The following is an 82254-nucleotide window of genomic DNA, read 5'->3' as shown; positions in this document are numbered from 1 at the left end:
CTGTGCTCACTTAGTGACTCCCGATTGTGCTGTGACTCTCTTGTGGCGCCTAACGTTTGGTTAAGGGGCCGGCTTCAGCCGGTCCCGAGTGAGCGAAGCGAACGGCTTGAACCACTAGTTATGTGCATTTCCGTGCGACGAAGACTACTGGATCGTAGGTTTCGGACTTTGGCCAGAAGACCAGCCCAAATGGCTCTGCCTCAATCATGATTCCAGGTTCATCAAGGGTCCATTCGTTGATCTGCTGCGGGCTCTCAATGACTGCGTATACAACGCCGGGAGTTTTCCCGTACTCCAGCGTTACGGAATCACCGATCTCTACTGTTTCGCCACTGGAGTAATTCATCTGTCAGTGTTTCCGTACTCTGATCTAGCTAAATGGACATAACGTTTGGTTAAGGGGCCGGCTTTAGCCGGTCCCGCAGTGAGCGAAGCGAACGACTTGAACCAGTTGTTAGCCATTAGGTGCCAAGGAGTACACCGCAGGCCAAGACAGTGCTGCATAACACTGTTTGATTAGCTAAGAATCCTATACCAAATCCTAGGAAGCCAGTAGTAAAGGCGAGAACTGGTTTGTTTTGCTTTGAAAGTCGACTAAAGATTCCGGTGATAAGTAGACTAATAAATGCTCCGGGCAATGAAAATATATGACCTAGACCAAGTAGGTCGTTTGTTGCTGATGGTGCCCAGTTTGCTCGGATATAGATTCCGAAGGTTAGCCCAGCAGCAAGAACTGCGCCGGAGATAAATAGGGGCTTTGTCTTAATGAGAGCGCTTGGGATGAAAATTAATAGGAAAACTGACGCGTAGTACCAGTGTCCGATGAAAAGGACATCACCTTTCGTTAGAGTAATAGCAGCCACAACAGCAATTGCTGCTGTTGTGGTGACTGCGTCCGTGCGTAGTGTCAGATTCATTTTGGTGGCTAACGTTTGGCTAAGGGGCGGGCTTTAGCCCGTCCCAGTGAGCGAAGCGAACGATTTGAGCCAGTTGTTAGGCTCAAGGTGTTAGGCGGAAGGCTATTTGTAGCGCTCGATATTAGCGAAGACTTGGCCGCCATCTGATACTTTAACTCCAAAAAACTGAACCATCTCAAAGTCAGAATACAATATTGCGCAGGATCTGATAAAGGCGCTGCGAGGTTCCGTTAGCTCTTCATGGGCTACGCATTTAATTGCCAAGCACTTATCCTTGATGTGCGGGGTGCTAAAGCTCAGTTGTGTATGGTCTGTTTTATGTGCGATTCGGTGGGCAAACTCATTTCTGATATCGCGGATAATATGCAAGTCAGATTTTATGGCATCACTAACTAGCCCTAGCAGACGAGATAGATCAATTTTTGCTGAAAAATTGGCCAAAGGGCCATTTCCTTCGAAGAGTCGTTTCCATGCTTTTGGCTCGGAGTGCAAAAAAGATTCGATGGCAGCAGACATCGACTCTTCAATCCAGGCAGCACCAACAATGGCGACGCCCCGATCTGATTGCCCGTTCATTTCTTCAATAAGGGTCATCAGGCGTTTCTGAGCTTCTGCGGAGTTCGGATCGTATTTCATAAGGCCTAACTATAATTAGACGACATTACTGTCGCATAACATCCTGACGGATGTCCGATAATGTTCCTGCAAGCCGATTAAGTGTTTGATTGTTCTCACCCGGCGCAGAGTTAACGCGACAGGCTGATCAAGCAAACGCGACATCGGGCTGCGCGGGGCAAACGAAGGGACTGAGTGGGGCTGGCGCCGATGCTCCGGCGGGTAGGGCGGGGTTGCCATGCTGGCCTCCTGGCTTTGGCCGATTCCTTTCGTTGTGTCCGGCACGCTAACGCCTGCTGCGTTGTTGGTAAAGCCTGGGCAGGGTCCCGTGCTTCGGATATCGGGCTGGCTCTACAGCTTGGCTTTTCGCCCGGCCATATGCCGCAGGTAGCCGATCAGTTGCTGCAGTTGGTGATCGCCGAGCACTTCCTGGGTAAACCCTGGCATGCGCCCCTGGGGCCAGCGCCTGAGGCTTTGCGGGTTGCGGATGTATTGCTGCAAGAAACCCGCGCTGAAGTATTCCGTGGGGTTGTGCGGAATGTTCAGGTCGGGGCCGAACTGCGAGTCGCCGGCGCCGTTGAGGCGGTGGCAGGCCAGGCAGTTCTTCTGGAACTGGGCAAAGCCGGCTTGCACGTCGGCACCGGCATCCGCCGCCGGTAGCAGGGCGGGGAAGCGCTGGGCGAGCGGCTCCAGCAGGCGGATGCGGGCAACCTGGAACGGCCATTGCTCGGGGCCGATCTGCGCCGCTTCGGGGTGTTGCCAGACCAGGTAGAACGGCCCGGCGCTGGGCTTGCCCTTGGCCAGGGCCGGCCAGGGCCTGGCGGGGTCTTCCACCGCCAGCCAGGCGCGTGCGCCTTGTCGGGCCAGCAGCGGGGCGGCCGCCAGTTCGGCGGCAAAGCCGTCGAGGGCCACGGCTTGCAGGTGATCGCCCGCGTCCACTCCTTCGAGCAGGGCGGCCAGCGGCACGGCGCGGTAGTGCATGGCGCGCTGGTACGCCACATCGGCGGGAATGCGGATGTCTTCGGCCTGGGGGTGGGCAAGCAGGGCGGCGCTGTTCCAGGTGCGGGTGCCGGCGGGCAGCTCCAGTTGCAGCTCGGCGGCTGCCACGCCGGTGCTGTAGAGGGCGCCCAGCAGGGCCAGGCGCAGGACGGTTCTCAGCAGTCGCTGCATGCGGGCTCCTCGGCGTTCTGGCCGCTGGCCAGCTTGAACTGGTCGTAGCCGCCGGCATTGATCACGTGGCGGTAGCCCAGGGCCTGCAGTTCGTCCTGGGCCAGGGAGGAGCGCCGGCCGCTGCGGCAATAGAGGACGATGGGGGTGTTCTTGTCCGGCACCGCGGCGCCGATGCGCGCGCCGATCTGGTCATGGGGGATCAGCCGGGCGCCGGGCAGGGCGCCAGTGGCGAACTCGTCGGCGCTGCGGACGTCGATCAGCACCGCACCAGGCTGGGCGAGGGCCTTGAGGGCCTGGGCCTGGTCAATTTCGCCGGCCACGGCGGCCAGCGGCAAGAGCAGGCAGCCGAGGGCCAGGTTAAGCAGGAAAGGGCGCATGGGCATTACTCCGACAGGGCTGGATACGCCACGCTAGCACAGCGTCGGGGCCATCGGAGAGGGGGTTGCGTGGCCCGAGCAGCTACGGCGTCGGGCCACGGCAGCGGAAGAATGATCAGCTGACCAGGCGAGTCACGTTGGGCAGGATCAGGATAACGGTGGTGGCCAGGACGATCAGGGTCGCCTGCCGGTACTTGGCTTGTTTGAACATGTTGCCACTGCCTTTATTTTTGTTGGTGCATTGGCTGCCGTCCGCACTGAACGATCTGTCGGGCTCCTGCCGCGCACCGTGGCGCAGATAAACACCGCCCCGGCAAAACCCGGCGGCGGCCCCTTGCATGCCTAACTCTAGGGGCTACGTCACACCATGCTTAGACCACTTGGTTTCTAGGGCCTGCGGGGCAAAATCCTGTGGTTATTGCCGGTGCTCGGCAAGCCGGGGCCAGGCCTTGAGCCAGAGCCCTTGCGTGCCCTGCAGCGGGTACCCGTGCGCAACTGACCGCCCGTCTGAGCCGAACGGTCAATGGGCCTGAGCGCATCGGTCATTGAGTCCGGCGGGCGGGCGGCTAAGGTTATGCCACCCGGCATTCGCCGCTGCCTGTTACCGAGGACGTCATGACCGAAGCACTGATTTTCGACGCCGTGCGCACCCCGCGCGGCAAGGGCAAGAAGGACGGCGCGCTGTACAGCGTCAAGCCGGTCAGCCTTGTGGCCGGCCTGCTGCGCGCATTGCAGCAGCGCAATGGCCTGGATACCCGCCAGGTCGACGATATCGTGCTCGGCTGCGTGACCCCGGTGGGCGACCAGGGCGCCGATATCGCCAAGACCGCGGCGATGGTCGCCGACTGGGACGTCAGCGTGGCCGGCGTGCAGCTCAACCGCTTCTGCGCCTCGGGCCTGGAGGCGGTCAACCTGGGCGCGATGAAGGTGCGCTCCGGGTTCGAGGACCTGGTGGTGGTCGGCGGCGTGGAATCCATGTCGCGGGTGCCCATGGGCTCCGACGGCGGCGCCTGGGTGATGGACCCGGAAACCAACATGCACACCCACTTCACCCCGCAGGGCATCGGCGCCGACCTGATCGCCACCCTGGAGGGCTTCAGCCGCAGCGACGTCGACAGCTTCGCCCTGCGTTCGCAGCAGAAGGCCGCGCGTGCCAGCAAGGACGGTTCGTTCAACAAATCCCTGATTCCGGTCACCGACCAGAACGGCATCGTCCTGCTCGACCACGACGAGTTCATCCGTGGCGACAGCACGCTCGAGGGCCTGGGCAAGCTCAAGCCGAGCTTCGAGATGATGGGCCAGATGGGCTTCGACTCCACCGCGCTGCAGGTCTACAGCCATGTGGAGCAGATCAACCACGTGCATACCCCGGGCAACAGCTCGGGCATCGTCGATGGCGCGGCGCTGATGCTGATCGGCAGTGAAGCCAAGGGGCGCGAGCTGGGCCTCAAGCCGCGCGCGCGCATCGTCGCCACGGCGGTGACCAGCACCGACCCGACCATCATGCTCACCGGCCCGGCGCCGGCCACGCGCAAGGCGCTGGCCAAGGCCGGCCTCTCCATCGAGGACATCGACCTGTTCGAGGTCAACGAGGCCTTTGCCTCGGTGGTGATGAAGTTCATGAAGGACATGGGCGTGTCCGAGGACAAGGTCAACGTCAACGGCGGCTCCATCGCCATGGGCCATCCGCTGGGCGCCACCGGTTGCGCGATCCTCGGCAGCCTGCTCGACGAGCTGGAGAAGCGCCAGCTGCGCTACGGCCTGGCCACCCTCTGTGTGGGCGGCGGCATGGGCATCGCCACCATCATCGAACGAATCTAAGGGCTTTGTAGGGTGGATGGCCGCAGCCATCCACCGTGGCGGCGCGGTGGAAAACCGCGTTGCGGGTTTTCCACCCTACAGGCTCCCGAAAAGGACCAGAAGACATGACTGACGCCATCCGTTACGAAAAAGGCCAGGACAATATCGTCGTCCTGACCATCGACATGCCAGGCCAGAGCGCCAACACCATGAACGCCGCGTACCGCGAGGCCATGGGCCAGACCGTCGCGCGCCTGGAAGCCGAGAAGGACGCCATCGCCGGGGTCATCATCACCTCGGCGAAGAAGACCTTCTTCGCCGGCGGCGACCTGGGCGAGCTGATCCAGGTGACCAAGGCCGACGCCCCGGCCTTCTACCAGATGGTCCTGGGTCTCAAGGGCCAGCTGCGCCGCCTGGAGACCCTGGGCAAGCCGGTGGTGGCCGCGATCAACGGCGCCGCGCTGGGCGGCGGCTGGGAAATCTGCCTGGCCTGCCAGCACCGCATCGCCCTGGACAGTTCCAGCGTGCAGCTGGGTCTGCCGGAAGTGACCCTCGGCCTGCTGCCGGGCGGTGGCGGAGTGGTGCGCATGGTGCGCCTGCTCGGCCTGGAGAAGGCCCTGCCGTACCTGGCCGAAGGCAAGAAGGTGCGCCCGGACGCGGCGCTCAAGGCCGGCCTGATCCACGACATCGCCGCCACGCCCGAGGAGATGCTGGCCAAGGCCCGCGCCTGGATCGTCGCCAACCCGGCCGCCAGGCAGCCGTGGGACGTGCAGGGCTACAAGATCCCCGGTGGCACGCCGAGCAGCCCGAACGTGGCGCAGATGCTGGCCATCGCCCCGAGCGTGCTGCGCGACAAGACCAAGGGCTGCTTCCCGGCGCCGGAGAAGATCATGTGCGCCGCGGTGGAGGGCGCCCAGGTCGATTTCGACACCGCCCAGCTGATCGAGGCGCGCTACTTCACCGAGCTGACCACCGGCCAGGTGGCGAAGAACATGATCGGCACCTTCTGGTTCCAGCTCAACCAGATCAACGCCGGCAGCTCGCGCCCGCAGGGCCCGGCGCCCTACGTGACGAAGAAGGTCGGCGTGCTTGGCGCCGGCATGATGGGCGCCGGCATCGCCTATGTCTCGGCCGCGGCCGGCATCGAGGTGGTGCTCAAGGATGTGTCCATCGAGGCGGCGGAGAAGGGCAAGGCCTACTCGGCCAAGCTGCTCGACAAGAAGGTTGGCCGCGGCCAGATGACGGCCGAGAAGCGCGATGCCTTCCTGGCGCGGATCAAGCCGAGCGCCAGCGAGGCGGATTTCGCCGGCTGCGACCTGATCATCGAGGCGGTGTTCGAGGACCGCAACCTGAAGGCCAAGGTCACCGCGGCCGCCGAGGCGGCCGCGCTGCCCGATGCGGTGATCGCCTCCAACACCTCGACCCTGCCGATCACCGGCCTGGCCACCGCGGTGCAGCGGCAGGACAGGTTCATCGGCCTGCATTTCTTCAGCCCGGTGGACAAGATGCCGCTGGTGGAAATCATCAAGGGCGCCAACACCTCGGACGAAACCCTGGCGCGTGGCTTCGACTACGTGCTGCAGATCAAGAAGACGCCGATCGTGGTCAACGACAGCCGTGGCTTCTTCACCTCGCGGGTGTTCGGCACCTTCACCAACGAAGGCCTGGCCATGCTCGGCGAAGGCGTGTCGGCGGCGATGATCGAGACCGAGGCGCGCAAGGCCGGCATGCCGGTCGGCCCGCTGGCGATCAGCGACGAAGTGTCGATGAGCCTGATGCAGCATATCCGCCAGCAGACCGTGGCCGACCTGGCGGCCGAGGGCAAGTCGATCCCCGCGCATCCGGCCTTCGCCGTGATCGACCTGATGCTCAACGAGTACAAGCGTCCGGGCAAGGCGGCCGGCGGCGGCTTCTACGACTACCCGCAAGGCGCCAAGAAGCACCTGTGGCCCGAGCTCAAGGCGCGCTTCGAGAAGGCGGATGCGCAGATCGCCCCGCTCGACGTGCGCGACCGCATCCTGTTCATCCAGGCCATCGAGACGGTGCGCTGCCTGGAGGAGGGCGTGCTGCTGTCGGTGGCCGATGCCAACATCGGCTCGATCTTCGGCATCGGCTTCGCCGCCTGGAGCGGCGGTGCGCTGCAGTTCATCAACCAGTACGGCGTGCAGGACTTCGTCGCCCGTGCCCGTTACCTGGCCGAGCAGTATGGCGAGCGCTTCGAGCCGCCGGCCCTGCTGCTGGAGAAGGCGGCCAGGGGCGAGCGCTTCTGAGCCTGGACGAGGCGTGAGCTGGACCCGATGAAACCGGCCCCTGGTGGGCCGGTTTTTTTTGCGTCAGGTCGCCGCGCGGGGCTGGCTGCTTGTGTCGCCGCGGCTTGGCGCCATGGGCCGGGGGCTGCGCCACGCCGGGCTTTCCCTGTAGGCTGTGCGGCAGGTGCATTGAGCCGGCTTGCGAGCGGCGGGAGCGGGTATGGAACAGGCCATGAAGCGGCGTTGCCGGCACATGCGCAAGGTGGCGGCCGTGCTGGCGGCTCTGGCCGCGGCGGCAGCCCAGGCCGAGGGCAAGATCACCGAGCAGACCGACCCACAGAGCGGCGCCCGGGTGGTGAGCTTTGTGCAGGAGGTGGTGGCGCAGCGCGTCACCCTGAACTTCTTCGGCATGAGCGACCCGCAGAGCCGCGAGGTGCAGCTGACCCTGGTGCTGATGCGCGGCGGCGACCAGCCGCGCTACCAGGGCTGCGACCAGATCGATGTGCGGGTGGGCGGCATGCGCATCGGCTATCAGGAGAAGATCGAGAGCCGTAGCCTCAAGGTCGGCGTGGTGGAGTCGGTCTACGTGCCGCTGCGCTCGCGTGACCTGCAGCCCCTGCAACTGGCGCCGCGCCTGGACTACAGCATCTGCGGCGACCTCGCCAGCGCGACGGCGGCGGAGCTGGACGGTGTGCGTGAGGTCCTCAAGCGCCTCGGGCTGCGCTGAGCCCTTGGCGGCCGGTCAGACGCGTCAGGCCGCTTGGCACCAGCCGTACTGCAGGCACACCACTTCGTGGATATCCAGTTTCTCGTCCTGGCGGGTCGGCATGCGCAGGGTCAGCAGGCTGCCGTCTTCCAGGTGCACGACGGCTTCCGATTCGAAGCGCAGGCCGGATTCGTCCAGGCTGGCGTAGGTCACGCCATAGGTGCTCTTGCTGGCGAAGGCTTGGCTGATGGTCATCGTCACATCCTCGCTAAGGGGTTACTGGCGCTTGGCGGCCGCTTGGGCCTGGTGGGTGGCGGCGGCTGCCGGGCTGTGGAAGGCGGAGGCTGCGATCAGGCTGGCGATGGCTGCAAAACTGCTCATGGGGTGACTCCTGGCTGGCGAATGGGCTTGAACCCGAGGCCTGCATGATTGACCGGCCGCCCCGGCGACAGAAGTGAATGGCAGGCATGGTGACTATCACGCGCGCTGATGGCTGCCGAATATCGCCTGCAGGGCCTTTGCGGCCTCATGGATATTGCCTTCGCGGGTGCTTCAATGCAGGCTTAGGGCATGTCTCCCACCCTCAATCGAGTGAGGTAATCCGCCTACATGTCACTGCGCATCTGCATTCTGGAAACCGATGTCCTTCGCCCCGAATTGATCGAGCAATATCAGGGTTATGGCCGCATGTTCGAGCGCCTGTTCGAACGCCAGCCGATTCCCGCGCAGTTCAGCGTGTACAACGTCATGCAGGGTGATTACCCGAGCGATGACGAGCAGTACGACGCCTACCTGATCACCGGCAGCAAGGCGGATTCCTTCGGCAGCGATGCGTGGATCCAGACGCTCAAGCGCTACCTGCAGGAGCGCTACCAGCGTGGCGACAAGCTGCTCGGCGTGTGCTTCGGCCACCAGCTGCTGGCCCTGCTGTTCGGCGGCCATACCCAGCGGGCCGAGCAGGGCTGGGGCGTGGGCATCCATCGCTACGAGGTCAAGCAGCAGCCGGCGTGGATGAGCCCGGCGCTGGAGCAGCTGACCCTGCTGATCAGCCACCAGGACCAGGTCACCGCCCTGCCGGAAAACGCCACGCTGCTGGCCTCCAGCCCATTCTGCCCGATTGCCGCCTACTGCATCGACGATCAGGTGCTGTGCTTCCAGGGCCACCCGGAGTTCATCCACGACTATTCGCGGGCCCTGCTGGACATCCGCCAGCAGTGCATCGGCGAGCCGGCCTACCAGCAGGCGGTGGCCAGCCTGGAGCACGAGCACCAGGGGCAGACCGTGGCCGAGTGGATGATGCGCTTCGTCGCCCACGGCAAGCGCGACCTGCAGGACGCCTGAGTCTTGCGGCACGGGAGTCGCCTGGCTCCCATGCTTCCTACAGTCTGTTTCCGGTCTTGTGACTCCACTACCTGTTCGGCCCAGCGCTGGAAACTGTTGCGCAGTTTCCCTCCCTACGCGAATGCTCAGGCTTGCTAGGGTGGATAACGCTTTGCTTATCCACCGTGACGGCGATCCAGCCCCGTCACGGTTGGATCGTTACAGCCAGTCCATGCGCTTGAAGTTGACGAACAGGCCGACGCAGCCGACGCCGATGATGCCGAGCACGCCGAAGTAGCCGTAGTGCCAGGTCAGTTCCGGCATGTGCTGGAAGTTCATCCCGTAGATTCCCGCCACCGCGGTGGGAAACGCCAGGATCGCCGCCCAGGCCGCGAACTTGCGCTGGGTCAGGCTCTGCCGCGAAGACTCCAGCAGCAGGCCGATCTCGATGGCGTGGTCGGCCATCTCGCGCAGGCCGGTGAGGTCTTCCATCAGGCGGCTGACGTGGATCGCGATGTCGCGGAAGTACGGGCGCATGTGCTTGTCGATGAACGGGAAGTCCAGCTGTTGCAGCTCCTTGCAGATCTCCACCATCGGCGAGATCTGTCGGCGCAGGCGCAGCAGGTCGCGGCGCAGGCCGTGGATGCGCTCCACGTCGGCCTGCTGCAGCGGGCGGCCGAGCACGGTTTCCTCGATGTCCTCCAGCTCGCCGTGGATGCTGTCCATCAGCGGCCGGTAGTTCTCCATGACGAAGCTGAGCAGGGCGTAGAGCACGAAATCCTCGCCGTGCTCCAGCAGCAGCGGCCGCGCCTCGCAGCGCTGGCGCACGGTGGAGTAGGGCGCCGAGTCGCCGTAGCGGGCGCTGATCACATAGCCCTTGCCGGCGAACAGCTGGGTCTCGACGAACTCTAGGCGGCCTTCCGTGCGGATCGGCGAGTAGAGCACCATGAACAGCGCGTCGCCGAAGGTTTCCAGCTTGGGCCGGGTGTGCTGGGCGATGGCGTCTTCCATGGCCAGCTCGTGGATATTGAACTGCTCCTGCAGGCAGTGCAGCTCCTCGCTGCCAGGGTCGCGCAGGCCGATCCAGACGAAATGCTCGGGCCGGGTGGCCCACTGCTTGCCTTCATCGAGATTGAAGTCGGTGACTTTCCGGCCTTTGTGGTAGGCCGCGGCGGCAACGATCTGGCCCATGGGGTGTTCCTCTGCGATGCGATGGCGCAGCTTAACCGATGACCGGAGTGCGTGCAGCGGGGGCGCGGTGGCCGCTGGGGGCGGCTGGCGGAGCCCGGCGCAATCTGGCCGGGCCCGCGTCGGTTCTCAGGCCGTGGCCAGCTGCTGGTCGAGCTGTTCGATGCATTCCTGCATCAGCTGCTGGCAGCGTTCCATCAGTTGCGGCAGGTCGTCCAGGGTCAGGCCCAGGGTGGGGATGGCCGGCAGCGAGCGGATCATGATGCGTCCGCTGTTCCAGCGATTGAGCTTGAGACGCTTGGCATAGGTGCTGACGCACACCGGGATGATCGGCACGCCGGCGGCGATGGCCATCTGGAAGGCGCCTTTCTTGAACGGCAGCAGGCCATCGCCCAGGTTGCGCGTGCCCTCCGGGAACACCCAGATCGAGGTGTCGCGGTGTTGCAGGGTGTCGGTGGTGGTGAGCATGGCCTCCTTGGCCTTGCGCGCGTTGCCGCGGTCGATCAGCACGTTGCCGGCCAGCCAGTAGAGCTGGCCGAAGAACGGCACCCACTTCAGGCTCTTCTTGCCGATGCTCACGGTGCGCGACGGTACCACACGGCCGAGCACGTAGAGGTCGTAGTTGGACTGGTGGTTGGCGATGATCACGCTGGACGGCTTCTTGTCGAACAGGCTGGCCACCTCGGTCTGCACCTGCAGGCGCAGGATGCGCAGGGCCGGCAGCGAGTACAGGCGCGCGCACAGGCGGCTGTTGTCCGGATTGAAGGGCCGGCACAGGCCGAGCAGCAGGCCGAGGATGCCGGCGACGATAAAGTGCAGGCCCATCAGCAGCATGCGGGGGAGAAAAAGCATCGGGTAGGCCTGTAGGCAGACAAAAAGGCGGGCAGTGTACGGGCGTGCACTGCATTCGGCAATTGACCTTGATCAGCGGTTATTACCGAAGATTGCGGGGGTATTTTGCGGTGAATTCGGCGGCTGGCCGGGCGGCGCTGCCCGCCCCGTGGCGCTGGGCGGGCAGGCCGATCACATCGTGCTCAGACCTTGAAGCGGCCGAGCAGGCGGTCCTGCTGGCCGACCTGTTCGACCATCACCGCGCACTGGCGCACCTGTTGCTCGGCGCCGCCGGCCACTTCGTGGCTGATGTCGCGGATGTTGGTGGTGTTGCGGTTGATCTCCTCGGTGGTGGCGCTCTGCTCCTCGGCGGCGGTGGCGATCTGCAGGTTCATGTCGTTGATCCGGGTGATCGCCTCGCGGATGCGCCCGAGCATGTCGTTGGCCGCGCCGGCGTCCTCGGCGGTCTTGCTGGCGGTGTCGCGGCTCTGCTGCATGCGCGCCTCGGCCTGGCGCACGCCGGTCTGCAGCTGGTCGATCATCTGGCGGATTTCCTGGGTCGACTGCTGGGTGCGCGAGGCCAGCGAGCGTACTTCGTCGGCGACCACGGCGAAGCCGCGGCCGGACTCGCCGGCCCGCGCCGCCTCGATGGCGGCGTTGAGGGCGAGCAGGTTGGTCTGGTCGGCGATGCTGGTGATCACCGAGAGGATCGACTCGATGTTCTGGCTGAGCTTGGCCAGCTCGTTGATCGCCTGGCCGGTGTCTTCCATTTCGTCGGCCAGGCGCTTGATCGCCTCGGTGGACTTGGACACCACGCGCACGCCGTTCTCGGTCTCCTCGTTGGCAGCGATGGCAGCCTGGGCCGCGGCCTGGGCGTTGCGCGCCACCTCTTCGGCGGTGGAGGCCATTTCCTGCATGGCGGTGGCCAGCTGGTCGAGTTCCTGCAGCTGTTCCTGCAGGCGCCCGGCGGCCTGGTCGGCCTCGCTGGAGGTCAGCGCGGTGCTGTCGCGGACCTGGTGGGAGCTGCCCATCACCTCGCTGATCAGCGTCTGCAGGCTCTGCAGGAAGCGGTTGAACTCGCGCGAGACCAGGGAGATTTCATCGTTGCCGGTGGCCGGCAGGCGGCGGGTGAGGTCGCCTTCGCCGCTGTTGACCTCCTTGAGCGAGGCGCTGAGATGGTCGAGCGGTTTGAGCAGGCTGTTCATCAGCATGCCGAGCACGATCAGGCTGATGATCACCCCCAGCACGGTGCCGATCACCGCGCGCCAGCTCAGGGCGTCGGCTTCGGCCATGACGATGCTCTTGTCCAGCACCACGCCGATGTACCAGTCCATGCCCTTGAGGTTGGGCAGGGGGGTGAAGGACACCAGCAGATCCTTGTCGCCGCCGCTGATTTCCTGCAGGTCCTTGTTCAGGGCCGGGCTCTTGCCGTCGAACAGGGCGCTGTAGGGCTTGCTGTTCAGCTGGCTGTCGGGGTGGGAAATGATGTTGCCGTTGCGGCTCAGCAGGAAGGCGTAGCCGGCACCGTTGAAGTCCAGGTTGTTGACCGCGTCGGCGATGGTCTTCAGGCGGATGTCGCCGCCGAAGGCGCCGAGGAACTGGCCGGCGTTGCGGATCTGGCCGACCGCGGAGATGAGGATCTCGCCGCTGGTGGAGTCGACGTAGGGCTCGGTCAGCAGGGCCGTGCTGGCCGTCTTGCCGGTGGCGTACCAGGGCCGCTGGCGCCCGTCCCAGTCGGCGGCAGGCTGCCAGTCGTCACTGTTCTTGATCGGCTTGCCGTCGGCCTCGAGGCTGCCGAAGACCAGGATGAACTCGTTCTTCAGCATCGGCGCGTCGACCAGGCGCTGGACTTCTTCGGGGCTGTAGTTGCTGTCGAGGGTGTCGGCCATCAGGTCGATCAGCTTCAGCTTGGCGTTGAGCCAGTTCTCGATCTGCCGCGCCAGGGCGTTGCTCGACTCGGAAATGCTCGCTTCCACCTGGCTGCGCAGGGTGCTGCGGACTTGGTTGACTTGGGCGAGGGACAGTAGGCTGGTGGTGAGGAACAGCACGCCGGCGGCTGCGAGGCCGACCTTGTGGGCGATTTTCATGACATAGCTCCTGCGGCTATCAGGCAATTTATTGTCGTTGTGGCCTCGCGTCCCTGAGTGGCTGTGCGCTACACGATAATGCAGGTCGTGGCGTTGCGCCATTATGGCGACGCCAAAGAAAAAGCTTCTGTCCCATGCCTGTATCGCCGGGGCTGTGGCTGCGCTGAATTGCCCGGTTTTTCGCCGCGGGCAGGGGCGGGTTGGTGGCTTCGCGTGGTGCACCCGGTGTCGGGCTTGCGGCTGCGCTCTGCAGGGGCATGGCCCAAAAAAAGCCCGACACGAGGTCGGGCTTGGTTCGGCCGCTGGGCGCTTAGCCGAGGTGCTGCTGATCCAGCACGATGGCCTGGTCCAGCGTCTCGAGGAAGGCCTTGCGCACTTTCAGCTTGGTGTTCTTGTGCGCGGTCATGTTGATCTTCTTCAACTGCTGGGCGACGGCGACGGCAGTGGCCATCAGCTCCTCGGCCGGCACCACCTTGTCGAGGAAGCCGGCATCCACTGCGTCCTGCGGGTTGAAGATCTCGCCATTGATCACCGAGCGGTGGAAGGCCGACTTGCGCAGGCGGTCACGGGCCAGTTCGATGCCGGCGTGGTGCATGGTCATGCCGATCTGTACTTCGTTCAGGCCGATGTTGAACGGGCCGTCGACGCCGATGCGGTAGTCGGCCGAGAGCAGGATGAAGGCGCCCTTGGCGATGGCGTGGCCCGGGCAGGCGACGATGATCGGGAAGGGGTGGCTGAGCATGCGCCGCGCCAGGGTCGAGCCGGCGGTGACCAGGGCCACGGCGTTCTGCGGGCCGGAGGTCATCACCTTGAGGTCGTAGCCGCCGGAGAGGATGCCCGGCTGGCCGGTGACGATCACCACGGCGCGATCCTGCACGGCCTGGTCCAGGGCGGCATTGAAAGCGGCAATCACGTCCGGGGAGATGGCGTTGACCTTGCCGTTGTTCAGGGTCAGGGTGGCAATGCCGTCTTCGAGTTGGTAGCTGATCAGGTCGCTCATGGCGGGGTTCCTAGTCCTGGAGTGGGCTGAAGTGGCGCTGACGTTACCCAGCGAGGCGGCGCGGGTAAAGCGCTTTGGCTGACCATGCGGTCATCGCCAGCCGTCGGCAGCAGGCTATGGGTACCATCGAGGTTGCCAATTGGCTGCTATACCAGTGGGTGACTTAGGTTAGCCGGCAACCTGAGGAGTGCCCGTCATGCCGCGAATCGCCCATCTATTGCTACCTGCCAGCCTGGTGCTGTGCTTGCCGGGGCTGATGCTGCTGGCCGCCAGCAGCGCCAGCCACAACCCGGCCGGGGTCGTGCAGCTGTTCGTCGGCAGCCTGCTGATCTCCCTGGGATTGCTCCTGTTCGGCCACGAGCGTTTCGCCCCAGCCTAGCCGCAAAACCGCGATCAAACCCAGCGCCCGGCATAAGCGCATGAATCCGCTGAAAAAAACTTTTGCCTTAGGCCGCCTCTTCGGCTACATTAGCGCGCCTCGACAGACCAGACGGTTTGCCGAGACCCGGTGAAGTGTCCGAGCGGTTGAAGGAGCACGCCTGGAAAGTGTGTATACGGGAAACCGTATCGTGGGTTCGAATCCCACCTTCACCGCCAGATAGCTACACATAAAGCCCTGAGAACTAACAAGTTTTCGGGGCTTTTTGCTTTTCGGGTTTCGCTAGTGTCGATGAAGTGTCGAAAATCGGGTTCAGTCGTAGTGCGACCAGAGTGTAAGCGCGCGGCGGGTTTGGCGCATATTCGCGGGATACTTGGCACTGCGCGAGGGAAGCCTTGAGGGCGGGGTTAGCGCGACATTTGGCACTCGCACCACCGAATCTAGCACCCGTATTTGATCTTTCGGTAGCAGATGCTCGGATATACTCGCCAGCCTTCAATAGTCAGGGCTGTCAGTGGTCCATATGAGTTCTTTCGGAGAGTGTGATGCAGGATCGTATCAAGGAGCTGGATCTGGTCAGAGCCGTCGCCATCATCGCGGTGGTGATGATCCATGTGGCGTCGTTCTACCCATGGTTCAGCAAGGACTTCTCCTGGGGCGGATACTACATCTACTACCAGGTGACCAGCTTCGCTGTCCCGACCTTCATTTTACTTTCAGGCCTTCTGCTGAGCATGACCGGTGCAAGGCGGCCATTTAGATACACTGAGTTTCTCCGGGCGCGATTCCTCTACATTTTTTTGCCCTATTGCGCTTGGAGCGCCGCATATTTCGCCTACCGCTGGGACACCCTGAGCCCGCAAATTGCCATGATTGATTTCGTCACCGGGCGCGCTTTCTTTCACCTTTACTTTGTTGTAATCATTATCCAGCTCTACCTGCTGTTCCCCCTATTCCGCCTTGCAGCCCGCAGATTCGAGGCTCACCACCTTCTCGTCGCATTGATTGTCCAGATAGTCGCTATAAAGTCGGCCAGATTTCTGGCACCTGAATTGTTCGCCAAGCTATCGACGACGCTTTTCGTTCATTGGATTTTCTACTTCTACGTCGGCTGCGTGATTGGTACACGCTACGAAGCGTTCAAGAGCTTGGTCGAGAAATACGCCTCAGCCATCATCGGCGTAATGGCTGCAATCAGCGTCTACAAGATCGGCGATTTTTACTACATGACCCAGCTCGCCAAAAAGGCAACATTTTGGGGATACGCACAGGTCCTTACGCCAGAAAATGTACCCTACACGCTAAGCGTGGTTGCGCTTTGCATTTTTTGGGGGCAGCGCTTGCAGCGCCAGGCAACGCTGACAACGATTAAGGTAGTGGCAATCAACTCTTTCGGCGTCTACCTGTGCCACATGTTTTTCTTGCGTTGGCTAAAGAGTTCTTTTGAGGAGTACGCCGTCACATCGAGCAACGCACTGATCCTCTCAGTACTCATAGCCACTTTGATGGTTTCCATAGCGGTTACCACCCTAGTTGGCCGTCTGCCTTATGGCTCGCTTGTTGTTGGCAAACGCGGATAACCAAAGCATCTGAGGGCGGTCAGCCCTCCTGCTCCAGCAGAGGCAAGCGCGCTTTGATCTCAGCGACCTTCGCCAACCAGACGGTGTAATCCGGCTCTGCACCGGTGATAAGCGCATCATGCTCGGCCTCCATCTTGAGCGGATCTGACACTGCGCGGTATGCCAATAAGCGCATGCCGCGTACCTGCTCAGTTGTCAGCGGTACCAGTTTCACCTCGATCCACGCAGGACGGCCGCCTGCACTGCCAAGCTGCTTACCCTCAGGTGGGTTCTTCTTCCAAAAGATATCGACCTTGGCATCGGTCAGCTTCACAGCATCCGCCGGCCAGCTTCCTTTCGACTGGTAGTGAGCCTGCGTCATGTTAATTCCCTTCATCGGTTAGCGGGTTGAGCCGCAAGGCGTCTTGCAGGTGATCCGGAGATAAGTGTGCATATCGCATGGTCATCGTCAGGCTGGAGTGCCCCAGGATCTTTTGCAGGGTAAGGATGTTGCCGCCTCGCATCACAAAGTGACTGGCGAAGGTGTGCCGTAGCACGTGGGTAGCCTGACCAGCCGGCAGCTTGATCGACGTTGTAGCCAGCACCCGACTGAAGGTCAGCATGCAATTGCTGAATAGCCCATGACGCTTGAAGTGGGCTACTAGCTGAGCTGCCAGCGCTTTATCTATCGGAATGCTACGAGTCTTTCTCGACTTGGTATTGGCGAAGGTCACCGCCCCATTACGTACCCGCTCAGGCGTCAGAGCTTGAGCCTCTCCCCAGCGTGCCCCGGTCGAAAGACATACCCTAGCGACTAAGCCGATGCCCGGTGTGGTTTCACGAGCATCCAGAGCTTCCAGCACCTCATTGATTTGCGGAAGCGACAGGAAGGAGAGGGGTCTTTCCTGTAGACGCAGTGGTCTGACCTTGGCTAGCGGGTTGGGGTAGTCGGTATCACCCAGGCGGAACAGCTCGTTGAAAACAGCCTTGAGGTAGCCGAGGCGGTTATTCAGGGTTTTGCCATGCACGCCGGCTTCCAGCTGGAGGCGGCGAGTCTCGCAGTAGGCATTGCCGGTAAACGTCACCGCTACAGGGTCGCCAAGGTCTTTGGCCAGCTTAGCCAGTACCTGTTTGAGGCGAGCGGAATCAGCCAGCGTATGGCCATGCAGATCGTAGTAGCGAGTACACAGCTCAGAGAGCCGGCGCCGATCTTTAGGCTTGGGTGACCATGACGGAGTATCGACAACCTTGGTTCGACAAGTTGCTTCGAAGCGCTGGGCTTCGGCCTTGGTCTTGAATATCTTGCGGAAGCGCTTGCCCTTGATCGGTTCAACATCGACCTTCCAGCGGCCGTCTGGCAGTTGTTCGATGGCCATCAGACAGCCCGTCCCCACCGCACATGCCGTTCCTCCAGCAGATCCTTGATGTGCTTGTACAGGTCGTACTCGCTCATATCCTTGGCGGCATAGTGGTCGCGGATCACCGGCCAGCATTCCCAGGTTTGCAGCCGGTCAAACGCCTTTTTTGCACCCACCTTTTCCCTTGCCAGCAAGCTGACGAAGTTGCCCAGGAACAGCTCGACGTTCTTGCCGGAGAAGCCGCGAGAGGTCTTGTAGTAGCGCTTGTAGGCGGTGTCATCGAGCAGCGAATCGGCAGCGATATCGACCTGCACGTCATCCCTGATCAGCGTCCAGATGGCCTCATAGCGGCCCGGGCGAGCCTGCAGCTTGAATTGCCCCAGGCCATAGCGCCACAGGGCGTCCAAGTGGCCAGAAAACTCAGCAAAGGAGCGGGTTTCGATGGCCTTGCCGGTGTGCACGTCAATCGAGCCGCTGGCGAATTGCTGGATGACGGAGTGGTGATAACGCAGCTCAACGCGCCACACGTCTTGCTCCGGGTTGTAATTGTCCGGGTCTTGGTCGTCGAAGCTGTCACGGCGCTTCCAGACGCTTTCCCAGTAGTCGAGCTTGTCGGTGGCGCGGGCCTGTTCGGTCTTGTTGTAGATGGCGAGCTGGACGCCACCGGCAGAGCCGAACATGGAGGTTTCCCCGCGACCATAGACGCTGCTTTTGGTCGCCCAGTTGATTTCATTGATGCCGGAAATGTCCCGGTGAGTCCTGGCGCGGCAGTGCATGCGCGCTACCAGATCAACCGGAGGCTTCCAGCCCTGGAGGTCTAGCGCCAGATGCACGGCGCACTGGTTGAGTTCCACATGAGTCAGCAGTTCGCCCGCGTAGTAATCCATGCGCTCTTGCAGACGCTCAGGCGACAGGGCGTCGATTGCATGGGGCGAGACTTCGATTTTCAGGTGCGGGCCGATGGCGTCCATCTTGGCGTTGAAGTTCTTCACCAGCAGGACGAAACCCAGGTCGGCGTTCTGCAGCTTGTACTGGTAACCCGAGTCACGCCCAACTCGGCCGGAGTGCCAGCGCTGACCAGCGAAGTCGACCATGACACCCGGGGTCTCGAACAGCGCCATGATTTCCGGGCGGATCATGCCCCGGTAAAGCTGACGTACCGTGTCTACGCCGCAGCGCAGCAGGCGGACTTTCGACAGGTCGGTCATGGTTACCGTGTGACTGTCGAAGAACAGACGGCCGGTTGGCGATTCTTGGAAGTTCTGATCGACTCGCAGTTGGTCTTTAACGCTCATTTCTCATGCTCCAAATAGCTACGAATTGAAACTGTGTAATTGGGTTTATCTGACGTGTTACAGGGACGTCAGGGACGCGTCGCGCGCCCCTGCGTCGCTCTGAACCGAGCCGCTCCGACGGGGCGCGCGACGCGCTTAGTTGCTAAACGGCTTTTCATTGCGAGAGGTGTCCTCAACCACGGTCACCCGCGTAGCACCCGCCTCGAAGGCCTGCTGGGCGGTCTGCCGGGGTTCTTTGCTGGGCGGCGCAATCGTTTCGGCATTGGCCAGGGCTTCGGCCTGGGCCTTGAGGTCTACGCCAGCGCACAGAGCCGTGCCGCGCCACGCATCGCGCTGCAGTTCGACGTAGCACTCGTTGCGAATGACGACCCGGTAACCCAGGGCCTTGAGCTGGGCGGAGGTCTGCCGGAAGCTGAGCCCGGCCTCATCCACCAGATCGAACACCACCACATCCTTGCCCTTTTCGTTGTGGTAGCCGGAGAGCGTGCCCCTGACCTCGAAGGTGCGCCCCTTGAACGGGTGATCTAGCTCAGGAAGGCCATCAGCTTGAGGACGAGAAACAGGCTGAGCAGCCACAGACCCAGGCGCAGGAGGAAGGCTTTGAGCAGGAAGCGCAGTAGCCGCAGCGGCGGTTTGCTCAGGCTTACAGTTAATGCCGCAAGTGAAGATGCGCAGGCCATCGCCAGCGACCAGATAAGCGACAAGGCCGGCAATAAATACCAGGAGCCCCAGAACCTTAGGCGAGCCCAATAGGCTTTTACCCGCTGTCGTGTCGGTGACAACGCCGGTGGCAGTGGAGTCGTAGATGCGGAAGGTGGCGGGCTTGATCTTCTTGAATTCGACGATGGTGCCGTCTGTGCCGGGGCGGTTCTCCTGGGCATCGTGCATGGCCTCTTTGTAGTCGGAGCGAAGGAGGAGTTTGACCGCCGGACCGAGCAAGCCGAGGTTGGCATGCAGGTAGGCCTTTTCGCAGGTCAGACGGATTTCATCGCGGATGTAACGGATGTTCGGGGTGGTCAGGACGATGTCCCAGTTCCAGTGCCGATGGCGCGTCCAGGCATCCAGCCAGCAGGTAGGACGGTCGGCTTCCTTGGCCGCTTCCAGGCCACCGGGGAAGTCGAACTGTTCGAGGTCGCGCTCGCGCCAGGACTTGGGAAAGAGGATCTGCGTTTCATCGAAGATGAGGAACGCGGCACGCGGTGCCCACATGAACCAGCAGCGCATCTTTTCGAGGTCTTCGCTGGATTCCATCGACAGGTTGATCACGTCGAGGGTCTTGGGGGCGTCGGGGAACTCCTGTAGTACCCGATCCAGGGTGAAGCCGCGAATGTTGGTAATGATCACCCGACCGGCCAGGATGGCGGGAATGGCGTCGTCTTGAATGGCGCCGCTGGTCTTGTAGGCCCCGTTCGGCCCGTGATGGATCTTGATGGCCATGATCAGCGCCCAATGAACGGGATGAAGCGCATGACCATGCGGGTGGGGATGGCGGCCAGAATGATGGTCAGCGCCTGCGGCACGCCGAAGAAGTCGAGGGTGGCACGCATGTCGCTGGGAATGGAGTTGTAGGCACTCTGCGCCGCCTGGGTAACGCCCAGGTCGGCACTGATATCGCCGACCACTTCGGCCGCCACGTCGACCAGAAAAATGGTGCCCTGGATGAAGGCGTAGATCGAGGCCTTGGTCATGACCACGAAGCACTCTTTGACGAACTCGTAGATGCCGATAGCGAGCCAGTCCCAGGCGTACTGGAGGAATTGGTTGATGCTGTCGAAGAAGTCGGTGATGAAGCTGAAATCCATGGCTGGCCTCACTCTTTAACGAAGACGATGAACACCGCGATCAGAGCGGCGACGAACAGCAGGACGTAACGGATGCCCACCAGCTGATCGCTGTAGTCATCCACGCAGATACGGGCCAGCTCGGTGATTTCGCACGGCAGGGAGCCGCCACCGCCGTTGATGAACCAGCTATTCACCGAGTTGAAGTGCGAGGCCATGCCCTGCGTTTTGGTCTTGAGCTGTTCCTTGGCGGCGTCGATCTTGTCGTCCCACTCATCGAGGTCGAAGCTGCCTTTCTCGTTCGGCTCTTTGAGGCCTTCGACGGACTCGGTGTCCTCGCCGAGCTGGTCACTGATGGTGTCCAGGCGGTCGCCCAGGTAGTCCTGCATATCGAGGATGGCTTTGTTGGTCGCCGGATCACTGGTGCCCTGGGAACCACCGCCGACAGTGACGGAGCCCGGGGCCTGTTCATCGTTGGTGTCGTCACCGTCTGCGTTGCCGCCGTTGTTGGGGTGGTCGGCAGAGGTGTCGGAAATCTGTTCGCCCGTTTGCGGGTTGATGCAGACGTAAACGCCGTTGCTGTAGGTGCACTTGCGCGAGGAGGTGTCAGGCACGCACATGAACTCGCCGTTCACGGTGCCGCAGGTGTCGTCGGCGGAGTAGCAATAGGCCTGGCCATCCATGGAGCCACAGTTAGGCTGTTCCGGGTCCTGGCAGAAGGTATGCACGCCCATGGAGGTGCAACCATCATCCTGATCCATCACATCTTCGTCGGCGACTTCCGGGGCTTCGCCAGCGGCCATCGGGTCACCGGTGGCGGCGTACTGGGCGACGCAATAGGAGTTGGACGGGTCTTCGGAATTGAGAAAGCCCGAGCTATTTCCGCCGGGAGAGGGGATGTACTCGCAGCCGTTGTAGGAGACCGCCCGAGGGGTGGAGTAGGTGCCGCCAGCCGTATAGGAGCAGGACACGGTGAAGGTCTGCGTGTCGCCGGCATCGCAGGTCGGATTAGGATCACAAGCACCCGTTAATGCATTGTAAGTAGAGTTGGCGGGGCAAGAATCGCCATAGCGCCTAATGTCGCTAAGGAAAACCTGGGAATTATCAGGCCGAACGAAATAGCACTTATAAAGAGTATCTGAAGATTTGACGGTCTTTGGCGTTACAGTAGTTGAGCCAGTCAAAGCGACACGGGCTTCACATGCCGTAGCAAAATCAGGAAACTGACCAAGTTGCGCTTGATAGCCGGAAACTTCCCAGTAGTAATCAGCGGAATAAGCTGGCTGGAATAGAAAGGCAGCTAAAAGAAAAACGATTGTTTGGCACTGTCGCATACACAAAAAAGGGGCCTCTCGGCCCCCTCCCTCACAGATACTCGGCGGAACGGAGGCCCTGGACGAAGGCGCCTGCGCACAGAACGCCGAGTAGCAGTGACCAGATCATGGCGGTCAGATCTTCTTCACGACCGCGATGATCACGCCGACCACCACCAGACCGGCGACAACGGCAATCACGGCAGTTCCAACGGTGCCGCCGTCATCACCCGCAGCGTTCACCGCGGTGACGGCACCGGCCACATCGACAGCGGCAAAGGCGCTATTGGCGGACGCGAAGCCGACAGCGGCGATGGAGGCATTGCGCAGGGCAGCGCCCGGAGCGGTGAACAGAGCTTTGAGTTTTTGCATGGGTGTTACCTCTTGAGTTTGCGGAGTTGGGAAATGACGAGCCCCACGCCGAAGCCGATGGCAAACAGAGTGAGGGTTCCGCCGAAACCGATCTGGAACAGCTCGGCGGAGAAGCCGCCCTGGATCAAAAGGTCGAGTTGGCCTTCGGCTTCCGGGGGCAGCACATAGCCTTGAATCCACTCAAACGAGCTGCAGGACGCGGAGTTGTCCGTGTTGGTCGTCCAGGCGCGGCACACTTGAATGAACTCGGTGGCCATGTTTAAGCGGCCTCCTGCGGGTCAGCAGGGGCCGACGATTCGAGACAGTCAGGGCAAACCGTGAAGTGCGGAGCGCGGCGCAGATCCGCGAGCAGGTCAGCTTGCGGCGCGGGCTGATGGTGCAGTTGGCCCATGTCGCAGTTGCAGCGGTCACAGATCACGCGGTCACGTAGCAGCACGGTCGGCCCCTCCTGTTAGGCCTTGGCCGGTTCGGCAGGCTTGGCAGACGGGTTGGGCTGCTGCGGGCTGGCCTGGGTGGTGGCCTTGGGTTTCACCGACTCGATGTGCAGGGCGAGATTTTTGCCCTTGTTCTGGCCGCCACGGGCCACGTCGAAGGTGATGCGGACCAGTTCCAGGGGCGAGAACTTGGCACCGGCTGCGAAAATTTCTTCGGCGGCATCGTCGTCGGCCGCCATGCCGATGATGGACAGACCGTGTTCGGTTTTGCCGTCCGGCTCATCGCCGTAGAAGACCTTGATGTATTTGACGCCGCCCTCACCGTCGAAACGCTGAGTGCCAAGAAATGCAACTTCCATAGTCGAACGTGCCATCGGTATTACCTCGCTTGAATGCGCTGAATTGCGCGGTTTTGCCTTTCAGCAGGCCGAGCGAGCCCGAGCAGGTGAATTGTCAAAATTCGCCCTACTGGTTTTCTCGACTTGCCGGGGGTTCTAGTTCGCGCCCGTTTCGCGGGCCTTTACTGCGTTAACACCAAGGGCCTCGCCCTTGTCATCCCGTTTCGCCTCCGGCGTCCGCGACTGGCGAACCAGTCCCGGACGCCGGAGGCGATGAGTTGTCAGGTGGATCGGTCGACGCCGCGCAGGACTCGACCACCGATTGCATGGAGTGGCTGAAAGTCGACTCGATCAAGTCGGCCACCTCTACCAGTTGCCAGGTGCTCAGGACGGTGCCGAGGGCAATACCGATCACGATGGGTATCGACCATTCGCCCATGAGCGCGATCAGGCAGCGGGCCAGGTAGAAAGACCGGCTCATTGGCTTACGTCCTGATCGTCGCTTGGCTCTTGGAACTGAAGGGCCAGCCTTGCCAGTTCGGAGCAGGCATTGCAGCCGCAGAAGTCGCCGCCACACTTGGAGCAACTTTCACGGCATTGGTGACGGTCAGCGGTGTAGGGCTCGACGTGGCCGCAGTCCTGACACAGCACGTAACCATCGGTTAGCTCAGAGGCAGCGCTCATGAGTTCAGTTCTCCAGCTCGAAGGGTTCCCACACCGGCACGAAGGGCGTTGGTTTGACCGTGGTGAAGCACTCGCGCCAGTACTGCGGCGGGCGCAGGCTGGGCGTGTGTTTCGCGCAGGTGAAAGCCGGGGTGATCTGCCAGCGACCATTTACCTTGTGCGCTGATGCGGGGCGGCAGTGGGCGCAGGGTGTGGACTGGCAGAGAGCGGGCTTGGCCGTTTCGCGCTTTGACCAGCACACAGAGCAGTCGCAGGCCAGGGCGTGGGGTAGCTGTAGATACTTGTTGAGGCTCATTGGCAGCTACCTCCAGCGCGAAGCTCTGTTCAAGGCGCACGATCAGCTCGGCATTCAGGGAGCGGCGTGCAGCTTCGGCAGACTGTTCGACAAGGGCGCGGAGGGCAGGGGGCATGCGCAGTTTGAACTGCTGGTGGTCGCGGCTCATGCAGTCCACTCCTGTTCCAGCAGCCAAGAGCGGAGCAGGGCGCTGTTCACCATGCGGCGCTTGCCCACCTTGATCGTTGGAATGATTGCCTTCATTGCCCAGGCACGTGCTACCCCATAGGCAATTCCGTTGCGTTCGGCCCAGCTTTCGATGGTCTCAACGTCGCGCTGCAAGGTATGCAGCTTTGCTGGGTCAAGCTCTTCCAGTTCCATGCTCGTTCCGTCACTATCTGTGTCATTGCATACGGATTGACCCTATCTGTTTTGACTAGAGTCGAAACGAATAATATTCAGGTAGAGTCAAATTGGATAGAGCTTATTTAGATCAACCTGTAATGATAAAAGAACGCGTTATATCCGTACTCAAGCACAGCGGCTTAAAGCTTCCGCAGCTCGAAGAGTTGACTGGGATCAGCCGCTATACCTGGAGCAATCTGAAAAATCCGGCGAAGGCACGAGAGATCAAGGCAGAGGAAATTGAGGCAGTAGTGAAGCTCTATCCTCAGTTCGCGCTTTGGATCGTCAGTGGCAATGTGCATCCAGATTGTGGGCAAGTAAGTCCTGAGTACGAGACGGCGAATTCAAACTTGCCCAGTCAAAACGCGGGATAGCGATTACTCAAGAAGTAGCTAGGCGCTGGTACGCCCGTAGAGACAGGAAGCGAGATTGATGACAGGGACGAAGCCTCAACGGGAATACCTAGTTCCCACGCACATGGACTCTGACTCAGGCGCTGAGTCAGTTCTACCGAACCATCTCTATCAGAGTGCAAGCGATGCGACTTGTGGATAAAGATCGGCCAAAAGAAAACTTCAAAGAATTCACCGTCGATGCCGCTCTCCTGAGAGAGCTTGGTGAACGATTAGTAGGCAAACCCTACGTTGCCTTGTCTGAGCTGGTGAAGAACAGCTATGACGCAGATGCAACGGAGGTCAAGATTCTCTTTGGGGAAGACAGCATTACCGTTTCGGATAACGGGACGGGGATGAGTCCATCCGATTTCGTCGATCACTGGTTACGTGTAGGCACCATACACAAGCAAACCAATACGATTACTCCTCGAGGCCGAATCGTTACTGGATCGAAAGGTATCGGGCGCCTATCCGTTCAGTTTTTGGGGGAACAGCTAGAACTGGAATCCAAGAAGAAAGGAGAGCGCTACTTCGAGGCAGTAGTGGATTGGCCTGAAAACATAGGCGCAGGCGACCTCATACAAGCTGGTGCATATGTATTCCCGAGTGATTCAAGGAAGCCAATAAACGGAAGATTCGTAACTGGGACTTCCGTCACCATTCGAGGCTTGAAGCAACAATGGGGCAAGGCAGAGTTAAGAGAACTGGCAAGAGAGCTTTGGTTCTTGCAGCCCCCTGAGATGCTTTTGAAGTCACTCGACCAAAAAGACAAATTCAAGATCACCCTCAAGGGTGTTGCAGATGATGAAGAAAGAAGTTTTTCCGATCAAATGCATCAAGCTTTCGAGAATTGGATTGCTGTCATAGAGGGTGAGCTCAAAGACGGCAGCAAAGGCGAGGGAAGCAAGGTAAAAGTCACCTTCAAGAATGGTGATGAGTACAATGCATCGTACAAACAAAATACTTCTCTTCTCGACAGTGCTCGCTTCAAGATATACGTATTCAAGCTGTCAGGAAAACAGACGGGAGGCATTGAAGTAACAGCGGCGCGGAAGTATTTCAGGAAGCATGGTGGAATTCATGTGTATGATAATAACTTCCGCCTTCCATTCTATGGGGGCGAAGAACAAGATTGGTTAGGCCTTGAGTATGACCATTCTCATCGACTAAATCGTTCTGAGTTATTGCCGCCTGAATTTCAAGTTCCCAGCGGTCTTAATGACTTACCAACCAACGGTCGCATATTCGGCTTAGTACAAATCTCCACCTCTCATGAGCGTAAAGTTGCTGCTCAAGCGCAGCTTAGAAGGGGCAACTATCTCAATGTGCAAGTCACTCGCGATAGGCTAATTGACAACGATGCCTTCAAGCAGCTGGTCAATACAGTTAGATGGGCGCTGGACTTCTATGCAATGCGCTCTTTCGAGAGAAGGCAGAAAGAGAAGCTATCCAAGCGGCTAGAGATCCCTGAAACGGAGACCAAGTCGACGGAGATCCAAGAGCAGCTCTTTCAAATATCCTTGAGTGCACCCGCACAGGTAGCCAAGCAGATAGAGAAAGTCTCTGAGAACTTAAGAGAGCTCAGAGAGCTGGAAGATCAGCGAAAGAGTGCAATCAATGCAGAGCGAGTTCTACTGGCTGCGTTAGCTACTACAGGTATGGCTGCGTTGGCAATGGAGCATGAGCTGCAGAAGGAGCTCGTCGTCCTGTATGGCATCAAGGATCAACTCAAATCGAAGCGAGGCGCTTTGAACGAGGCCAAGATCATCGAGGCTTTGGATAACTGGGCAGAGCGAACGACAAGGGCAAGAAAACTATTCTCGCCGCTCATGAACGAGTATGACCGAGAAAAAAGAAACAAGTACAAGGCCAGGAAAGTCATTGATCAGATCGTGAAGAATTCCGAAGCCGTCATGCGCGACGTCAGCGTCGAAGTGGACATTGCTTCCGATCTTCAGTTGCCAGAAGCGACCTTTGCCGGGTGGAATGCGATCTTTCAGAACGTCTTGATCAACGCCGTAAATGCGATGATCAATTCGAAAGTTAGAAAAATTCATTGCTCTAGTGAATTCGACGACGGAGAGCATGCCATTTACGTTCAAGATACTGGCGCAGGCGTTCGACTGCATGACAGTTCCGACCTTTTCAAACCATTCGTACGTCGCCTCGAGATACCCGAAGAAAGAAAGAGCTTGGGCTTGGGCGGCATGGGCATTGGGCTGACCATCGTCAAGATGGTGGCCGATTCTTTGGGCTGCGAGGTTTCATTCGTAGAGCCCACTCCCCCTTTCAAAACAGCTTTCAAGATTTCATGGAGCGACCAGTGAAAATATTGATATTGGATGACGATCAAGCGCGTGCAGAGGATTGGAAGCAAGAGATAAGCAAGAGCTTGGGTGGTGGCGCTAACATAGTTGTGTACGATAACAAAAATGTGGGTCGTGTTATCTCAGAGCTCCATGAAAAAAGGTTGAGTGCTCGAGAGGGTAGTTATCAAACGGTAGTAGAACTTGATGAAGTCGACTTACTTATCGTGGATTATGATCTGCTCCGCCTGGATACCGATGGGCGTTCTGCTTGGTCAACGGGCGCTGAAGTCGCCTATGCAGCAAGATTGATGTCGAAGGTCGGGCCAATCGTTGTCGTCAATCAGTACGGAACGAACTCTTTCGATCTAACCATGCGTAGAACTTCTCCTTCCTATGCCGATTTGGATTTAGGCAGCAAGCACATCACGAGCACGGAGCTTTGGAAGGATGGTGACTTCGAAGACTTCAGGCCCTGGCATTGGCCAAATCTTCTCAGGGAGCCTTCACGATTCAACGATCTTTCAGCCTTCGTACTTGAGAACCTAGATAACTCAGTAGTGGAGGTTCTCGGTTTGGAGCTGTCCGACTTTGACTCTCCTCGCTATGTTTCGCCTGAACTACTTGCAAGGTTGGGTTTGAGCCGTAAAGGCGGCATGACATTCAGACAGCTTCTCGTAGGCACCCAGAAAGAAGACGGTAAGCACCAGCCCAATCCGATAAGCGTATTTAATATACTTGAGAAAGACGCTGAATTGGTCAAGGACATGCCTTCGGGCGTCCTATCTCGTTTAGGAGCCGCCGTTCTTAGTCATTGGGTTGAACGACTGATCCTTCCAAATCAGGAGTTGATAGCAGATGCTCCTCATCTGGCTTATCAGTATCCATGGATCCTAGAGAATCATGAAAGTACAGACGCATGGAAAGGGTTGGCAAGACTGGATGAAGTGGTTGGACTCACACCTGTCATTGAAAATTACAGAGTTCATCCTACGTGCTTAGTCAGTCGTGCTGCTTACTGGGCGGGACAAGTGAAACGAGAGATCGATGTGCCAGAGGAATTTTCCATGGCAAACGTTCCTGATCTCGCATTCTGCGAAGACACATCATCCTTCAAAGATAAAAGTGAATGCAAATCCTTCCCGAGTGATCTCCAAACATTCGATAGGGAGCGCTGGGTGTCTGACGACTTGTCGGCTGGTGGAGAGAAAGTCAATTACGAACCGCAAGCATATTTGCTGATGTGATTTTGGGGCTTCCATGGAAAGGTCAGATGCCAAAGCACTAACCAAGCTTCTCTTGGATTTGCATGATAATAATTGTAGAGCTTTTGCAAGCCACCCCCTGCTGAGTAAATGCAAGAAATTTGGCGAGCGGCATGCACCTGCGTATGGAATAGAAATTTTCTTTACAGATAAGAACTCGCATGCGCTATCTACTCAGATTGAGAATATGCTTGCCAATCCTAATGCAGGTACTGAGTCCCCTTATTTGTTAATTGATTTAGAGCCTGCGAACGGATGGATAAAAATTTTTAGGCTTGTGGTAACAGAACTCGGCAGTCTTAATGCAGAGGTAGTTTTCTTAAAAGCTGAGCTAGAGAGGAACATATCATTTGGCTATAGGTACGAGCATCCAGAAATCTTTAATGGGCCGGGTGCTGAAAAACATGCATTCTTCCATGTCCAGCCGATCAAGAGAACGCTAGTCAGGGGGCGAAATGTCGATCTACCCGGTTCGATATCTTGGATTCCCACCAGCACTCCAGCGTTTTTCATGATGGCTAGTAATGCCTGTGAAATAGTTTTGTATGCCGTGCATTCTGCATGTGGCTGGGAGTGCCTAAAATCTCTGAGGGTCGATAGTTATGTGCTTCGCAGGTTTCTGATGACAGGAGAAAGGGCGGCAAGTGCGTTCTGAGGAGGAAAAAGCAACGCTTAGGATGAAGGCTGTCAGAAGGGAAGGCACCCGTCCTGAGATTCTAGTGCGCAAGATCCTTCATGGAGTGGGGCTCAGGTTTCGTATAACCAAGAAGTCTTTGCCTGGCACCCCAGATATCGTTCTAACCAAGCACAAGACGGCTATCTTCGTGCATGGTTGTTTCTGGCATCGCCACCCTGGTTGTCGCTATGCGACTACGCCGAAGACGAGGCAGGAGTATTGGTTGCCTAAGTTCGCGGCCAACGTAGAACGTGACGCTAGGAAGACGGCTGTGCTCGAGGCGTTGGGCTGGCGGGTGTTGGTGGTGTGGGAGTGCGAAACAAGGGATTTGGCCGCCCTCGAGGAGCGGCTCAGGAGGGAGTTCAGTCTGCCTTCTTTGCCTTCGCCAGCTCATCGAGATGACGCTGAATACTGAGGCCAATGATTTCCCCTAGGCGTACAGGGACGGCGTTCCCAATCATGCGCCCTACTGCTTTGAAGGTGATCTTCTCTGGTGGCATGAATTTGTACGTCTTGGGGAAGGACTGGAGGGTAGCCGCCTCTCGTAGCGAGATTGCTCGGTTCTGATCTTCGTCATAGTGACCAAATCGACCGTTACCAAAGCCATAACACAGGGTGGTCATTGTTGGGCCTGGTTCGTCACCACGCATGCGACCATAAACACTAGGGTAGGTTTTACCGCTGGTTTTTTGATGGCATACCGCGCGAAGTGACTGCGGCCAGTCTTTCCACGTGCCGCCAGGCTTCGACAGCATGATTCGCTTGAGGTTGATGGGGCTCAGGGTCGCTGCGCGATGTAGTGGGTCTTTGGGGTCGCATTCACCGGCAGCAAGCTTCGGCAATTTGCCAATTGCTTGTTTAACGGTCTTGGGCTTGGCGTGTGTCTTGGGGATCATTGAGATTGGACCAAGTTTCGACGCAAGTAGGACATGTCGGCGCCTCTGTTGAGGTAATCCGTAGTCCACGCAATGAATTGTGCCTTCCCAAATGTGGTAGTCCTCATCCACAAGGCCTTTCACGAAATCGTGGTAGACCTTGTGCTTGGTCACGTCCGGCACGTTCTCCATGGTGACTAGCTCAGGTTTGATGCCTTTGATGAGCTTCTCGAAGGAGTACAGGAGGGGCCATTTTCGATCGGTGCTGGTGTCTTTACCTTGGTTGTAGGTAGAGAAGGGCTGGCAAGGTGCGCAGCCTGCAAGCAGCTTGATGCGGTCTGATCGATACCAGGCAGCGACGTCTTCTATTTCGACGCTTTCCACGCTTTCCGAGACAAACACGGCCCCTTTGTTGTTTGTCTGGTATGCGTATTCACAATTGAGATCGATGTCATAGCCAGCACGAACGCTGATGCCGGTCTTGAGCAGACCCGCGGTGAGCCCGCCAGCTCCACAGAAAAGATCGACGGCGTCTATTTGATGCATGGTGATGGCCTCCTAGCGGAGGACATTCTAACGGCTTTGGCTTCAAAGATCGAGGTCGAATGCTTAAAACCGCACATAAGCTTGTGGAGTTTACGCCTTCTGTAAGGCCGCTTTCAGCTGCTCAAGGCTGAGCCAATGCCTGGAGGCGTGAACGACTCGATGGCAGTTGGCGCACAGCAGGATTAGGTCCTCAAGGCGCGTTTTCTGGCCAGGCTCCAAGGTGTGTAGTGGTCGTGAGTGGTGAACATCTATCAATCCGGTGCCAGCTGCCCCATAGCGCTTGAAGAAGTCGAAGCCGCACGCCTCGCAGACCAGTTTGCCGTGTGAAGCCAAGGCCTGTTTTTTCTTGGCCTCCACAAGCTTTCGGCTCCTTTCCCTCGTTCGATGTAGGCGAGTGAGCACTTTGCCTTCAGCTGCCTCCTGAATGTCGAGTTCGTCATCTCCGTGGAGGGGGTTACCTAGTTGAGCGTCGGCCTCAACCGTTGAGCGGATAGCGGAGACGATGGCGGCCAATCGGTTAGGAGAAGTGGCGAATTCGTTCCAGACCACCTCTTCGTCCTTGTTGCCTTTGGCGAGCCCTGTCTTTCCGTCTTTGATGTAGTCGGGGTCCCAGCGTCGGAAGTTGCCGAGCTTCATATAGACGCCATTGGGGTTGCGGAAGCTGGCGGAGGAGGTGATGCCCAATGCCTGCCCCAGCTTGCCCAGGAACTGGGAGAGCTCTTGCACTTCCGCGTGGTGTTTGGAGGGCAGCGATTCGCGATGCTTGAGATAGAGGTCTAGAGCAAGAATGAGCTCGTCGCGACTCCAGGCAGGGTTCGACTGGGAGCTGCTTGAGGTCGACTGAGGAGGCTGAGTGTCGTTGGGCATGGGGCTTGTGAGTCGTTGTAGTGGCGCGCTGATAGTATCAGCTCGTTCAGATCACGGATTGACGGGGAGGTGGCGAATGGATGCAAGGCGGTTGGAGCTAATGGAGGGGCTAGTGCGCCTCTCTCAGGCAATGCTGCGTAAGCGCTCAGAACGTTGGTGCTTGCGGCTTTGGAGTCGTTATATCAAGGCAAGAGACCGGCATCAGTGTGTGCGTTGTCAGTCAAAGGAGCGCATTCAAGCCCACCACATATTCCGTCGCTCGCTTTACCCGTGGGGTTGGTATCAGCCAGGCAATGGCATAACTCTGTGCCATGAGTGCCATGAAATGTATCACTCAGATTTCAATGGGCGCCCTGATCTAAGTCTGCCAATCGACGCGCAAGGAGGGGACAACCTAGACAATGTGGCGTATTCCTTCTGGCTGCTCCTTGAGGATGCGAAAGATCAGGGGCTGAGCGAGGACGAATTTTACTTCGTCGAAGATCATATGCTCCTCTTCTTCGTCAAGGTTCAAGGGTATGACTTTTACCTGGACGCTGTGGTGCAGGGTCAGATGACTCGCCTGAGAGTGTCATACGAAATTTGGAGGCGATCGGGGGAGATGATGATCAACGCACTCATCAAAGCCAACATGCCTGACTGGGGTGAAGATGAGCTCTTCATTTCCATCTGAAGAAGAGTTACAGGACGCTAAAGCTCGCCTTGCTGCGGCTATCGGCTCAGGCCGGTCCGAGCGATGGTGCTTGGCACTTTGGAGTCGGTTCATTCGCTTGCGAGATGGCGGTTGCTGCCTGAGCTGCGGGAGTGGCGAGCAAGTGCAAGCACACCATGTTTTTCGCAAAACGATCTATCCGGCTGGTCGCTTCGAGTTGGGGAATGGCGTGGCGCTTTGTAGGAAGTGCCATTGGCTTCTACATGCTGAGTTCAATGGTAAGCCTATGGCTGATGAGCCGCTCAATGCTCGAGGAGGGGATAACCAGGACGAGATGGCTTTTCTTTACGGGCTCCTTGCGGACAAGGCAGATGAGCGTGGGCTTGACCATGATGAGTTCTATTTCATCAGCGACGAGATGCTTCATTTCTTCAATCGGTGGCAGGGTTACGACGAATTCGTGGAGAGGTCTTGCAGGAGCCAGCTGAAAAAAGCGCACGAGATTTGGAGGAACATGCCGCAGCAATGGTATCGGCAGTTAGCGGACGAGATGGGTCGTATCCTCTTGATGGCCGACCTATTGCGGGAAAGGGGGCAATAAGGTGTCGATAAAGTGTCGAAATCAATGAGCCGGATTGCCACGAAACGAGCGGGTGAGGGCGAGCTAAGCCCCATATTGAGTGGATTTGCGACATAACGAAACGATAAAAATAGGGTTCGAATCCCACCTTCACCGCCAGATAGCTACACGAAAAACCCCGAGAACTGAAAAGTCCTCGGGGTTTTTTGCTTTCTGCTGCCTGTGAGGCGCCGCGGGCTGGCCTTTAGGCCAGGCCGGCCCAGCCCAGGGTCAGGCCGGCGAGTGCCAGGTAGCGGCCGGCTTTGGCCAGCAGCACGATGAGCAGAAAGCTCCAGAAGGGTTCGCGCATGACGCCGGCGACCACCGTCAGCGGGTCGCCGATCAGTGGCACCCAACTCAGCAGCAGTGACCAGCGACCATGGCGGTGGTAGGCCTGCTGTGCGCGCTGCAGCCGCTCGGCGCTGACCGGGAACCAGCGCTTATCGCGCCAGTGTTCGAGGTAGCGGCCCAGCAGCCAGTTCAGCGCCGAGCCCAGCACATTGCCGGCGGTCGCCACCAGCAGCAGGCTGGCGATCGGTTGCTGGCCGGCCAGCAGCAGGCCGGCCAGCACCGCTTCCGATTGCAGCGGCAGCAGGGTGGCGGCGCCGAAGGCAGCGAGGAACAGGCCCAGGTAGGCCGAGATGTCCCACATCAGCGCGGCTCAGGCATGCAGGCCGGCCCAGCCGAGCAGGCCGACATACACGCCGACGGCGATGATCAGCAGGCCGGAGAAGTAGGGGGCGCGCCGCGCCAGGCTGCTCAGCCAGGGCCAGCGGTGGCTGGCGTGGCGGCTGCCGATGGCGGCGAGCACGCCGACCGTGACCAGGGTCAGGGCCAGGCCGATGCTGAAGCACAGCACCAGGACTGCGCCGAGGGTCACGGCCTTGACCTGCAGACACAGCAGCAGCACGGTGATGGCGGCCGGGCAGGGGATCAGCCCGCCGGTGAGGCCGAACAGGATGACCTGGCCGGTGCTCACCGTGCGGTTGTTGAAGCGCTGGCGAATGTCGTTGGCATGGGCGAGCTCATGGGCGTCCTGGTAGCCGTCGGCGCTCAGTTCCAGGCCCGGCAGCGCATCATGGCTGTGGCCATGCCCGGCTTCAGCGAAGCTCAGGTCGTAGTCATGGCTGTGCCCGGCATGCCCCAGGCTCAGGCGTACGCTGAACTGGTGCGGTTCGGCAATCTCGTCCAGCGATTGCAGGTAGCCGTCGTGCTCGGCGAAGTGGAAGGCCTGGGTCCGGCCGTCCGGGCGGGTGGTCAGCAGGCGGACCTCGCCGGCTGGCCAGGTCGCGCCGCCGAGCGCTTGCAGGCGCCAGCGCGGCGGGGCGCCGTCCTCGGCAATCGACAGCTCGATGTGGCCGTGCCCGGTATCGATGCGCCGGCTTTCGCCGTGGTGGTGATGGCCATGCTCATGCCCGTGTTCGGCATCATCCTCCAGGCGCCAGAGCCGTTCGCCGCGCCAGGTGCGCCAGAGCATCCAGCTGGCGATGGCGATGATGGCGGCAGCGGACACCAGCTGGAAGTAGGGCTCGGTGGTCTCGGCATCCAGATTGCGCCCCAGGTACAGGCCGCCCATCGCCACCAGCCAGACCACGGCGGTATGCGACAGCGTTGCCGCCAGCCCGAGCAGCACGGCCTGCTTCACCGTGCCGCGGATGGCGACGATGAACGCTGCCATCATGGTCTTCGAGTGCCCGGGTTCCAGGCCGTGCAGCACCCCCAGGAGAATGGCGCTGGGTACATACAGCCAGGCCTGGGCGGTGCCCTGCTGCAACAGTTGGGCGAAATTCGACATGGGGGACCTACAGGTATTTGCTGATTTGCTTGAATTCTTCCAGCGGCGCGTGATCGCCGCTGCCGAGGGCGGCCACGCTGTGTTCCAGGCAATGGTCGATGTGGTCCTGGATCAGGGTGCGCTTGGCCTGGCAGACGGCCTTTTCCACGGCATGCAGTTGCTGGGCGATATCCACGCAGGGACGGTCGGCTTCGAGCATGCCGATGATGCTGCGCAGATGCCCTTCGGCGCGCTTCAGGCGCTTGATGATGGCTGCATGGCTCTGGTGCAGGTGTGGTGCTGGCGGCGTGTCCATCGAGGGCCCCGTGCTTTGCCTGGATCGTGGCGTAAGGTTATCCCCCGGGGGAGGATGCAGGCAAGCACGGGCGGCACGCCAGTAGAGAGGCTCAGTCGTCGCGGGTCAGGACTTCCAGCAGCTCGATCTCGAAGGTCAGGTCGGAATGCGGCTTGATCAGCGCGCCCATCTGCCGCTCGCCATAGGCGAGGTGGGCCGGCACCAGCAGCTTGCGCTTGCCGCCGACGCGCATGCCCATCAGGCCCTGGTCCAAGCCCTTGATCACGCGGCCGGTGCCGATAACGCACTGGAAGGGCTTGCCGCGCTGGTAGGAGGAGTCGAACAGGCTGCCGTCCTGCAGGTAGCCGCTGTACTGCGTGGTGATCAGGGCGCCCTTGACGACTGCCTTGCCGTCGCCCAGTTGCAGGTCGATGACCTGTAGCTCGTTGATTGCGGTTTCGTTGCTCATCGCGTGCTCGTCGATTGTTGGCCCATGCTGGCGAGGGCAGCGTTTTCGCAGGAATCCACCGCGCTGGCAACTACCACGGTGAGCAAGAGGCCTGGCGATGGCGGAAGACCGGCCAGCGGCGCGCGGGTAGCGCGCCGCCAGCGAGGCCAGGGCGGGGGAGGAGAGCGACGCCTCGTGAGCATTGCCCTGCCGCGGGCACCCCGGTACCTGACCAGTGACGTATGGGGAGTGTCGACGGCGCCGCCACGGTAAGAGCCGCGCGGAAGGCGGTCAATTACGCGTGGCGAACTTTGGTTCGATAATCGGTCGCGGTTGGCAATTCGCCAGTAGGTGCTGGACGCCCGGCGGCTGGCGCAGGGGCGCCGCCAGTCGCATGCCGGGCCATTCCGGCAGGGGGCGAGGCAATCTGTGTGCGCTTATCGAACGCTCGGGCGCCGCCTGAATTGCGCCGGGCGCCGTCGATGACTAGTGTCGGGCCCGGATTCCAAGGCCTGTGCTCGCTGCGCCGGTTGCCCGGCAATGTGCCGGGGCTGCCAACCGTTCATCCCCTGCCTGCGCGCCGGGGCTGGTGCCCAGCCTTGAATCGGTGAGAATCTGACGAGAGGCTGCGACAAAACACCGCGCAGCCGCATAACAACAACCAGAGTGCCTTGCCCATGGACAGTTGCCTGCTGAGTGACAGCAGCCGCGTGTTCGAGCGTGCCGACCCCTACGCGGTGTCGAGCTACGTCAACCTGCACGTCGGTTGCCATGACATCCGCCTGCCCACGGTCGGGCGGCCGGAGGCGTCGCTCAATCACCGCAAGTTCGCCAGCCTGGACCTGTGTCGCATCAGCTACGGCGGCAGCGTGCGGGTCACCTCGCCGGCGTTGGAAACCATCTACCACCTGCAGGTCCTGCTGCGCGGCCATTGCCTGTGGCGCGGGCGTGGCGAGGAACACTATTTCAGCCCGGGCGAGCTGCTGCTGATCAACCCCCATGACCCGGTCGACCTGACCTATTCCGACGACTGCGAGAAGTTCATCGTCAAGCTGCCTTCGGCCCTGCTCGACAAGACCTGCCGCGACAGCCAGTGGCTGCGCCCGGCCGAGGGCATCCGCTTCGCGCCGCGGCACAGCCTGCAGCAGCTGGAGGGTTTCACCGGCCTGTTGCAGCTGGTGTGCAGCGAGGCCGAGAGCGCGCAGTCGGTGGCGCAGGTGCAGGAGCAGTACACCCGCATCATCGCCACCAAGCTGCTGGCGCTGCTCAGCAGCAACGTCAGCCGGGTGCTGCCGGGGCAGGGCGATGCCAGTTTCGAGCGCATCGTCCAGTTCATCGAGGACAACCTCAAGCAGGACATCAGCGTCGAGCAGCTGGCCCAGCTGGCCCACAGCAGCCCGCGTTCGCTCTATGCGCTGTTCGAGCGGCACACCGGCACCACGCCGAAGGGCTTCATCCGCCAGAAGAAGCTGGAGCAGATCCGCGCCAGCCTGAGCGACCCGGCCTCGCGGGTGCGCAATGTCACCGAGGTGGCGCTGGACTATGGCTTCCTGCATCTCGGGCGCTTCTCCGAGAGCTACAAGAGCGCCTTCGGCGAGCTGCCGTCCGATACGTTGCGCCGGCGCGAGTCCTGAATGCCCTGCACAACCCTTGCGTAGGGTGCGCCGCGCGCACCTGAGTCCCGTGCGTGGGTTCCGGTGCGCACGGCGCACCCTACGGGATTTTCGTCACCCCATCTGCCGTGCCCTTGTCTAGTCCGCCCATCCTGGGCCTGCCGGCATTCAGCTAATCGCTGCAAGCCGCGTATTCATTGGCTTCTACGACTTTGGTCGCGCCGCGCCGGGTTTTGCAGAAAACGGATAAAGGTCCTGCACAAAGCGGATATTGCCCGTCAGTCCCAAGCCATAGCCTTCATACCGTTGACACAATAACAACGGAGCCATGGCGATGAACCTGGGACTCGACTACCTGAACGGCCTGCTGCAAGAAGACAAAGAACAGGGCATTTTCCGCTGCAAGCGCGAGATGTTCACCGACCCGCGCCTGTTCGACCTGGAGATGCAGCACATCTTCGAAGGCAACTGGCTGTACCTGGCCCACGAAAGCCAGATCCCGCAAAACAACGACTACTACACCACCCACATGGGGCGCCAGCCGATCTTCATCGCGCGCAACAAGGACGGTGAGCTCAACGCCTTCATCAACGCCTGCAGTCACCGTGGCGCCATGCTCTGCCGCTTCAAGAGCGGCAACAAGGCCACCTACACCTGCCCGTTCCACGGCTGGACCTTCAACAACAACGGCAAGCTGCTCAAGGTCAAGGACCCCAAGGAAGCCGGCTACCCGGACAGCTTCGACTGCGACGGCTCCCACGACCTGAAGAAGGTCGCCCGCTTCGAGTCCTACCGCGGCTTCCTGTTCGGCAGCCTGCGTGAAGACGTGGCGCCGCTGGAGGAGTTCCTCGGCGAGTCGCGCAAGATCATCGACATGGTCTGCGACCAGTCCGCCGAGGGCCTGGAAGTGCTGCGCGGCTCCAGCACCTACGTGTACGAAGGCAACTGGAAGCTGCAGGCCGAGAACGGCGCCGACGGCTACCACGTCACCGCCGTGCACTGGAACTACGCCGCCACCCAGCAGCAGCGCAAGCTGAAAGAGGCGGGCGACGACATCCGCGCCATGAGCGCCGGCGGCTGGGGCAAGAAGGGCGGTGGCTTCTACTCCTTCGAGAACGGCCACCTGCTGCTCTGGACCCGCTGGGACAACCCCGAGGACCGTCCGCTGTTCGCCGACCGCGAGCGCCTGGCCGCCGAGTTCGGCGAGGCCCGCGCCGACTGGATGATCGGCCATTCGCGCAACCTCTGCCTGTACCCCAACCTGTACCTGATGGACCAGTTCGGCTCGCAGTTGCGCGTGGCCCGGCCGCTGTCGGTGGACAAGACCGAAGTGACCATCTACTGCATCGCGCCCAAGGGTGAAAGCGCCGAGGCCCGTGCCCGCCGCATCCGCCAGTACGAAGACTTCTTCAACGTCTCCGGCATGGCCACCCCCGATGACCTGGAAGAGTTCCGTGCCTGCCAGCAGGGCTTCGCCGGTCGCGCCATGGAATGGAACGACATGTCCCGCGGGGCCAAGCACTGGGTCGACGGCGCCGACGAGTCGGCCAAGGAAATCGACCTGCACCCGCTGATGAGCGGCGTGCGCACTGAGGACGAAGGCCTGTTCGTGCTGCAGCACCACTACTGGCAGCAGCAGATGATCGAGGCGCTGCAGAAGCAGCAGGACCAGCTGATCCACGTGGAGGGCGCGTAAATGAGCCTGACTTACGACGCCGTGCGCGATTTCCTCTACCGCGAGGCGCGCTACCTGGACGACAAGCAGTGGGACGAGTGGCTGGAGCTGTACGCGCCGGACGCCGAGTTCTGGATGCCGGCCTGGGACGACAAGGACGAACTGGTGGAAAACCCGCAGACCGAGATCTCGCTGATCTGGTACGGCAACCGCAGCGGCCTGGAAGACCGCGTGTTCCGCATCCGCACCGAGCGCTCCAGCGCCACCATTCCGGATACCCGCACTTCGCACAACATCAACAACATCGAGATCGTCGAGCAGGGCGATGGGCTGACCCAGGTGCGCTTCAACTGGCACACCCTGAGTTTTCGCTACAAGACCGTCGACCACTTCTACGGCACCAGCTTCTACACCCTCGATACGCGGGGCGAGAACCCGCTGATCAAGGCCAAGAAGGTGGTCCTGAAGAACGACTACGTGCGCCAGGTCATCGACGTCTATCACATCTGAAAACACGCCCTGAAGCCGCCGCGCTGGCGCCGCTTCAGGCCGCGTTTGCCATTGCCAAGAATTGTTTAGCGAGGTGCGCCATGAGCCACAAGATCGCCCTTAATTTCGAAGACGGGGTGACCCGCTTCATCGACGCCAAGGTCGGCGAAACCGTGGCCGATGCCGCCTACCGCCAGGGCATCAACATCCCGCTGGATTGCCGCGACGGCGCCTGCGGCGCCTGCAAGTGCTTCGCCGAAGGCGGCCAGTACGACCTGGGCGACGACTATATCGAGGACGCCCTGAGCCAGGCCGAGGCCGAGCAGGGCTATGTGCTGACCTGCCAGATGCGCGCCGAGAGCGACTGCGTGATCCGCGTGCCGGCTGCAAGCGACCTGTGCAAGACCCAGCAGGCCAGCTTCGAGGCGGCCATCAGCGCGGTGCGCAAATTGAGCGACAGCACCATCGCCCTGTCGATCAAGGGCGAGGCGCTCAATCAGCTGGCCTTCCTGCCGGGCCAGTACGTCAACCTCAAGGTGCCGGGCAGCGAGCAGACCCGCGCCTACTCGTTCAGCAGCCTGCCCAAGGACGGCGAAGTCAGCTTCCTGATCCGCAACGTGCCGGGCGGGCTGATGAGCAGCTTCCTTACAGGATTAGCCAAGGCCGGCGACAGCATGACCCTGGCCGGCCCGCTGGGCAGCTTCTACCTGCGCGAGATCAAGCGGCCGTTGCTGCTGCTGGCCGGTGGCACCGGTCTGGCGCCCTTCACCGCGATGCTGGAGAAGATCGCCGAGCAGGGCAGCAGCCATCCGCTGCACCTGATCTACGGGGTGACCAACGATTTCGACCTGGTGGAAATGGACAAGCTCGAAGCCCTGGCCGCGCGCATCCCCAACTTCACCTACAGCGCCTGCGTGGCCAACCCGGACAGCCAGTACCCGCACAAGGGCTACGTGACCCAGCACATCGAGCCCAAGCACCTCAACGACGGCGAAGTGGACATCTACCTGTGCGGCCCGCCGCCGATGGTCGAGGCCGTCAGCCAGTTCATCCGCGAGCAGGGCATTGCCCCGGCCAATTTCTACTACGAGAAGTTCGCCGCGTCGGCCTGAGGCACGCAGCGCGGAGCTCTTGTAGGCGCGGTCGGGCGGCGTTCCGCTTCAGCCGCGAATTGAGCAGCCAGGAGCTTCGCGGCTGAAGCCGCTCCCACGAGTCGAGATCGAGGTGCAACAGATGAACAAGCGTTTCCAAGACAAGGTCGCCGTGGTCACCGGCGCCGCCCAGGGCATCGGCCGCCGCGTGGCCGAGCGCATCGCCGCCGAGGGCGGCCTGCTGGTGGCGGTGGACCGCTCCGAACTGGTCCACGAGCTTGCCGAGCAACTGGGCGGCAACGTGCTGACCCTGACCGCCGACCTGGAACAGGCCGGCGACTGCCAGGGCGTGATGCAGGCCGCCGTGGCGCGCTTCGGCCGCCTGGACATCCTGATCAATAACGTCGGCGGCACCATCTGGGCCAAGCCGTTCGAGCATTACGAGACCCAGCAGATCGAGGCCGAGGTGCGGCGCTCGCTGTTCCCCACCCTGTGGTGCTGCCACGCCGCGCTGCCGCACATGCTGGAGCAGGGCAGCGGCGCCATCGTCAACGTCTCCTCCATCGCCACCCGCGGGGTCAACCGCGTGCCCTACGGCGCAGCCAAGGGCGGCGTCAACGCGCTGACCGCCTGCCTGGCGTTCGAGACCGCCGAGCGCGGCATCCGCGTCAACGCCACCGCCCCCGGCGGCACCGAGGCGCCGCCGCGGCGCATCCCGCGCAACAGCGCCGCGCCGAGCGAGCAGGAACAGGCCTGGTACCAGCAGATAGTCACGCAGACCCTCGAAAGCAGCCTGATGAAGCGCTACGGCAGCATCGACGAACAGGTCGGCGCCATCCTCTTCCTGGCTTCCGACGAGGCCTCCTACATCACCGGCGTGACCCTGCCGGTGGGCGGCGGCGATCTGGGCTGAGCAGCAAATCGTAGGAGCGGCTTTAGCCGCGAAGCTCTCGGTTTTCCGGGTTCGCGGCTGAAGCCGCTCCTACAGAAGGCCACCAAGTTGTTCACAACAAAAACAATAGAGAGAACCTTGCCATGCGACAGATAGACGTACACCAAGTCATCGACAACGCGCGCTTCACGCGCTTCCACTGGATGGTCATGGCGCTCTGCGCGCTGCTGCTGATCTTCGACGGCTACGACCTGTTCATCTACGGCGTGGTCCTGCCGGTGCTGATGAAAGAGTGGGGCATGACCCCGCTGCAGGCCGGCGCCCTGGGCAGCTATGCGCTGTTCGGCATGATGTTTGGCGCCCTGTGCTTCGGCACCCTGGCCGACAAGATCGGGCGCAAGAAGGGCATCGCCATCTGCTTCGCCCTGTTCTCCGGCGCCACCATCGTCAACGGCTTCGCCAGCAACCCCACCGAGTTCGGCATCTGCCGTTTCCTCGCGGGTCTCGGCTGCGGCGGCCTGATGCCCAATGCCGTGGCGCTGATGAACGAGTACGCGCCGAAGAAACTGCGCAGCACCCTGGTGGCCATCATGTTCAGCGGCTACTCGGTGGGCGGCATGCTCTCGGCCGGTGTCGGCATCTACATGCTGCCGCGCTTCGGCTGGGAGTCAATGTTCTTCGCCGCCGCCGTGCCGCTGCTGCTGTTGCCGCTGATCCTCTGGCTGCTGCCGGAGTCGGTCGGCTTCCTGGTGCGCCAGGGCCGGCTGGTGCAGGCCCGCGCGATCCTCCAGCGGGTCGATGGCGAGCAGGCGATCGGCGCCGATGACCAGCTGCTGCTGAGCGAGACCAAGGGCAAGGGCGTGGCCGTGCTCGAACTGTTCCGCGACGGCCGCGCGCTGCGCACCCTGTGCCTGTGGCTGGCGTTCTTCTGCTGCCTGCTGATGGTCTACGCGCTGAGTTCCTGGCTGCCCAAGCTGATGGCCAACGCCGGCTACAGCCTGGGGTCGAGCCTGTCGTTCCTGCTCGCCCTGAACTTCGGCGGCATGGCCGGCGCCATCCTCGGCGGCTGGCTGGGCGACCGCTTCAACCTGAGCAAGGTGATGGTCGGCTTCTTCGTCGCCGCCGCCGTGTCGATCAGCCTGCTCGGCTTCAAGAGCCCGACGCCGCTGCTGTACGGCCTGATCTTCGTCGCCGGCGCCACCACCATCGGCACGCAGATCCTGCTGTACGCCGGCGCCGCGCAGTTCTACGGCCTGTCGATCCGCTCCACGGGCCTGGGCTGGGCCTCCGGCATCGGCCGCAACGGCGCCATCGTCGGGCCGCTGCTGGGTGGCGCGCTGATGGGCATCAACCTGCCGCTGCAACTGAACTTCATGGCCTTTGCCATCCCCGGCGCCATTGCCGCCATCGCCATGAGCGTGTTCGCCATCAGCGCCAAGCGCCGGCAGCGCACGCTCGGCGAGCTGGTCGGCGCCAAGGCCTGAGCCTTAACCGTCTAACTGGAAGAGTGAAATGAGCCAAGTCCTGATCGAAAGCGTGTCGGCGGTGATCGTCGACCTGCCGACCATCCGCCCGCACAAGCTGGCGATGCACACCATGCAGCGGCAGACCCTGGTGGTGATTCGCGTGCGCTGCAGCGACGGCCTCGAAGGCATCGGCGAGTCGACCACCATCGGTGGCCTGGCCTATGGCAACGAGAGCCCGGAGAGCATCAAGCAGAACATCGACAGCCACCTCGGCCCGCTGCTGGTCGGTCAGGACGCGGCCAACATCAATGCCGCCATGCTGCGCCTGGATAAGGCGGCCAAGGGCAACACCTTCGCCAAGTCCGGCCTGGAAAGCGCGCTGCTCGACGCCCAGGGCAAGCGCCTGGGCCTGCCGGTCAGCGAGCTGCTCGGCGGCCGCGTGCGCGACAGCCTGGAAGTGGCCTGGACCCTGGCCTCGGGCGACACCGCCAAGGACATCGCCGAGGCCGAGCAGATGCTCGACCTGCGCCGCCACCGCCTCTTCAAGCTGAAGATCGGCGCCAACCCGGTGGCGCAGGATCTCAAGCACGTCATCGCCATCAAGCAGGCCCTGGGCGAGCGTGCCAGCGTGCGCGTCGACGTCAACCAGGGCTGGGACGAGTCCCAGGCCATCCGCGCCTGCCAGGTGCTGGGCGACAACGGCATCGACCTGATCGAGCAGCCCATTTCGCGCATCAACCGCGCCGGCCAGGTGCGCCTGAACCAGCGCAGCCCGGCGCCGATCATGGCCGACGAGTCGATCGAGAGCGTCGAGGATGCCTTCAGCCTGGCCGCCGATGGGGCGGCCAGCATCTTCGCCCTGAAGATCGCCAAGAACGGTGGCCCGCGCGCCGTGCTGCGCACCGCGCAGATCGCCGAAGCCGCCGGCATCGCCCTGTATGGCGGAACCATGCTCGAAGGCGCCATCGGCACCCTGGCCTCGGCCCATGCCTTCGTCACCCTGCGCCAGCTGACCTGGGGCACCGAACTGTTCGGCCCGCTGCTGCTGACCGAAGAAATCGTCAGCGAGCCGCCGGTCTACCGCGACTTCGCCCTGCAGGTGCCGCGTACCCCCGGCCTCGGCCTGACCCTGGACGAAGAGCGCCTGGCGTTCTTCGCCCGCAAGTGACCTGAGAGGAAATCGCCATGCTGTTCCACGTGAAGATGACCGTCCGCCTGCCGGCCGACATGGACCCGGCCAAGGCCGCCCAGCTCAAGGCCGACGAGAAGGAACTGGCCCAGGGCCTGATGCGCGAAGGCAAGTGGCGCCACCTGTGGCGCATCGCCGGGCACTACGCCAACTACAGCGTATTCGACGTGGCCAGCGTCGAGGCCCTGCACGACACCCTGCTGCAGCTGCCGCTGTTCCCCTACATGGATATCGAAATCGACGGCGTCTGCCGCCACCCCTCGTCGATTCACAGCGACGACCGCTAAGCCCCGACAACAACAAGCGAGGAAATCATCATGACCGTCAAAGTTAGCCACACTGCCGAAGTCCAGGACCTGTTCAAGGAGGCCAGCGGCCTCAACAACGACCAGGGCAGCCCGCGCCTCAAGCAGCTCACCCTGCGCATCATCAGCGACATCGCCAGGATCGTCGAAGACCTGGAAGTCAGCGACGACGAATTCTGGAAGGCGGTGGACTACCTCAACCGCCTGGGCGGGCGCAACGAAGCCGGCCTGCTGGCGGCTGGCCTGGGCATCGAGCACTTCCTCGACCTGCTGCAGGACGCCAAGGACGCCCAGGTCGGCCTCACCGGCGGCACCCCGCGCACCATCGAAGGCCCGCTGTACGTGGCCGGCGCCCCGGTCTGCGAAGGCGAGGCGCGGATGGACGACGGCAGCGAGCTGGACCAGGCCACCGTGATGTTCCTCGAAGGCGTGGTGCGCGACAGCGCCGGCGCGCCGGTGGCCGGCGCCGTGGTCGACCTGTGGCATGCCAACACCCAGGGCAACTACTCCTACTTCGACAAGAGCCAGAGCGCCTACAACCTGCGCCGGCGCATCGTCACCGACGCCGAGGGCCGCTACCGCGCCCGCAGCATCGTGCCGTGCGGCTACGGCTGCGCCCCGGACGGCCCGACCCAGGAATGCCTGGACCTGCTCGGCCGCCACGGCCAGCGCCCGGCGCACATCCACTTCTTCATCTCCGCGCCGGGCCATCGTCACCTGACCACCCAGATCAACCTGGCCGGCGAGCAGTACCTGTGGGACGACTTCGCCTACGCCACCCGCGACGGCCTGGTCGGCGACATCCAGTTTGTCGAGGACGCCGCCGCGGCCCGCGACCGCGGCATCGAAGGCAGCCGCTTCGCCACCCTGGAGTTCAACTTCCAGCTGCAGAAGGCCCCGGCCCCGGCCGCCGAGCAGCGCAGCGCCCGTCCGCGCGCCCTGCAGCAGGCCTGACCGTCACCCAGGCTGGGTTACCGCTCTTGTAGGGTGCGCCGTGCGCACCAGCCCCCGCGCACTGGGTTGCTGGTGCGCGCGGCGCACCCTACGGAGCCATTACAACAAGAGCGTTTCCCAAGGAACGCCATGCTTACCTTGCGAGGCCCCATGCACGCCTTGTTCCGCGATTTCTCCCTGTCGGCGCTGGTCGCCGGCTTCATCGCCACGGTCATCTCCTACGCGGGGCCGCTGGTGATCATCTTCCAGGCCGCCGACAGCGCCGGCCTGTCCCATGCCGTGGTGGCATCCTGGGTGTGGGCCATTTCCATCGGCAGCGCCGTGCTCGGCATCGTCCTCAGCCTGCGTTACCGGGTACCCATCGTCATCGCCTGGTCGGCGCCGGGCTCGGCGCTGCTGGTGTCCTTGCTGCCGCAGGTCAGCCTGAACGAGGCGGTCGGCGCCTATCTGGTGGCCAACCTGCTGATCCTGCTGGTGGGCCTGTCCGGCACCTTCGACCGCCTCATCGGCAAACTGCCCGGCGCCATCGCCGCGGCCATGCTGGCCGGCATCCTGTTCAGCTTCGGCGCCCGGCTGTTCCTCTCCATCGACGAGCAGCCGGGCCTGGTCCTGGCGATGTTCGCCACCTATCTGCTGGTCAAGCGCCTGGCGCCGCGCTATGCGGTGATGGCGGTGCTGCTGGTCGGCACCCTGATCGCCCTGGCCAGCGGCCAGCTGCGCCAGGAGGCGCTGCTGTTCGAACTGGCCACGCCGCTGTGGATCAGCCCTGCGTTCAGCCTGGCGGCGACCCTCAATATCGCCCTGCCGCTGGTGCTGGTGGCGCTCACCGGGCAGTTCGTGCCGGGCATGGCGGTGCTGCGCGCCGCCGGTTACGCGACCCCCGCCAGCCCGATCATCAGCGCCAGTGCCCTGGGCAGCCTGCTGCTGGCGCCGTTCGCCTGCCATGGGCTGAATCTGGCGGCGATCACCGCGGCCATCTGCACCAGCCGCGAGGCCCATGAACAGGCGGACAAACGCTATGTCTCGGCGGTGGTCGGCGGCGCGGTCTACCTGCTGTTCGGTCTGTTCGGCGCCACCCTGGTGTCGCTGTTCGCCGCCTTTCCCCAGGCGCTGATCGCCGCGCTGGCGGGCTTGGCGCTATTCGGCGCGATCGGGTCGGCACTGGCCAATGCCATGGGCCAGCCGGATGACCGCGAGGCGGCGCTGATCACCTTCCTGGTCAGCGCCTCGGGCATGAGTTTCCTCGGCCTGTCCGCGGCCTTCTGGGGCCTGCTGTTCGGCATCGCCGCGCACCTGCTGCTGCGCTGGCGCACAGGCCCGGCAGCGGCCGCCGCCACACCACTGGCCGAGCCCGCCGCGCCGGCCCGCCAGCCCTGAATCGGCCGCCTGCGCGGGTGCGCAGGCGGCGCTCCATCCCGCCCGATCTTGCGATGCCGGGCCCCGTCAGGGGCCGGGGCGGGTTTCTGCAACCTGGTAATAACAATAAGAGTACTTGCATGAACAACCACCACAAACGCCACTCCAGCCTTCTGTGCACCGCCATTGCCGCCGCGATCCCCGGCCTGGCCAGCGCCGCAGAAGGCGGTTTCATCGACGGCAGCAGCGCGACCCTGAACGCGCGCAACTACTACTTCAGCCGCGACTTCTCCGACATAGTCGGGCCGAACCAGCAGTCCAAGGCGGAGGAGTGGGCCCAGGGCTTTATCCTCAACGTCAAATCCGGCTATACCGAGGGCCCGCTGGGCTTCGGCGTGGACGCCATTGGCTTGCTCGGCATCAAGCTCGACAGCGGGCGAGGGCGGGTCAACAGCGGCCTGCTGCCGGTGCAGGACGACGGCGAGGCGGCCGACGAATACAGCCGCCTGGGCGTGACCGGCAAGGTGCGCCTGTCGAAGACCGAGCTGAAGGTCGGCGAGCTGCAGCCGAACCTGCCGGTGCTGGCGTTTTCCGACATCCGCCTGCTGCCGCCGAGCTACCAGGGCGTGAACCTGACCTCCAGCGAGATCGCCGGGCTGACCCTGCAGGCCGGCCATCTCAACTCCACCAGCCTGCGCAACGAAGCCGGCGACGACCAGATGATCGCCATGCTCGGCCACCTGCCGCAGCGCGGCGCTATCAGCGATGCCTTCAACTATGCCGGCGGCGACTACGCCTTCAATGCCGCGCGCAGCACCGCCAGCGCCTGGTACGGCCAGCTGGAGGACATCTACAACCAGCGCTTCCTCGGCCTCAAGCACAGCCAGCCGCTGGGCGCCTGGACCCTCGGCGCCAACCTCGGCTACTACGACGCCGAGGAAGACGGCGAGCGCCTGCTCGGCGACATCGACAACCAGGCGTTCTTCTCCCTGCTGTCGGCCAAGCACGGCGGCCACACCTTCTACCTCGGCTACCAGGCCATGTACGGCGACAGCGCCTTCCCGCGGGTGTTCGCCAACATCGCGCCACTGGGCAACGAGGTGCCGACCTACGAGTTCGCCTCGGCCGACGAGCGTTCCTGGCAGGTGCGCTACGACTACGACTTCAGCGCCCTGGGCGTGCCGGGGCTGATCGCCGGGGTGCGCTACATCGAGGGCGACAACGTCGACACCGGTCGTGGCTTCGAGGGCGAGGACTTCGAGCGCGACCTGGATATCGGCTACGTGGTGCAGAGCGGCCCGCTGAAAAACCTCGGCGTGCGCGTGCGCAACGTCACCGCGCGCTCCAACTACCGCAGCGACATCGACGAGAACCGGCTGATCTTCAACTACACCTGGAACCTGCTGTAAGCGGCTATCGGCTCTTGCGTAGGGTGCGCCGTGCGCACCAGGGCTTGTGCCGGGCCTGTGGTGCGCGCGGCGCACCCTACGAGAGCGAATGCACCGTCCAGGCGGCCGGGCCTTGTGGCCCGGCCTTTTAGCTCAAGGAGTCCCTATGTTGTGTTATTCCCATGGCCCCTGGTGGCAGGGCCTGGCCGCGCTGTGCGTGCTGGGCAGCCTGTGGCCGGGCGCATTGGCCGTCTGGGCGCTCGGCGCCGCGCTGCTGTGCGGCCTGCTGGCGGCCATCGCCTATGCCCGGCGACCGCCGCTACCCGCGCCGCAGACCTTCTATGTCGAGGTGCCGGTGCCCGTGCCGGCAGCGCCCAGCACCGAGCCAGCGCCGGCTGCGCCGCTGCCCGATCTGGGCCAGCCGCTGGACGAGTTGCTCGACAGCATCCAGCGCAGCGAGGCGGACATGCAGTACGCCACCGAACTGGCCCGCGCCGGCGGCGAGAAGGTGCAGGCCAGCGCGGCCAGCATCCAGGCCGCGGCGGCCGCCATCGAGCAGCTCAGCGGCTACATGGGCGAGGTGGAGCAGCTGTTCAACGAGCTGGGCGCGCAGTCCACGCGCATCGCCGCGCTGGTCGGCGGCATCCAGGACATCGCCCGGCAGACCAACCTGCTGGCGCTCAATGCCGCCATCGAGGCGGCGCGGGCCGGCGAGCAGGGCCGCGGCTTTGCCGTGGTCGCCGACGAGGTGCGCCACCTGGCCACCCGCGCCAACGACTCCAGCGAGCAGATCCGCCAGATCGCCGGCAGCCTGCAGCGTTCGGCCGATGAGGCGCGGCTGGGCATGCAGCAGGCCGCCGACTCCACCCGCAACGGCCTGGGCACCACCGGCGCGGCCCTGCAGGCCATGGCCGAGATGCGCGCCGGGGCCCAGGCGCGCCAGGAGATCGTGCTGCGCATCGTCGCCCAGCTGGCCGGCCAGCGCGAACGCACCCTGCACCTGCAGGCGCTGTGCGCGGCGGCTGCCCCCGGCTGAGCGGTGCCTGACGCGGCGTGAGCCAGGCGCGAGCGGCCGGCGTGCCGGGTGCTCGTCGCCGCGTCCGGCACGTGGCGATCCAGGTCAGGGATGCTGGGCTACTGTTAGGGGTAGCCGACACCACTCCCTGCCCTGATCCAGCCCCAGGCGGACGCGCGATGAGCGAAGCTGACCTCGAAACCACCCTGGCCACCGATTTCGCCCGGGCCCTGCATGACGTCGATGGCGAATGCTGGTTTCGCCAGATGGCCGATGGCCTGCCGCTGATCGTGTGGACCACCGGGGCCGATGGCGTGGTCGACTATTTCAACCGGCGCTGGTGGGACTACATCGGCGCCAGGCCGGGCACGCCGAGCGAAGCCGGCTGGCAGGCGATGCTGCACCCGGATGATCTGCAGCCCACCCTGGCCCGCTGGCGGCAGGCCCTGGCCAGTGGCGAGGCCTATGCCGTGGAATACCGCCTGCTGCGGCCCGCCGACCAGAGCTACCGCTGGCACCTGGGGCGTGCCGAACCGCTGCGCGGGGCCGGCGGGCAGATCGTCAAATGGCTGGGCACCTGCACCGACATCGATGACCAGAAGCGCGCCGCCGAAGCCATGGCCCAGATCCAGGAGCGCCTGCAGGAACAGGTGCACGAGCGAACCATGCTGATCGAACGGGTCAATACCCACCTGCTGGCCGAGGTGCAGAAGGGCGAGTACCTGCTGCGCCAGTTGCAGTCGCACAGCGACAACCTGGCGCGGATCATCGCCACCCAGGCCCGCCTGGCCCAGGCCGAGCTGGACCTCGAGCCGTTCCTCGACCTGATGGTGCAGCAGATGCAGGCGCTGACCCCGGCCTCGGGCGCCGTGGTGGAGCTGGTAGAGGGCGAGGAGATGGTCTATCGCGCGGCCTGTGGCAGCGTGGCGCCTTTCGTCGGCCTGCGCCTGGCGATGGGCAACAGCCTGTCCGGCCTGTGCGTGCGTTCGGCCTCGGTGCTGATGTCGCCGGATACCGAGGAGGATCCGCGGGTCGACCAGGAGGCCTGCCGCCGGATCGGCGTGGCCTCGATGGTGGTGGCGCCCTTGCTGCTGGCCGGCAAGGCGGTGGGCGTGTTGAAGATCATGGCGCAGCAGGCCAATGCCTTCAGCGCCACCGATGTGCAGACCCTGCAGCTGATGGCCGGCCTGCTCGGCTCGGAGCTGGGGCATCAGGTCGATTTCGAGAACAACCAGCGCCTGCTGGCCGAACGCACCGAGGAGGTGGCCAAGCGCATGGCTTCCGAGGCGGTGCTGCGCGCCAACATGGAGCGCACCCAGCGCATCATCGAGAGCTCCCACGAGGCCTTCGTCTGCGTCGACCAGCACAGCGTGATCAGCGACTGGAACTCCGAGGCGAGCCGGATCTTCGGCTGGACGCGCGGCGAGGTGATCGGCCGCCCGCTGACCTCGCTGATCATCCCCGAGCGTCTGCGCAGCGCCCATCACCAGGGCATGGCGCGCTTTCTCGAGACCGGCCAGGGCCCGGTGATCAACCAGCGCGTCGAGTTGCCGGCCCTGCGCAAGGATGGCAGCGAACTGATCGTGGAAATCACCATCAGCACCAGTGGCAGCGGCGCGCAGCGCGAGTTCAGCGCCTTCATGCGCGATGTCACCGAGCGCAAGCGAACCGAGCAGGAGGTGCTGCTCAACCAGCAGCTGCTGCGCTCGGTCACCGATGCGATCCCGGCCGTGGTGGCCTTTGTCGACACGCGGGAGGTGCTGCGCTACTGCAACAAGCCGTTCCTGCAGACCTTCGGCAAGATCGAGGCGCAGTGCCTCGGGCATACCTTGCTCGAATTGCTCGGGGCCCAGGAGTACGGCTTCATCCAGCCCCATGTGCAGCGGGCCCTGGCCGGCCAGCAGACCTCCTTCGAGCGGGCGCTCAAGGTGCAGGACAACGAGCGCTATCTGGAGGCGCGCTACGTGCCGGAGCTGGATATCGGCGGCGAGGTGCGCGGCTTCTACCTGATTCTCTGGGACATCACCGAACGCTGGGCGCTGGAGCAGCAGTTCCGTCTGCGCGCCCTGCGCGACAGCCTGACCGGGCTGCTCAACCGCGCGGCCCTGATGGAGGCGCTGGAGCATGCGCTCGCCGAACACGGCCCCGGCAGCCATGGCCTGGCCCTGCTGTACCTGGATATCGACCACTTCAAGGAGATCAACGACAGCCTGGGCCATGCGGTGGGCGACGAGGTGCTGCAGGTCTTCGCCGCACGCCTGGAGCGCCACGTGCGCGCCAGCGACGCGGTGGCCCGTCTGGGCGGAGACGAGTTCGTCATTCTCCTGCAGCACCTGCCGGCGGTCGGGCACGCCTGCGAAGTGGCGGCCAAGATCCTCGACGCCATGGACGAGCCGCTGCACGTTCGCCAGCACCAGCTGCAGGTTTCCACCAGCATCGGCGTGGCCATGCTCGACGGGCAGACGCCCTGCGCGCAGTCCTTGCTGGAGAAGGCCGACCAGGCGCTGTACCAGGCCAAGCAGGCGGGGCGCAGCCGCTTTTGCCTGGCGCCCTGAGCGGGGGCTTTCCCTGGGCGGGCCAAGCGCTTAAGGTGCGCCGATTGTTTGCTGGGGACGGCCGATGGCGTGCTGGGACATTTTCTGTACCGTGGTGGACAACTACGGTGATATCGGGGTGACCTGGCGCCTGGCGCGCCAGCTGGTGGCCGAGCAGGGCGCGACCGTGCGCCTGTGGGTCGACGACCTGGCGGCGCTGCAGCGCCTGTGCCCGCAGACCGATCCGGCGGCGGCGCAGCAGCTCATCGCGGGCGTCACGGTCTGCCACTGGCCGGCCGACTGGCCGGCGGTGGAACCCGCCGACGTGGTGATCGAGGCCTTCGCCTGCCATCTGCCGGCGGTCTTTGCCGCGGCGATGGCGGCGCGCCCGCGCCAGCCGCTGTGGCTGAACCTGGAATACCTGAGCGCCGAGGCCTGGGTCGGTGGCTGCCACGGCCTGCCGTCGCCACAGCCGGGTGGCCTGCAGAAGTTCTTCTTCTTTCCCGGCTTTCGCGCCGACACCGGCGGGCTGCTGCGCGAGGGCGACCTGCTCGCCCGGCGCCAGGCCTTCCAGGCCGATGCGCAGGCGCGTCAGGCCTTTCTCGCCGGCCTGGGTGTGCCGCCGCTGGCCGGGGCTCGGCTGATCTCGCTGTTCGCCTACGAGAATCCGGGTCTGGGCGAATGGCTGGACGTGCTGGCCGCCGGGTCACGGCCGACCCAGTTGCTGGTGCCGCAAGGGCGCATCCTCGGTGATCTGCAGCGCTGGCTGGGCGAGGGCGAGCTGCTCCCCGGCCACGGCTGGCAGCGCGGCAACCTGCGGATTCACCTGCTGCCGTTCCTCCGTCAGGAGGATTACGACCTGCTGCTGTGGGCCTGCGACTTCAATGCGGTGCGCGGCGAGGACTCCTTCGTGCGCGCCCAGTGGGCCGCGCGGCCGCTGCTCTGGCACATCTACGAGCAGGACGAGCAGGCCCACTGGGACAAGCTCGAGGCCTTCCTGGCGCTGTACCTGGCCGAGCTGTCGCCGGCCGCGGCGAGCGCGGTGGCCGGCTTGTGGCGGGCCTGGAACGCCGGGCAGGGCATGGGCGAGAGCTGGCTGGCGCTGGAGCAGGTCTGGCCGCAAGTGGCCGAACAGGCCGAGCGCTGGGCCGCGCAGCAAGCCTCTCGTCCTGATCTTGCCGCGGCGCTGGCAGAGTTTTACCGAAATTGGCTATCATGCGCGGCTTAGAAATTCGTACCTCCATCAAAATCCGGATATTCGTATGAAAACCGCACAAGAAATGAAACCCAACAGTGTGGCCCTGATCGACGGTCAACCTTGGCTGATCCAGAAAGCCGAGTTCACCAAGTCCGGTCGTAACAGCGCCATCGTCAAAATGAAGCTGAAGAACCTGATCAACGGCTCCAAGACCGAGACCGTTTACAAGGCCGACGACAAGATGGAGCCGGTTATCCTTGAGCGCAAGGAAGTGACCCTGTCCTACATCAGCGGCACCGACTACGTGTTCATGGACCCGGAGTTCAACTCCTACGAACTGCGCGAAGAAGACCTGGAAAGCGTTCTGCCGTTCATCGAAGAAGGCATGACCGACGTCTGCGAAGCCGTGTTCTTCGAAGGCAAGGTCATCTCCGTCGACCTGCCGACCACCATCGTGCGCCAGATCGCCTACACCGAAGGCTCCGCCCGTGGCGACACTTCCGGCAAAGTGATGAAGCCGGCCAAGCTGAGCAACGGTACCGAAGTCAAGGTTGCAGACTTCTGCAACATCGACGACTGGATCGAAATCGACACCCGCGACGGTTCCTACAAGGGCCGCACCCAGGCGCCGCAGGCCTAAGCCTCAGCGTCTCGCGCGTGACAAGAAGCCCGGCCAAGTGCCGGGCTTTTTCATGCCTGCGTTTTTTGCGCAGGGGGCGTGCGCAGCCGGCACTTGCGCGCAGTTTGCGCTGCGCGCGGCGCACCTTGCGGCGCTACAGGCGGAAGCCTTCGACTATGTGCTCGGCCAGGGTTTCCGTGACCTGCGACTGGCTGTTCTGCTTGCGCAGCAGCACGATGCTGGTCATCGGCAGCGTCGGCAGGCCCTCGGCCTCGCCGATGATGCGCATGTCCGGGGTGATCAGGCTCTGCAGCTGGGCGGTGACCGCCAGGCCGGCGCTGACCACGGCGAAGATCGCCGACAGGCTGGGGCTGGTATAGGCGATGCGGTATTCGCGCTCCATGGCGTCCAGGGCGTTGCAGGCCCAGGCCCGGCAGAAGCAGTCGGCGTTGAACATGGCCAGCGGCATGGGCGTCTGTTCGTGGGGGCTGAAGCCGATGGCCTCGGCCCAGACGAAGCGCTCCTGGCGCAGCAGCTGGCCGATCTCCTTGCCCGGCTCGCGGGTGACGATGGTCAGGTCGAGGTCCTGGCGCTGCAGCAGCTGGTAGGACGGCTCGCAGTGCAGCTCCACCTGCACCAGCGGGTAGGCCTGGGCGAAGCGGGCGAGGATGCCGGGCATGAAGCGCATCACGTAATCGTCCGGCGTGCCGATGCGCACCGAGCCGACCATGTGTGGTTCGCGCAGGGTGTTGAACACCTCGCCGTGCAGCTTGAGGATGCGCCGGGCATAGCCGAGCAGCACCTGGCCTTCGGCGGTGAGGCGCACCTGGCGGCCGTCGCGCTGGAACAGCGGGCGCTGCAGCACGTCTTCTTCCAGGCGCTTCATCTGCATGCTGATGGCCGACTGGGTGCGGTTGACCGCCTCGGCCGCGCGGGTGAAGCCACCCAGATCGGCGATGGCCACGAAGCTGCGCAGCAGTTCGGTATCGATGCTCGGGTAATTGGCCATTGATCAATCTCCGAGATGTCTGGCATAAGAAACATTCGTTGGATTGATCTTAATCCCAGCGCGAGACTGGCGCCAACCCCACCGGGAGGGCGTCGAGATGAAAGGTCAAAAAGGTTATGCCGTAGTCCAATCGAGCAGTGCCGGCCGGGTGCGTCCGCTGGCCCTGTTGCTGGCCGCCTGGCGCCAGGCGGCGCGCTGGTGGCAGCTGGCCGAGCAGCGTCGGCTGCTGGCCATGCTCGATGAGCAGGCGCTCAAGGATATCGGCCTGAGCCGTGCCGATGCGCTGCAGGAAAGCGAGCGGCCGTTCTGGGATGATCCGCTCAAGCGTTGAAGGGTTGTGTTATCGAGGAGTGGCAATGGTGTTTTCGATGTGGGCCGGAGCGCGGGCATGAGCAGTACGCGCAAGGGCGCCGATGCATTTTTGTTCCAACTGATGCTGTTGCTGTGCGCCATCTGGGGCATCCAGCAGGTGGCGATCAAGCTGGCCGCGGCGGATATCGCGCCCCTGCTGCAGGTGACCCTGCGCTCGGGCATCGCCGCGCTGCTGGTGGCCGGCGTGATGTTCTGGCAGCGCGGCTGGCAGGGCTGGCTGCGCGGCACCTGGCGCGCCGGGGTGCTGGCCGGCGGCCTGTTCGCCCTGGAGTTCTTCTTCATCGCCCGCGGCCTGCAGTACACCTCGGCCTCGCACATGGCGGTTTTCCTCTATACCGCGCCGATCTTCTCCGCCCTCGGCCTGCACCTGCTGCTGCCCAGCGAACGCCTGCGTCCCCTGCAGTGGGGCGGCATTGCTTTGTGTTTCGGCGGCATCGCCCTGGCCTTCGGCGGCGAACTGGACTGGGCCAGGCTGGACAGGAACCTGCTGCTCGGCGACGGCCTGGGCCTGCTGGCCGGCATGGCCTGGGGCGCGACCACCGTGGTGGTGCGCGGCTCGCGGCTGTCCGAGGCGCCGCCGACCCTGACCCTGTTCTATCAGCTGGCCGTGTCGTTTCTGCTGTTGCTCGGCTATGCCGCGGCAATCGGGCAACTGGGTCCGATCCGCTGGACGCCGATCAGCATCGCCAGCGTGCTGCTGCAGGGCGTGGTGGTGTCTTTCTTCAGCTACCTGGCCTGGTTCTGGCTGCTGCGCCGCTACCTGGCCTCGAACATGGCGGTGTTTTCCTTCATGACCCCGCTGTTCGGTGTCAGCTTCGGCGTGCTGATCCTCGATGAGCCGTTGACCCGCAATTTTATTATCGGCGCGCTGCTGGTGCTGCTCGGCATCATGCTGGTCAGCAACCATGCCTGGGTGCGCAAGCGGCTGCTCGCCGGGCGGCGGCTGGCCGAACAAGAGTGAATCGTGGATGCCTGAAATCAAGGAGAGAGAGCATGTCCCGTTACCACCTGGCGCAACTGAATATCGCCAGCATGAAGGAACCCCTGGAGGCGCCGGGCATGGCCGACTTCGTCGCCAACCTGGCGCGCATCAATGCCCTGGCCGAGAGCTCGCCGGGTTATGTCTGGCGCCTGCAGGACGAGGCCGGCGATGCCACCGCGATCCGCCCGTTCGGCGCGCAGGTGCTGGTCAATCTGTCGCTCTGGGAGGATGTCGAATCGCTCAGCGACTACGTCTACAAGTCCGCCCATAGCGAGATGCTTAAGCGCCGCAACGAGTGGTTCAGCCGCCTGGGCGAGGCGCACATGGTGCTGTGGTGGGTGCCGGCCGGGCATCTGCCGGATGTGCAGGAGGCCGCCGAGCGTCTGCGTCTGCTGCGCGAGTCGGGGCCGACGGCTCAGGCGTTCAGCTTCCGCCAGCGCTTTGCCGCGCCGATTGCCTAGCCCGGCCCTGAGCGGGCTGGCGCTGCCGGGCAATCCGGCTGGCAGGCTGTGTCTGCCGACGCATCGGCAACGCGGGTGGTTGCTCAACAGCCTGCTAGCATAGGCGCCATGAGCCTTTCCCTGTCCTTGTCGCAAGCCCGTCGCCTGGCCCTGGCCGCCCAGGGCTTCGGCCGTGCGCCGCGCGCCGCCATCGGTCAGCGCCAGCTGCTGGCGCAGATCGAGCGCCTCGGCGTGCTGCAGATCGACTCGGTCAATGCCCTGGTGCGCTCGCACTACCTGCCGGGCTTCTCGCGTCTCGGCCACTACCAACCGGCGCTGCTCGACGAACTGGCCTGGGGCCAGCCGCGGCGCCGTGGGCTGTTCGAGTACTGGGGGCATGAGGCCTCGCTGCTGCCGCTGGAGCTGTATCCGCTGCTGCGCTGGCGCATGCGCCGTGCGGCGGACGGGCAGGGCATCTACCGGCAGCTGGCCGAGTTCGGTCGGCAGCAACGCGAGGTCATCGCCCGGGTGTTGCGCTGCGTGCGCGAGCAGGGCGCCCTCGGCGCGGGCAGCCTGAGCACCCGCACCGAGCGGGCCGGGCCCTGGTGGGACTGGAGCGCGGAGAAACATGCGCTGGAGTGGCTGTTTGCCGCCGGCGAAGTCACGGTGGCCGGGCGGCGCAGCTTCGAGCGCCTGTACGACCTGCCGGAGCGGGTGATTCCGGCGGCGCAGTTCGAGCATCCCGAGCTGGATGAGGACGAGGCGCAGCGCCAGTTGCTGCTGCGCTCGGCAGATGCCCTGGGGGTGGCGACGGCGAAGGATCTGCGCGACTACTACCGGCTGGATGCAGCCGACAGCAAGGCGCGCATCGCCGAGCTGGTCGAAGCCGGCGAGTTGCAGAGCGTCGCGGTAGAGGGCTGGACGCAGCCGGCCTACTGCCGCGGCGAGCCGAAGCTGCCGCGGCGGATCAGGGCCAGCGCGCTGCTGTCGCCCTTCGACTCGCTGATCTGGGCGCGCGAACGCACCGAGCGGCTGTTCGACTTCCGCTATCGCCTGGAAATCTACACCCCGCAGCACAAGCGCCTGTATGGCTACTACGTACTGCCGTTCCTGCACGACGAGCGCCTACTGGCGCGGCTCGACCTACGCAGCGAGCGGGCGCAGGGGCGCCTGGCGGTGCATGCCGTGCACGTGGAGGGCGAGATGGATGAGGCGGCGCTGGCGGCCCTGGCTGCGCAGTTGCGGGCGCTGGCCGCCTGGCTGGGCCTGCCGGAGGTCGGCCTGAATTGCCGTTCGCCGGTGGCCGAGCGGCTGAGGGCTTGTCTGTAGGGCGCGCGTGCAACCCTTTGCTGCGCACGGCGCACCCTACAAAGCCTGGCGGGTGAGGCTTACTTGTTGGCGACGATGCGCGCGCGGATGTGCGCGGCGCGCTCTGCGGACGCCGGGTGCGAGTCGAACATGCTGCTCTCGCCGCCGCCCAGCTTGGCCAGCTTCTCGAAGGCGGTGACCAGGCCTTCGCGCTTGACGCCGCGCTGGGTCAGCAGGTCGAAGGAGAAGTCGTCCGCATCCGACTCCTGGGACTGGGAGAACTGCGCGTTGACCAGCTCCTCACCCAGTTCGCCGATCTGCGAGCTGGACAGGGCGGCGGCGGTGCCATTGCCCGAGGAGGCCGCGGCATTGCGCGCGGCCGAGGTGGCGTAGGCGGCCTGCATGGCCTTCTTGGTGTGGCCGAGGGCGACGTGGCCCATCTCGTGGCCGAGCACGCCTTCCACTTCGTTGTCGGTCATCAGGTCCATCAGGCCGCTGTACACGCGCACGCAACCGTTGGCCATGGCCCAGGCGTTGACCTCGTCGGTCAGGTAGACCTTGTAGTTCACCGGGGTGCCGTGGATCTGGCTGCCGAGGTTGGCGGCGATCTTGTTCAGGCGCTGGGTGTATTCGCTGTCCGCATCGGCGATGGGCGCTTCGGCGTCCATCTGCATGCAGGCCTGGTCGGCCTGGCTCTTGACCTCGGCATCGCTGAGGGTGGCGGCCTGCATGGCCATCATGCCGGTCTGCAGCATGGCGTCCGGGCTCATGTTCTGGCAGCCGGCGAGCAGGGTGGCGAGGGCGAGGGCGGAAAGGGGGCGTTGCAGTTTCATCGGTCATCTTCCTTGGTGGGGTATAAGCCGCGAGTCATTCCCGGCTGGGTGGTGCTTGTAGAGCGCTGGATCACGTTCCGGACTCAAGACACCGGAGCCCGCAGACTGCGCGAATTGTTGCACAGGTGGCCGGCTCGGGCACTGAAACAGGTCTCACTTGGCATAGCGGGCGCCGTGCGGCGCCCTCCGGGCCGCGGCGCTTAGCGGCGCACCTGCTTGAGCGTCTCGGCAATCATGAAGGCCAGTTCCAGGGACTGGTCGGCGTTCATCCGCGGGTCGCAGTGGGTGTGGTAGCGATCCGACAGGCCGGCCTCGGTGATCGGCCGCGCGCCGCCGATGCACTCGGTGACGTTCTGCCCGGTCATCTCGATATGGATGCCGCCGGCGTAGGTGCCCTCGGCCTGGTGCACGGCGAAGAACTGCTTCACCTCGGACAGGATCTGCGCGAAGTCGCGGGTCTTGTAGCCGCTGCTGGCCTTGATGGTGTTGCCGTGCATGGGGTCGGAACTCCACAGCACCTGCTTGCCGGCCCCCTGCACGGCGCGCACCAGGCGCGGCATGTGCTGCTCGACCTTGTCGGCGCCCATGCGCACGATCAGGTTGAGGCGGCCCGGGTCGTTGTCCGGGTTGAGGATGTCGATCAGGCGCAGCAGCTCGTCGCTGTCCATGCTCGGGCCGACCTTGACCCCGATCGGGTTGCCGACGCCGCGCAGGAACTCGACGTGGGCGCCGTCCAGCTGGCGGGTGCGGTCGCCGATCCACAGCATGTGTGCGGAGCAGTCGTACCAGCCGCCGGTGAGGCTGTCCTGGCGGACGAAGGCCTGCTCGTAGTTGAGCAGCAGCGCCTCGTGGGCGGTGAAGAAGCTGACTTCGCGCAGTTGCGGCGCGCTGTCCATGCCCACCGCGCGCATGAAGGCCAGGGTCTCGTCGATGCGGTTGGCCAGTTGGTGGTACTTCTCGCTCAAGGCGGAATTGGCGATGAAGTCCAGGTTCCACTGGTGCACCTGGTGCACGTCGGCGAAGCCGCCCTGGGCGAAGGCGCGCAGCAGGTTGAGGCTGGCAGTGGACTGGTGATAGGCCTGCAGCAGGCGCTCCGGGTCCGGCACGCGGCTTTTTTCGTCGAAGCCGATGCCGTTGACGATGTCGCCGCGATAGGCGGGCAGGGTCAGGCCGTCGATGGTTTCGTCGCCCGCCGAGCGCGGCTTGGCGAACTGCCCGGCCATGCGCCCGACCTTCACCACCGGGCAGCCGGCGGCGAAGGTCATGACGATGGCCATCTGCAGCAGCACCTTGAAGGTGTCGCGGATCTTCAGGGTGGAGAACTCGGCGAAGCTTTCCGCGCAATCACCGCCCTGCAGGAGAAAGGCGCGGCCCTGGGTGACCTCGGCGAACTGGCGGCGCAGCTCGCGCGCCTCGCCGGCGAAGACCAGCGGCGGATAGCCGGCCAGGGTCTTTTCCACCTGCTGCAGGTGGGCGGCGTCCGGGTATTGGGGTTGCTGCTGGATCGGCTTGCTTCTCCAGCTTTCGGGGCTCCAGGCTTGCGACATCAGACTTCTCGGCTATCAGCGGTACATGCAGATAGCCATGGTAACCGATCAGCCGCGGCCTGGGCGCGATAGAGCAGGGGGCGCGGCGCCGTGACGCCTTCTCATGGGTAAGGGAGGCGACTGCATGGCTGCAGGAGATAGAGCGGCGCAGCATGTAGGACGGGGGAAAGCCGCAATCCAGAATGTAGGGTGGATGACGCTCTGCTCATCCACCAATGACCCCGCTCGGTGGATCGGTGAAACGTGATCCACCCTACGTCGTTACCCATGCGAGGGGGCGCCGCTCACATCGCGGGCTACATCAGGCGCTGACTGGTTTGAAGCCGGGTGCTGGCGCGGTGCGCGCTAATACCTCACGCCCTGGCAGGAAGCAGCCGAAGCCGCGCTGCTTGCCCAGCGCCTCGGGGAACCCGCTGCCACGGCGGTAGGCGATGCGGCCGTTGATCAGGGTGGCGTCCACCGCCGCGTCGTTGCGCTTGACCACCCGCTGCAGACCGATCACCTCCATCGGCGCCTCATGCATCTCGTCCAGCTCGTCGGTCAGCCCGGCCGGGTTGACGATCACCACATCGGCGCGGTCGCCGACGCGGATGGTGCCGGCCTCCACGCCGATGAAGTCGGCCAGCTCGCCACTGACCCGGTGCACGGCGCGGCCCAGGTCCATGAACGGGGTGCCGGCCAGTTCGGCGTCGCGCACGTACTTGAGCAAGCGCAGCGGGAAGTTGTACTGGGCAATGGAGCGCAGGTGCGCGCCGGAGTCGGCGAAGCCCGGCTGGGTCCAGGGGCTGGCCAGCAGCTGGTGCATCACTGGCAGGCGCTGGTTGCCGTAGCAGGTGGTCCACTTCAACGCCTCGCGGTACTGGCAGGCGATCTCGAAGTAGGCGTCTACCGGGTCCAGGCCACGGACGGCGCCGAGTTGCTTGAAGTTCTGGCCGACCATGCTGGCGTCCGGGCACTCGGTCACCCAGCAGTCGGAGAAGTCGCGGTGCCACAGGCCCTTGGTCAGGATGGCCTTGACCTGCTGCTTGAACAGGGCACGGAACTCGGGCTCCAGCACCTTGGCGTACAGCTCGTCCGGGTCCTTGATATTGCGCAGGATCTCGCCGGCGCCGAACTCCTCGAAGGCGTTCACGTTAAGCCCTTCCAGGCGCAGGGTGAAGGGCGCCGGCAGAGTCTGCCAGCGGAAGTGGCCACGCAGCACGCGGTTGGCCAGCCAGCCGGAGAGGCGGGTGAAGCGGTGCAGCAGCGGCTGCGACTTGAGGTCCAGGGCGGTGAGCATCGAGCACTTCAGCGGCTTCCTGAACCAGCCGTGGGCTTGGTACAGGAAGGCGAACACGTTGACCTTGGTCACCGCGTCCGGCGCGCCCTGCAGCACCGCGCCACGCCGGCGCAGCACGGCGAACAGGCGGGAGAACTCGGTCCAGCTGGCGAAGGTCGACGGCAACGGGCTGGACCAGGCGCGGTCGCCATCCATCTTGTCCAGTTTGGTAGTCATCACCGACAGGCCAATGCAGCCGGCGTCCAGCGCCTCTTCCAGCAGCTGCTCCATGCGCTGCAGCTCGGCTTCGCTCGGTTTGATCTTGCGGGTGGCGCGTTCCAGGCCCATCACCGCCACGCGCAGCTCGGAGTGGCCGAGGAAGGAGCTGACGTTCGGCCCCAGCGGCTGCTGGTCGTAGAAGGCGCGGTAGCCGGCGGCGTCGCGCCAGGTCTTCTTCTGTTGCAGGATCGGCAGCACGTATTCGCGCGGCACCGCCTCGACGCGGGTAAACAGGTCCGAGCAGTCCTCGGCATCGGCCAGCACCATGCTGATCGAGCAGGAACCGATGGTCACGCTGGTCACGCCGTGGCGCACCGATTCCTTAAGCGCCGGCGCGGCGATCACTTCGGCATCGTAGTGCGAGTGGATTTCCAGAAAGCCCGGCGTGACCCAGTGGCCGGCGGCATCCAGCACCTCGGGGCAACCGCTTTCATCCAGCGGGCTGAGGCTGACCGCGTCGATGCGTCCGGCCTTGATGCCGACATGCCGCAGTGCGCCGGGGGCGCCAGTGCCGTCGAAGTACAGGCCGTTCTTGATGATGATGTCGTAGCTCATAGCAGGCTCCAGGGGGCCAGCAGCAGGGTGCCGGTGACCAGCAACAGGATGTAGATGGCGATGCGGAAGTGACGCTCGTCGAAGCGCCGGTGCAGGCGCTCGCCGGCCCATAGGCCGACCAGCAGCAGCGGGGCATAGACCAGTACCTGCGGCAGCGCCGGTAGCAGGCGGCCATCGACGAGAAAGGCCAGGGTCAGCAGGCTGTTGAGCGTGAACCAGACGCTGACCAGGGTCGCGCGAAAGCGCGCCTTGTCCAGGCTGGTGCCGGCCAGGCCGAACACCAGCAGCGGCCCGCCGGAGGCGAACAGGCCATGGCTGAGGCCAGCGCCTAGAGTCAGCAAGCGGGTCAGCCACTGCGGGCGCACCGGCAGCGTGGTGGCATGGCGCAGGCGCCACAGTTCACGCCCGGCGAACCAGAAGATCAGCGCGCCGAAGCAGCGCTTGAGCAGGGCTTCGTCCAGGTACGGCAGCAGCAGGTAGCCGAGCAGGGTGCCGAGCAGCATGCCGGGCAGGATGGTGCCGAGCAGCAGCGGGCGGTCGATCTGCGCGCGGTGGCGCCAGACCAGGTAGCCGGTCATGCCGATATTCAGCGGTACCAGCACCGGCAGCAGCTGGTCGATGGGCAGCAGCAATGCTCCCAGTGATAAGGCGATGACGATGCTGCCGAAGCCGGTGACGGCTTCCAGGGTGTAGGCCAGCAGGATAAAGGCGCCCAGCGCATAGGGTGCGAAGGCCATCAGTCCAGCTCCGCGGCGAAGCGCTGGCTCATCTGCCGGTAGTACAGCGCCGGCGCCACGCGCCAGAGCAGGCTGGCCAACCAGCTGCCGCGGTCCGGGAACAGGCGTTGCTGGCCGGCAGCCAGGCCCTTGAGGATTTCCCCGGCCATCCAGTCGGCGCCGCGCACCTTGCCGACGGTCGAGCGTGCGTGGCCGGCCGGCTGGCCGTCGCCACCGAGGGCGTTGCGGTCGATGGGGGTGTCGAGAAAGCTCGGGTAGACCATCAGCAGCTGGATGCCGTCGCGGGCGATTTCCGCGCGCAGCACCTCGAAGGCCTGGCCCAGGGCGCTTTTCGCCGCGCAGTAGCCGGCGCGGCCGAGCACCGGCATCCAGCCGGCCATGGAGCCGATGGCGGCGACCTGGCCACGGCTCTCGCGCAGCAGCGGCAAGGCGGCCAGGGTCAGCTCCAGCGGCGCGTGGTAGTCCACCGCCATGACCTGGCGAAACACCGCCGGGTCGGTGCGGGTGGTCGGCGAGCGGTGGGTGATGCCGGCATTGTTGAACAGCAGGTCGAGGCGGCCGAACAGCACTCGGCAGGCGTCGAGCAGTTGGCGGTGCAGCTCGGGGTCGGTGATATCGCCGGACAGGCCTTCGACCCGCTCGCCGCCCAGTTCGGCGACCCGTGCGGCCAGGCCGTTGGCATTTATATCGGTGAGCAGCAGGCTGTCGCCACGGGCGTGGCAGGCCTTGGCCAGCTCCCAGCCGAGGCCGCTGGCGGCGCCGGTGATCAGCACTACGCTCATCGGGCCACCTCGGCGGTGACGACGCCGACCGGTGGCCGGCGCGCCCAGAACAGCGCCAGCAGCAACCCGGCGAGCAACTGCCAGCAACCCCAGAAGGCGGCAATCAGCAGCATGCCGCCGGCCTGGGGGAAGAAGGTGAAGATCAGCGCCATGCCCAGGGCCGAGTTGTGGATGCCGGTTTCCAGGGTCACGGCGCGCACGTCGGCCTCCGGCAGGCGCCACAGGCGCGCGCACAGGTAGCCGAGCAGCAGGGCCATGCCGTTGAGCGTGACCACCAGCCAGAAGAACAGGTGGAAGTGTTCGATGAACTGTTCGAAGTTCTTGGCGAAGGCGCCGCCGACGAAGGCCAGCATCACCAGCAGGGAGAAGGTGCGCAGCGGTTTCTCCAGCTTCTGCGCCAGCTGCGGGCGGCGCTTGCCGAGCAGCATGCCTAGCACCATCGGCAAGACCAGGACCAGCAGCACCATGGCCAGCAGCTCGACTGGCTCGACGCTGATCTCGGTCAGCAGCGCCCGGGTGTTGGGGTTGAGTCCGGCGTACAGGGCGAAGTTGAGCGGGGTGAAGATCCCCGCGGTGAGGCTCGATACCGCGGTGACGCTGGCCGACACGGCGACGTTGCCGCGCCCCAGCCAGGTCATGATGTTGGAAAAGGTGCCGCTCGGGCAGGTGGCGACCAGGATCATGCCCAGGGCCAGGCTCGGGTCGATCGGCAGCAGGCTGGTGAGCAGGCAGGTGCTGGCCGGCAGCAGCACGAACTGCACGAACAGGCCGATCAGCGGCGCCTTGGGCGAGCGCAGGATGCGCTTGAAGTCATCGGCGCGCAGCTCCAGGGATACGCCGAACATCATCAGGGCGATGATGGCGTTCAGCGCGATCATCGCGCTGGGGGAAAACTCAAGAGTGACGGCAGGCATCGAGGCTTTCCTGGGTCGAAGTCGGGGCGATAGGGGCGAGGTCGGCGCGCAGCTCGGCGCTATGCGCCTTGAGCGCGGCGCGGTAGCTGTCCTTGTGCACGTAGTAGGCCATGCGTTCCAGCTGCAGGTAGGCGTAGCCGCCGTCCAGGCGCTGGGCGAAGCGTTGCTGTACCTGCTGGTGGAAGCGCGCGGCCGAGGCATGGCCGTCGAGCTGCTGGCGGATCACCAGGGCGACCAGCTCGGCCTGCTCGGCGCGGCCCTGCCAGCCGAGGCCGGAGGCTTCGATCATGCCGAGCATGAACAGGTCGCGGTGCAGCGGGTGGAACACATTGAGGTACAGCTGCGGCGCGCCAGTGTCCAGGGGCCAGTTCAGCTCGGCGCGGTCGATGAAGGGGTAGTCCAGTTTGTATCCCGTGGCCTGGAGGATCAGGTCGTAGTCGGCCTGGTTGCCATCGGCGAAGGTCACCGTATGGCCATTGACCGCCTGGATATCGCCGCGCGGCTGGATATCGCCATGGCCGATATGGTGCAGCACCAGCGAGTTCATCACCGGGTGCGACTCGTACAGGCGGTAGTCCGGATCGGGCAGGCCGTACTGCGAGGGCTTGCCGAGCAGGGCGTGTACCAGCAGGCCGTCGACCCACTGCTTGAGCCGGCGCGGCAGCTTGACCGCGCCGCCGAAGGTGTCGGTGGGCTTGCCGAGGATGAACTTGGGCAGGAAGTGGTAGCCGCGACGCACCGACAGGTCGACCGAAGCCGCGCGGTGCACGGCATCCACGGCGATATCGCAGGCCGAGTTGCCACAGCCGACCACCAGCACGCGCTTGCCGGCGAAGATGTCGGCTGACTTGTAGGCCGAGGAGTGCAGCAGCTCGCCGGCGAACGAACCGGGTAGGGCCGGCTGGTTGGGCATATGCAGGGTGCCGTTGGCGATCAGTACGCCGTCGAACTGCCATTCGCGCTGCACGCCGGCACACTCGCTGACCAGGCGCCAGCCCTGGTTGAGGCGCTCCAGCTGCAGCACGCGGGTATTGAACTGGTAGTGCTCGCGTAGGCCGAAGTGCGCGGCGTAGTCGCGAAAGTACTGGCCGATCTGCTGGTGCCGCGGGTAGTGCGGCACCTCGGCGGGCATGGGGAATTCGGCGAAGGCGGTGGTGCCCTTGGACGAGATCAGGTGCGCCGACTCGTACAGGGTGCTGTGCGGGTTGGCGATGTCCCACAGGCCGCCGACATCGCTGTGCAGCTCGAAGCCGACGAAGGGGATACCATGGCGCTGTAGCTGACGGGCAGCCGCCAGCCCCATGGGGCCGGCTCCGATAATGGCGTGCATGCAAGGCGTCTCGATTGTCTTTCTATGGTTATTCCGTGAGCATATGCACCCCCGCGCAGGCCGTAACGGCTCAATCAGGACCTTTCCCGGTTAATTCAGGACCATGAGCAGCACCCCTTCCGTCACCGTGCATTACGCCCAGGCCATTCTGCAGGCCGCCGAGCGTCTGGCCTTGCCGCTGCCGGCCGAGCTGCGCGCGCTGGATGGCGAGGCGCGCATTCCCCTGGCGCGCCAGGATGCCCTGTGGGAGGCCTTCTGCAGCGCCTCCAGCGATCCGCTGATCGGCTTGCGCCTGGGCTGCGCCCTGCAGGTCGGCCATCTGGACATGGTCGGCGCCCTGCTGATGAGCTGCGAAACGGTCGGCGAGGCGCTAGAGGCCCTGCTCGAGTACTACCCGATCGTCGGCGAGGGCGGCGAGTTCAGCCTGCAGCGGGTTCCCGGGCAGGTCCGCCTGGTCTACCAGCCGCATTACCAGGTGCGCCGCGAGGAACGGGTCGAGGCGGTGCTGGCCAGCCTGCTGCAGATGACGCGCTGGATTGCCGGCAACAAGCTGGGCCCGTTGCAGCTGAGCTTCAGCCACGCCGCCCGCGGCGCGGCGGCCAGCTATGCCGGGCTGCTGGATTGCCCGCTGCAGTTCGAGGCCGCCGACAATGCGCTGCTGTTTGCCGAGGCGGACCTGCGGGTGCCGCTGATCCAGGCCAACGCCCTGATGCGCGAGCACCTGCGCGGCCTTGCCGACAGCCTGCTCGAGCGCCTGGGGACGCAGAGCCTGGCGGTGCGCGTGCAGCAGTTGCTGCGCCAGCATCCGCGCTGGGGCAAGGAGCGCGTCGCCGAGCAGCTCGCACTGAGCGGGCGCCACCTCAACCGCAAGCTGGCCGAGGAGGGCAGCAGCTTCAAGCTGCTGCGCGAGCAGGTCCTGTATGCCATGGCCGAGCGGCTGCTGCGCGAGTCGCCGCGCCTGGCCGACGTCGCCGAGCGTCTCGGTTTTTCCGATGAGAGTGCTTTCGCCAAGGCCTTCCGCCGCTGGAGCAGCATGACACCAGGGCAGTTTCGCCAGGGGCAGAGTGAATGAGTGATTTACGCGAAGAACGGGTGCTGGCCGAGGTGCAGGACGAGTTCGGCCTGGTCCGTGTGCTGGAAGTCGGCGACTACCGCTTCCTCGAATTCGGCGATGCGATCGAGCAGAGCTGCGTGTTCACCCGCGACCCCAGGTGGCTGGAGTACGACTACACCCGCGCCATGCTGCTCGGTGCGCTGTGCCATGAGGCACCGGAAACCGCGCTGTTCCTCGGCCTCGGCGCCGGCAACCTGACCCAGGCCTGCCTGAGCTTCCTCAACCTGGACGATGTCGAGGTGATCGAGCTGCGCCCGGACGTGCCGCGCCTGGCCATGGAATACCTCGGCCTGGCCGACGACCCGCGCCTGACCATCCGCATCGGCGATGCCCTGGAACTGCTCGACAGCGCCGAGTCGGCCGACCTGATCTTCCTCGACCTGTACACCGACACCGGCCCGGCGGTCGGCCACCTGGCCTGGAAGTTCCTGGAAAACTGCCAGGCCAAGCTCAACCCGGGCGGCTGGCTGGTGATCAACCAGTGGGGCACTGACGACGGCAAGCCGCTCGGCGCGGCCCTGCTGCGCGGCCTCTATCACCGCCATTACTGGGAGATTCCGGTGAAGGAGGGCAACGTCATCCTGCTGGTGCCGGCCGACCTGGAGCAGGAACTGCTGCCCGAACTGCTCTCGGCCCGCGCCGCCGAGCTGGCGCCGCGCCTGGGCTATTCGCTGCAGCCGCTGATCGACGTGCTGCGCCCGGCCAGTTGAGCGCGGCGGCCGGAGTCCCGGCGACCGCGGCGCAGGGGTTGCCGGTCGGGCAAACTGAGCGGGGCGTCAAAAAATCTGTCTCGCGGTCATAATTTTCCTGTATGATTCGCGCCCGGCCAAAATCTGGCCAGGTTCAGGTGAAGCAACTCCACGAAGCACTGTCTTCGCTGCTTGTCCGCTCCGCGGACTATCCTTGACGTTATCCATATTAGTTTTCGCAAATCCCCGCCTACACGGCTGCCAGGGTGACCTTCGGGTCCTACATGGCATGTGCAGCTTTGGAACTTGGGTCTTTGCGGATGCACCTAGAGGCAGACCCATGACCCAGGAAGTAACCGGCACTTTCGCCGAACTCGGCCTTCATCCTTCTATTCTCGCTGCGCTGACCGCGGTGGGCTACGAAGAACCGTCCCCGATTCAATCCCAGGCGATCCCGGTGATCCTCGCCGGCCACGACATGATCGGCCAGGCGCAGACCGGTACCGGCAAGACCGCCGCGTTCGCCCTGCCGATCCTGTCGAAGATCGACCCGGCCAAGCGTGAACTGCAGGCGCTGATCCTCGCGCCGACCCGCGAGCTGGCCCTGCAGGTGGCCACCGCGTTTGAAACCTATTCCAAGCAGATGCCCGGCCTGAACGTGGTCGCCGTCTACGGCGGCGCGCCGATGGGCCCGCAGCTCAAGGCCATCCGCATGGGTGCCCAGGTCATCGTGGCCACCCCGGGGCGCCTGGTCGACCACCTGAGCCGCAACGACCAGCTGCTGTCGACCATCAGCCACCTGGTGCTGGACGAAGCCGACGAAATGCTCAAGCTGGGCTTCATGGACGACCTGGAAGTGATCTTCCAGGCCATGCCGGCCAGCCGCCAGAGCGTGCTGTTCTCCGCGACCCTGCCGGCCTCGATCCGCACCATCGCCGAGAAGCACCTGCGCGAACCGAAGCACATCAAGATCGCCGCCAAGACCCAGACCGTCTCGCTGATCGAGCAGGCGCATCTGATGGTGCATGCCGACCAGAAGGTCCAGGCCGTGTCGCGCCTGCTGGAAGTCGAGGAATTCGACGCCCTGATCGCCTTCGTGCGCACCAAGCAAGCCACCCTGGACCTGGCCTCCGCGCTGGAAGCCAAGGGCTACAAGGTGGCCGCGCTGAACGGTGACATCGCGCAGAACCAGCGCGAGCGCGTCATCGAGTCGCTGAAAGACGGCCGTCTGGACATCGTGGTCGCCACCGACGTGGCCGCCCGCGGCATCGACGTACCGCGCATCACCCACGTGCTCAACGTCGACATGCCGTACGACCCGGAGTCCTACGTGCACCGTATCGGTCGTACCGGCCGTGCCGGTCGCGTTGGCCGTGCGCTGCTGCTGGTGACCCCGCGCGAGCGCCGCATGCTGCAGGTGATCGAGCGCGTGACCGGGCAGAAGGTCGCCGAAGTGCGCCTGCCGAACGCCCAGCAGGTGCTGGATGCGCGCATCAAGAAGCTGACCAACAGCCTGGCGCCGCTGGTGGCCGATGCCGAAGCCAGCCATGGCGAGCTGCTCGACCGCCTGGTCGCCGATATCGGCTGCAGCCCGCGTGCCCTGGCCGCGGCCCTGCTGCGCAAGGCCACCAATGGCCAGTCGCTGAACCTGGCCGACGTCGAGCGCGAGCAGCCGCTGGTGCCGACCGTCAGCGCCCCGCGCGAGCGTCGCGAGCGTGATGGCGAGCGCAGTGGTGAGTTCACTCCGCGCGAGCGTCGTGCGCCGGTGCCGCTGGCCGAAGGCCGTGCCCGTTGCCGTACCGCCCTGGGCACTCGCGACGGCATCGCCGCGAAGAACCTGCTCGGCGCGATCCTCAACGAGGGTGGCCTGGCCCGCGAAGCCATCGGTCGCATCCAGATCCGCGAGACCTTCAGCCTGATCGAGCTGCCGGAAGAAGGCCTCGACCGCCTGCTCGGCAAGCTCAAGGACACCCGCGTTGCCGGCAAGGCCCTGAAGCTGCGTCGTTATCGCGAGGATTGATCCTCGGCTGTATGAACAAGCCCCGCCTGGTGCGGGGCTTTTTTATGTCCGCATTTCGGCACAGGTACGCTTTCGCGCAACTGCCGCCTCAACCGCGAGCGCGGCCTCTCCAGCCCTGCTGGCCTGCACCGTCTCGACGCAGCCAGTGTCCTGTCCGTGCCAGTGATTGAGCGGGTTGCACCCGCTGCGCGGTGTTGTCATCGCTGCAGGTTTCGCCCCGGCCGGGCTCCTGCGCCGGCAGCGTCCAGATCGCCTGGGGCAGGAGCAGGGATGCCTCGTATTCAGTGTCGTACATGTCGACCTCGGCTTGAGATTTCACAGATCGAGCACCAGTGGCCCGCCGGCGGCCGGCACGGCGCAGCAGATCAGCACCTCGCCGGCGGCGGGCGCTTCGGCCGGCGGGTTGGGGTAGTGCACCTGGCCGCCGAGCAGGCGCGTTGCGCAAGTGCCGCAGGAGCCGCCGCGGCAGCTGAATGGCGGGTTCAGGCCGCGGCTTTCGGCCAGTTCCAGCAGGCTGCCGCTGCCGGGCTGCCAGCGCGCTTCCTTGGCCGAGCGCTGGAAGCGCACCGGCATCGCCCTGTTAGCTGCCGGCGGCTGGGGCGTGGCCGCGCCGTCCGGATCGGGCCGGCGACGCAGGCTGGAGGGGCCGAAGGTTTCGGCATGGATGCGCCGGTCACCGATGTTCAGGGCGCGCAGGCCGTCATACAGGTCCTGGGTGAAGCCGCCCGGGCCGCACAGGTAGAAATCGAAGTCATCGAAGGGCAGCAGGGTTTTCAGCAACTCGCTGTCGATGCGCCCGCTGCGCTCGAAACCCTCGCCTGCGCGGGCATGCGCCTCGGGCTGGCTGAGCAGGCGCACGCCATGGATCGGATCGCCGCCGCGTTGCAGCAGGGTTTTCAGCTCTTGGTCGAAGGCCAGTTCGGCCAGGTTGCGGGCGCCCAGGATCAGCCAGACCCGCCGCGAGCGGCGCTGGCGCTGGTTCTGGTAGATCACCTCGCGCAGCATCGCCAGCAATGGGGTGATGCCCACCCCGGCGGCCAGCAGAACCAGTGGTCGGCGTTGCTCGGCATCCAGGCAGAAGCGGCCCTGTGGGGCGCGTGCCTCGAGCAGGCTACCGACAACCACCTGTTCGTGCAGGTGGGTCGAGGCCAGGCCGGCGCGCTTGACGCTGATGCGCAGGAAGCCATCGGAGGGCGCGCTGCTCAGGCTGTAGGTGCGGATCAGTGGCTGCGCCTGGCCGGCAATGTGCAAGCGCAGCGGCAGGTGCTGGCCGGCCTGGAATAGCGGCAGGCCGGCGCCATCGGCCGGTTCCAGGTAGAACGAGCGGATGCTCGCGCTTTCCTCGGTGATGCGGGTCACCCGCAGCGCTCGCCACTGGTCGCGCAGCGCCTCGGCCGCCAGGCGCGCCTGGGCATCGGCCCAGTTGCCGGTCAGCAGGCTGTTCGGCGAGTAGTCCTGGAACTGCCAGCGCAGGGCCAGCGCCGCCTTGCGCCGCACCAGCTGCTCGACCTCCAGGTGCCAGAGCCGCTCGGCGCCCTGGAAGGCCTGGATCTCGGCGCCTTCCAGGGTCAGTTCGGTACGCCCGCTGAGCTGCAGCAGGTCGCCGCTGGCGAAGTCGATGAACAGCAGGCCGGCCTGCGGGTTGAGCAACAGGTTGCCGAGGGTGTTGAAGTGCAGGTTGCCGGCGAAGTCGGGAATGCTCAGGCGGTTGCCGGCGATCCGCACAAAGCCGGCCTGGCCGCCGCGATGGGACACATCCACGGCCAGGTCGCCGTCGGCCTGGCGCACGTAGCTGGCGACGAAGAAGGTGTCGGCCTGGGCGATCAGCGCCCGTGCGGCGTCATCCAGGCCGTTCAGTCGTTCGGCGGCGGGCCGCTCGGCCCTGGATTGGGGGCTGGGGAGTTGGTGCTGGCGCAGCTGGATGTACTGAGGGCAGTTGCCGAAGGCCTGGTCGACGCTGACGGCCAGGCCGTTCTCGTCGACCTGCTGGACATGGCCATTGAGGCGGTTGCGCCGGCGCGTGTGCAGCTCGATGCCGAGCAGGCCTATGGCGGCGCCGGGCTGGAGCGCCGCGGTTGCCGGGTCTTCGGCTTGCAGGTGGCTGTCCAGGCGCAGCAGTTGCGGGGTGACGGCATGGGCAAAGCCGGGGACGCCTTCGACTATGCCGGCCCAGGGGCGACCTTGCGCATCCACGCTGCCGAGCAGCATGAAGGGCAGCTGACGGTAGAAGTCGCGGTGCTGCTCGGGCATGTGATCGCGGATCACCTTGCGGCCGAAGGCTTCCATGCGCTCGGTCACGCCGACCCGTGCCTGCAGGGCCTGCTCGCCGGGGTGCCAGGGGGATTCACCGGGTTGCTGCATGGTCTGTGCTCCATCAGTCGCAATGGCAGATGCGTCCACCCCCGGCCGGGGGTGGACCGGGTGGCGCTCAGGCGCTTTGCAGGCCGACCGCCGTACGCTGCATCGGCACGAAGCCGGGCAGGGCCTCGATGCGGGCCAGCCAGGCGCGCAGGTTGGGGTAGTCGGCCAGCGACACATTGCCTTCCGGGGCATGGGCGATGTAGCTGTAGCAGGCCACATCGGCGATGCTCGGCTCGCTGCCGGCGAGGAAGGCGCTGCTGGCCAGTTCCTGCTCGATCACCTTGAGCAGCGCGTGGCTGCGGGCGATGCTGTCCGCGGCGTTGTAGGGCGCGCCGAACACCGTGATCAGGCGCGCGGTGGCCGGTCCGGAGGCGATCTGCCCGGCGGCGACCGACAGCCAGCGCTGCACCCGGGCGGCGGCGAGTGCCTCGCTCGGCAGCCAGCGGCCCTGGCCATACTTCTGCGCCAGGTAGACCAGGATGGCGTTGGAGTCGCTCAGCACGCTGCCGTTGTCATCGATCACCGGCACCTGGCCGAAGGGGTTGATGGCGAGGAATTCGGGCTGCTTGTGCGCGCCCTTGGCCAGGTCGACGAAGACCGGTTCGCAGGGCAGACCCAGCAGCGAGAGCATCAGCTCGACGCGGTGGGCATGGCCGGACAATGGGTGACGGTAGAGTTTGATGGGTTTCTGCGACATGGTGGGCTCCGCTTGGACTGGGGGTGGTTAGGCGGCTTGTTGACCTGGAGATGCCGGCCGATGGTTGGCATGATCCACTCGATCGCGATTCGGCAGAATCACCAGAAATGGCAATCCTTTGTTTCATTTGGCGAAACAAAAGCCCGGCGTGCTGCCGTTTCCGGGAGTGCTCCGCGGCCCGCCGGTGGAGGCGTGCGGGTGCTCAGGGCTGGAGCAGGGCCGGGTGTTCACGCAGGCGGGGCACGGCGAAGTCGATGAAGCTGCGCACCCGCGCCGCCGCCTTGCGCCCCTCGCGGTAGACCAGGTACACCGGCAGGGCGGGTGGCTCGAAGTCCGGCAGCACGCGGCTCAGCCGGCCCTGTTCGAGCAGTTCGTGTACCTGGTAGCTCAGGCAGCGGGTCAGCCCGGCGTCGCGGCAGGCGGCGGCAATCGCCGCCTGGTGGGTCGCGCAGCTCAGGCGCGGACGGAACGCCAGGTTGAGCCCGCCGGCCTCGTGACGGAAGCGCCACTCGGGCAGGCGCGCATCGGCGCTGCAGTGCACCAGGCGGTGGCGGGCGAGATCGTCCGGCGTAGCCGGCACGCCGAACCGGGCCAGGTATGCCGGGCTGGCGCAGATCAGCCGGCGGATGTTGCCGATCTGGCGGGCGAACAGGGCGGAATCGGCTGGGCTGCCGACCAGCACGGCCACCTCCACGCCTACTTCATGCAGGTTGGGAAGGTCTTCCTGGTAGCGGGCGAAGACCTGCACCTGGGGGTGGGCTTCCAGGTAATCCAGCAGGATCGGGTCGAGCAGGTGCTGGCCGAACAGCAGCGGCATGGCCAGCTTGAGCTGGCCGCGCGGCTGGGCATGCAGACCGCAGGCGGACGCCTCGGCTTCGCTGAGTTCGGCGAGAATCCGCCGGCAGGCGTCGGCGAAGCGCTCGCCGCTGGCGCTCAGCCGCACGCCGCGGGTGCTGCGCAGCAGCAGGGTGACCCCGAGGTGGTTTTCCAGGGCGGCGATGGCGCGGGTCACCGTCGGCACGGAGAGGTTCAGGCGCCGTGCGGCGGCGGCCAGGCTGAGTTGGTCGGCCACGGTGCAGAACACGCGCATTGCCTGGTGGCGATCCATGCTCAGGCCTTGGCTGCAGGGTTCAGGGCCGGGTCCTGGGCCAGGCGCCGGGCGCAGAAGTCGACGAAGGTGCGCACCTTGGCCGCGATCGTGCGCCCTTCCTGGTAGACCACATGAATCGGCAGCGGCGGCAGCTCGAAGTCCTGCAGGACGATTTCCAGTTCGCCGGCGGCGACCTTGCCGGCCACCTGGTAGGACAGCACGCGGGTCAGGCCCCAGCCGAGACTGGCGGCATTGATCGCCGCCTGGTTGGCGGTGACCAGCAGGCGCGGCTCGGGGCGCACGCTGATGGGGCCCGCGGGGCCGGCGAACTGCCAGTCGCTGACCAGCGCGCTGCTGGCCGACATGACGATGCGCCGGGCGCACAGTTCGTCCGGGTGCTGCGGGCGGCCGTGGCGGGCCAGGTAGTCGGGCGCGGCGCAGATCACCCGGCGCACTTCGCCGACCTTGACCGTGTGCAGGCCGCTGTCGGGCAGGTTGCCGATGCGCACCGCCACATCGATGCCTTCCTCGACCATGCTCACCACCCGGTCGACCAGCAGTGCCTTGATGTTCACTGCCGGGTGCTGCTCCAGGTAGTCGACCACCAGCGGGGTGACGTACAGCTCGCCGAACAGCACCGGCGCGGTGAGGGTCAGTTGGCCGCGGGCGACGGCGTGGCTGCCGGCGGCCGACTCTTCGGCCTCTTCCAGCTCGGCGAGGATGCGCCGGCAGTCTTCCTGGTAGCGCTGGCCGGCTTCGGTGATGTGCACGCTGCGCGTGGTGCGGGCCAGCAGCCGGGTGCCGATGCGTTCCTCCAGGGCCGCAACGGCACGGGTCACGCTGGGCGGCGACAGGTTCAGGCGGCGTGCGGCGGCAGCGAAGTTCTGTTCCTCGGCGACGGCGAGAAACACCTGCATTTCCTGGAATTTGTCCATGGGCGGCTCCTGTGCATCGCCCAGGAGTCTGGGGCAGTTATTGCGTTTTCTGCAACAGAGTCGACCTGGCAGCGGGTTTTATTCGCTTCCGCATGGCGATTCGGCCTGTCGGCTGCATGGGCGCCGCTTGCCATCGGCTCAGGCGAAGCTGTAGATATCCATGCCCAGGGCGCCATAGGTAAAGCCGCTGTGTTCGACCTTGAAGGCGCCGCCGGCGCCGCGGGCGAAGTACAGCGGCAGCAGGTGTTCGTCGCTGGGGTGGTTGCGCCGGGCCTGCGGGGCCTGGCGGCGGTAGTCGTGCAGGGCGCTCTCGTCGTCGGCCTGGAGTTTTTCCACCATCCAGTCGCGAAACTCCTGGGCCCAGGGCGTGATGCTGTCCGGGCCGGCGCGCCAGTCCAGTTCGCCGAGGTTGTGGGTGATGCTGCCGGAGCCGATCAGCAGCACGCCCTGCTCGCGCAGGCTGGCCAGGGCCTGGCCGACGCGGGTCTGCAGCGCCGGGCCGAGCTGGCTGGGCAGCGACAGTTGCACCACCGGGATATCGGCCTGCGGGTACATCAGCGACAGCGGTACCCAGGCGCCATGGTCGCGGGGCCGCTGCTCGTCCAGGTGCGCCTCCAGGCCGGCGCTGATCAGCAGCTGCTGGGCCTGTCGGGCCAGTTCCGGCGAGCCGGGGGCCGGGTACTGCACGGCGTACAGCGGCGCGGGGAAGCCGCCGAAGTCATGCCAGGTGCGCGGCTGGGGGGCGTTGCCGAGTAGCAGTTCCTGGCTTTCCCAGTGCGCGGAAACCACCAGCACCGCCTTGGGCCTGGGCAGCTCGCTGGCCAGGCGGGCGAGGGCCGGGCCGCTGGCGCCGGGTTCCAGGGCGAGCATGGGGGAACCGTGGGAAATGAACAGAGATGGCAGCATGAGCGGCGCCTTGCAGTAGGATGTGGCCATCTTCCGGCCGGGGAGCTTGGGCTTCCAGCGGAAATTTTGCGGCTTATTGATCGAATTTTCAGGAGGGAAGGTGGAGCACGACTTCTGGCAGGAACGTTGGGCATTGGGGCAGATCGGTTTTCACCTGGAGGAGGTCAATCCCTATCTGCAGCGCCACTGGCCAGACCTGGCGCTGGAGCCGGCCAGCCGGGTGCTGGTGCCGTTGTGTGGCAAGAGCCTGGATCTGCTCTGGCTGGCGGCCCAGGGGCATGCGGTGCTGGGCGTGGAGCTGGCGGAGAAGGCGGTCGAGGACTTTTTCCTCGAGCAGGGGCTGGTCGCCGAGGTGGAGGTGCGCGGGGCGTTCCGTATCCACCGTGCCGGCAACCTGGAACTCTGGTGTGGCGATTTCTTCGCCCTGAGTGCCGCCGATGTGGCCGGCTGCCAGGCGCTGTACGACCGTGCGGCGCTGATCGCCTTGCCGCTCGAGTTGCGCGAGCGTTACGTGCGCCACCTGGCGCAGATCCTGTCGCCGGCCTGCGCGGGGCTGCTGGTGACCCTGGATTATCCGCAGGAGCAGATGGCCGGGCCGCCCTTCGCCGTGCCGGTGGAGGAAGTGCGGCGCCTGCTGGAGGCGGATTGGCAGGTGCAGGCACTGGAGACGGTCGATGTGCTGGGGGAGAACTGGAGGTTTCTCCAGCGCGGCCTGACGCGGCTGGACGAGGCGGTCTATCGCCTGTGTAAGCGGCGCTGATGGCGTTGCCGTCGTGAAGCGGCTGCTGCGTGAAAACAAAAAAGGGCGACCCGCGGGTCGCCCTTTTTTGTTGGCGTGGTGCTTAGCCGCGCTGGCGCAGGGCCTGGATACGCTCTTCCAGCGGCGGGTGGCTCATCAGCAGGCCGGCCAGGCCGTGCTTCAGGCCGCCATTGATGCCGAAGGCAGTCATGCTGCTGGGCATCTGCACCGGCACGCCCTGTTCGGCACGCAGACGCTCCAGCGCACCGATCATCGACGCGGTGCCGGCCAGGCGGGCACCGGCGTCGTCGGCGCGGAATTCGCGTTTGCGCGAGAACCACATGACGATGATGCTGGCCAGGATGCCCAGGACCAGTTCGGCGAAGATGGTCGCGATGAAGTAGCCGATGCCTGGGCCTTCCTCATTCTTCAGGATCACCTTGTCGACGAAGTTGCCGAAGATGCGCGCGAAGAACATCACGAAGGTGTTCACCACGCCCTGGATCAAGGCCAGGGTGACCATGTCGCCGTTGGCCACGTGACCGATCTCGTGGGCCAGCACGGCTTTCACTTCGTCCGGCGAGAAGCGCTCCAGCAGGCCCTGGCTGACCGCGACCAGGGCGTCGTTCTTGTTCCAGCCGGTGGCGAAGGCGTTGGATTCGTAAGCGGGGAAGATGCCGACTTCCGGCATCTTGATCCCGGCGTCACGAGCCAGTTCTTCCACGGTCTGCAGCAGCCACTGTTCGTGGCGGGTGCGCGGCTGGGTGATGATCTGGGTGCCGGTGCTCATCTTCGCCATCCACTTGGAGATGAACAGCGAGACCAGCGAGCCGGCGAAGCCGAATACGGCACAGAAGACCAGCAGGCTGCCGTAGTTCTGACCGGTGAAGCGATCTACCCCCAGCAGTTTGAGGGTGATACTGGCGATGATCAGCACCGCCAGGTTGGTGGCCACGAACAACAGAATGCGCATCATGGTGTAAAGCTTCTCCTCAGGCGAGAGACGTTCTGATAATGCAGGCTATATAGGGGCGTAGCCCTGCCATCTTCAACCCGGTGACTATTTCAAACTATGTCCCGGGCCGGATTTAGAGCGCTCTCGAACAGCAGGCGGGTCAGTCGGGCGACCTTTTCGCTGTTGTGCAGCGACAGCGCCTCGCGCAGCTGCCAGGCCAGGGTGGCCTGCACCCGGCGCACCGCCGGTGGTGTCGGGTTGTCGCCGGCCGGCAGGCTGTGCGGCACGCCGCGGGACAGGCGCAGGAAGCCCTTTTCGCTGAGCACGGCCTGGTCGAGGGCGTCGTAGCCGATGGTCGAGTCGTAACGCAGGTAGCCTTCCTCGGCCAGCCACAGCAGGGCGCCCAGGCAGCTCTGGTGGCGCTTGCTGGGCAGGCCGAACTCGTCCGGTTCCTCGCGGCCGATCAGGTCTTCCACGTACAGCGCGATCTTGCGCGGAAAGGCCTGGTAGAGCAGGAGCATGCCGGCAGCGGCATCCTTGTAGAACTCGTCGATCTGCAGATCCATGGCGCGGGCTCTTGGATGGCGCGGGCGGCCAGGCCGCCCGCGGGCCGGTTACTGACGGTAGGACTTGAGGAAGTTGCCGATCCGCCCGATGGCCTGTTCCAGCTCGTCCACGCGCGGCAGGGTGACCACGCGGAAGTGATCCGGCCACGGCCAGTTGAAGGCGGTGCCCTGGACGATCAGCAGCTTCTCGGAGAGCAGCAGGTCGAGGACGAACTTCTCGTCGTTGTGGATCGGGCAGACCTTGGGGTCGATCTTGGGGAAGGCATAGAGCGCGCCCATCGGCTTGACGCAGCTGACCCCGGGGATGTCGTTGAGCAGCTCCCAGGTGCGGTTGCGCTGCTCCAGCAGGCGGCCGTTGGGCAGTACCAGGTCGTTGATGCTCTGGTAGCCGCCCAGCGCCGTCTGGATCGCATGCTGGCTCGGCACGTTGGCGCACAGGCGCATGTTGGCCAGGATGTCGATGCCTTCGATGTAGCTCTGCGCCTTGTGCTTGGGCCCGGAAATCGCCACCCAGCCGGAGCGGAAACCGGCCACCCGGTAGGACTTGGACAGGCCGTTGAAGGTCAGGCACAGCACGTCGGGAGCCAGGGACGCGGTGGAAATGTGCTGGGCGGCGTCGTAGAGGATCTTGTCGTAGATCTCGTCGGAGAAGATCACCAGGTTGTGCTGGCGCGCCAGTTCGACGATATCCAGCAGCACTTCGCGCGAGTACACGGCGCCGGTGGGGTTGTTCGGGTTGATCAGCACCAGGGCCTTGGTGTTCGGCGTGATCTTGGCGCGCATGTCGGCGATATCCGGGAACCAGCCGGCCTGCTCGTCGCACAGGTAGTGCACCGGCTTGCCGCCGGCCAGGGCGGTGGCCGCGGTCCACAGCGGGTAGTCGGGAGCCGGGATCAGCACCTCGTCGCCGTTGTTGAGCAGCGCCTGCATGGCCATCACGATCAGCTCGGAGACGCCGTTGCCCAGGTAGATGTCCTCGATGCCGACGCCTTCCACCTGCTTCTGCTGGTAGTACTGCATCACCGCCTTGCGCGCGCTGAACAGGCCCTTGGAGTCGCTGTAGCCCTGGGCGGTGGGCAGGTTGCGGATCACATCCTGGAGGATTTCCTCCGGGGCTTCGAAACCGAACGGCGCCGGGTTGCCGATATTCAGCTTGAGGATGCGATGGCCTTCCTCTTCCAGGCGCTTGGCGTGCTTGAGCACTGGGCCGCGAATGTCATAGCAGACGTTGGCGAGCTTGTTCGATTTGCTGACCTGCATGATCCTGTAGTCCCGATAGTAAATGCCGCGCGGTGCAGCGCCGGACCCGGCGATGGGCCCCTTGTCGCGCTGTAACGCAGCAGCCAGACTGGCGTCCAAAGAGGGACGCATGATACGTGCGGCCCGATGCCCGGAAAAGGTACAGGTCGGGCTTTTTTCTACCTCTGAGGTGTACCCCATGGCAAAGATCGAGAAACCCCTGGAAGCCTGGCGCGGCGAGCTTTCCGACGAGCAGTTCCATGTCTGCCGGCTGGGCGGCACCGAACGCGCCTTCAGCGGCGAGTATCACGACAGCAAGGTGCCCGGCATCTATCACTGCGCCTGCTGCGGCGAAGCGCTGTTCGACTCGGATGCCAAGTACGACTCCGGCAGCGGCTGGCCCAGCTATTTCCAGCCGGTCAACGCCGAGGTGATCGCCGAGAAGGCCGACTTCAGCCACGGCATGCAGCGCGTCGAGGTCAAGTGCGCCAAGTGCGATGCCCACCTGGGGCACGTGTTCCCGGATGGGCCGCGGCCGACCGGGATGCGCTACTGCATCAATTCGCTGTCGCTCAAGCTGGTCCCGCGCGAGTAGCGCGGCGCCGCTCGGCCAAGGCTCGCCGATCGGCGGGCCTTATTTTTCGACAATTGAATTGTGTGCAATTCAATTGCTAACTATATTGTCCGGGTTCCCAATCCATTCGGAGTGTCACCCCATGCACGACAAGTTGCTTGATATCCCGGTCACCACCATCAAGGGCGAGCAGAAGACCCTGGCCGATTTCGGCGGCAAGGCCGTGCTGGTGGTCAACACGGCCAGCAAGTGTGGTTTCACCCCGCAGTACAAGGGCCTGGAAAGCGTCTGGCAGCAGTACAAGGACAAGGGCCTGGTCGTGCTCGGCTTCCCCTGCAACCAGTTCGGCAAGCAGGAACCGGGTGACGAGGGGACGATTTCCGAGTTCTGCGAGCTGAACTTCGGCGTCAGCTTCCCGCTGTTCAAGAAGATCGACGTCAATGGCAGCGACGCCCACCCGCTGTTCGTGCAGCTGAAGAAGCGGGCCCCCGGTCTGCTGGGCAGCCAGGGCATCAAGTGGAACTTCACCAAGTTCCTGATTGGCGCCGACGGTCAGGTGGTCAAGCGTTTTGCCCCCGCCACCAAGCCCGAAGACCTCAGTGCCGAGATCGAAGCCCTGTTGCAATGAGCCCGGTGGATGACAACGACGCCGCCCAGCTGCTGCTCGACAACCAGCTGTGCTTCAAACTCTACGCCGCCTCGCGCGCGGTGACCCGGGCCTACCGGCCGATGCTCGACGAGCTGGGCCTGACCTATCCGCAGTACCTGGCCATGCTGGTGCTGTGGGAGTGGCAGGCAGCCCCGCCGCCGCAGCCGACGGTCAAGGCCCTGGGCGAGCGGTTGCTGCTCGACTCCGGGACCCTGACGCCGCTGCTCAAGCGCCTGCAGCAGCTGGGCCTGGTGCTGCGTCAACGCTCGCCGCGCGATGAGCGCGAGGTGCACCTGCGCCTGAGTCAGGCCGGCATGGACTTGCGCGAGCGGGTCCTGCCCCTCAAGCGCCGCCTGCTGTGCGAAAGCGCTATCGATCTCGGCGAACTGGAGGGACTGCGCCAGCCCCTCGGCAGCCTGCTCAAGCTGCTGGGCGCGCCCTGACTCAGCGCGCCGTGGTGACGGGCAGCCAGTTGTCCAGCAGGGCGGTGAGGTCTTCGCGACGGAACGGCTTGGCCAGGTAGTCGTTCATCCCGGCGGCCTGGCAGCGCTCGCGTTCGTCGGGCAGGGCGTTGGCGGTCAGCGCGATGATCGGCAGGTTCGGCCAGCGCCCGCTCTGGCGAATGCGCCGGGTCGCTTCGTAGCCATCCATCACCGGCATGTTGCAGTCCATCAGCACCAGGTCGACCGGGTGCTTCTCCAGGTAGCTGAGTGCCTCGCCGCCATGGGCGGCGACGGCGACCTCGCAACCGAGCTTGGCGAGCATGCCCTTGGCCACCAGCTGGTTGACCGGATTGTCCTCCACCAGCAGCACGTGGGCCTGGCGCAGCTTGTCCAGGTGCGGGCTGCTGGCGGGTTCGCGGCTGTCCTGGCGCGGCTGCAGCAGACGCTGCAGGGCCTGCTGCAGGGCGCTGCGGGCCAGGGGCCGGGCCAGCTGCTCGAACGGCGCCAGTTCGCTGCTCTGTGCGCTGCTGATGAAGCCGCCATAGGCCGCCACCAGCAGCAGCGGGGCGCCGCTGGCCTGGCGCAGTTCGCGCAGGCGTTCGGCGCTGTCGCAGATCAGCAGATCGGCCTGCAGGCCGGCCAGGCTGGCATCGCTGTCGTAACGGCGCAGGCTCAGCCCCCAGTTGCCCAGCCAGCTGCCGAGCAGCTCGGCGAGGCCGCTGTTGGCCGGGCAGAAGACTGCGACCCGGCCGCTGAGTTTCGGCCAGGCGAGGGCTGCGGCATGGCTGGGCAGGGGCAGCTCGGCGCAGAACTGGCTGCCGAAGCCTTCCTGCGAGTTGACGCTGAGCCGCCCGTGCATGGCTTCGCACAGGCGCCGGGTCAGGGCCAGGCCCAGGCCGGTGCCGCCGTACTGGCGGGTGATGCCGGCGCCGGCCTGGGTGAACGGCTGGAAGATCCGCGACTGGGCTTCCTCGGCGATGCCGATGCCGGTGTCGCTGACCAGGATGCGCACCCCGCTGGCGCTTGGGCTGACGTGCACGTCGACGCGGCCGAAGCGGGTGAACTTGAGGGCGTTGGACAGCAGGTTGCTGACGATCTGGCGTACCCGGGTCGGGTCGCCGAGCAGCTGCGCCGGCAGGCGCGGGTCTATCAGGCAGGTCAGTTCGACATTCGGCCCGGCATTCTGCGACAGCAGGCTGGCGGTCTCTTCGACCAGGCTGCCGAGGTCGAAGGGGATCTTTTCCAGCTCCAGTTGCCCGGCTTCGAACTTGGACAGGTCGAGGATGTCGTTGAGCAGTTCCACCAGCACCTTGCCCGAGTCGTGGGCGATCGACAGCTGCTGGCGCTGTTCCACATTCAGCGGCCCGTCCAGGGACAGGGCCAGCATGCCGAGCAGGCCGTTGAGCGGGGTACGGATCTCGTGGCTCATGTTGGCCAGGAAGGCGGCGCGCGCCTGAGCCATGTCCAGGGCCGTGCGGCGGGCTTCCTCCAGCTCGCGGTTGGACAGGGTCAGGCGGGCGTTGGTGGCCTTCAGTTCGGCGGTGCGCGCCGAGACGATGTTCTCCAGCTCGGCCAGGTACTGGGTCAGGCGGTCCTCGGCCTCGCGGCGCTGGCCAATTTCCTCGTGGATATTGGTCAGCTGGCGGTTGGTCACCGCCACCAGGGTGCCGATCTCGTCCTGCTCATGGCCGGGCGGGCAGGGCACCGGGGTGAAGTCGCGGCGCGGGTCGCGGTCGCTCAGGGCGCGGATCACGCCGATCAGCGGCTTGGTCAGCATGGCGTAGAACAGCACCAGCAGGATCAGCGACAACAGCAGGCTGCGCACGAAGCCGGTGAGCAGGGTCAGCACCGCGCGGCGCAGGAAGTCGCTGCCGAAGGCGAAGGTGTCGACCTCCAGGCGCAACAGGCCGAGTGGTTCGTTGGGCGCGTGGCTGACGAACAGTTGGTCGACGAACAGGCGGCGCTTGCCGAACAGGA

General features: G+C 64.2%; 82 protein-coding genes, 1 tRNA gene and 4 pseudogenes (1 of these 87 running past the window's edge). 41 read left to right on the top strand and 46 right to left on the bottom strand.

The window, feature by feature from the left end; all coding sequences use genetic code 11:
- Positions 1-118 precede the first annotated feature (118 nt).
- The 4 genes from F3I62_RS16820 to F3I62_RS16805 form a co-directional block, all read right to left on the bottom strand.
- The gene (locus F3I62_RS16820; protein ID WP_160490786.1) at positions 119-346 is read right to left on the bottom strand and encodes a hypothetical protein; all 228 of its coding nucleotides are present in this window, start codon (positions 344-346) and stop codon (positions 119-121) included.
- Between the two features lie 673 nt (positions 347-1019).
- On the bottom strand, positions 1020-1553 hold the full coding sequence (locus F3I62_RS16815; RefSeq protein WP_178122525.1) for a hypothetical protein: 534 nt from the start codon (positions 1551-1553) through the stop codon (positions 1020-1022).
- A 330-nt stretch (positions 1554-1883) separates the two neighbouring features.
- Positions 1884-2702, bottom strand: coding sequence for a cytochrome c (locus F3I62_RS16810; protein WP_160490785.1), 819 nt, complete (start codon positions 2700-2702; stop codon positions 1884-1886).
- Positions 2687-3085 carry a rhodanese-like domain-containing protein gene (locus tag F3I62_RS16805; RefSeq protein WP_372240146.1) on the bottom strand — a complete coding sequence of 133 codons (399 nt, stop codon included), beginning with the start codon at positions 3083-3085 and terminating at the stop codon, positions 2687-2689. Before F3I62_RS16805 ends, F3I62_RS16810 begins: the two co-directional genes overlap by 16 nt.
- A gap of 609 nt (positions 3086-3694) precedes the next feature.
- Between F3I62_RS16805 and F3I62_RS16800 the strand changes: the two genes are divergently transcribed.
- The 3 genes from F3I62_RS16800 to F3I62_RS16790 all read left to right on the top strand — a co-directional run bounded on the left by F3I62_RS16800 (position 3695) and on the right by F3I62_RS16790 (position 7855).
- Positions 3695-4900, top strand: coding sequence for an acetyl-CoA C-acetyltransferase (locus tag F3I62_RS16800; protein WP_160490783.1), 1206 nt, complete (start codon positions 3695-3697; stop codon positions 4898-4900).
- A gap of 104 nt (positions 4901-5004) precedes the next feature.
- On the top strand, positions 5005-7149 hold the full coding sequence (locus tag F3I62_RS16795; protein WP_160490782.1) for a 3-hydroxyacyl-CoA dehydrogenase NAD-binding domain-containing protein: 2145 nt from the start codon (positions 5005-5007) through the stop codon (positions 7147-7149).
- Between the two features lie 211 nt (positions 7150-7360).
- Complete coding sequence (locus tag F3I62_RS16790; protein WP_160490781.1) at positions 7361-7855, top strand: hypothetical protein; 495 nt, start codon at positions 7361-7363, stop codon at positions 7853-7855.
- 24 nt (positions 7856-7879) lie between these two features.
- Here the strand turns inward: F3I62_RS16790 and ptrC are convergent, their stop codons facing one another.
- Positions 7880-8089 carry a type III secretion system co-regulatory protein PtrC gene (ptrC, locus tag F3I62_RS16785; protein WP_160490780.1) on the bottom strand — a complete coding sequence of 70 codons (210 nt, stop codon included), beginning with the start codon at positions 8087-8089 and terminating at the stop codon, positions 7880-7882.
- 354 nt (positions 8090-8443) lie between these two features.
- Between ptrC and F3I62_RS16780 the strand changes: the two genes are divergently transcribed.
- Positions 8444-9175, top strand: coding sequence for an amidotransferase (locus F3I62_RS16780; protein WP_160490779.1), 732 nt, complete (start codon positions 8444-8446; stop codon positions 9173-9175).
- A gap of 198 nt (positions 9176-9373) precedes the next feature.
- On the opposite strand, the gene F3I62_RS16775 is transcribed toward F3I62_RS16780, so the two are convergent.
- The 5 genes and pseudogenes from F3I62_RS16775 to F3I62_RS16760 form a co-directional block, all read right to left on the bottom strand.
- Entirely contained in the window at positions 9374-10345 is a 972-nt protein-coding gene (locus F3I62_RS16775; RefSeq protein WP_160490778.1) for a magnesium and cobalt transport protein CorA, read from the bottom strand.
- Between the two features lie 126 nt (positions 10346-10471).
- Positions 10472-11194: a 1-acylglycerol-3-phosphate O-acyltransferase gene (locus F3I62_RS16770; RefSeq protein ID WP_160490777.1), complete on the bottom strand. Its 723-nt coding sequence runs from the start codon at positions 11192-11194 to the stop codon at positions 10472-10474.
- Between the two features lie 182 nt (positions 11195-11376).
- Positions 11377-12204 carry a methyl-accepting chemotaxis protein gene (locus F3I62_RS20595; RefSeq protein ID WP_372240148.1) on the bottom strand — a complete coding sequence of 276 codons (828 nt, stop codon included), beginning with the start codon at positions 12202-12204 and terminating at the stop codon, positions 11377-11379.
- Positions 12205-12234: 30 nt separating this feature from the next.
- Positions 12235-13260 (bottom strand): annotated as a pseudogene (locus F3I62_RS20590) (cache and HAMP domain-containing protein); the annotation flags it as partial.
- Between the two features lie 310 nt (positions 13261-13570).
- On the bottom strand, positions 13571-14260 hold the full coding sequence (locus F3I62_RS16760; RefSeq protein ID WP_160490775.1) for a crotonase/enoyl-CoA hydratase family protein: 690 nt from the start codon (positions 14258-14260) through the stop codon (positions 13571-13573).
- 196 nt (positions 14261-14456) lie between these two features.
- Here F3I62_RS16760 and F3I62_RS16755 point away from each other — a divergent pair, with 196 nt between their 5' ends.
- The 3 genes from F3I62_RS16755 to F3I62_RS16745 all read left to right on the top strand — a co-directional run bounded on the left by F3I62_RS16755 (position 14457) and on the right by F3I62_RS16745 (position 16219).
- Positions 14457-14639, top strand: a complete 183-nt coding sequence (locus F3I62_RS16755) for a hypothetical protein (protein ID WP_160490774.1) — start codon at positions 14457-14459, stop codon at positions 14637-14639.
- Positions 14640-14767: 128 nt separating this feature from the next.
- Positions 14768-14857, top strand: a tRNA-Ser gene (locus tag F3I62_RS16750).
- Between the two features lie 327 nt (positions 14858-15184).
- On the top strand, positions 15185-16219 hold the full coding sequence (locus F3I62_RS16745) for an acyltransferase (RefSeq protein WP_160490773.1): 1035 nt from the start codon (positions 15185-15187) through the stop codon (positions 16217-16219).
- A 19-nt stretch (positions 16220-16238) separates the two neighbouring features.
- Here the strand turns inward: F3I62_RS16745 and F3I62_RS20585 are convergent, their stop codons facing one another.
- From F3I62_RS20585 to F3I62_RS16690, 13 genes and pseudogenes are all read right to left on the bottom strand, one after another.
- Positions 16239-16580, bottom strand: a complete 342-nt coding sequence (locus tag F3I62_RS20585) for a hypothetical protein (protein WP_178122523.1) — start codon at positions 16578-16580, stop codon at positions 16239-16241.
- Between the two features lies 1 nt (position 16581).
- Positions 16582-17574, bottom strand: coding sequence for a tyrosine-type recombinase/integrase (locus F3I62_RS16740; RefSeq protein WP_160490772.1), 993 nt, complete (start codon positions 17572-17574; stop codon positions 16582-16584).
- Positions 17574-18851, bottom strand: a complete 1278-nt coding sequence (locus F3I62_RS16735; RefSeq protein ID WP_160490771.1) for a hypothetical protein — start codon at positions 18849-18851, stop codon at positions 17574-17576. Before F3I62_RS16735 ends, F3I62_RS16740 begins: the two co-directional genes overlap by 1 nt.
- Positions 18852-18986: 135 nt before the next feature.
- Positions 18987-20288, bottom strand: a complete 1302-nt coding sequence (locus F3I62_RS16730; RefSeq protein WP_160490770.1) for a zonular occludens toxin domain-containing protein — start codon at positions 20286-20288, stop codon at positions 18987-18989.
- Between the two features lie 2 nt (positions 20289-20290).
- A complete protein-coding gene (locus F3I62_RS16725; protein WP_160490769.1) occupies positions 20291-20653 on the bottom strand; it encodes a DUF2523 family protein in 363 nt (120 codons plus the stop codon).
- An 8-nt stretch (positions 20654-20661) separates the two neighbouring features.
- A complete protein-coding gene (locus tag F3I62_RS16720; RefSeq protein ID WP_160490768.1) occupies positions 20662-21603 on the bottom strand; it encodes a hypothetical protein in 942 nt (313 codons plus the stop codon).
- Positions 21604-22080: 477 nt separating this feature from the next.
- Positions 22081-22317, bottom strand: a complete 237-nt coding sequence (locus F3I62_RS16715; protein ID WP_160490767.1) for a major capsid protein — start codon at positions 22315-22317, stop codon at positions 22081-22083.
- Between the two features lie 5 nt (positions 22318-22322).
- Positions 22323-22574, bottom strand: a complete 252-nt coding sequence (locus tag F3I62_RS16710) for a hypothetical protein (RefSeq protein WP_160490766.1) — start codon at positions 22572-22574, stop codon at positions 22323-22325.
- A 194-nt stretch (positions 22575-22768) separates the two neighbouring features.
- Positions 22769-23125 (bottom strand): hypothetical protein, encoded by a 357-nt coding sequence (locus F3I62_RS16705; RefSeq protein ID WP_160490765.1) that lies wholly within the window; start codon positions 23123-23125, stop codon positions 22769-22771.
- Between the two features lie 178 nt (positions 23126-23303).
- Positions 23304-23570, bottom strand: a complete 267-nt coding sequence (locus F3I62_RS16700) for a hypothetical protein (RefSeq protein WP_160490764.1) — start codon at positions 23568-23570, stop codon at positions 23304-23306.
- 207 nt (positions 23571-23777) lie between these two features.
- Complete coding sequence (locus F3I62_RS20345; protein ID WP_256667800.1) at positions 23778-24068, bottom strand: DUF5447 family protein; 291 nt, start codon at positions 24066-24068, stop codon at positions 23778-23780.
- A 22-nt stretch (positions 24069-24090) separates the two neighbouring features.
- Positions 24091-24216, bottom strand: a pseudogene (locus F3I62_RS20340) (Arc family DNA-binding protein); the annotation flags it as partial.
- The gene (locus tag F3I62_RS16690; RefSeq protein ID WP_160490762.1) at positions 24213-24428 is read right to left on the bottom strand and encodes a DNA-binding protein; all 216 of its coding nucleotides are present in this window, start codon (positions 24426-24428) and stop codon (positions 24213-24215) included. The pseudogene F3I62_RS20340 and the gene F3I62_RS16690, both read right to left, overlap by 4 nt.
- A gap of 92 nt (positions 24429-24520) precedes the next feature.
- On the opposite strand from F3I62_RS16690, the gene F3I62_RS16685 reads away from it, so the two are divergent.
- The 5 genes from F3I62_RS16685 (at position 24521) to F3I62_RS16665 (ending at position 29509) form a co-directional block, all read left to right on the top strand.
- Positions 24521-24826 carry a helix-turn-helix transcriptional regulator gene (locus F3I62_RS16685; RefSeq protein ID WP_256667795.1) on the top strand — a complete coding sequence of 102 codons (306 nt, stop codon included), beginning with the start codon at positions 24521-24523 and terminating at the stop codon, positions 24824-24826.
- 164 nt (positions 24827-24990) lie between these two features.
- Positions 24991-27174: an ATP-binding protein gene (locus F3I62_RS16680; RefSeq protein ID WP_160490761.1), complete on the top strand. Its 2184-nt coding sequence runs from the start codon at positions 24991-24993 to the stop codon at positions 27172-27174.
- On the top strand, positions 27171-28400 hold the full coding sequence (locus F3I62_RS16675; protein ID WP_160490760.1) for a hypothetical protein: 1230 nt from the start codon (positions 27171-27173) through the stop codon (positions 28398-28400). Before F3I62_RS16680 ends, F3I62_RS16675 begins: the two co-directional genes overlap by 4 nt.
- A 13-nt stretch (positions 28401-28413) precedes the next feature.
- Positions 28414-29073, top strand: a complete 660-nt coding sequence (locus F3I62_RS16670) for a hypothetical protein (RefSeq protein ID WP_160490759.1) — start codon at positions 28414-28416, stop codon at positions 29071-29073.
- 22 nt (positions 29074-29095) lie between these two features.
- Positions 29096-29509, top strand: coding sequence for a very short patch repair endonuclease (locus tag F3I62_RS16665; RefSeq protein ID WP_160490795.1), 414 nt, complete (start codon positions 29096-29098; stop codon positions 29507-29509).
- On the opposite strand, the gene F3I62_RS16660 is transcribed toward F3I62_RS16665, so the two are convergent.
- Both F3I62_RS16660 and F3I62_RS16655 read right to left on the bottom strand, forming a co-directional pair.
- Positions 29457-30515, bottom strand: coding sequence for a DNA cytosine methyltransferase (locus tag F3I62_RS16660; RefSeq protein ID WP_160490758.1), 1059 nt, complete (start codon positions 30513-30515; stop codon positions 29457-29459). The two genes, F3I62_RS16665 and F3I62_RS16660, sit on opposite strands and share 53 nt — an antisense overlap.
- 90 nt (positions 30516-30605) lie before the next feature.
- Positions 30606-31382: an HNH endonuclease gene (locus F3I62_RS16655; protein WP_160490757.1), complete on the bottom strand. Its 777-nt coding sequence runs from the start codon at positions 31380-31382 to the stop codon at positions 30606-30608.
- On the opposite strand from F3I62_RS16655, the pseudogene F3I62_RS20580 reads away from it, so the two are divergent.
- The 3 genes and pseudogenes from F3I62_RS20580 to F3I62_RS16645 all read left to right on the top strand — a co-directional run.
- Positions 31381-31707 (top strand): annotated as a pseudogene (locus F3I62_RS20580) (HNH endonuclease); the annotation flags it as partial. The gene F3I62_RS16655 and the pseudogene F3I62_RS20580 overlap by 2 nt on opposite strands.
- The gene (locus F3I62_RS16650) at positions 31708-32055 is read left to right on the top strand and encodes a hypothetical protein (RefSeq protein WP_160490756.1); all 348 of its coding nucleotides are present in this window, start codon (positions 31708-31710) and stop codon (positions 32053-32055) included.
- Positions 32033-32635 carry an HNH endonuclease gene (locus tag F3I62_RS16645; RefSeq protein WP_160490755.1) on the top strand — a complete coding sequence of 201 codons (603 nt, stop codon included), beginning with the start codon at positions 32033-32035 and terminating at the stop codon, positions 32633-32635. Before F3I62_RS16650 ends, F3I62_RS16645 begins: the two co-directional genes overlap by 23 nt.
- 223 nt (positions 32636-32858) lie before the next feature.
- On the opposite strand, the gene F3I62_RS16640 is transcribed toward F3I62_RS16645, so the two are convergent.
- From F3I62_RS16640 to F3I62_RS16625, 4 genes are all read right to left on the bottom strand, one after another.
- Entirely contained in the window at positions 32859-33305 is a 447-nt protein-coding gene (locus tag F3I62_RS16640) for a YqaA family protein (protein ID WP_160490754.1), read from the bottom strand.
- Between the two features lie 9 nt (positions 33306-33314).
- Positions 33315-34448 carry a nickel/cobalt efflux transporter gene (locus tag F3I62_RS16635; RefSeq protein ID WP_160490753.1) on the bottom strand — a complete coding sequence of 378 codons (1134 nt, stop codon included), beginning with the start codon at positions 34446-34448 and terminating at the stop codon, positions 33315-33317.
- Between the two features lie 7 nt (positions 34449-34455).
- Positions 34456-34743, bottom strand: a complete 288-nt coding sequence (locus F3I62_RS16630; protein ID WP_160079268.1) for a metal-sensing transcriptional repressor — start codon at positions 34741-34743, stop codon at positions 34456-34458.
- Positions 34744-34834: 91 nt separating this feature from the next.
- Positions 34835-35191: an FKBP-type peptidyl-prolyl cis-trans isomerase gene (locus F3I62_RS16625; RefSeq protein ID WP_218572911.1), complete on the bottom strand. Its 357-nt coding sequence runs from the start codon at positions 35189-35191 to the stop codon at positions 34835-34837.
- A 656-nt stretch (positions 35192-35847) separates the two neighbouring features.
- Between F3I62_RS16625 and F3I62_RS16620 the strand changes: the two genes are divergently transcribed.
- The 15 genes from F3I62_RS16620 (at position 35848) to F3I62_RS16550 (ending at position 52975) form a co-directional block, all read left to right on the top strand.
- A complete protein-coding gene (locus tag F3I62_RS16620) occupies positions 35848-36804 on the top strand; it encodes an AraC family transcriptional regulator (protein ID WP_160490752.1) in 957 nt (318 codons plus the stop codon).
- Between the two features lie 313 nt (positions 36805-37117).
- On the top strand, positions 37118-38479 hold the full coding sequence (benA, locus tag F3I62_RS16615) for a benzoate 1,2-dioxygenase large subunit (protein ID WP_160490751.1): 1362 nt from the start codon (positions 37118-37120) through the stop codon (positions 38477-38479).
- Entirely contained in the window at positions 38480-38968 is a 489-nt protein-coding gene (gene benB, locus F3I62_RS16610) for a benzoate 1,2-dioxygenase small subunit (RefSeq protein ID WP_160490750.1), read from the top strand.
- A gap of 80 nt (positions 38969-39048) precedes the next feature.
- Positions 39049-40059: a benzoate 1,2-dioxygenase electron transfer component BenC gene (gene benC / locus F3I62_RS16605; RefSeq protein ID WP_160490749.1), complete on the top strand. Its 1011-nt coding sequence runs from the start codon at positions 39049-39051 to the stop codon at positions 40057-40059.
- Positions 40060-40180: 121 nt separating this feature from the next.
- On the top strand, positions 40181-40951 hold the full coding sequence (locus tag F3I62_RS16600) for a 1,6-dihydroxycyclohexa-2,4-diene-1-carboxylate dehydrogenase (protein WP_160490748.1): 771 nt from the start codon (positions 40181-40183) through the stop codon (positions 40949-40951).
- 122 nt (positions 40952-41073) lie between these two features.
- The gene (locus F3I62_RS16595) at positions 41074-42414 is read left to right on the top strand and encodes an MFS transporter (protein WP_160490747.1); all 1341 of its coding nucleotides are present in this window, start codon (positions 41074-41076) and stop codon (positions 42412-42414) included.
- A 28-nt stretch (positions 42415-42442) separates the two neighbouring features.
- Positions 42443-43564 (top strand): muconate cycloisomerase family protein, encoded by a 1122-nt coding sequence (locus F3I62_RS16590; RefSeq protein ID WP_160490746.1) that lies wholly within the window; start codon positions 42443-42445, stop codon positions 43562-43564.
- 17 nt (positions 43565-43581) lie between these two features.
- The gene (catC, locus tag F3I62_RS16585) at positions 43582-43872 is read left to right on the top strand and encodes a muconolactone Delta-isomerase (protein ID WP_160490745.1); all 291 of its coding nucleotides are present in this window, start codon (positions 43582-43584) and stop codon (positions 43870-43872) included.
- Positions 43873-43902: 30 nt separating this feature from the next.
- On the top strand, positions 43903-44844 hold the full coding sequence (gene catA, locus F3I62_RS16580; RefSeq protein ID WP_160490744.1) for a catechol 1,2-dioxygenase: 942 nt from the start codon (positions 43903-43905) through the stop codon (positions 44842-44844).
- A gap of 150 nt (positions 44845-44994) precedes the next feature.
- Positions 44995-46221 (top strand): benzoate/H(+) symporter BenE family transporter, encoded by a 1227-nt coding sequence (locus tag F3I62_RS16575; protein WP_160490743.1) that lies wholly within the window; start codon positions 44995-44997, stop codon positions 46219-46221.
- Positions 46222-46340: 119 nt separating this feature from the next.
- Entirely contained in the window at positions 46341-47609 is a 1269-nt protein-coding gene (locus tag F3I62_RS16570; protein ID WP_160490742.1) for an OprD family porin, read from the top strand.
- 88 nt (positions 47610-47697) lie between these two features.
- Positions 47698-48624 carry a methyl-accepting chemotaxis protein gene (locus F3I62_RS20435; RefSeq protein ID WP_160490741.1) on the top strand — a complete coding sequence of 309 codons (927 nt, stop codon included), beginning with the start codon at positions 47698-47700 and terminating at the stop codon, positions 48622-48624.
- A gap of 158 nt (positions 48625-48782) precedes the next feature.
- Positions 48783-51158: a diguanylate cyclase domain-containing protein gene (locus F3I62_RS16560; protein WP_160490740.1), complete on the top strand. Its 2376-nt coding sequence runs from the start codon at positions 48783-48785 to the stop codon at positions 51156-51158.
- Positions 51159-51222: 64 nt separating this feature from the next.
- Complete coding sequence (earP, locus tag F3I62_RS16555; protein ID WP_160490739.1) at positions 51223-52365, top strand: elongation factor P maturation arginine rhamnosyltransferase EarP; 1143 nt, start codon at positions 51223-51225, stop codon at positions 52363-52365.
- A gap of 34 nt (positions 52366-52399) precedes the next feature.
- Positions 52400-52975: an elongation factor P gene (locus F3I62_RS16550; protein WP_160079282.1), complete on the top strand. Its 576-nt coding sequence runs from the start codon at positions 52400-52402 to the stop codon at positions 52973-52975.
- A gap of 133 nt (positions 52976-53108) precedes the next feature.
- Here F3I62_RS16550 and F3I62_RS16545 read toward each other — a convergent pair whose 3' ends face one another.
- On the bottom strand, positions 53109-53963 hold the full coding sequence (locus tag F3I62_RS16545; protein WP_160490738.1) for a LysR substrate-binding domain-containing protein: 855 nt from the start codon (positions 53961-53963) through the stop codon (positions 53109-53111).
- 97 nt (positions 53964-54060) lie between these two features.
- On the opposite strand from F3I62_RS16545, the gene F3I62_RS16540 reads away from it, so the two are divergent.
- The 4 genes from F3I62_RS16540 (at position 54061) to F3I62_RS16525 (ending at position 57086) form a co-directional block, all read left to right on the top strand.
- Positions 54061-54294, top strand: a complete 234-nt coding sequence (locus F3I62_RS16540; protein ID WP_160490737.1) for a DUF1127 domain-containing protein — start codon at positions 54061-54063, stop codon at positions 54292-54294.
- Between the two features lie 57 nt (positions 54295-54351).
- Positions 54352-55296, top strand: a complete 945-nt coding sequence (locus F3I62_RS16535) for a DMT family transporter (RefSeq protein ID WP_160490736.1) — start codon at positions 54352-54354, stop codon at positions 55294-55296.
- Positions 55297-55328: 32 nt separating this feature from the next.
- Positions 55329-55778 carry a DUF3291 domain-containing protein gene (locus F3I62_RS16530; RefSeq protein ID WP_160490735.1) on the top strand — a complete coding sequence of 150 codons (450 nt, stop codon included), beginning with the start codon at positions 55329-55331 and terminating at the stop codon, positions 55776-55778.
- A 108-nt stretch (positions 55779-55886) separates the two neighbouring features.
- On the top strand, positions 55887-57086 hold the full coding sequence (locus F3I62_RS16525) for a winged helix-turn-helix domain-containing protein (protein WP_160490734.1): 1200 nt from the start codon (positions 55887-55889) through the stop codon (positions 57084-57086).
- Between the two features lie 59 nt (positions 57087-57145).
- Here F3I62_RS16525 and F3I62_RS16520 read toward each other — a convergent pair whose 3' ends face one another.
- The 7 genes from F3I62_RS16520 to F3I62_RS16490 form a co-directional block, all read right to left on the bottom strand.
- Positions 57146-57898: a M48 family metallopeptidase gene (locus F3I62_RS16520; protein WP_160490733.1), complete on the bottom strand. Its 753-nt coding sequence runs from the start codon at positions 57896-57898 to the stop codon at positions 57146-57148.
- A gap of 200 nt (positions 57899-58098) precedes the next feature.
- Positions 58099-59445 carry a class II 3-deoxy-7-phosphoheptulonate synthase gene (locus F3I62_RS16515; RefSeq protein WP_160490732.1) on the bottom strand — a complete coding sequence of 449 codons (1347 nt, stop codon included), beginning with the start codon at positions 59443-59445 and terminating at the stop codon, positions 58099-58101.
- A gap of 301 nt (positions 59446-59746) precedes the next feature.
- Positions 59747-61537, bottom strand: coding sequence for an amidohydrolase family protein (locus tag F3I62_RS16510; RefSeq protein WP_160490731.1), 1791 nt, complete (start codon positions 61535-61537; stop codon positions 59747-59749).
- A complete protein-coding gene (locus F3I62_RS16505) occupies positions 61534-62274 on the bottom strand; it encodes a sulfite exporter TauE/SafE family protein (RefSeq protein ID WP_160490730.1) in 741 nt (246 codons plus the stop codon). Before F3I62_RS16505 ends, F3I62_RS16510 begins: the two co-directional genes overlap by 4 nt.
- Positions 62274-63056, bottom strand: a complete 783-nt coding sequence (locus F3I62_RS16500) for an SDR family NAD(P)-dependent oxidoreductase (RefSeq protein WP_160490729.1) — start codon at positions 63054-63056, stop codon at positions 62274-62276. The genes F3I62_RS16505 and F3I62_RS16500 overlap by 1 nt, the downstream gene beginning before the upstream one ends.
- Positions 63053-63970 (bottom strand): bile acid:sodium symporter family protein, encoded by a 918-nt coding sequence (locus F3I62_RS16495; RefSeq protein ID WP_160490728.1) that lies wholly within the window; start codon positions 63968-63970, stop codon positions 63053-63055. The genes F3I62_RS16500 and F3I62_RS16495 overlap by 4 nt, the downstream gene beginning before the upstream one ends.
- Positions 63951-65300 carry an NAD(P)/FAD-dependent oxidoreductase gene (locus tag F3I62_RS16490; RefSeq protein ID WP_160490727.1) on the bottom strand — a complete coding sequence of 450 codons (1350 nt, stop codon included), beginning with the start codon at positions 65298-65300 and terminating at the stop codon, positions 63951-63953. The genes F3I62_RS16495 and F3I62_RS16490 overlap by 20 nt, the downstream gene beginning before the upstream one ends.
- A 103-nt stretch (positions 65301-65403) precedes the next feature.
- Here F3I62_RS16490 and F3I62_RS16485 point away from each other — a divergent pair, with 103 nt between their 5' ends.
- The 3 genes and pseudogenes from F3I62_RS16485 (at position 65404) to F3I62_RS16475 (ending at position 69123) form a co-directional block, all read left to right on the top strand.
- The gene (locus F3I62_RS16485; protein ID WP_160490726.1) at positions 65404-66372 is read left to right on the top strand and encodes an AraC family transcriptional regulator; all 969 of its coding nucleotides are present in this window, start codon (positions 65404-65406) and stop codon (positions 66370-66372) included.
- A complete protein-coding gene (locus tag F3I62_RS16480) occupies positions 66369-67124 on the top strand; it encodes a spermidine synthase (RefSeq protein ID WP_160490725.1) in 756 nt (251 codons plus the stop codon). Before F3I62_RS16485 ends, F3I62_RS16480 begins: the two co-directional genes overlap by 4 nt.
- 285 nt (positions 67125-67409) lie before the next feature.
- Positions 67410-69123: pseudogene (locus F3I62_RS16475) on the top strand (DEAD/DEAH box helicase).
- Positions 69124-69438: 315 nt separating this feature from the next.
- Here F3I62_RS16475 and F3I62_RS16470 read toward each other — a convergent pair.
- From F3I62_RS16470 to F3I62_RS16450, 5 genes are all read right to left on the bottom strand, one after another.
- Positions 69439-71484 carry a pyridoxamine 5'-phosphate oxidase family protein gene (locus F3I62_RS16470; RefSeq protein ID WP_160490723.1) on the bottom strand — a complete coding sequence of 682 codons (2046 nt, stop codon included), beginning with the start codon at positions 71482-71484 and terminating at the stop codon, positions 69439-69441.
- A gap of 67 nt (positions 71485-71551) precedes the next feature.
- Positions 71552-72181 carry a glutathione S-transferase family protein gene (locus tag F3I62_RS16465; RefSeq protein WP_160490722.1) on the bottom strand — a complete coding sequence of 210 codons (630 nt, stop codon included), beginning with the start codon at positions 72179-72181 and terminating at the stop codon, positions 71552-71554.
- A gap of 202 nt (positions 72182-72383) precedes the next feature.
- Complete coding sequence (locus F3I62_RS16460; RefSeq protein WP_160490721.1) at positions 72384-73289, bottom strand: LysR family transcriptional regulator; 906 nt, start codon at positions 73287-73289, stop codon at positions 72384-72386.
- A gap of 2 nt (positions 73290-73291) precedes the next feature.
- Complete coding sequence (locus tag F3I62_RS16455) at positions 73292-74206, bottom strand: LysR family transcriptional regulator (RefSeq protein ID WP_160490720.1); 915 nt, start codon at positions 74204-74206, stop codon at positions 73292-73294.
- 138 nt (positions 74207-74344) lie between these two features.
- A complete protein-coding gene (locus tag F3I62_RS16450; RefSeq protein WP_160490719.1) occupies positions 74345-75112 on the bottom strand; it encodes a class III extradiol ring-cleavage dioxygenase in 768 nt (255 codons plus the stop codon).
- Between the two features lie 100 nt (positions 75113-75212).
- On the opposite strand from F3I62_RS16450, the gene F3I62_RS16445 reads away from it, so the two are divergent.
- The gene (locus F3I62_RS16445) at positions 75213-75872 is read left to right on the top strand and encodes a thiopurine S-methyltransferase (RefSeq protein ID WP_160490718.1); all 660 of its coding nucleotides are present in this window, start codon (positions 75213-75215) and stop codon (positions 75870-75872) included.
- 82 nt (positions 75873-75954) lie between these two features.
- On the opposite strand, the gene htpX is transcribed toward F3I62_RS16445, so the two are convergent.
- The 3 genes from htpX to F3I62_RS16430 form a co-directional block, all read right to left on the bottom strand.
- A complete protein-coding gene (gene htpX, locus F3I62_RS16440; protein WP_160490717.1) occupies positions 75955-76827 on the bottom strand; it encodes a protease HtpX in 873 nt (290 codons plus the stop codon).
- Between the two features lie 89 nt (positions 76828-76916).
- Positions 76917-77372, bottom strand: coding sequence for a hypothetical protein (locus tag F3I62_RS16435; RefSeq protein ID WP_160490716.1), 456 nt, complete (start codon positions 77370-77372; stop codon positions 76917-76919).
- A gap of 48 nt (positions 77373-77420) precedes the next feature.
- Positions 77421-78632, bottom strand: coding sequence for a pyridoxal phosphate-dependent aminotransferase (locus F3I62_RS16430; protein WP_160081192.1), 1212 nt, complete (start codon positions 78630-78632; stop codon positions 77421-77423).
- Between the two features lie 178 nt (positions 78633-78810).
- On the opposite strand from F3I62_RS16430, the gene msrB reads away from it, so the two are divergent.
- The 3 genes from msrB to F3I62_RS16415 all read left to right on the top strand — a co-directional run bounded on the left by msrB (position 78811) and on the right by F3I62_RS16415 (position 80277).
- The gene (gene msrB, locus F3I62_RS16425; protein ID WP_160490715.1) at positions 78811-79206 is read left to right on the top strand and encodes a peptide-methionine (R)-S-oxide reductase MsrB; all 396 of its coding nucleotides are present in this window, start codon (positions 78811-78813) and stop codon (positions 79204-79206) included.
- A gap of 121 nt (positions 79207-79327) precedes the next feature.
- Positions 79328-79813, top strand: a complete 486-nt coding sequence (locus F3I62_RS16420; protein ID WP_160490714.1) for a glutathione peroxidase — start codon at positions 79328-79330, stop codon at positions 79811-79813.
- Positions 79810-80277 (top strand): MarR family winged helix-turn-helix transcriptional regulator, encoded by a 468-nt coding sequence (locus tag F3I62_RS16415; RefSeq protein ID WP_160490713.1) that lies wholly within the window; start codon positions 79810-79812, stop codon positions 80275-80277. The genes F3I62_RS16420 and F3I62_RS16415 overlap by 4 nt, the downstream gene beginning before the upstream one ends.
- Position 80278: 1 nt before the next feature.
- Here F3I62_RS16415 and F3I62_RS16410 read toward each other — a convergent pair whose 3' ends face one another.
- Positions 80279-82254, bottom strand: partial view of a response regulator gene (locus tag F3I62_RS16410; RefSeq protein WP_160490712.1) — the 3' portion only. The gene runs 343 nt beyond the window's last position; 1976 of the gene's 2319 nt are visible here — the last part of the coding sequence; the start codon falls outside the window, past its right edge; it ends in the stop codon at positions 80279-80281.

The organism is Pseudomonas sp. R-28-1W-6, assembly GCF_009799925.1.
Taxonomy (GTDB): domain Bacteria; phylum Pseudomonadota; class Gammaproteobacteria; order Pseudomonadales; family Pseudomonadaceae; genus Aquipseudomonas.
The sequence above is the reverse complement of the archived record's forward strand: the minus strand, read 5'-3'. Positions and strand labels throughout refer to the sequence as shown.

Coding starts and splice junctions, on each gene's coding strand:
- F3I62_RS16530 (WP_160490735.1), top strand. CDS start 55,329: ATGTCCCGTTACCACCTGGCGCAACTGAATATCGCCAGCATGAAGGAA.
- F3I62_RS20345 (WP_256667800.1), bottom strand. CDS start 24,068: ATGAGCCTCAACAAGTATCTACAGCTACCCCACGCCCTGGCCTGCGAC.
- benB (WP_160490750.1), top strand. CDS start 38,480: ATGAGCCTGACTTACGACGCCGTGCGCGATTTCCTCTACCGCGAGGCG.
- F3I62_RS16795 (WP_160490782.1), top strand. CDS start 5,005: ATGACTGACGCCATCCGTTACGAAAAAGGCCAGGACAATATCGTCGTC.
- F3I62_RS16525 (WP_160490734.1), top strand. CDS start 55,887: ATGAGCCTTTCCCTGTCCTTGTCGCAAGCCCGTCGCCTGGCCCTGGCC.
- F3I62_RS16420 (WP_160490714.1), top strand. CDS start 79,328: ATGCACGACAAGTTGCTTGATATCCCGGTCACCACCATCAAGGGCGAG.
- F3I62_RS16790 (WP_160490781.1), top strand. CDS start 7,361: ATGAAGCGGCGTTGCCGGCACATGCGCAAGGTGGCGGCCGTGCTGGCG.
- F3I62_RS16815 (WP_178122525.1), bottom strand. CDS start 1,553: ATGAAATACGATCCGAACTCCGCAGAAGCTCAGAAACGCCTGATGACC.
- F3I62_RS16435 (WP_160490716.1), bottom strand. CDS start 77,372: ATGGATCTGCAGATCGACGAGTTCTACAAGGATGCCGCTGCCGGCATG.
- F3I62_RS16490 (WP_160490727.1), bottom strand. CDS start 65,300: ATGCACGCCATTATCGGAGCCGGCCCCATGGGGCTGGCGGCTGCCCGT.
- F3I62_RS16480 (WP_160490725.1), top strand. CDS start 66,369: ATGAGTGATTTACGCGAAGAACGGGTGCTGGCCGAGGTGCAGGACGAG.
- F3I62_RS16730 (WP_160490770.1), bottom strand. CDS start 20,288: ATGGCCATCAAGATCCATCACGGGCCGAACGGGGCCTACAAGACCAGC.
- F3I62_RS16760 (WP_160490775.1), bottom strand. CDS start 14,260: ATGAGCGACCTGATCAGCTACCAACTCGAAGACGGCATTGCCACCCTG.
- ptrC (WP_160490780.1), bottom strand. CDS start 8,089: ATGACCATCAGCCAAGCCTTCGCCAGCAAGAGCACCTATGGCGTGACC.
- F3I62_RS16820 (WP_160490786.1), bottom strand. CDS start 346: ATGAATTACTCCAGTGGCGAAACAGTAGAGATCGGTGATTCCGTAACG.
- F3I62_RS16510 (WP_160490731.1), bottom strand. CDS start 61,537: ATGAGCTACGACATCATCATCAAGAACGGCCTGTACTTCGACGGCACT.
- F3I62_RS16535 (WP_160490736.1), top strand. CDS start 54,352: ATGAGCAGTACGCGCAAGGGCGCCGATGCATTTTTGTTCCAACTGATG.
- F3I62_RS16415 (WP_160490713.1), top strand. CDS start 79,810: ATGAGCCCGGTGGATGACAACGACGCCGCCCAGCTGCTGCTCGACAAC.
- F3I62_RS16810 (WP_160490785.1), bottom strand. CDS start 2,702: ATGCAGCGACTGCTGAGAACCGTCCTGCGCCTGGCCCTGCTGGGCGCC.
- F3I62_RS16595 (WP_160490747.1), top strand. CDS start 41,074: ATGCGACAGATAGACGTACACCAAGTCATCGACAACGCGCGCTTCACG.
- benC (WP_160490749.1), top strand. CDS start 39,049: ATGAGCCACAAGATCGCCCTTAATTTCGAAGACGGGGTGACCCGCTTC.
- F3I62_RS16700 (WP_160490764.1), bottom strand. CDS start 23,570: ATGAGCCGGTCTTTCTACCTGGCCCGCTGCCTGATCGCGCTCATGGGC.
- F3I62_RS16805 (WP_372240146.1), bottom strand. CDS start 3,085: ATGCCCATGCGCCCTTTCCTGCTTAACCTGGCCCTCGGCTGCCTGCTC.
- F3I62_RS16455 (WP_160490720.1), bottom strand. CDS start 74,206: ATGGACAAATTCCAGGAAATGCAGGTGTTTCTCGCCGTCGCCGAGGAA.
- F3I62_RS16505 (WP_160490730.1), bottom strand. CDS start 62,274: ATGGCCTTCGCACCCTATGCGCTGGGCGCCTTTATCCTGCTGGCCTAC.
- F3I62_RS20595 (WP_372240148.1), bottom strand. CDS start 12,204: ATGGGCAGCTCCCACCAGGTCCGCGACAGCACCGCGCTGACCTCCAGC.
- F3I62_RS16780 (WP_160490779.1), top strand. CDS start 8,444: ATGTCACTGCGCATCTGCATTCTGGAAACCGATGTCCTTCGCCCCGAA.
- F3I62_RS16450 (WP_160490719.1), bottom strand. CDS start 75,112: ATGCTGCCATCTCTGTTCATTTCCCACGGTTCCCCCATGCTCGCCCTG.
- F3I62_RS16690 (WP_160490762.1), bottom strand. CDS start 24,428: ATGGAACTGGAAGAGCTTGACCCAGCAAAGCTGCATACCTTGCAGCGC.
- F3I62_RS16650 (WP_160490756.1), top strand. CDS start 31,708: ATGTATCACTCAGATTTCAATGGGCGCCCTGATCTAAGTCTGCCAATC.
- F3I62_RS16740 (WP_160490772.1), bottom strand. CDS start 17,574: ATGGCCATCGAACAACTGCCAGACGGCCGCTGGAAGGTCGATGTTGAA.
- F3I62_RS16600 (WP_160490748.1), top strand. CDS start 40,181: ATGAACAAGCGTTTCCAAGACAAGGTCGCCGTGGTCACCGGCGCCGCC.
- F3I62_RS16800 (WP_160490783.1), top strand. CDS start 3,695: ATGACCGAAGCACTGATTTTCGACGCCGTGCGCACCCCGCGCGGCAAG.
- F3I62_RS16660 (WP_160490758.1), bottom strand. CDS start 30,515: ATGCATCAAATAGACGCCGTCGATCTTTTCTGTGGAGCTGGCGGGCTC.
- F3I62_RS16635 (WP_160490753.1), bottom strand. CDS start 34,448: ATGTCGAATTTCGCCCAACTGTTGCAGCAGGGCACCGCCCAGGCCTGG.
- F3I62_RS16540 (WP_160490737.1), top strand. CDS start 54,061: ATGAAAGGTCAAAAAGGTTATGCCGTAGTCCAATCGAGCAGTGCCGGC.
- F3I62_RS16590 (WP_160490746.1), top strand. CDS start 42,443: ATGAGCCAAGTCCTGATCGAAAGCGTGTCGGCGGTGATCGTCGACCTG.
- F3I62_RS16715 (WP_160490767.1), bottom strand. CDS start 22,317: ATGCAAAAACTCAAAGCTCTGTTCACCGCTCCGGGCGCTGCCCTGCGC.
- F3I62_RS16735 (WP_160490771.1), bottom strand. CDS start 18,851: ATGAGCGTTAAAGACCAACTGCGAGTCGATCAGAACTTCCAAGAATCG.
- F3I62_RS16705 (WP_160490765.1), bottom strand. CDS start 23,125: ATGGCACGTTCGACTATGGAAGTTGCATTTCTTGGCACTCAGCGTTTC.
- F3I62_RS16665 (WP_160490795.1), top strand. CDS start 29,096: ATGAAGGCTGTCAGAAGGGAAGGCACCCGTCCTGAGATTCTAGTGCGC.
- F3I62_RS16465 (WP_160490722.1), bottom strand. CDS start 72,181: ATGTCGCAGAAACCCATCAAACTCTACCGTCACCCATTGTCCGGCCAT.
- F3I62_RS16670 (WP_160490759.1), top strand. CDS start 28,414: ATGGAAAGGTCAGATGCCAAAGCACTAACCAAGCTTCTCTTGGATTTG.
- F3I62_RS16485 (WP_160490726.1), top strand. CDS start 65,404: ATGAGCAGCACCCCTTCCGTCACCGTGCATTACGCCCAGGCCATTCTG.
- F3I62_RS16680 (WP_160490761.1), top strand. CDS start 24,991: ATGCGACTTGTGGATAAAGATCGGCCAAAAGAAAACTTCAAAGAATTC.
- F3I62_RS16570 (WP_160490742.1), top strand. CDS start 46,341: ATGAACAACCACCACAAACGCCACTCCAGCCTTCTGTGCACCGCCATT.
- F3I62_RS16560 (WP_160490740.1), top strand. CDS start 48,783: ATGAGCGAAGCTGACCTCGAAACCACCCTGGCCACCGATTTCGCCCGG.
- F3I62_RS20435 (WP_160490741.1), top strand. CDS start 47,698: ATGCACCGTCCAGGCGGCCGGGCCTTGTGGCCCGGCCTTTTAGCTCAA.
- F3I62_RS16640 (WP_160490754.1), bottom strand. CDS start 33,305: ATGTGGGACATCTCGGCCTACCTGGGCCTGTTCCTCGCTGCCTTCGGC.
- F3I62_RS16500 (WP_160490729.1), bottom strand. CDS start 63,056: ATGAGCGTAGTGCTGATCACCGGCGCCGCCAGCGGCCTCGGCTGGGAG.
- F3I62_RS16655 (WP_160490757.1), bottom strand. CDS start 31,382: ATGCCCAACGACACTCAGCCTCCTCAGTCGACCTCAAGCAGCTCCCAG.
- F3I62_RS16745 (WP_160490773.1), top strand. CDS start 15,185: ATGCAGGATCGTATCAAGGAGCTGGATCTGGTCAGAGCCGTCGCCATC.
- F3I62_RS16550 (WP_160079282.1), top strand. CDS start 52,400: ATGAAAACCGCACAAGAAATGAAACCCAACAGTGTGGCCCTGATCGAC.
- F3I62_RS20585 (WP_178122523.1), bottom strand. CDS start 16,580: ATGACGCAGGCTCACTACCAGTCGAAAGGAAGCTGGCCGGCGGATGCT.
- msrB (WP_160490715.1), top strand. CDS start 78,811: ATGGCAAAGATCGAGAAACCCCTGGAAGCCTGGCGCGGCGAGCTTTCC.
- F3I62_RS16620 (WP_160490752.1), top strand. CDS start 35,848: ATGGACAGTTGCCTGCTGAGTGACAGCAGCCGCGTGTTCGAGCGTGCC.
- F3I62_RS16725 (WP_160490769.1), bottom strand. CDS start 20,653: ATGGATTTCAGCTTCATCACCGACTTCTTCGACAGCATCAACCAATTC.
- earP (WP_160490739.1), top strand. CDS start 51,223: ATGGCGTGCTGGGACATTTTCTGTACCGTGGTGGACAACTACGGTGAT.
- catC (WP_160490745.1), top strand. CDS start 43,582: ATGCTGTTCCACGTGAAGATGACCGTCCGCCTGCCGGCCGACATGGAC.
- catA (WP_160490744.1), top strand. CDS start 43,903: ATGACCGTCAAAGTTAGCCACACTGCCGAAGTCCAGGACCTGTTCAAG.
- F3I62_RS16710 (WP_160490766.1), bottom strand. CDS start 22,574: ATGGCCACCGAGTTCATTCAAGTGTGCCGCGCCTGGACGACCAACACG.
- F3I62_RS16645 (WP_160490755.1), top strand. CDS start 32,033: ATGAGCTCTTCATTTCCATCTGAAGAAGAGTTACAGGACGCTAAAGCT.
- F3I62_RS16460 (WP_160490721.1), bottom strand. CDS start 73,289: ATGGATCGCCACCAGGCAATGCGCGTGTTCTGCACCGTGGCCGACCAA.
- F3I62_RS16470 (WP_160490723.1), bottom strand. CDS start 71,484: ATGCAGCAACCCGGTGAATCCCCCTGGCACCCCGGCGAGCAGGCCCTG.
- F3I62_RS16515 (WP_160490732.1), bottom strand. CDS start 59,445: ATGTCGCAAGCCTGGAGCCCCGAAAGCTGGAGAAGCAAGCCGATCCAG.
- F3I62_RS16755 (WP_160490774.1), top strand. CDS start 14,457: ATGCCGCGAATCGCCCATCTATTGCTACCTGCCAGCCTGGTGCTGTGC.
- htpX (WP_160490717.1), bottom strand. CDS start 76,827: ATGATGCGCATTCTGTTGTTCGTGGCCACCAACCTGGCGGTGCTGATC.
- F3I62_RS16775 (WP_160490778.1), bottom strand. CDS start 10,345: ATGGGCCAGATCGTTGCCGCCGCGGCCTACCACAAAGGCCGGAAAGTC.
- benA (WP_160490751.1), top strand. CDS start 37,118: ATGAACCTGGGACTCGACTACCTGAACGGCCTGCTGCAAGAAGACAAA.
- F3I62_RS16625 (WP_218572911.1), bottom strand. CDS start 35,191: ATGAGCAACGAAACCGCAATCAACGAGCTACAGGTCATCGACCTGCAA.
- F3I62_RS16575 (WP_160490743.1), top strand. CDS start 44,995: ATGCACGCCTTGTTCCGCGATTTCTCCCTGTCGGCGCTGGTCGCCGGC.
- F3I62_RS16520 (WP_160490733.1), bottom strand. CDS start 57,898: ATGAAACTGCAACGCCCCCTTTCCGCCCTCGCCCTCGCCACCCTGCTC.
- F3I62_RS16430 (WP_160081192.1), bottom strand. CDS start 78,632: ATGCAGGTCAGCAAATCGAACAAGCTCGCCAACGTCTGCTATGACATT.
- F3I62_RS16545 (WP_160490738.1), bottom strand. CDS start 53,963: ATGGCCAATTACCCGAGCATCGATACCGAACTGCTGCGCAGCTTCGTG.
- F3I62_RS16630 (WP_160079268.1), bottom strand. CDS start 34,743: ATGGACACGCCGCCAGCACCACACCTGCACCAGAGCCATGCAGCCATC.
- F3I62_RS16770 (WP_160490777.1), bottom strand. CDS start 11,194: ATGCTTTTTCTCCCCCGCATGCTGCTGATGGGCCTGCACTTTATCGTC.
- F3I62_RS16495 (WP_160490728.1), bottom strand. CDS start 63,970: ATGCCTGCCGTCACTCTTGAGTTTTCCCCCAGCGCGATGATCGCGCTG.